General features: G+C 34.3%; 61 protein-coding genes, 26 pseudogenes and 2 riboswitches (1 of these 89 only partly in view). Of the genes and pseudogenes, 12 read left to right on the top strand and 75 right to left on the bottom strand.

The window, feature by feature from the left end; translation table 11 throughout:
- Window positions 1–338 (bottom strand): Mu transposase domain-containing protein (locus JCM7501_RS01660; protein ID WP_409373519.1); only part of this gene is annotated, 338 nt, incomplete at its 3' end.
- Between the two features lie 372 nt (window positions 339–710).
- Between JCM7501_RS01660 and JCM7501_RS12475 the strand changes: the two are divergent.
- Window positions 711–1,147: pseudogene (locus tag JCM7501_RS12475) on the top strand (transposase); the annotation flags it as partial.
- 154 nt (window positions 1,148–1,301) lie between these two features.
- Here the strand turns inward: JCM7501_RS12475 and JCM7501_RS01655 are convergent.
- The 3 genes and pseudogenes from JCM7501_RS01655 to JCM7501_RS12855 all read right to left on the bottom strand — a co-directional run.
- A pseudogene (locus JCM7501_RS01655) lies at window positions 1,302–1,946 on the bottom strand (LuxR C-terminal-related transcriptional regulator); the annotation flags it as partial.
- A 354-nt stretch (window positions 1,947–2,300) separates the two neighbouring features.
- A complete protein-coding gene (locus tag JCM7501_RS01650; protein ID WP_012994517.1) occupies window positions 2,301–2,639 on the bottom strand; it encodes a DUF1648 domain-containing protein in 339 nt (112 codons plus the stop codon).
- A 689-nt stretch (window positions 2,640–3,328) separates the two neighbouring features.
- Window positions 3,329–3,664, bottom strand: a complete 336-nt coding sequence (locus JCM7501_RS12855; RefSeq protein ID WP_154653777.1) for a hypothetical protein — start codon at window positions 3,662–3,664, stop codon at window positions 3,329–3,331.
- 516 nt (window positions 3,665–4,180) lie between these two features.
- Here JCM7501_RS12855 and JCM7501_RS01635 point away from each other — a divergent pair.
- Window positions 4,181–5,392, top strand: a complete 1,212-nt coding sequence (locus tag JCM7501_RS01635; protein ID WP_013149822.1) for an NADP-dependent isocitrate dehydrogenase — start codon at window positions 4,181–4,183, stop codon at window positions 5,390–5,392.
- A 218-nt stretch (window positions 5,393–5,610) separates the two neighbouring features.
- Here the strand turns inward: JCM7501_RS01635 and JCM7501_RS01630 are convergent, their stop codons facing one another.
- From JCM7501_RS01630 to hemL, 5 genes and pseudogenes are all read right to left on the bottom strand, one after another.
- A complete protein-coding gene (locus tag JCM7501_RS01630) occupies window positions 5,611–6,441 on the bottom strand; it encodes an energy-coupling factor ABC transporter ATP-binding protein (RefSeq protein ID WP_028991555.1) in 831 nt (276 codons plus the stop codon).
- A gap of 3 nt (window positions 6,442–6,444) precedes the next feature.
- Complete coding sequence (gene cbiQ, locus JCM7501_RS01625) at window positions 6,445–7,212, bottom strand: cobalt ECF transporter T component CbiQ (RefSeq protein ID WP_012994513.1); 768 nt, start codon at window positions 7,210–7,212, stop codon at window positions 6,445–6,447.
- A pseudogene (locus tag JCM7501_RS01620) lies at window positions 7,199–7,491 on the bottom strand (energy-coupling factor ABC transporter substrate-binding protein). The gene cbiQ and the pseudogene JCM7501_RS01620 overlap by 14 nt, the downstream one beginning before the upstream one ends.
- The gene (locus JCM7501_RS01615; RefSeq protein ID WP_028991556.1) at window positions 7,488–8,231 is read right to left on the bottom strand and encodes an energy-coupling factor ABC transporter permease; all 744 of its coding nucleotides are present in this window, start codon (window positions 8,229–8,231) and stop codon (window positions 7,488–7,490) included. Before JCM7501_RS01615 ends, JCM7501_RS01620 begins: the two are co-directional and overlap by 4 nt.
- Window positions 8,232–8,358: 127 nt before the next feature.
- Window positions 8,359–8,609, bottom strand: a riboswitch (cobalamin riboswitch).
- A 127-nt stretch (window positions 8,610–8,736) separates the two neighbouring features.
- Window positions 8,737–10,032, bottom strand: a pseudogene (gene hemL, locus JCM7501_RS01610) (glutamate-1-semialdehyde 2,1-aminomutase).
- Window positions 10,033–10,155: 123 nt separating this feature from the next.
- Between hemL and JCM7501_RS01605 the strand changes: the two are divergent.
- Window positions 10,156–10,440 (top strand): AbrB/MazE/SpoVT family DNA-binding domain-containing protein, encoded by a 285-nt coding sequence (locus JCM7501_RS01605; RefSeq protein ID WP_003867142.1) that lies wholly within the window; start codon window positions 10,156–10,158, stop codon window positions 10,438–10,440.
- Window positions 10,421–10,822: a PIN domain-containing protein gene (locus JCM7501_RS01600; RefSeq protein ID WP_003867143.1), complete on the top strand. Its 402-nt coding sequence runs from the start codon at window positions 10,421–10,423 to the stop codon at window positions 10,820–10,822. The genes JCM7501_RS01605 and JCM7501_RS01600 overlap by 20 nt, the downstream gene beginning before the upstream one ends.
- Here the strand turns inward: JCM7501_RS01600 and JCM7501_RS01595 are convergent.
- The 25 genes and pseudogenes from JCM7501_RS01595 to JCM7501_RS01480 all read right to left on the bottom strand — a co-directional run bounded on the left by JCM7501_RS01595 (window position 10,814) and on the right by JCM7501_RS01480 (window position 31,394).
- Window positions 10,814–11,386, bottom strand: coding sequence for a precorrin-2 dehydrogenase/sirohydrochlorin ferrochelatase family protein (locus JCM7501_RS01595; protein WP_028991558.1), 573 nt, complete (start codon window positions 11,384–11,386; stop codon window positions 10,814–10,816). The genes JCM7501_RS01600 and JCM7501_RS01595 overlap by 9 nt on opposite strands.
- Window positions 11,368–12,342 (bottom strand): porphobilinogen synthase, encoded by a 975-nt coding sequence (gene hemB, locus JCM7501_RS01590; protein WP_028991559.1) that lies wholly within the window; start codon window positions 12,340–12,342, stop codon window positions 11,368–11,370. Before hemB ends, JCM7501_RS01595 begins: the two co-directional genes overlap by 19 nt.
- A gap of 17 nt (window positions 12,343–12,359) precedes the next feature.
- On the bottom strand, window positions 12,360–13,853 hold the full coding sequence (gene cobA, locus JCM7501_RS01585) for a uroporphyrinogen-III C-methyltransferase (RefSeq protein ID WP_028991560.1): 1,494 nt from the start codon (window positions 13,851–13,853) through the stop codon (window positions 12,360–12,362).
- Window positions 13,853–14,752: a hydroxymethylbilane synthase gene (hemC, locus tag JCM7501_RS01580; protein WP_028991561.1), complete on the bottom strand. Its 900-nt coding sequence runs from the start codon at window positions 14,750–14,752 to the stop codon at window positions 13,853–13,855. Before hemC ends, cobA begins: the two co-directional genes overlap by 1 nt.
- Window positions 14,753–14,767: 15 nt before the next feature.
- Entirely contained in the window at window positions 14,768–15,955 is a 1,188-nt protein-coding gene (gene hemA, locus JCM7501_RS01575; RefSeq protein ID WP_028991562.1) for a glutamyl-tRNA reductase, read from the bottom strand.
- Window positions 15,942–16,529: a precorrin-6A reductase gene (cobK, locus tag JCM7501_RS01570; RefSeq protein WP_304650782.1), complete on the bottom strand. Its 588-nt coding sequence runs from the start codon at window positions 16,527–16,529 to the stop codon at window positions 15,942–15,944. Before cobK ends, hemA begins: the two co-directional genes overlap by 14 nt.
- A gap of 5 nt (window positions 16,530–16,534) precedes the next feature.
- Window positions 16,535–16,849: a cobalamin biosynthesis central domain-containing protein gene (locus JCM7501_RS13590; protein WP_256200992.1), complete on the bottom strand. Its 315-nt coding sequence runs from the start codon at window positions 16,847–16,849 to the stop codon at window positions 16,535–16,537.
- Window positions 16,828–17,283, bottom strand: a complete 456-nt coding sequence (locus JCM7501_RS13585; RefSeq protein WP_256200988.1) for a hypothetical protein — start codon at window positions 17,281–17,283, stop codon at window positions 16,828–16,830. The genes JCM7501_RS13590 and JCM7501_RS13585 overlap by 22 nt, the downstream gene beginning before the upstream one ends.
- The gene (gene cobM, locus JCM7501_RS01560) at window positions 17,280–18,035 is read right to left on the bottom strand and encodes a precorrin-4 C(11)-methyltransferase (RefSeq protein ID WP_028991563.1); all 756 of its coding nucleotides are present in this window, start codon (window positions 18,033–18,035) and stop codon (window positions 17,280–17,282) included. The genes JCM7501_RS13585 and cobM overlap by 4 nt, the downstream gene beginning before the upstream one ends.
- A 2-nt stretch (window positions 18,036–18,037) precedes the next feature.
- The gene (locus tag JCM7501_RS01555; protein ID WP_245599039.1) at window positions 18,038–18,562 is read right to left on the bottom strand and encodes a precorrin-2 C(20)-methyltransferase; all 525 of its coding nucleotides are present in this window, start codon (window positions 18,560–18,562) and stop codon (window positions 18,038–18,040) included.
- Complete coding sequence (locus JCM7501_RS01550) at window positions 18,559–18,945, bottom strand: sirohydrochlorin chelatase (RefSeq protein ID WP_028991565.1); 387 nt, start codon at window positions 18,943–18,945, stop codon at window positions 18,559–18,561. The genes JCM7501_RS01555 and JCM7501_RS01550 overlap by 4 nt, the downstream gene beginning before the upstream one ends.
- A 16-nt stretch (window positions 18,946–18,961) precedes the next feature.
- Window positions 18,962–19,714 (bottom strand): adenosylcobinamide-GDP ribazoletransferase, encoded by a 753-nt coding sequence (gene cobS, locus JCM7501_RS01545; RefSeq protein WP_028991566.1) that lies wholly within the window; start codon window positions 19,712–19,714, stop codon window positions 18,962–18,964.
- A gap of 22 nt (window positions 19,715–19,736) precedes the next feature.
- Entirely contained in the window at window positions 19,737–20,291 is a 555-nt protein-coding gene (cobU, locus tag JCM7501_RS01540; protein WP_003867152.1) for a bifunctional adenosylcobinamide kinase/adenosylcobinamide-phosphate guanylyltransferase, read from the bottom strand.
- Window positions 20,291–21,375: pseudogene (gene cobD / locus JCM7501_RS01535) on the bottom strand (threonine-phosphate decarboxylase CobD). The gene cobU and the pseudogene cobD overlap by 1 nt, the downstream one beginning before the upstream one ends.
- 23 nt (window positions 21,376–21,398) lie before the next feature.
- Window positions 21,399–22,129 (bottom strand): annotated as a pseudogene (locus JCM7501_RS01530) (AIR synthase related protein).
- 3 nt (window positions 22,130–22,132) lie between these two features.
- Window positions 22,133–22,617, bottom strand: a pseudogene (locus JCM7501_RS01525) (ECF transporter S component).
- A pseudogene (gene cbiB, locus JCM7501_RS01520) lies at window positions 22,614–23,551 on the bottom strand (adenosylcobinamide-phosphate synthase CbiB). The pseudogenes JCM7501_RS01525 and cbiB overlap by 4 nt, the downstream one beginning before the upstream one ends.
- Complete coding sequence (locus tag JCM7501_RS01515; protein WP_028991571.1) at window positions 23,551–25,074, bottom strand: cobyric acid synthase; 1,524 nt, start codon at window positions 25,072–25,074, stop codon at window positions 23,551–23,553. The pseudogene cbiB and the gene JCM7501_RS01515 overlap by 1 nt, the downstream one beginning before the upstream one ends.
- Before the next feature lies 1 nt (window position 25,075).
- Window positions 25,076–26,457: pseudogene (locus JCM7501_RS01510) on the bottom strand (cobyrinate a,c-diamide synthase).
- The gene (locus JCM7501_RS01505; RefSeq protein ID WP_006569217.1) at window positions 26,450–27,250 is read right to left on the bottom strand and encodes an ABC transporter ATP-binding protein; all 801 of its coding nucleotides are present in this window, start codon (window positions 27,248–27,250) and stop codon (window positions 26,450–26,452) included. Before JCM7501_RS01505 ends, JCM7501_RS01510 begins: the two are co-directional and overlap by 8 nt.
- A 4-nt stretch (window positions 27,251–27,254) precedes the next feature.
- Window positions 27,255–28,246: pseudogene (locus JCM7501_RS01500) on the bottom strand (FecCD family ABC transporter permease).
- A 1-nt stretch (window position 28,247) separates the two neighbouring features.
- Complete coding sequence (locus tag JCM7501_RS01495) at window positions 28,248–29,195, bottom strand: ABC transporter substrate-binding protein (protein WP_028991574.1); 948 nt, start codon at window positions 29,193–29,195, stop codon at window positions 28,248–28,250.
- A 116-nt stretch (window positions 29,196–29,311) separates the two neighbouring features.
- Window positions 29,312–29,503, bottom strand: a riboswitch (cobalamin riboswitch).
- A 58-nt stretch (window positions 29,504–29,561) separates the two neighbouring features.
- On the bottom strand, window positions 29,562–29,933 hold the full coding sequence (locus JCM7501_RS01490) for a type II toxin-antitoxin system PemK/MazF family toxin (protein ID WP_054644769.1): 372 nt from the start codon (window positions 29,931–29,933) through the stop codon (window positions 29,562–29,564).
- A 20-nt stretch (window positions 29,934–29,953) separates the two neighbouring features.
- The gene (locus JCM7501_RS01485) at window positions 29,954–30,187 is read right to left on the bottom strand and encodes a DUF2281 domain-containing protein (RefSeq protein WP_256200987.1); all 234 of its coding nucleotides are present in this window, start codon (window positions 30,185–30,187) and stop codon (window positions 29,954–29,956) included.
- A 73-nt stretch (window positions 30,188–30,260) separates the two neighbouring features.
- A complete protein-coding gene (locus JCM7501_RS01480) occupies window positions 30,261–31,394 on the bottom strand; it encodes a THUMP domain-containing class I SAM-dependent RNA methyltransferase (RefSeq protein WP_028991575.1) in 1,134 nt (377 codons plus the stop codon).
- A 155-nt stretch (window positions 31,395–31,549) separates the two neighbouring features.
- Here JCM7501_RS01480 and JCM7501_RS01475 point away from each other — a divergent pair, with 155 nt between their 5' ends.
- Window positions 31,550–32,122 (top strand): Uma2 family endonuclease, encoded by a 573-nt coding sequence (locus JCM7501_RS01475; protein WP_012994480.1) that lies wholly within the window; start codon window positions 31,550–31,552, stop codon window positions 32,120–32,122.
- A 61-nt stretch (window positions 32,123–32,183) separates the two neighbouring features.
- Here the strand turns inward: JCM7501_RS01475 and JCM7501_RS01470 are convergent, their stop codons facing one another.
- From JCM7501_RS01470 to asrA, 8 genes and pseudogenes are all read right to left on the bottom strand, one after another.
- Complete coding sequence (locus JCM7501_RS01470; RefSeq protein ID WP_028991576.1) at window positions 32,184–32,987, bottom strand: TPM domain-containing protein; 804 nt, start codon at window positions 32,985–32,987, stop codon at window positions 32,184–32,186.
- Window positions 32,988–33,269: 282 nt separating this feature from the next.
- Window positions 33,270–33,683, bottom strand: coding sequence for a Fe-S cluster assembly sulfur transfer protein SufU (gene sufU, locus JCM7501_RS01465; RefSeq protein WP_003869854.1), 414 nt, complete (start codon window positions 33,681–33,683; stop codon window positions 33,270–33,272).
- Window positions 33,680–34,909, bottom strand: a pseudogene (locus JCM7501_RS01460) (cysteine desulfurase). The gene sufU and the pseudogene JCM7501_RS01460 overlap by 4 nt, the downstream one beginning before the upstream one ends.
- 170 nt (window positions 34,910–35,079) lie before the next feature.
- Entirely contained in the window at window positions 35,080–35,406 is a 327-nt protein-coding gene (locus JCM7501_RS01455) for a DUF2250 domain-containing protein (RefSeq protein WP_003867166.1), read from the bottom strand.
- A gap of 87 nt (window positions 35,407–35,493) precedes the next feature.
- Window positions 35,494–36,254 (bottom strand): annotated as a pseudogene (locus JCM7501_RS16085) (TatD family hydrolase).
- A 78-nt stretch (window positions 36,255–36,332) separates the two neighbouring features.
- Window positions 36,333–37,345 (bottom strand): annotated as a pseudogene (asrC, locus tag JCM7501_RS01445) (sulfite reductase subunit C).
- A 16-nt stretch (window positions 37,346–37,361) separates the two neighbouring features.
- Window positions 37,362–38,153 (bottom strand): anaerobic sulfite reductase subunit AsrB, encoded by a 792-nt coding sequence (asrB, locus tag JCM7501_RS01440; RefSeq protein ID WP_003869858.1) that lies wholly within the window; start codon window positions 38,151–38,153, stop codon window positions 37,362–37,364.
- Window positions 38,154–38,180: 27 nt separating this feature from the next.
- A pseudogene (gene asrA, locus JCM7501_RS01435) lies at window positions 38,181–39,232 on the bottom strand (anaerobic sulfite reductase subunit AsrA).
- Between the two features lie 395 nt (window positions 39,233–39,627).
- On the opposite strand from asrA, the pseudogene JCM7501_RS01430 reads away from it, so the two are divergent.
- Window positions 39,628–40,511, top strand: a pseudogene (locus JCM7501_RS01430) (selenium metabolism-associated LysR family transcriptional regulator).
- Between the two features lie 146 nt (window positions 40,512–40,657).
- Here JCM7501_RS01430 and JCM7501_RS01425 read toward each other — a convergent pair.
- The 4 genes and pseudogenes from JCM7501_RS01425 to JCM7501_RS01410 all read right to left on the bottom strand — a co-directional run bounded on the left by JCM7501_RS01425 (window position 40,658) and on the right by JCM7501_RS01410 (window position 44,714).
- Window positions 40,658–41,230 carry a LemA family protein gene (locus tag JCM7501_RS01425; RefSeq protein ID WP_003867171.1) on the bottom strand — a complete coding sequence of 191 codons (573 nt, stop codon included), beginning with the start codon at window positions 41,228–41,230 and terminating at the stop codon, window positions 40,658–40,660.
- A 75-nt stretch (window positions 41,231–41,305) separates the two neighbouring features.
- Window positions 41,306–42,631: a hypothetical protein gene (locus JCM7501_RS01420; protein WP_028991581.1), complete on the bottom strand. Its 1,326-nt coding sequence runs from the start codon at window positions 42,629–42,631 to the stop codon at window positions 41,306–41,308.
- The gene (locus JCM7501_RS01415; protein WP_028991582.1) at window positions 42,615–43,757 is read right to left on the bottom strand and encodes a DUF58 domain-containing protein; all 1,143 of its coding nucleotides are present in this window, start codon (window positions 43,755–43,757) and stop codon (window positions 42,615–42,617) included. Before JCM7501_RS01415 ends, JCM7501_RS01420 begins: the two co-directional genes overlap by 17 nt.
- Before the next feature lie 19 nt (window positions 43,758–43,776).
- Window positions 43,777–44,714 (bottom strand): annotated as a pseudogene (locus tag JCM7501_RS01410) (AAA family ATPase).
- A 191-nt stretch (window positions 44,715–44,905) separates the two neighbouring features.
- Between JCM7501_RS01410 and JCM7501_RS01405 the strand changes: the two are divergent.
- The 5 genes and pseudogenes from JCM7501_RS01405 (at window position 44,906) to JCM7501_RS01385 (ending at window position 48,692) form a co-directional block, all read left to right on the top strand.
- Window positions 44,906–45,322, top strand: a complete 417-nt coding sequence (locus tag JCM7501_RS01405; RefSeq protein WP_028991584.1) for a Fur family transcriptional regulator — start codon at window positions 44,906–44,908, stop codon at window positions 45,320–45,322.
- 18 nt (window positions 45,323–45,340) lie between these two features.
- Window positions 45,341–46,225 carry a metal ABC transporter substrate-binding protein gene (locus JCM7501_RS01400; protein WP_028991585.1) on the top strand — a complete coding sequence of 295 codons (885 nt, stop codon included), beginning with the start codon at window positions 45,341–45,343 and terminating at the stop codon, window positions 46,223–46,225.
- 25 nt (window positions 46,226–46,250) lie between these two features.
- Window positions 46,251–47,135, top strand: coding sequence for a metal ABC transporter solute-binding protein, Zn/Mn family (locus tag JCM7501_RS01395; RefSeq protein WP_028991586.1), 885 nt, complete (start codon window positions 46,251–46,253; stop codon window positions 47,133–47,135).
- Window positions 47,136–47,141: 6 nt separating this feature from the next.
- Entirely contained in the window at window positions 47,142–47,906 is a 765-nt protein-coding gene (locus tag JCM7501_RS01390; RefSeq protein WP_028991587.1) for a metal ABC transporter ATP-binding protein, read from the top strand.
- Window positions 47,899–48,692 (top strand): annotated as a pseudogene (locus JCM7501_RS01385) (metal ABC transporter permease). The gene JCM7501_RS01390 and the pseudogene JCM7501_RS01385 overlap by 8 nt, the downstream one beginning before the upstream one ends.
- A 67-nt stretch (window positions 48,693–48,759) precedes the next feature.
- Here the strand turns inward: JCM7501_RS01385 and JCM7501_RS01380 are convergent.
- The 23 genes and pseudogenes from JCM7501_RS01380 to JCM7501_RS01270 all read right to left on the bottom strand — a co-directional run bounded on the left by JCM7501_RS01380 (window position 48,760) and on the right by JCM7501_RS01270 (window position 77,991).
- The gene (locus JCM7501_RS01380) at window positions 48,760–50,100 is read right to left on the bottom strand and encodes a GH1 family beta-glucosidase (RefSeq protein WP_028991588.1); all 1,341 of its coding nucleotides are present in this window, start codon (window positions 50,098–50,100) and stop codon (window positions 48,760–48,762) included.
- Window positions 50,101–50,146: 46 nt separating this feature from the next.
- A pseudogene (locus JCM7501_RS01375) lies at window positions 50,147–52,617 on the bottom strand (beta-mannosidase).
- Between the two features lie 67 nt (window positions 52,618–52,684).
- Window positions 52,685–53,623 (bottom strand): ABC transporter ATP-binding protein, encoded by a 939-nt coding sequence (locus JCM7501_RS01370; protein WP_004399777.1) that lies wholly within the window; start codon window positions 53,621–53,623, stop codon window positions 52,685–52,687.
- Window positions 53,620–54,571, bottom strand: a pseudogene (locus tag JCM7501_RS15690) (ABC transporter ATP-binding protein). The gene JCM7501_RS01370 and the pseudogene JCM7501_RS15690 overlap by 4 nt, the downstream one beginning before the upstream one ends.
- Before the next feature lie 5 nt (window positions 54,572–54,576).
- Window positions 54,577–55,419 (bottom strand): ABC transporter permease, encoded by an 843-nt coding sequence (locus JCM7501_RS01360; protein ID WP_006569234.1) that lies wholly within the window; start codon window positions 55,417–55,419, stop codon window positions 54,577–54,579.
- The gene (locus JCM7501_RS01355; RefSeq protein ID WP_006569235.1) at window positions 55,416–56,408 is read right to left on the bottom strand and encodes an ABC transporter permease; all 993 of its coding nucleotides are present in this window, start codon (window positions 56,406–56,408) and stop codon (window positions 55,416–55,418) included. Before JCM7501_RS01355 ends, JCM7501_RS01360 begins: the two co-directional genes overlap by 4 nt.
- Before the next feature lie 17 nt (window positions 56,409–56,425).
- Window positions 56,426–58,183: an ABC transporter substrate-binding protein gene (locus JCM7501_RS01350; protein WP_028991591.1), complete on the bottom strand. Its 1,758-nt coding sequence runs from the start codon at window positions 58,181–58,183 to the stop codon at window positions 56,426–56,428.
- A 305-nt stretch (window positions 58,184–58,488) separates the two neighbouring features.
- Entirely contained in the window at window positions 58,489–59,073 is a 585-nt protein-coding gene (locus JCM7501_RS01345) for a substrate-binding domain-containing protein (protein WP_245599035.1), read from the bottom strand.
- Window positions 59,074–59,110: 37 nt separating this feature from the next.
- Complete coding sequence (locus JCM7501_RS01340) at window positions 59,111–60,196, bottom strand: LacI family DNA-binding transcriptional regulator (RefSeq protein WP_028991593.1); 1,086 nt, start codon at window positions 60,194–60,196, stop codon at window positions 59,111–59,113.
- A gap of 478 nt (window positions 60,197–60,674) precedes the next feature.
- Window positions 60,675–61,445: a hypothetical protein gene (locus tag JCM7501_RS01335; RefSeq protein ID WP_028991594.1), complete on the bottom strand. Its 771-nt coding sequence runs from the start codon at window positions 61,443–61,445 to the stop codon at window positions 60,675–60,677.
- 38 nt (window positions 61,446–61,483) lie between these two features.
- Window positions 61,484–62,243, bottom strand: a pseudogene (locus tag JCM7501_RS01330) (TSUP family transporter).
- Window positions 62,244–62,520: 277 nt separating this feature from the next.
- Window positions 62,521–63,486, bottom strand: coding sequence for a tRNA dihydrouridine synthase DusB (dusB, locus tag JCM7501_RS01325; RefSeq protein ID WP_028991595.1), 966 nt, complete (start codon window positions 63,484–63,486; stop codon window positions 62,521–62,523).
- Window positions 63,487–63,624: 138 nt separating this feature from the next.
- A complete protein-coding gene (locus JCM7501_RS01320; RefSeq protein WP_028991596.1) occupies window positions 63,625–67,293 on the bottom strand; it encodes a 5'-nucleotidase C-terminal domain-containing protein in 3,669 nt (1,222 codons plus the stop codon).
- A 373-nt stretch (window positions 67,294–67,666) separates the two neighbouring features.
- A complete protein-coding gene (locus JCM7501_RS01315; RefSeq protein WP_028991597.1) occupies window positions 67,667–68,833 on the bottom strand; it encodes a mannitol-1-phosphate 5-dehydrogenase in 1,167 nt (388 codons plus the stop codon).
- 1 nt (window position 68,834) lies between these two features.
- Window positions 68,835–69,275, bottom strand: a complete 441-nt coding sequence (locus tag JCM7501_RS01310; protein WP_004399758.1) for a PTS sugar transporter subunit IIA — start codon at window positions 69,273–69,275, stop codon at window positions 68,835–68,837.
- Window positions 69,268–71,321: pseudogene (locus tag JCM7501_RS01305) on the bottom strand (BglG family transcription antiterminator). Before JCM7501_RS01305 ends, JCM7501_RS01310 begins: the two are co-directional and overlap by 8 nt.
- Window positions 71,322–71,332: 11 nt before the next feature.
- Window positions 71,333–72,769 carry a PTS mannitol transporter subunit IICB gene (locus JCM7501_RS01300; RefSeq protein ID WP_028991599.1) on the bottom strand — a complete coding sequence of 479 codons (1,437 nt, stop codon included), beginning with the start codon at window positions 72,767–72,769 and terminating at the stop codon, window positions 71,333–71,335.
- Window positions 72,770–72,921: 152 nt separating this feature from the next.
- Window positions 72,922–73,161: pseudogene (locus JCM7501_RS01295) on the bottom strand (family 4 glycosyl hydrolase); the annotation flags it as partial.
- Window positions 73,162–73,265: 104 nt separating this feature from the next.
- Window positions 73,266–74,213, bottom strand: coding sequence for an AEC family transporter (locus JCM7501_RS01290; protein WP_028991601.1), 948 nt, complete (start codon window positions 74,211–74,213; stop codon window positions 73,266–73,268).
- A gap of 449 nt (window positions 74,214–74,662) precedes the next feature.
- Complete coding sequence (locus JCM7501_RS01285; RefSeq protein ID WP_028991602.1) at window positions 74,663–76,072, bottom strand: glycoside hydrolase family 1 protein; 1,410 nt, start codon at window positions 76,070–76,072, stop codon at window positions 74,663–74,665.
- Window positions 76,073–76,327: 255 nt separating this feature from the next.
- Complete coding sequence (locus JCM7501_RS01280) at window positions 76,328–77,137, bottom strand: Cof-type HAD-IIB family hydrolase (protein WP_028991603.1); 810 nt, start codon at window positions 77,135–77,137, stop codon at window positions 76,328–76,330.
- 55 nt (window positions 77,138–77,192) lie between these two features.
- Window positions 77,193–77,567: pseudogene (locus tag JCM7501_RS01275) on the bottom strand (family 4 glycosyl hydrolase); the annotation flags it as partial.
- 91 nt (window positions 77,568–77,658) lie between these two features.
- Complete coding sequence (locus JCM7501_RS01270; protein WP_028991605.1) at window positions 77,659–77,991, bottom strand: PTS lactose/cellobiose transporter subunit IIA; 333 nt, start codon at window positions 77,989–77,991, stop codon at window positions 77,659–77,661.
- A gap of 182 nt (window positions 77,992–78,173) precedes the next feature.
- Here JCM7501_RS01270 and JCM7501_RS16080 point away from each other — a divergent pair.
- Window positions 78,174–78,305: pseudogene (locus JCM7501_RS16080) on the top strand (IS110 family transposase); the annotation flags it as partial.
- A gap of 149 nt (window positions 78,306–78,454) precedes the next feature.
- On the opposite strand, the pseudogene JCM7501_RS12470 reads toward JCM7501_RS16080, so the two are convergent.
- From JCM7501_RS12470 to JCM7501_RS01240, 6 genes and pseudogenes are all read right to left on the bottom strand, one after another.
- A pseudogene (locus JCM7501_RS12470) lies at window positions 78,455–78,868 on the bottom strand (family 1 glycosylhydrolase).
- Between the two features lie 41 nt (window positions 78,869–78,909).
- Complete coding sequence (locus JCM7501_RS01255) at window positions 78,910–80,799, bottom strand: oxidoreductase (RefSeq protein WP_038001988.1); 1,890 nt, start codon at window positions 80,797–80,799, stop codon at window positions 78,910–78,912.
- A 289-nt stretch (window positions 80,800–81,088) separates the two neighbouring features.
- The gene (locus JCM7501_RS01250; RefSeq protein WP_218184420.1) at window positions 81,089–82,144 is read right to left on the bottom strand and encodes a PTS sugar transporter subunit IIC; all 1,056 of its coding nucleotides are present in this window, start codon (window positions 82,142–82,144) and stop codon (window positions 81,089–81,091) included.
- Between the two features lie 11 nt (window positions 82,145–82,155).
- Entirely contained in the window at window positions 82,156–82,350 is a 195-nt protein-coding gene (locus tag JCM7501_RS13250) for a hypothetical protein (protein WP_218184419.1), read from the bottom strand.
- 780 nt (window positions 82,351–83,130) lie between these two features.
- Window positions 83,131–83,439: a PTS sugar transporter subunit IIB gene (locus tag JCM7501_RS01245; RefSeq protein WP_028991609.1), complete on the bottom strand. Its 309-nt coding sequence runs from the start codon at window positions 83,437–83,439 to the stop codon at window positions 83,131–83,133.
- A gap of 412 nt (window positions 83,440–83,851) precedes the next feature.
- A pseudogene (locus JCM7501_RS01240) lies at window positions 83,852–86,324 on the bottom strand (sigma 54-interacting transcriptional regulator); it runs 231 nt beyond the window's last position.

Below are 86,324 nucleotides of genomic sequence, written 5' to 3'. Positions count from 1 at the left end.
TCGTTATTTTCTACAAATCTTAAGCTTTTTAAATCAAGAATTTCTTGTTTGTTTATGCTTGGTTTAAGATTATTTGTACATATTTGTTCAATATCTTCTCTATTTTTGATGAGATTTTCCATTAATTCTCTATAATGAGATTCATGATAGTTTACCTTTTTTATCACACTTAATATATGGACAGATATCAAATCTGTGTTAAAATATACATGTAACTCATTTTCTACTGTTTTAAGAGTTACAGTTTTATTTATATATTTTGGAGGGACTGAGTATCTACTCCCCTTGTAATATATCATAGAATCTTTATGGACAGTTGCTTTTTGCTCGAAGTTCATATAACTTTCTATGATATCATTACTTGGTAGCGGAGATAGATACTCCTTCTCTTTTTGGAATAATATTATCGTTTGTATTCCTGTCGATTGATTTGTGGATTGATTAACTTTTTTTGTTTATTTCATCAATTATCTTTAAATAGCCTTAAATATACTAATTTGACCTAATAGATTTTTCATTTTTGGTATCCCTCCTACAAACAGAAGGATACCAAATTTATGTACAAATTTGCACATTTTTATTTTCCACTTTTCGTACATTCTTATTTTATCATTTACAGCTATTACTCCTAAATTCTTTTATCTTTTATGTGGGATTTCCTCCCTTATTTGTCGAATTATTATATATACTTATAAAGAGGAAATCCTAACATGTATAAGCTTCAATTACTCTTAAATATACCTGAACTCTTTACTTCTCAGTCTAAAATTGATTTCTATTCTTCTATGTTTAAAAATCTAGACTTGTCTTCAATACCTGACTCCCCTTCCTCTAGCCCTGGCCGTAAGAGTTATTCTCATTGTGCAATGTTTAGAGCTTTTATTGTTATTAAGCTTTAAGATTCGGTACAATTTCTGACCTTTTAGATTATCTCACACAATAATCTTATCATTGCTCATCTTTGTGACTTTAACATCCTTAAACCTCTTTCTTCTTATTGACTTTCCGTCATTTTATTAATGACTTCTCTCATGATTATTTGACCTCTATTTTTCAAAATCAGGTCAATATCCTCAAAAATATGGGCATTATCTCCGGTAAGTTTATTTCCATGGATTCTACCCCTATATTAAAAAACATATTATTGTTTATATCCCTCCTAATCTACCAAACTTTTCTACAGATATTGTAACATACAAATTTTCCAATGTCTACTATACTTTAGTATAGTCTTTATTACATTTCCAGTTAATGTTTACATAATTAAGCAAAAAAACTATACTAAAGTATAGCCCCAAATTTTAGTCCATATCTATCAAGTTTAACTTAATCGCTTTTGCTACTGCCTCTTTGATATTTTTTACTTCAAGTTTTTCTACTATCTTTCTCTTGTGATACTTCACAGTCACAACTTCTATCCCAAGAGCTTCTGCTATGTCTAATCCTCTGTATCCCTTTGCCTCTAATGCCAGTATTTTTATCTGGCTGTCATTTAATTTTATCTTTATCTCATTTAGCTCTTTTTCTTTCAATGTCTTTTCATATTCAATTGCTATTTTCTCAACTAGCAGTTTTATTACCATTGATATTTCATCTGCAATTTTTTTATCAATAGTTGATATATCCACATAGCCTACTATTTCCCCATTTTCTACTATTATAGGTGAAGCAATGCAATGCCATTTTTTGAATATGTCACAGTAGTGCTCCTGAGGTCTTACATACACTATCCTCTTTAATCGCATTGCCATTGAAATTGCATTTGTCCCACAACTTTCTTCTCTAAAGGATACCCCCGGTTCAAAGCCGGAATCTTTTATACACTTTTTCTCTTTTGTATTGCATTTTACATCCAACAAATATCCTTCAATGTCAGTAAGCAAAAATAGATACTCACCTTTTACCCAATCCTCTTCTACACTCATATGAAAAGCTCTTATGAGTTTACAATATTTAGAGCAAAATTTGTGAAATTTGGAACGATAGTGTCATTTTGGAGAACGAAAATGCATTTTTTGCCTAATATCTTACAATTGGTAATTGTAAAAATTGCCTATTTTTATTATTTAATTTTATTCAATAGATTGCCAAAAAGATTGCAAATAATCTTCTTTAATCGGCTCCATTCTAAATAAAAGAGGGCTTTCCCACAAAACACAGATTGCCATTTATTATTTAAAAAGCTAGAAAGAATAAAAAATAAAAAAAATTCACCCTTGCAAAAAGGGTGTTAGTTTTTATCTTGAATGTTAATATCCTTTGAAATCTTAAAAAGAATCTTGAGAGTTGGCTGAAAATTTTCAAACACTACTTTGTTTTATAAAAAGGTAAATTAAAAAAATATCAAGAAATAGTAGAATAATGCCTCCTCCAATATCAAAAACGCCATGAAAAATTTGTTTTTTCCTTTTTGCTTGAGGATATTTAACCGCAATATAAGCAAAAAGCTGTAATACAGGGATAAAAAATATAAATTCTAATTTATTTATCCAATAGTTTATATTGCCAAATGCATCTTTTTGTAATGCTATATTATCAGGTAAATATTTATATACAGAAATATTGATAGCCAGTGTTAAAATTGGCAAGAGCCAACCAAATTTAAATAGATAATTATAAAATATCTTTTTTAGATGCATAAACTCACATCTTTTAAAATGCTTTTCAGCCTACTATAAAATAAACAAAATATTTATTTTAGAATCACCATAGGCATTACAGTTATAGCAACTACAGACATACAGACATAGGGACAGTGACCTGTCCGGAACTTTATTTTTTTCGCTTCATTTTTAACTCGTCCCTGGAATAGAAAGCTAAAATGAACATATTTACAATTGTACCATCATATGTAACTTAAAATATCATTTATATTGTTCCTTTGCTATACTTAGCATTTCATACCTTTTCTCAAAAATTGCATACTTTATTGTATTATATCATACTATTAAACAACTTACTGTTAAATGTTTGTTCATTTTCCAACTTTATTATTTTTCGGACAAGTTCCTGTCCCCTTGTCTTTGTCTAATTTTTTTCACTTACCATTTTATACCTTTTCCAATTTATAAAAGTATTAATACATAAAACTATAAAAAGTAGGAACAAAAGCCAATTTGTCATTGTAAGAATCTCACCAATTCGAGTAATATGTGAGCTTAAATAATCTAACTTTCGAGAAAGATGACTATCTAAAAATTGAATTGCACTTCCAATAATATTAAAATAGTATTCTTGAGACATAATTATTATCACCTTTCATTTTTTATTTATAAAAATAATACCTAGGAAGGTTCAAGTAGAACCTTCCTCTTTAATTATTCTACTATTAATATAGGCTGTAACGATATCCCAGCGATATACTTTTTCTTAAATAAAATGTACTGCCCTGTGTAGATGAAATACTAAATCCAGCGCCCTCTAAAAAATCAATTGAAAAGCTTCCTGTTGTAGATTCAGTTGTTGTTACCTTAATTGTGGCAGTCCCACTTGTTTCTATTTCTGTTGTGGGAAAACTGCCAGAAGTAGAAATTGTTACAGCATGAGTATTATCTAATTCCCAAGTTCCACTACTTTCCTCAGTCCAATAAGTTTCTAAAACACTATTTATTTGCCTAAAAGATCCAGTAGTATATACGCTTAAAACTGTGTATAGTCTTGACACTGCAGGTCCATCAGTGCGTTCTTTGTAAATTGTATGTATTGTAGTTGTATAAGGTGTAATAGATTGAATTGAAATTTCGTTTTTTGATTTAGCTGTATCAACTGATTCAACTTTTTCTCCATATGCCTCTAAAAGCTCGCCTGTACTTTTATCCCTGATTTCGACTCTTACAGAATTACCTTTTTCTATCCTTATATATACAATCTTTTATGTTATTTGCACCCAATACACTGAAAATTTTTTTCTTGCAATATTTTACATTGCTTATTGAGGTATTCACTATTCTTGCAATTTCATCGTCTACAAATATAAAGCCATAACCATTTAGCAAATTGGACTTAAATTTCTACTTGGCGTTTTATAATAAATAACTACTGTATTTAGGCCAAGTTGTGAAAGCTCAATTAATAGATATTGCAAAAAAGCCTCATATTCTATATAATAAAATCAAGTTATGATAAAAATTCGCAACAGTAAATTTTAAAAAATTTATTGTTATACAAAGGAGAGAAAAAAATGATAGGAAAAATTCAAATGAAAGTGCCCCTTGTTGAGATGGACGGGGATGAAATGACAAGAATCATATGGAAATTGATAAAAGAAATCCTGCTTGAGCCTTATATAGACCTTAAAACAGAATATTATGACCTTGGAATTAAAAACAGAGATGAAACAGAGGACCAAGTTACAATTGATGCAGCATATGCTATCAAAAAATACGGTGTGGGAGTAAAATGTGCAACAATCACCCCAAACGCCCAGAGAGTTGAAGAATACCATCTTAAAAAAATGTGGAAAAGTCCCAATGGTACAATCAGAGCAATACTTGACGGCACAGTTTTTCGTGCACCTATTATTGTAAGCAGCATTAAACCACTTGTAAAAACATGGAAAAAACCCATTACAATTGCAAGGCATGCATATGGAGATATCTATAAAGATGTAGAATATCGGATTGAAAATAGAGGGAAAGCAGAACTTGTTTTTACCTCTGAAACAGGTGAAGTATCAAGGCAAACAATACATGAATTTGAAGGTCCTGGCGTCATTCTTGGTATGCACAACACTGATGAATCGATAAAGAGTTTTGCAAGAGCATGTTTTAATTACGCCCTTGATACAAAGCAGGACTTGTGGTTCGCAACCAAAGATACCATATCAAAAACTTATGACCACAGATTTAAAGACATATTCCAGGAAATATATGAAAATGAATATAAAGAAAAGTTCGAAGAAGCAGGGATTGAATATTTTTACACCCTCATTGACGATGCAGTAGCTCGCATTATACGCTCTGAAGGCGGAATGATTTGGGCATGCAAAAATTATGACGGCGATGTGATGTCAGATATGGTAGCAACAGCATTTGGAAGCCTCGCCATGATGACTTCTGTACTGGTATCTCCTGATGGTAAATACGAATTTGAAGCAGCTCATGGAACAGTTACAAGGCATTATTATAAATACCTTAAAGGAGAAGAAACTTCTACAAATTCTATTGCTACAATTTTCGCATGGACAGGTGCTTTGAAAAAGAGAGGAGAACTTGACGGAATAGATTCCCTTGTAGATTTTGCAGATAAACTTGAAAAAGCATCTCTTCAAACAATTGAAAAAGGTATAATGACAAAAGATTTAGCAGCTCTCTCTGATTTGCCAAATAAAATTGTTGTAAATACAGAAAGTTTCCTCCTTGAAATTAAAAAGAATTTGGAAGAGATAATATAAAAGTAGTATGAGTCTTCCCAGGTAGGAGCGTGAGGGAGCTCTGTCGGCACTTTTATAACACTTTCAGCAAATGTTGCTGTAATGCCCCTAGTAGTAGAATAGGCGCTACCCATCCGTGTCAATGGAAGATGGCAGTGCTCTCGTTGGATATTTTACAGCTCTTCAGGACAAAAAGAAAATAAAATAGAAAAAGCTGCTGAGTTTTCAGCAGCTTTTTTCTATTTTATATACTTCTTTAATTCCTCTATATTTTTTGGTATATTGCTTCCACTTATAATTCCTTTTTCTTTTAAAATTTCATATATCTCTAAAAGCATAGGTTTTTTCAAATCACTTCGATCAAGTTCTTTTGCATTAGCAAAAACAACTTTGGGTTCGCCTTTTGCAACAACTTTTCCATTCTTCATGACATATATATAGTCAGCCCATGAATAAGCAAAGTCCACATCATGAGTTGATAAAATAATTGTCTTTCCCTTTTCAACCAATTTGTCAAATAAACCCATAATCTCTTGAACATGCTTAGGGTCTAAATAAACTGTTGGCTCATCCAATATAATAACTTCAGGCTCCATAACTATAATATCAGCTATTGAGACGCTTTTTTTCTGTCCATAGCTTAAAAAATGAGTGGGCTTGTCTTTTAAACCAATAATTCTCGTTTCTTTCATGGCGTTTTCAACTTTCTCTTTTACTATATTTTCTGGATAACCTAAGTTCATAGGGCCAAAAGAAATTTCTTGGTATACACTGGCAGAGAAAAGCTGTATGTCAGGATTTTGAAAAACAATACCAACGTTCTTTCTAAGTTTTACAAGTTCGCTATGACTGTAATTTATCTCTTCACCTTTGTATAATATTTTCCCTGATTTGGGTTTCAAAATCCCATTAAAGTGCAAAAACAGTGTTGTCTTGCCTGCACCGTTTGGACCTAAAACTGCAATCTTTTTACCTTCCTCTATCGACATATTTACTTCGTCCAAAGCTTTTGTGCCGTCACTGTACTCAAAAGTAATATCTATCGCTTCTAATATAAATTGCTCTTTCATAGTTCACCTTCTTAAAAGCATTGATGCACTTATTAAAATTAGTTCTATCAAAACAATAAATATTATATTTTTATAACAAAATTTGTAATCTTTGCTGAGGACTTTTATCTCTCCATTATAGCCTCTTGCCTCTAAAGCTACATATAAATCCTCTGAATTTTTGTAGGACTTAATAAAAAGAGAAGATATCAAAAGTCCTAAAGACCTATAGCCATTTTTTAATGTGGCATATCCCAACCTTGAATCCTGAGATATATAGATCTCATCAGCAGCTTGCATTAAAACAAATATAAACCTATAAATTAATTGAAGTAACTCTAAAAACAGTGATGGAATTTTCAATTTCTTTAAGATATTTATAATATCAACTACAGGAGTAGTAAGTACGAGAAAATACAAGCAAGACACTATTGCTAAAGCTCTAAAGAATAAAATAACAGCAGTATTAATGCCTTGTGCAGTAATTCCTAAAGTTACCCCAAAAATATTAAAGCTTATTAATGCAGCACTTTTATTTCCTATCACATTTATGATAAGTGTTATTATGCTTATTATCAAAAAAGAAAAGGGAATTAACATAAGCTTAATGTACACTTTTGCTGGAATTTTCGCTTTAAATACAGTTATCACAAATATCAAAATAATTACTGCAATATTTGTATAGGCATCAAATTCAAAGCATAAAATCATAGTCAAAAAAGCAAATAAAAGTTTTTCAACAGGATGTACATTGTACATCCTGTTGGTATAAGCATAACTATCTATTAGCATTTTTTCTCCCCTTCGCAACACCTATATAATATCCAAAAAGCCTGCACCAGTCGCAGCCTGTAAGGCAAACAAAAGGCTTTCAATTTCTCCACTTGGTGGTTCCCAAATTGGTTTAAACCATGGCTTGTAATTTTTGTCTACCTGAGCAATAGCTTCTGTCGCCCTGTCATCCGCACCAGCAAATTCAGCATTTTTAATAGAAACAAGTGGAAACACCACCAGTAAAATAACCAACAATCCTAATATCAAATTCTTCATTAAAAACTTTTTATCCTTCATATTGCCTTACCTTCTTTCTCTAAAACCTTAAGTTCAATGAGTTCTTCTTTACTGTAAGCAGTTAGCATATTGATTACAAGCACAGTTAAAAGCCCCTCCCTTATCGCCAAAGGTACCTGTGTCACTGCAAATATTCCCATGAATTTTAAAAATGAGGCTGTAAAGCCGCCTACTTCAGCAGGAAAAGCAATAGCAAGTTGGAAAGAGGTAGTCACATATGTAAGCAAATCCCCAATTGAAGCAGCTAAAAATACTGCAAGCCAATTTGGACCACCTGCTTTTTTTACCCCTTTAAATATATAATAGGAAGCAATTGGCCCCACTATGGCCATGGAAAATGTATTAGCGCCCAAAGTTGTTATGCCGCCATGAGCCAAAAGTAATGCCTGAAACAAAAGGACTATAAGGCCTAAAACGCTCATAGCAAAAGGTCCAAAGAGTATAGCTCCAAGTCCTACACCGGTTGGATGCGAACAACTTCCTGTAACTGAAGGGATTTTAAGTGCTGAAAGAACAAATGCAAAAGCACCTGCAAAACCTAAAAGCATCTTAAGTTTTGGATTCTCCTTTACTTTTTTGTTTATCGCTATAAGTCCTATAACCACAAAAGGTAAAGAAACTATATTCCATATTATACACCATTTAAGAGGAAGGAAACCTTCCATTATATGCATTGAATATGCAATTTGTGGAGCTATCAAAAATAATGCAAATGCTACAAGCAACATACACCTTTTCATCACACACACACACCTCTTTTTGTAAAATTTAAGTAAAAATAAAACCTCTTAACTTACCAACGGCGTTAAGAGGTAAAAAAACACATACTTATCCCTTTATAACACCCCCTCTATCGACCGTAGAGTAAGTGTGTCACAAATACAGGCAGGTCTCCTGACTTAGGTTCATCGCTCTTTACGCCTTCCCATCCGTCACTCAGCGGAGCATGTTTTTATACGAAATATAATTTGTTAAATTCGTGCTCCGCTGAGTGACAGACAGTGGCATAATGTAAAGAGCTCACCATCACAGTGGCGGGACCGTGCAGGATTTTCACCTGCTTCCCTTTTAACCCAATTTTGATTCCAAAATTGGGCACCTGTATTTGCATGTTATTCAATTCTTCCTTTAAATAAAGGATATCATTTTATAAATAGGTCGTCAATAAAAGGCAAGAATTCTATCTGTGCTAAGATTTTGTAGATAACTCATTCAGTTTGACATTTTGCACAAACCGAAATGCCTTTATTCTAATTGCTGACTTATAATTTTCGCCACTTCAAAACTTGTTTCAATCGTTTTTTCAATGTCATCATCTGTGTGAGCAGTTGACAAAAAGAAGGTTTCAAATTGTGAAGGCGGCATGTATATTCCTCTTTTAAGCATCTCTCTAAAATATTTAGCGTATAAAGTAGTATTCGATTTTAGTGCAGAATCATAGTCATGCACACTCTCTTTATTAAAAAACATACACATCATGCTGCCTATTCTATTTATTGTAACATCAATTCCATTTTGAACCATGCTCTCTTTTAACCCATTACATAGTTTTTCTGCTTTTTTATCTAATTCTTCATAAAGGGTCGGATCCTCAGATAATTTTTAAAGTCTCAAATCCTGCTGCCATTGCAAGAGGGTTACCAGACAAAGTCCCTGCTTGATACACCGGTCCATCAGGAGAAACCATTCTCATAATCTCTTCTCTTCCTCCATAGGCACCAACAGGAAGACCTCCACCAATAATTTTACCAAGTGTGGTAATGTCAGGCATAACATTGTAAAATCCTTGTGCCCCCGAATAAGACACTCTAAAGCCTGTCATCACTTCATCAAAAATTAAAAGTGCACCATACTTTGTAGTAATCTCTCTTAATCCTTTTAAAAAATTTTCCTCAGGTAAAACAGTACCCATATTCCCAGCAACAGGCTCTACAATGACAGCAGCAATATTTTCCCCATAAGCTTTAAAAATATTTTCTACCATATTGATGTCATTGTATCTCGCTATAATCGTATCTTTCGCTACCTCCTTTGTCACACCTTTCGAATCAGGTGCCCCAAAAGTAAGTGCACCTGACCCTGCTTTTATAAGCAGGCTGTCAGAATGCCCGTGATAACATCCTTCAAATTTTACAATGATGTCTCTGCCCGTATATCCCCTTGCCAATCTTATAGCACTCATAGTGGCTTCTGTGCCTGAATTTACCATTCTGACAACTTCTACAGATGGAACAGCCTCAATTACTTTTTCTGCCATCTTAACTTCTAACTCTGTGCAGGCTCCAAAACTGGTCAAGTTGTGCCTGCTTTTTAATAGCTTCTACCACCTGTGGATGTGAATGCCCAAGTATTAGCGGTCCCCATGAAAGAACGTAGTCTATGTATTCATTGCCATCTTCATCCCAAATATGACTTCCTTGCCCCTTTTTTATAAAAACAGGAGTAGCTCCTACTGATTTAAAAGCTTACAGGGCTATTGACACCACCCGGCATAAGTTTTTTAGCCTTTTCAAAAAGCTTTTGCGATTTATCAGTTTTCACAGAATCACCTCTTCCTAAATTTTTATCATTCTCTGTTTAAATTTCATGAATAAATCATAAGTAATTGAAAAATAATAAATCATGTATTATAATCTAAGTAAAAGATATGTGGAGGTGAAAAAAATGATACATGCTACGTCTACAATTACAGGCAAAGGGCAAATTCAATTGCCTGCAGAAATCAGAAAAGCAATTGGCGCTGATATAGGAGATAACGTCATCTTCATAGTACAAGACAACAAAGAAATAGTGTTGAAATTAATAAAAAAGAAAAAGCTTTCACAATTAGGTGGAACGTTAAAATCTCAAGTAAAATTCAAAAGCATTGATGAAGAAACAGAAAATACAAAAGAAATTTGGGTAAATAAAAGAGTAAGGAGAAATAACAATGGAGAAAATATGGATTGACGCCAATGTCATTTTGAGATACCTTTTAAAGGACAATGAAGAATTTTATGCAAAAGCGTATGAAATTATGAAAAAAGCGGACAGCGGAGAATTAAAACTTCTCGTATCTCCTCTCACTATTGCAGAAGTAGTATGGACACTTGAGTCTTTCTACAAGATATCAAAGGATCAAATATCTGATACGCTTATTACCTTTATATGTTCTGAAGCTGTGGAAGCAGAAGAACGGGACACATTAATTCTATCTCTAAACAGCTATAAAGAAAATAATGTTGATTTTATTGATGCGTATATAGCTGCCCACGCAATAAATTCAGGAAACAAAAAAGTATTTACTTTTGATAAAAAACATTTCTCAAGGCTTAACGTAGAATTATTTTAACAGCCCGCTTTTTTCAATAATTTTTCTGTAAATAGCCATTTTCTCTTCTTCAGCAAAATCTTTTTCCTTTAATTCCATCCTCTTCTGATATAGTTTTTGTAATAGTTTTTCATAGTCATCATTGAAAATTGACTCCAATTTTTCTTTTATCATTCTCGAAAGAAGTGGACTTTTGCCACTTGTAGATATAGAAATAATTAAGTCTCCCCTTTTTACAATGGCAGGTACAATAAAAGAAGAAAGGTCTTTATCATCAACCACATTTACAAGCACATTGTATTTTTCTCCATCTGACGCCACAAGTTTATTTACCTTCTCATCATCTGTAGCAGCAATCGCAACAAAAAATCCCCTTACATCCCCTTGTCGATACTCACGTCTTATAAGTTCCACCTTTTCTTTTGCTGCAAGCTCAATTATTCCTTCATCAAAGGAAGGAGAAATGGCAGTAACTAAAGCTTCTCCTTCAACAAAAGATAAAATTTTTCTAAGAGCAACTTTGCCACCCCCTACAACAAGGCATTTTTTGTTTTTTATATTAAGCATTACAGGGTAATAAGCCATTTTGCAACATCCTTTGCAAAGTAGGTTATAACTATGTCTGCCCCTGCTCTTTTAATTGAAGTGAGTATTTCTAAGACTGTAGATTTTTCATCAATCCAACCCATCTTAGCTGCCGCCTTTACCATTGAATATTCTCCACTTACATTATAAGCAGCAATAGGAATGTTGAAATTATCCTTTACCCGCCTTATAATATCAAGATAAGAAAGTGCAGGTTTTACCATGACAATATCTGCTCCTTCTTCAATGTCAAGAGCTATTTCTCTTAAAGCTTCATTGGAGTTTCCATAGTCCATTTGATAAGACTTTCTATCGCCAAATTGTGGGAAAGAATTTGCTGCTTCCCTAAAAGGTCCATAAAAAGAGGAAGCGTATTTAGCACTGTAAGCCATAATAGGTGTATTTACAAATCCTTTACTATCTAAAAGCTTTCTTATGGCAGCTACTCTTCCATCCATCATGTCAGAAGGCGCTACAATATCCGCCCCTGCCTCAACATGGGACAAGGCTATTTTAGCTATGTAGTCTACTGTTTTGTCATTTAGAACTTGGCCATTTTCAACAATACCACAGTGTCCATGAGTTGTATACCCACACATACACACATCTGTTATTACCACAATTTCAGGCACTTTTTCTTTTATTTCTCTCACCGCTTTTTGAACGATACCTTCCTCACTATAAGCCTCTGACCCCAATTCATCTTTATATGAAGGCACACCAAAAAGTAAAATAGCAGGAATTCCAAGGTCACGCACTTCTTTAACTTCTTCTACAAGCAAATCTATAGAAAAATGGTAAACACCCGGCATTGAATCTATCTCTTCTTTTATATTATCTCCTGGCACAACAAAAAGAGGATATATAAGGTCACCTACATCTAAAGAAGTTTCTCGTATCATCTCCCTTAAAATGCTGTTCATCCTAAGCCTTCTTGGCCTTTTTACCAAATTCATTTTATCTTCTCTCCCCTTTATAGACTCTGATGATTTTTTAATATTTCTTCAATAAGTTTTTCCGTTGTGTATTCACTTGGCATTATGTCTACATCAAATCCTTTATCCTCTATAGCTTTCTTTGTTACAGGTCCTATTGCAGCTATTTTAGAGTTTTTTAGATGATTTATTTCCTCTCCTATTAATTGATGCATATAATTAAAAGTCGAGGAGCTTGTAAATACAGCAATATCTACTCCTTTGCGGAGTTCACTTATAAGATTTCCCTTTATTTCATAATTTGGTTCATTTTTATATGCGACAATTTTTTGTACGTTAGCACAATTTCCTAGACTTTCCAGCAATATATCCCCACCTATCTGGGAAGTCAAAAGCGCTATGTTTTTTCCTTCCACATGTTTTTTAAGTGCATTTGCCAAAGAGTATGAAGTATATTCCTCAGGAATTATATCTGGATATATAAAAATATTTTCTAAAGCTTCCGCAGTCTTACTCCCTATCGCTACTACTTTAATACTTAAATTTCTTAAATCAAACCTTTTTTCTCTGGAAGCTTCAATAAAACTCCAAACGCCATTTACACTTGTAAATACAGCATAGTCGAATTTGTGTATTTCTTCTAAAAACTTTACTATATTATCTAAAAACGGCGTGATTTTAATAGTAGGACAAACAACAACATCTGCTCCCTCTTCGCTCAAAATTTTTTTCATCTGCTGTGACTGTTCATAGGTCCTTGTAAGCAAAATCCTTTTTCCAAAAAGCTTTTTGTTTTCGTACCATTTTAATCTATCCCTTAATGTTACAACATCTCCTACAGCAAAAACTCCCGGATTCTTTATTCCTTCTTTTCGGACGAGACTTGGAATATCAATGAGTTTCCCAGTTACAACTTTTTGCTCTGGAGTAGTGCCCTCCATTACTACTGCTGCTGGTGTATGAGGATCTTTGCCGTAATTGAGAAGTTTTTGCACAATTTTTTCTATATTTTTTATCCCCATGAGAAATACAAGTGTCCCCTCGAGTTTTGATATGACCTCCCAATCGAGGTTTTTATCTTTTCCTTCCCGTTCATGACCCGTTATTACATGAAATGAAGAGCTTAAATCTCTATGAGTTACAGGAATTCCTGCATAGGATAGGACAGCCACTGCAGATGTTATGCCTGGCACTACCTCATAAGGTATTCTTTTTTGTGAAAGGTATTCAGCCTCTTCGCCACCTCTTCCGAATACAAATGGGTCTCCTCCTTTAATTCTCGCTACTTTCTTGCCAGAAAGGGCCTTTTTCGCAATTATTTCGTTTATTTTACTTTGAGGTACTTTGTGATTATCCGGAAACTTTCCAACATCAATAAGCTCTGCATCCTTTTTTGCCATTTTTAAAATATCTTCATTAATGAGCCTATCATACACCAGCACATCTGCATTTTTTATTAGTTCGACTGCTCTCAATGTTAAAAGCCCAATATCTCCAGGTCCTGCTCCGATCAAATATACAATCCCTGACATCATATACCTCCAAATTCTTCAATAAGCTTTTCTATCATTTTATCGGTTTCTTCAATTAAGCCAGTCACTTCACTTTTTAAAAGTTTATCCTCTTTTTGATAAACAACTTTTATGTTTATTTTCTCTTCGTCTCTCTCTTTTCTGTATTGGGCATAGGCACCAAAAGGCTGTCTACAATTAACTCCAAAAGCTTTTAGAAGTTCCCTTTCAACAGAAGCCTCAAAAAATGTTCTTCTATCAACAATGTAGGAATAAAACTCTTGAAATATATTATCAAAACTTTCTGCAATTTCTACTGCAAGAATTCCCTGACAAGGTGCTGGTACAACTACATCAGGTGGAAAATACTCAGTAATAACATTCTCCAATCCTAACCTGTGCAAACCCGCCGCTGACAAAACAATGCCGTCAAGGTTTAGTTCTTCCATTTTTTTGAGCCTCGTCCTCACATTACCTCTTATTGGAACAATCTGTATGTCTGGCTTTAAAGCTTTAAGCTGCACTTGCCTTCTTAAACTGCTGGTCCCAATTTTAGCCCCTTCTTTTAAATCCATAAATTGCGTACCATCTCTTGAAACAAACACATCCTTTGGGTCTTCTCTTTTTAAAACTGCCATGAGTTTGAGCCCTTTAGGTATTTCATAAGGCATGTCCTTCATGCTGTGGACTGCCATGTCAATTTCGCCTTTGAGCAATGCACTTTCTATTTCTTTTACAAAAACCCCTTTTCCCCCTATTTCACTAACAGGTTTGTCAATTAATGCATCCCCTTGTGTGGTTATCTTTACTATTTCAAATTCAAAATCCTGCCTAAACTTTTTTATTTCATTTATAACCATTGCAGTTTGCTTTAAAGCCAATTCACTTGACCTTGTGCCGACTTTTATAACTTTTTTCATCTTTACCTCCAGATTCTAATAGGCGTTTTCTTTAAGGTACGTTATCATTTTATTAGCCATTTTGTTTGCAACTCTTTTCAAAGCGATTTTTATATTTTCCTTGTCTTTTTCAGATACGTCAGTCAATTTATTTACAATTCTTTGAAATTCTGTGTTATAAACTTCACTGGCATATCTACTTACTTCTTTTATATAAGGCTCTATTTCAAGTGTTTTGTACCATTTTTCAAATTTATCCGCTTCCTCTTTCACCATTTTTTCAATAACGGGAATGAGTAAAAGCCTCTCTTTTTTGTTTTCCTCCGCTGTCTTTTTTAAATCGTCAATAGTATAAAGACTTACCCCTTCTATTTGTCCTATTCTTGGGTCTATATCCCTAGGAAGAGCTATATCTACCATGCAAATTTTTCTTCCATTGTAAACTTCTTTAAACTTTTCATAACTTATCGTATAATGAGGAGCATTTGTGGCACTTATTACAATATCACTACTGGCAATGTAAAGATATTTTTGTTCATAAGGCACAACATGTATCTCTGGAATTTGCTCCTTTAATTGGATAGCTTTTGAAAAAGTCCTGTTTGTAACAAATACATCAGCACCCTTATCTATGAGATTTTTCATAGCATTTTGCCCCATCTCGCCAAGACCTATCACAAAAGCCTTTTTGCCTTTTATATCCTCAAATACTTCTTGAACAAATTTAACTGCAATATAGCTTATAGACAAAGCCAGATCTTTTATACCCGTATCTGTACGAGCTTTTTTCCCAAGAGTTACTGCATCTCTAAAGAGTTTAAAAAGTATCTTTCCGGAAGAGTTGAAAGTCTGTGCGGTATCTATAGCCTCCTTCACCTGTGACAATATTTGGTCTTCACCTACTACCATAGATTCAAGTCCACAGGCAACTCTAAAAATGTGTTCCACTGCATCAAGTCCGTAAATTTGCCTTAAATATTTTATGAAATCTTCTTTTAAGCCAAAGTAATTTATGAAAAAATCTTTTACTTCATCCGTGGATATTTTTTGTGAATAGAAGTAAATTTCACTTCTGTGACAGGTGGAAAGTATTACAACCTCCTCCAGTCCCAACTCTTTTAATTTTATTAATGCCTCTCCAATATCTTTAAAAGAAACTTTTTCTCTCAATTCTAAAGGAGTATCCTTATCTACTCCCACCATCTTAATATTATTTATGTCCACTTTTTGTCACCTCATTTATGAGACTATCAACATCTGTTACTACAACAGGATAATTTATATCAGGCCTTTTTATTAAAATTACAGGAATACCTAGCATTTTAGCAGCTTCAAATTTTTCTAATACTCCTCCCACAATGCCACTTTCTTTTGTTACAATTACTTCTGCATTCCTTTCTTTAAACATTTGATAATTAAGATCTTTGGTAAAAGGGCCCTCCATCGCTATTATATCTTTGGGTTTTAATCCTAAATCTTCACACTTTTTTATGACGCTACTTAAAGGAAGCACTCTTGCCGTCACCTTTTTTCCTATTTCCCAGAGAACCCTAAATTTTTCGAGGTTTTTACTACCTACAGTCAAAAAAATGCTGTCGTATTTTTTACATTCTTCTGCTGCCTCTTCAAAACTTTTAACTACAATGGCATTGTAGTAATATAGACTTTCTCTTTCATACCTTATATACTTGATACCAGTTTTGTTACAGGCATTTATAGCATTTATGCTTACATCTTTTGCAAAAGGATAAGTTGCATCAACTACAATGTCCATGTTGTTTTTATAAATAAAATCAATGAGGCTTAGTTCATCCAGTGCCCCTTTGTGAACTTTAATTCCCCCACTAAGAGGAACAAATTCTCAAAAGCTATTCCTTTTTTGCATCCTAAACCAATAACTATATTTTTAGGCCTTAATATGACATAAGGTTTTCCTAACGGTTTTTTTATTTCTTTGTCAGTTATGTAAACAAAAGCGTCAACTTGACGGTCATCTCTGTTTTTTACATAATCTTTTAGCATAGGTATTTTCTTTGCATCTTCATCAAGAATAAAACGTACATTTTCTCCATTTACAAAGGCAGCGCTAACCTTTTTTAAATCTTCTTTATTTTCAATTTGGTACCCGTAGTCCTTAGCAATAACGTCAAGGATATGACTCCCTCTACATCTGTTGCAGTTGTTATGACAGGCTGCGCTCCAATTATAGAAGCCACTTTGAGCGCAAGTCTGTTTGCACCTCCCACATGTCCGGACAAAAGGCTTATGGCAAACTTCCCTTTTTCGTCTACTACCACAACAGCAGGGTCAGTAAATTTATCCTTCACAACCCCTGCAATTGCCCTTACCACAATCCCTGTAGCCATTACAAAGACCAACCCTTGATATTTTCTGAATATTTTATGGACAAAGTCTATAAAATCTCCTTCTATTGCGTAACCTTCAGGGGTTGTGTATTTTTCTTTTACATACACATCCCCTTTTAATTTTGTGCCAATCTCATTCGCCAACTTTGATGCGTTTTTTGTAAGAGCGATTATCGCTATTCTCATAAATCTTCCTTCTTCCTGAAGCTATGAGAAAATTCCTTATCATAAAGCTTTGAATAAGACTTTACATCTTTTAAAAAATCTCCTACAAGTATCATAGCTGTTTTATTTATTCCCTTTGATTTGACCTTTTGTGAAATGTCCTTGAGAGTACCTGTAACAATCACTTGGTCTTCCCAAGTAGCTTTGTACACAACTGCTACAGGTGTAGTCTCTTCATAACCCTCTTTCAACTCTAAAACAACTTTGTCAATGTCCTGCACGCTTAAAAATATCGCCATTGTAGCTTTGTGGCGGGATAAATCTTTTAAGTCTTCTTTTGGAGGTACTTTTGTCCTTCCGCCTATTCGTGTTATAATAACCGTCTGGGTTATTTCAGGAATCGTCAGCTCTTTTTTCAAAACTGCCGCTGCTGCCAAAAAAGAACTAACACCGGGAATTACTTCATAATCTATATTTTCTTCTTCCAGCCTCACAATCTGTTCATGTATGGCACCGTAAATAGCAGGGTCTCCTGTGTGTATTCTCGCTACATCTTTCCCCTCATTATAAGATTTTACCATAAGCTCAATTATTTCATCAAGGTTCATTAAAGCGCTATCGTAAATTTCAGCCTCTGGTTTTGCGTATTTCAATATCTCTTTATTGACAAGTGACCCTGCGTATATGATGACATCACAAGCCTGTATTATTTTCATCCCTTTTAATGTTATAAGTTCAGGGTCTCCTGGTCCTGCACCAATAAAATAAATCACGGCTACTTCACCTTCTTTGCAATAATGAGTGACAAATAATCTATCTTTTTCCCTATATATCTATCAAGGTCGTAGGATATTTTTTCCTCTTTATGGCCGCACTTTATCACAAGGTATCCTTTGAAGCTTTTTTCTTTTAGAAGATTTACTATTTCCTCGTATCTTCTCGAAATTTTCATTAATACCACGTTATCAAACATACCAAGAACTTTTGAAATTTCCGTCACATCTCCTGATGAAATCACTGCAAAAGTCTCGTTTCCCTCCGCAATTGGGATATTTAACCTTGAGGCGGCTGCACTATAGGAGGTAATTCCAGGAATCGTCTCTACTTCGTAATCCTCAATTCCCTTTAAAATGTATATGTAGGTACTGTAAATCATGGGGTCTCCTATTGTTATAAAAGCTACGTCTTTCCCCTCATCAAGCAACTCTTTGATTTTTTTAACATTTTCTTCCCACTTTGTTTTGAGGTCTTCTTTTGAGTAGGTCATGGGAAATTCCATAAATACTACATCGCCTTTTATATAAGGCTTTGCAATCTCATAAGCAATACTTCCTTCTCCTTTGCTTGTGGGCCTACGATCCTGTCATCATACCCTATAGACTTTGCAAACTTAATCTTTAAACCCGGATATTTTTCTTTTTCTTTTCCAAAAACCTCAGGTATATCATGTAACACATGGTTTCCTTCAAATAAAAACATAGGAACTGCTATGATATCGTAAATTCCTTCTTCGACAAATTCTCTTATGGAAGTAGATATATCAGGCTCGTTAAATTCCATAAAACCTGCCTTTACATCTTTGGTATTTTTTGGGCTCTTTATTTTTTCTACAACCATAGTAACTACATCTTTAGTCTCTTCAACACGACTTCCATGTGCTATTATTAATAATCCTTTTCCCATAAAAATCTCTCCTTTTTTATAATGACACACTTACAAAGCAAATGAGTGCAGTAAGCTCTGCCAATTCATTTACTGCACCTAAAGTATCCCCAGTCATACCACCTATTCTCAGCGAAATATACTTTGATACAATATAAGTAACAAAAAGCGATATAGTAAGTATTTTTACAAAAACCGCTAAAGGCAGTATAAAATAGCTTGTAGCAATTGAAATAACAAAAGCAATGGCAAATTCCCTTATCCCTACTTTACCCAGCATGAGTCCTCCAAGGCCTTCTCCACCTCTTGCAGATTTACTTATCATCATAGAAAACACAATTGACAATCTCCCAATAATTGGGGTAATTAAAAGTGCTGTTAAAGTAATATTTTCGTGTATATTGGTGAGAAATAATATTTTTAAAACAACTATAAAAATTGCAGCTAAGACTCCATTAGTGCCAAGTCTCGAGTCTCTCATTATCTCCAGCATTTTACTTTTATCCTTATTGCTAAAAAGGCCATCAAAAGTATCTGCAAGCCCGTCAATATGCATTGCTCCTGTTAAAACATAAGAAAAAGCTACAATAAAAGTCATTACAATTTCCCGGGAAAACAAATTTTTTAACGCAAAGTACAAAAGTGAAAGAATAGACCCTATGACAATTCCAACTACAGGAAAATAAGATGCTATTTTATAAAACTCACTTTTTTCAGCATCAATTTTTATTGGTATAGGAAGGCGTGTCATAAATTGCATCGCAAGTACCAATCTTTTAATTTCTTCCATAAAAATGTTGCATCCCTTTCAATCATCCCTTTATTTTAAGAGGTATTCCTGAAACCATTAAATAAACTTCATCTGCAGCATCTGCCACTTTTTTATTCATCCTGCCTGCTATATCTCTAAATATCCTGCCAAGTTTGTATTCGGGCACTAATCCCATTCCCACTTCATTTGTCACAAGAATTATATCCCCTTTAAAATCCTTCTTAGCACTTAATATCTTATCTACTTCGTCAGCAATTTGCTTTTCTATGTTATCAATCTCCTTCAACTCTACTTTTTCCCATGTTAAGTCAACTTCCATTAATAGGTTTGTAATCATAACTGTAAGGCAGTCAATCAATGCGACTTTGGCATTGCTTTTTGATATTACGTCATATAAATTTTTGTAGACTTCTTTTGTCTGCCAAAAAGGTGGCCTTCTCTCTTTATGCCTTTTGACCCTTTCCTTCATTTCTTCGTCAAAAGGAATAGAAGTAGCTATATAAAGGACACTGTTTCCTCCTTTTTCTAAAGCCAATTTTTCAGCAAATTCACTTTTGCCAGACCTTGCACCACCTGTGATCATAACAAGGCTCATTATATTACAACCCTTTCTTTATCTTCTACTAAATCTTTTATATCTATTTCTTTCAAAGCCTGTATCAATTTTTCATTGTCTTCATGTCTTTTTATAGCAACTCTAAAAAAGCTTTTATCAAGATACCTAAAATTAGAAGCATCTCTTATGAGAATTCCTTTTTTTAAAAGTATTTGTTTAAGGTCATTTACCCTTCCTGTTCTTAACTTTAACAATATAAAATTTACTTTTGTATCAAAAGCAACTAAATAATCAATTTTTCTTAAAGCATAAAGCATATACTCTATTTCTTTATTTACATATTCCCTTGTTTTTTCTATATAAGCTTCATCTTTAAATATTTCTCTCCCCACAGCATCTGCAAAAGCATTTACTGTCCAAGGTTCTTTGTATTCTTCTAACTTTTGTATCAAAGAAGGACTTCCAATCCCGTACCCCAATCTCAGCCCTGGCATGCCAAAAAATTTTGTGACAGCTCTTACAACAAACAATTTATCATGCTCTTTTGCAAGAGGTAAAGCTTCATAATTTTTATAGTCTTTCATAAATTCAATAAAAGCTTCATCTATCATGACAGGTATATTCAAAATCTCCGCTTTTTTTAATAAAATTCCTATTTCCTCTCTAATTATGGCTTGTCCTGTAGGATTGTTAGGATTCCCAATGATTAAAGAATCCGCCTCTTCCATTTGTGAAAGAAGCTTTGCGAGATTCATTTTAAATCCATAGTCTTCTTCCAGCCTGAAATATATCGGTTCACCACCGTTTATGTGGACTGCCCTTTCATATTCCAAAAAAGCAGGAGACGGAATGAGGGGTCTTTTCACCTTAAATGCTCTTACAAAAAGATGTATGAGCTCTGTCGCCCCATTCCCAACAATTATATTTTCTTGCGAATATCCCACATACTGTGAAATAGCCTCTTTAAGTTTTCGATATTTTATATCCGGATATTTCGTTAAATCAACTTTTTGATAATATCAAAAATCCATTCCGGAACCCCAAGAGGATTTATATTTGAACTAAAATCAATTATTTCTCCTTCATAGTCATAAACATTTCCGCCATGCTCATAAGGCTTCATTGAAACACCTTCTTTCATTTACGCTAAATCAGCACTCCGACATATGTTAAGGGTTTATCTGTCAGTCCTTTAATAGAGGCTGTATCTTCCTCACTGTGGACTACAAGGCAGCAGGTAGAAGGCCCCCCTGATTTTAATACATCAAGATGTTGTGGAAAATTCGCCTCCACCTTTAATCCTGATATCTTCTCTAATATGCCAATTTCATATTTTATCCCTTTTGAACCCACAGGTATTGCTTCCACTATTTCTTTTGAGTTGGAAATTTTTACGTAGTCTTTCAATGTAAGCACATCGTTTGAGCTTAAAACTTCATTTCCTACACGTGGATAACCTAAAATAGAAACATGCATACCTGTTTTGACTTTTTTTATTTTTAAGTCTCCAATATTTGCTTTTGCTATTACAGTGATTCCTATACCTGTCATAGATGTGGGAAAATTTTCTTCAGTACTTCCTGTAAAAACTACGTCTGAAAGTCCGTTCTCTTCAAGCTCGCTTTTTATGCCTCTTAAAATTTTTTGCCCTGTTGGATTCATTTCAACGGATAAGTATCGGATATGACTAAGGGTTTTGCTCCTACACATAGTACTTCCGAAAGAGCCACTTTTACAGTAGTCCTTCCTACAATCTCTTCATCAACTTTTAACACATCATGCTCTTTATTCCCTATTGCTCCGAGGCTGTCACAAGATATCACATATGCTACATCATTTTCATAAATTACAACTAAATCTCTGTATCTCTCAATCACTTTTTATTCCCTACTCCTTTTCGGTATCGCTTTGTAAACCAATGCTGCAAGAAATACATTTGCAAATGACGCAATTGTTAGGGGAAGTACCCATGCCGCAAAAAATCCCCATCCGAATATTGGCACAAACAAAAGGGTTGCAACAGGACCATTTAATATCGTAGCAGCGATTACTGCAATATAGATGTTAAATTTTCGATAAAAAAATTTAAACAAATAGGCGTATAATGCCATTTGCACTGCTATGTATATGTGATTTGTAAGCCTAAAGGAAATCCAGAAGTAATTGCTGTAAGCATATGCCCTAAACTTATCACAAGGGCTCCATACCAACCTCCAAGGTATAATGCGGCAAAGTATCCTGGCATTGAATCGAAAGCAACTGTGTTAAAAACTTTTATGAGAGCACCTATTGCACTTAAGGCTATAAGCATAGCAACAAGAGTAAGAGTCTTTACATTTTTTAATGTATTTGCTTTTTCTTTCACATCAATCTCCTCCCTATATAAAATACTACAAGCCCCAAAAATGAAGTCATGTACATTATTTTGATGCTGTCTTTTATATGTTGGGGGGTAATTTTTTCTTTTCCATCCCCAAGAGTTGGTTTAATTTCAGGCTTTCCAAAATAATAATTAAGACCTCCCAGTTGTATATTTAAAGCACCGGCAACTGCTGCTTCTCCGTGAGCACTGTTTGGACTTTGATGTTTCAACCTATCTCTTAAAAAAATCCTCCAACTATTTTTATAATCATAGCCTAAGAGAAAAGCAGCTATAACAATCAAAAAACCTGTTATGCGAGCAGGGATAAAATTTAATATGTCGTCAAGTTTTGCAGAGGCAAAACCTAAGTCGAGGTACTTTTCATTTCTATAGCCTACCATAGAATCAAGAGTGCTTGCTGCCTTATAAAAGATAGCCAGCGGCGCACCTCCTATAAACGCGTAAAACATAGGGCTATTATACCGTCTGATATATTCTCTGCAACTGTTTCTATCGCTCCTCTGGATATATTCTCAACATCAAGCCTATCTGTATCCCTACTGACTATATAAGATAATCTTCTTCTTGCTTCAACTATATCACCCTTTGCCAACGCTTCGTATACTCTTCCAGCAGCTTTACCAAGGTCTTTTGTAGCAAGGCAGGTATATATAATTAAAACATCTAAAGCATACTTTAAATATGGATGTATAAGTCCTGCAATATAAAGTAGTACATATGTTGCTGCAAATGCCAAAGTTACTGTAAGTCCACACAGTATAAAACCTGCTATTTTTAAAGCTCTGTCACTTTTAGCATATTTTCTAAGTATACTCTCTAAATGTGATACCACTCTCCCTATAATTCTTACAGGATGAGGATATCCTTCAGGGTCTCCTATCAACAAATCTAATAAGTAGGCTAATACCACTTCCATTAATCTTTATACCTCTCCATAATTTCATAGACTTCTTTCATGTCGATACTTTTTCTCACAATATCTGCAAGCTTATCATATTCTCTTTCTTTAAATTCTTTGTAATCAATAATTTCCTCTATAGGAGAAAGTCCTTTTGATTTTCTCACAATATTTATAAATTCCCTGACAAACTCTCTGTTTTCAAAAATTCCGTGTATGTAAGTTCCAAACACTTTTCCATCATCGCTTATACAACCGTCATAGACTTCGATTTTTTCTCCATTTCTATGAGTTATTACTGAAAAAGGCTGACAATCTCCCAAAATTCGACTTTGCCCCATGTGTATTTCATATCCCTCTACAGCAATATTTCTAAGAGGTGATAATATTGATGGTAAATTATTGCGAATAACCGCCTTAATTTGGGTTGTTGTCTTTTCATTTTCAATTACAGTCTCTATATCCAAAAGTCCCAGTCCCTCAATTTCTGAAGTTGTACTTTCAATTCTTCCCGGGTCTTTAATGACTTTTCCCAGCATTTGGTATCCTCCACAAATGCCGACTATAAATTTACCTTTTTTTCTCATTTCAAAAATTTCCTTATCAATCCTATATTCTTTTAATGCTTGCAAATCTCCAATTGTGTTTTTTGTTCCCGGAATTATAACAACATCACAATCTCCAATCCTTTCCCCTTTATTCACATAGCGAAGCTTTATTCCGGGAACTTTAGCAAGAGGTTCAAAATCCGTAAAATTCGATATGTGGGGAAGATTTATAACTGCAATCTCTATATCTCCTTCTGTATTCCTACGATAAAATCTCTCCGTCGCCCCATCCTCTTCATCAATGTGCACATCCATATAAGGGACAACACCTAAAACCTTTTTGTGTACAATGTTTTCTAACATCTCCAAACCTGGCTTTAATATTTCAATGTCTCCTCTAAACTTGTTTATAAGTACACCTTCAATGCGATTTCTCTCATTTTCTTTTAAAAGGAGCAAAGTGCCAGCTATTGAAGCAAATACACCTCCTTTATCAATATCTCCTACAAGAAGTACTGGTGCATTTACCATCTCTGCCATACCCATGTTTACGACATCTCTATCTCTTAAATTTATTTCTGCAGGGCTTCCAGCGCCTTCTATTACTACAATGTCATTTTGACTTGCAAGAAAATCAAAGTCCTCTTTAATAAACTTTAAAAGCTGTGGCTTAAATTGGTGGTATTCGGCTGCAGACATGTTTTTATAAACTTTGCCTCTTAAAACAACTTGGCTTTTTTTATCAGAGCTGGGCTTTAGAAGTATTGGATTCATGTGATAAGAAGGCTTAACTCCTGCCGCTTCCGCCTGCATAGCTTGTGCTCTTCCTATTTCTAGTCCTTCATCGGTTATATAGGAATTCAAAGCCATATTTTGAGACTTAAAAGGGGCTACTCTGTAACCATCTTGCTTGAAAATTCTGCAAAAAGCGGCAACCAACAAGCTTTTGCCCACAGACGATGCAGTCCCTTGTATCATCAATTTAAGTGTCATATTAATCCTCCTGAAAAGCATTTGAGTTTCGGTATTGAACACATTTGTCAACAAACCTCTTGACAGCCTCTTTATATGTGTATAAATTTATGTGAACATACGTCGCCAGGCAATTTTTATGCACAAATCCACATTCCCAAGCATTTTCTTTTCCCGGTTTATGCACAACGTATGAGGCTTTCTGTGAAAAACCTTTTATTATTGAGTGGTGAAACTCATGCCCTTTTATTTTATCCCCTTTTCTAAAAAGGACGTTATCTTCAATAACTTCTGCCTCAACATAGCCAAATCTCTGAAGCCTTTTTGTCATGACAGTTTCAAAATCGTAAATTCCTGCCATTTCAAAAGTATTTCCTTGTAAATCTGTTATGCTTTTTGTAAGATACATAAATCCGCCACACTCTGCATATGCAGGCATACCTGAATCTATTGCATCTTTAACCGATTTTAATATTTTTTTGTTTTTATTAAGCCTCTCCGCGAAAACCTCTGGAAATCCTCCCCCTATGTACAAACCCGATATTCCATCTGGTAACTTATAATCTTTAAGAGGCTAAAGGGTACAAGCTCTGCTCCCATTTCTTCAAAAAGTTCCAAACTCTCTTTGTAATAAAAGTTAAAAGCCTCATCAAACGCATACCCTATTTTTGCCCTTTTTAAATCATGACCTTCACCAATCGTGTTTCTAAATGTATTTGAACAGTCAACTACACCTACATTAAGAATTTTTTCTATATCAATGTATTTTTCAATATAATCATATAAGGTATCAAACTTGTGTTTAATTTCTGGCATCTCATATATCGGTACAAGGCCCAAGTGTCTTTCTGGCAAATCTAATTTTGGATCCTTTGGAAGATAGCCAAAAACCTCAATATCTAAATCTCTTGTTATGCATTCTTTCAAAAGGGCATAGTGTTTTTCACTTCCAACTTTATTTAATATCACCCCTTTAATTTTTACTTCCCTGTCATAGTGCATATAACCCATTATTAAAGCTGATACACTTGTCGCCATAGAAGAAGCATCTACAACTAAAATCACAGGAATATCTAAAATTTTCGCAATCTCAGCACTGCTCCCCTTTTTTGTAGTATCAATCCCATCGTACATTCCCATAACACCTTCAATTATAGAAATGTCAGCATTGCAGGCATTTTTGTAAAAAAGCGATTTAAGGTTTTGTTCCCCCAACAGGTACAAGTCGAGATTGCAGGAAAAATTCCCTGTGACATATCGCTGATAAGCAGCATCTATATAATCTGGACCTACTTTAAAAGGCTGAACTTTATACCTTTTTGACAGCACTCCCATAAGCCCAAGGCTTACAGTAGTTTTACCTGCTCCTGAATGGGTGCCTGCAATCATTACAGCTTTACACAACTTTGAGTTGCTCCTTTCCATTTAGCGATGGAATGACGTAAGGAGTATGGGTGATGGGATTTTCAAACACTTCCACATCTATTGAAAAGGCTGATTTTATGTTGTTCAATGTTAAAACATTTCCGGGAGACCCAGATGCTATTATTTTGCCTTCTTTCATTATGAAAATCTCATCACAAAACTGTGAAGCGAGGTTAATATCGTGAAGCACAATAATTACAAGTATCCCTTTTAAGGATAAATCTTTTACAAGAGACAGTATTTCAACTTGGTATTTTATATCAAGTTGAGAAACTGGCTCATCCATGAGTAAAATTCGAGCTTTTTGTGCTAATGCCCTTGCTATATACACCCTTTGCCTCTCACCGCCGCTTAACTCTTTTATGCTTTTGTCTTTAAACTGCCATGTATTTGTAATTTCCATGCACTCTCTTACAATATCTCTGTCCTCTTTTTTCTCCGACTGAAACCTTTTAAGATAAGGAATTCTTCCCATCATTACCACGTCATAACAGCTAAATTCAAAGTCGTAAACTATATCTTGAGGCACATACCCTATATATTTTGCCTTTTCTTTTATAGTAAAGTCTTTGATATTTTTCCCTAATATAAAGACATCCCCAGCTGCTGGCTTTAAATAGCCTGATATATTTTTTAAAAGAGTAGTCTTACCACTGCCATTAGCTCCTATTATTCCTAAAACCATATTTTTGTTTATGGTAAAATCTATTCCTTTTAAAACTTCCTTTTCTTCATAAGAAAAGTGCAAATTATCCACCTGTAAAATAGCCATATCATCACATTCCTTCACTTTTTTGTTTGCTCTTTATTAACAGATATAAAAAGAATGGTCCTCCAAATGCTGCTGTAATTATCCCAATTGGAATTTCCATTGGCTTTAAAATAATTCGTGCTAATAAGTCTGCAAAAGTTAAAAATATCGCTCCTGATATAGCACTAAAAGGTACCAAAACTCTATTGTCAGGTCCTACAATAAGCCGTGATATGTGGGGCACAATAAGTCCAACAAAGCCTATAATTCCACCAACTGACACAGCAGTTGCAGTCACCAAAGACCCTGTAATAAGAATTATTTTCTTGACTAATTCTGTGTTGACACCTAAATGTTCGGCAACCTCTTCTCCTGTCAATATAGCATTTACATCCCTTGAAAATACATACATAACAAAAGAACCAATTACTATTATAGGAGTAGTAAAGACCACACTATTCCAATTTATGAGGCTAAATCCTCCCATAGTCCAAAAAACAATTCGAGAAAACTCATCATGGTTTAAAAGCATCATGAGAGAGATAATTGCAGACATAAAAGCACTTATAGCTATACCTGCCAATAACATTGTGTCATGGATACTCTTGTGCCAGTTTTAGAAATAGTGTATACGAAAAATACAGTCATTAAAGAAGTAATAAATGCCATAAAACTAAGTCCAAATATTCCAAGTCCTAATATTATCGCAATAGTAGCTCCAAAAGCCGCTCCTGATGATACACCCAATACATAAGGGTCTGCCATTGGATTTCTCAAAAGCCCTTGAAAAAATGTCCCAACAACAGAAAGTCCCATACCTACAATCGCAGATTCAATAGCTCTTGGAAGTCTTAAATTAAGGATTATTGTCCTAGAGGTTTCACTGCCACCGCCCAAAAAAACATTTAAAATCTCCTGCAGGGGTATTTTTACCGCCCCTGCAGAAATTGATAAAATCATGGTAAAGACAAGCAGTGAAAAGGCTGTACCAAAATATATCCCTTTTTTTACTCCCACTTTACTTAAATGCCTCCGGATGTAAGAATTTTGCGATTTCTTCAAGTCCTAAAACAATTCTATTAGAAGCTCTTGATATTATGTCGTCATTGCTTATCACAAATACTTTGTCATTTTTAACAGCATTAGTATCTTTATATCCTGCCATGTTTTTAATGTCTTTCACATCCCCTGCATGAGGAGAAGTTATTATCACATCAGGATTTTTCTTGACTAATTCTTCTACGCTGTACTGCGCCCAACCATTTACATCCTCTGCAACGTTTTTGCCACCTGCAAGGTTTATAAGCTCATCAATAAATGTGCCTTTACCTGCTGTCCAGTTTCCGTCAAGAGATACCAGATAAAATACGCTGACTTTTGGAAGCTCTTTGACTTTGTCATTTATTTCTTTTATTTTATCTTGCATTTGTTTAATTAACTCTTCGCCTTTTTTCTCAGTTCCTGTTATTTGGCCTATTATTCTTATAGACTGGTATATCTGGTCAATGTTTTTTGCCTCCAACATTACAACAGGTATACCCATTTTTTCTAAAGATTCCATTTGCTCTTTACCGGAAAGAGTGGAAGCAAATATTATATCAGGCTTTTGAGCAGTAATTGCTTCTACATTTGGCCCTTTAAACCCCCCCACTTTGGGTATATCCTTGACCTCAGGTGGATAGTTATCAAAGTCTGTAACACCCACAACCTTATTTCCTGCTCCTAAAGCATATATAAGCTCTGTTGTAGAAGGCGCAAGAGAAACTATCCTTTGGGGTTCTTTCTCTATAGTTACTTCTCTTCCTAAAAAGTCTGTAACTTTTAAAGGAAACTGTGTTTTTACAATTTCAGTTGCTGTTTGAGATGTATCTTGTGGCTTTGTAGCATTGTTTGTTGAACAAGCCGCCAGTGAAAACATTAAAGCAAAGACTACCAATAAAGCAAGTAAACCTTTAAATTTTCTCATAAGTACCCTCCTAATTTAAATTTTTCAAGTATCAAAAAAAGGTCTACCCCACGGAGGTAGACCTTTTTTGCCAAAATTAAGCATAAAAATTCCATTCCACCTTCCCTCCGAAGGCGAACTTCCGAAATCTTATGGCAGGTCTCCTGGCTCGCGATTCATCTTCCACCCTGCCTTCCCACCCGGCGCATCTCTTGAGTGCCAAGCAGTGGCTTATTAGGGCTTCATCCTCGCTCACAGTAGCGGGGGCTGCAGCGGATTTTCACCGCTTTCCCTTTTAACTTCTCAAGACCATAAGATTTTTTGTATTCACTTGTACACTTATATATTACATCTACTTATCATTTAAGTCAATTCCCTTATTCATGGCTATCTATTTGCTTGAAAAATATGTATCAAGTTTCTTATAATAGAGTCAAGGATATCTCCTCTAAGAGAACCAATGAACGATTCAATGCGTTCAACATCTACAGCACGTATTTGGTCTAATAATGCAATTGAATCTTTTGGCAATCCACCATTTCCTGCCGGTATCCTATAGTACAAATTAAGATTTTGATTTGCCCATTCTCCATCTCGTGTCGTTAATGGAACTACTATTATAAGCGGATACCTCATAGGTCCTTTTGGTACTGCTACTACAACAACCGGCCTTTTGCCTTCCTGTTCATGCCCTTTTGGAATATGAGTAGGAAAAGAAAGAAGGAGGACGTCTCCCGGTTTTATATCATTTTTCATCATCAGTCTTCCTCCTTCAATAATTAGCCTACTCCTTCTATATATTTGACGGGACGACCCTGTGGTGGACCTTCAGTTCCCCAGTCATACTCCGGAAGTTCTGTTAATTCCGCATTTAACCATTCTTTGTCTTCTTTTTCCATTTCTTTTTTGTTTTTTTCATTTAAATATTCTATAAAATCAATAATTTCCTTTACTTTGTCTTCTGGTAATCTATCTATATATTCTTTTGCTTTCTTCCTCACTGCATTATCCATAACTCCACCACCAATTTTTATCGATAATCTTATATTTTATTATAACCCTCACATAGAAAAAACTCAATAAAAATTAGTTTTCTGGTTTTGGTCCATAATACTGATAATAGTAAGCTTTTAACATGCCATTGTAAAGCTTTCTTTTTTTAGAAGCCTCTCTTCCAAAGAGTTTCTCAAATCTTTCATGGGAAGTCAGTATATAAAAAGACCACGTATCAAGTTTTTTGAAAACTTTTCCCATTTCTTTATAAAGTTTTTCTACTTCCTTTAATTCCCCCATCCTTTCACCATAAGGAGGATTGCATATTATAACACCATATTTATCATCTGTTTTTAAATCTTTTAATGAGATATTTTCAAAAGTTATGTATTTCTCTACACCAGCTTTACGCGCATTGTCTTTTGACAATTTGATGGCGTTTTCGTCAATGTCATATCCTTTTATGTTTAAAGTTATATCTTTTTTAATAGCACCAACTGCTTCTTCTCTCGCTTCTTTCCATAATTTATTTGATATTCTCCACCATTTTTCGGAAACAAATTGTCGTTTTAAACCTGGTGCGAGATTTATTCCAATCATAGCTGCCTCGATCGGAATCGTTCCAGAGCCACAAAAAGGATCTATCAAAGGTCTATCTGGTTTCCAAAAGCTAAGCATTATCATAGCGGCAGCCAAAGTTTCTCTCAAAGGTGCTTCATTGGATATGACTCTATATCCCCTTTTGTGTAAACCGTCGCCGCTTGTGTCAATCATAAGTGTTACCTTGTCTTTCATTAATGAAAATTTTATTTTATAAGTTGCGCCGTTTTCTTCAAACCATTCTTTTTTGTATTTCTTCTTAAGCCTTTCCACAACAGCTTTTTTAACTATTGCCTGACAGTCAGACACGCTGAAAAGCTTGGATTTTATTGAATAACCCTCCACAGGAAACCTGCCATCTTCAGGTATCCAATCTTCCCAGGAAAGAGCCTTTGTACCTTCAAAAAGTTCTTCAAAAGTTGTGGCAGTAAATTCCCCTATTTTTACGTATATTCTCTCTGCCGTTCTAATCCAAAGGTTTGACCTGCATAAGGCCGCCTCATCGCCTACAAAAGTGACTTTTCCATTCTCTACAGTGACATCTTTATACCCTAACTCTTTTACCTCTCTTGCAGTTATTGCTTCAACACCAAAAAGAGTAGATGCTATAAATTCTATTTTTGACATATTTTATCTCCTTTTGCCTCTAAGTTTAACTAATTCAACCTTATTATATCACTTGCATCTATAAATATATATCATTTTTTCCCTTTTATCTTGTTTTTATTATGATATAATTAAAATAATAATATAAGTTAATGATAGATGATGGAGGGTATTTTATGCCATTGCCCGAAAAAAATAAAAAATATACTTATGCCGACTATTTAACCTGGTCTGAAGAAGAAAGATGGGAAATTATTAATGGTGTTCCCTATCTACAAGCAGCTCCAACATGGCAACATCAAGCAGTATTGTTAGAACTAGCAAGGCAATTTGCAAACTATCTGCAGGATAAATCTTGCAGAGTATTTACTGCTCCTTTCGATTTGCGAATACCAGAAGCAAATGAAAAAGATGAAGAAACTACCAATGTAGTACAGCCTGATATAATCATTATATGTGATAATTCAGGACTTAAAAAGACAGGTTATTATGGAGTTCCAGAATTGATTATAGAAGTAGTTTCTCCTTCAACTGGTCAAAAAGATAAAATAGAAAAGTTTAATTTATACGAAAAAGCAGGGGTAAAAGAATATTGGATTGTAGAACCTGATGAAAAGGTGGTTATGGTATTCACACTTGAAGAAGGACGTTATGGAAGGCCTCAAATGTATTCTGAAGAGGATAAAGTAAAAGTTAGTATATTTGATAACCTTGTAATTGAGTTAAAACCTGTATTTGAGAGAATTTAAAAAAACAAACTGAGGGCGTTTCTAAAGTTCCCTCAATTTGATAAAAACCAAGATATCTAGTTTAGCGGCTGGCTCCTCCGCCTCCGGCAGAACCTCCGCCGAAGCCTCCCCCGCCGCCAAAACCTCCACCGCCGAAGCCACCACCTCTAAAGCCTCCAAATCCTCCTCCAGGGCCAAAGCTTCCTGGACCCCACCAGTCCCTTCTTATATGTCTTCCTCCTCTTCCAAAGATAATAAATATTAAAATAAGTATAATCACTACAGCAATATCTTCCCAGGATATCCCGCTATCATTGTTACTTGTATTGACACTGTATTTGGAAGCATCCAATCCCTGAAGGTCTATATTGTACTCTTTTGCAACCCTTGAGGCTATAGCCATATAACCAGCATATATGCCTTTAGAGTACTCGCCTTTTGCCCAAGAAGTTAAAACAAAATCGTCTAAAATCCTCCCTGCAACAGAATCCGGTATTGCCCCTTCCAAGCCATAACCTACATCAATTCTCACTTTTCCAGCCTGACCTTTTAAAAGTCTGTCTTTTACCACTAAAAGGAGAACACCGTTGTTTTTCTCCTTGTCTCCTATTCCCCACTTTCTAAAAAGGCTAAGAGAATATTCCTCTATTGGGTAATCTCCAATGCTGTCAACTGTAACAACTATTATTTGTGCCTTTGTGGCATCATCTAAAGCTTTCCCTACTTTTTCGATCTCTTCTATATCATTTTGAGACATAAGCCCCGCATAATCATATACATATTTAAATTGAATAGGTTTAGGTGGAACATCAAGAGCACAAAAAGCTATAGAATTAAAAAATAATAATAAAAAGGCAATTGCAATTAAAAAAATTTTCCTTTTCATTTTGCCTCTCCCTATCTCAATATTTTGTGAGTAACTTAATTAAGTTTTAAAAATATCATTTTTTTCGTTAAATTTAAATTATTTTAATGTATTACTGTTCATGTCTAGTATATTAGCATAGATAATAATAAGTATCAACACAAATTTATAAAATATGCTGGCTTTTTAAAAAAAAGTTATACTATTATCCTGAGAATCGTTAGACCTCAAATAGGAAGAGGCAGATTTTAAAAATATTCGCATTCATGTCATAAAGAACATTATCAAACTTTTATCTCTTTTTTACAAAATTTCCTGAAGCGTTTTCCACGCAAGTAAAGCACATTTTACGCGGGCAGGAAAGTCAGATACTCCCTGCAGTACTTGAGCATCACCTAATTCATCAAGATTTACATCTTTTTTGTGCATCATGTCTATAAATTGTTGCACAAGCCTTAAAGCTTCTTTTTTGTCTTTCCCTTTTATAAGGTCTATCATCATAGAGGTTGAGGCTTGGCTTATGGCACACCCATGGCCCGTGAAAGAAGCATCTTCTATAATGTCACCATTCATTTTTAAATAAAGAGTAATATTGTCGCCGCAAAGAGGATTGTAACCTCTTTCTTTGTGGGTAGCATCTTTAAGTTCTTTTTCATGGGGAGAGTTTTCGTAATGTTCCATTATAACCTCAGAATAAAGCTGATTCAAATCGCTCATTTAAACCACTTCCTAACTTTTTTAAGTCCTTCAACAAGTGCGTCAATATCGTCAAAGTCGTTGTAGAGGTAAAAGCTTGCTCTTACAGTTGCAGGAACACCTAAGTACCTCATTAAAGGCAGACAACAGTGTGCCCACTTCTTACAGCAATTCCTTCTTCGTCTAGTATTGTAGCAACGTCGTGAGGATGGACACCTTCTACATTGAAGGAAATTAAGCCTCCCCTTTCCTTCGCATCGTTGGGGCCATACAATTTTACAAAGTCTAATTCTTTCATTTTCTGAAGGCCATACTCCAAAAGCTCGCCTTCGTGATTATGAATATTGGAAAGCCCAATTTTTTCTATATAATCTATTGCAGAAACAAGCACACAAGCCCCTTTTACGTTGGGAGTACCTGCTTCAAATTTAAGAGGTGGGGGAGCAAAAGTTGCACGGTCTTCAAAGACTTCGTCTATCATCTCTCCACCTCTTAAAAAAGGAGGAACATCAGAAAGCAAATCTTCTTTTATATATAAAACCCCAATTCCCATAGGTCCGAGCATCTTGTGACCAGAAAAAGCAAAAAAGTCACAGCCTATTCTTTGTACATCAATCGGCATATGAGGTACACTTTGTGCTCCATCTATTAACACTTTTGCGCCGTATTTGTGGGCAATATGTGTAATCTCCTCCACAGGATTTATTATACCTAAAACATTTGACATGTGTTGCACAGCAACCAATTTTACTTTGTCAGACATTTTTTCTTTAAAGTCTTTCATAGAAAGCCTAAAATTCTCATCAAGGTGGACATATTTGAGTCTCGCCTTTTTAGCTTCCACTACCATTTGCCATGGAAGCATATTGCTGTGGTGCTCGGCTATTGTCAGTATTATTTCGTCCCCTTCGTTTATATATTTCATTCCCCACGTATATGCTATAAAGTTTATTGATTCTGTAGTATTTCTCGTAAATATTATGGATTCTTCTTTTTTTGCGTTAATAAATTTTTTTTACTCTTTCTCTTGCCTCTTCATAAGCCTGTGTGGAAAGAGCACTTAAATAGTGTGGGCTTCTGTATACATTGGCGTTTAATTCTTCATAATATTTATCCATAGCTTTTATGACTTCAATTGGCTTTTGAGTTGTGGCAGCATTGTCAAGGTAAATAAGCTTTTTACCATGAGGTTTAACATTCAATATAGGAAAGTCTTTTTTAATCTTTTCTACATCAACATATTTCACTTTAAAATCCTCCTCCATATATGACCCTTTTAGGTTAATTTATTGTGAAACCAATTATTTTTAGAGCCTTTTGAGGTTTCACAATAACCTAGAGAAATTTTATCATATTGTGCATTTTAGTCCACTTCGCTTGAGGGCCAACAAGCTTTAACAAACACAAATAAGTCATTTTATCTGTTAGGGTATTCGATGTCAAAATTAATATCAATTTCCTTCCTCGCCTGTCTTAGAAAAAGTTCCCCTTCCCTAGTGAGCTCATAATATGTGTGATTGCGATGCTTAACACTTTTTCGTCGTCGATGGTAATATTTAACTATTCTTCTTTCCACTCGCTTGATTAGTCCTCTCTCCTCCAAACTTTGAAGTCGCTTTCTGCTTTCTTCTAATGATAAACCTAGGCGCCTCGCCAAAAGTTTCGCATATTCCGGCCCAAGCTTTTTGAGGTAGGTGAGGATTGTTAAATCAAGAAATTCATCTTGGTCATTGTTGAGTGGCATACTCTTCTCTCCTTTATTATGGATTTACCACTAAGTAGTTTGGTTTTTAAATACTATGACTTAGTAATAAATCATATTGCTGAGCGTTTAAATACCAAAAACTTCTTCAGCATTGTATCTCGCAATTCGAGCAATGACTTCAGGAGAAGCTCCGTTCAATTCTAAGTACCACACGGTCTTGGGTACGCTCAGCAGATCATTGGGTTTTAGATTGCTGTAATCGCTATTTAGTACACCTCGTTGGAAGCGTTCCAGATGATTCATCAATAGTTGAGAAGTGAACCCCTCTTGGCGAATAGTAAGCCCGGGAACGGCCCCAAAGTCTTCGATTAAGTCAATAATATCTAAATTAGCATGGTCTATAATCATTTTTCCGGGTTCCATCCCCACAGTAGCAGCAATCTCAATTATTTTTTCGGTAATTTCAACTCTATTCTGTGGCGGAGTATGAATGATTGCTGGAACCTGTATTCCTTGGCAATCTTCAATTGCTCATGGAGAACCTCCTGTTCCCGCTTGTTTCCCTCATGTAGCCCGATCTCACCAAGCCCAATGACACCACTCATTTTAAGGTAGGATGGAAGAGCGTCGATCACCCTGGGCCAGTCGTCCGGTATTCCCATGGGGTGAATGCCAATGGCCACGTAAAGCTTAATATCATTTTTAGCGGCATTACTTATAGAAAGAGTTAACATCTGATGGAAATGATCAAAGAGTGTTTCTGCATGTTTTGCCCCAAAAAATAGGGAACAGCCAATAATTTTCCTTACTCCGGCCAGCGCCATACTCTTCCATCCTTCGAATGGAAGTAATGAAACATGTACATGAGAATCTACAATTTCTTTCATCAATCCTATTCGCCTGCCTTATTCTAGATCTTTTCGTGCACCTATGCACGTCTTGATTCCTCACTATTCCATGCCAACTTAACGTTGGGTTACGGGTTTTACATTAAAATTAGACCTGTATTCGGTTTCTGTCCATAATACCTTTCAGCCACCATAGCTTCTGGGTTTAGTTTAACATCTTTTAATATCATTTCTTTAAATTTGTTATATCCCACTCTGTCAATAAGGTGTCCACCATGGATGTATTCAGGTTTGTTGTTCATAACATAAGCAGAAAATGTCTCCCAGTTTTTAAGTACACCTAAAACCACATCTTCTGTAACCCAGTTTAAAAAGATTTTTCCCATACGAGGTGTTTGCTTTCCTGTTCTGCCGCCGATCAATACTCTGTAGAATTTTTTAGGGTTCCTGGTCCAAGCACCAGTTGGACACACTAGGACGCATTCGCCACAGCCGACGCAGCAGCAGGTATCTTTCACGATTTTTCCTTTTTCTACAGATAAAACACGCGTTGCATGATGAGCACACGCTTCTACACACTTTTTACACCCTATACAGCGCTCATAATCGTATTCCGGCTTTGTAATACCAATTATACCGATATCACTAACGTGAGCTTTAGCACAGTCGTTAGGACATCCTGATATATTTAATTTTATATGATAATCGCTGGGGAATATAATCTTTTCTATTTTTCTGGCCAGGTCGGTTGTATCAATGTTAGCATATATGCAATGACGATTACCTATGCAAGCCATTATATTACGAGCTCCTATGGTCGGATACCCGTTGTCATCAACTTCCATATCAACGCCGCATAAATTTACTTCAATTTCTTCGATATATGGTCTTATATATTTGTTAACCTCATCTATATATTCATATTTGATCCCTGGTATTGAAATTGTCTGTCTGACTCCCAGGTGAAATTCTCCGTTTCCCCAAGTTTCCGCAATATGCTGAAAAAATGACAGATATTTAGCATCTATAACACCGCCGGGAACGCGTATCTGGAGCATGAACTCCCCCCGCACTTTTGACTGACGATAACAATTTCTTCGAACCTTTTTTACATCTATATCGTAACTCATATAATTATCCCTCCGATTAATCCAACAGATTTTTTGCTTTAGTATAATTAAAGACAGGCCCTTCCAGACAAACATATGTCTCATTTATCTTGCAATGGCCACACTTGCCGACGCCACAAGACATTTTCCTTTCAAAAGATAACCAGATTTTATCTTCGGCTACACCGTTCTTTAAACATTCTAAAGCGGCAAAGTGCATCATAACAGGAGGACCTACAATTACTACATTGTAATTTTCAAAGCTGTCAAATGGTATTTTCTTGATGTGTTCTGTAACAAGGCCGACCTCAAAGCCTTCTATCTTATCTTTATCAAGAGTATAAATTGTGTTAAACCTGCTTCTAAAATTATTTAAATCCTCTTTGAACAGTATACTCTTTTCGTCCTTAAATCCCGCAATGAAATACAGAGAGTGTATTTCATCTGGATGTTCATAAAAATACTTTAAAAGGCTTCTAACAGGAGAAACCCCAGTTCCACCGGCGATGACAACTAGATCCTTACCCTTAAAATCATCTACAGGGAATGAATTACCATAAGGGCCTCGCATAAATATCTTATCACCGGGTTTTAAATTAAATATTTCATTGGTAAGTTTTCCTACCTTCCGTATGGTGAGTTCTACCCAATTATCTCCCATCGAACTTACAGATATAGGGCCTTCTCCGATTTTAGGTAAAGACACCTGAAAGAATTGTCCATGTTTTACCTTTGCATTGGTTTCTATTCTGAAAGTATATTCATTTTCTGTTTCGTGTATAATATCGATTATTTTATGGGGAACTGGAAGCATTATATTTTCACTCATTTACTTTACCTCCTCAATTGATGCTGTTTACCTTATATCTTTATTTGTTGTCTCCGTTTTTTTGAGTTTTTCCACTTCATCATACAGGCGATTAATGGTAGCCGGAAAAGATATTAGTTCAGGACATCTTTCATCACATCGCCCGCATCCTACACACATGTGCTCGTCTTTGAAACGAAGTTTATAGTCATAAATTTTATGCAGAGTTCTGAATCTCATCCGCTCTCCCGCGGTTTTCCTGAAACTCAGTCCACCTGCCATTGTCGTGAAATCTTCGTGCATACAGCTAGCCTGAACCCTTCTCCTCTCACCAACTTTTCCGTTTTCTGTGTATATTACGTCTAATGTGTTAAAACAGCTGCAGGTTATGCACACAGCGTACAGGCTCCACAGCTTATACATCTTGAATTATAGCTTTTCCACATATCGAGATCGTAAATTTTTTCTAATAATTCATGGCTATCAATTTCAGGGATGTTAACTTTTGTCGGGTTAGAGGTAACGAATTCAGGGGTAAATTCTACTTCTCTTTCATCGGCAAATAAATTGGTAAATTCATCGTCTTTTATTTCTACCAATATCTTATCATCGCCAAATCTAACTGCTAAACTGTAGTCGTCGGTTTTATTGGAGCCCATTGAGACGCAGAAACAACTATCCCAACCTCCTTCTTTGCATTCCATTAAAATAAACTTTACTTTTTCCCGTAAACGCTTGTAGTAAATATCTTCTGTTCCTCCGTTTTTGAGAAAGATAGTATCAAGTCGTCTAAAGCCATTTATATCACAGGGGCGGACAAATATCAGAATCTTTTTGTCATCTACCTTGCTTTCCATATATTCATATTCGGTAAAGTAGAATAGCGCCTGGGTAATCGGATATATCACTTCTTTTGGTGAAAAATCTGATTTCTCATCGTAGACTACATCCTCAATTGAGTTAATTTCTGCATATCGAATCAAATCAGTGTCTGAATAACGACCACGCTTTTCAAAGCGTACAGGAGCATATACCTTGTACTCTTTTTGCAATTCTTTTAAGATTTCATTCATCCTTTTAATGTTTACACAATAACTCATCTTCTTCCTCCTCAATATACATCATTTGATATTCTTTATAATCCAGATACAAAAAGATTGACAAAAACCATCAATCTTAGAACTCGACAAATATAAAAGGCAGATTGAATAACTGGAACAGTACCTCAAGTCCAAACAGAATGTTCAGAATTTTCTTTTTAAATTTTTATGTTAAATAATTAACGTTAAATAATTAACTTTGATATAAGTATAACACCCATAAAAATTTTAGTCTAATAATAAATAGTTATATCAATGATAATAATAATTTATACAAGGCCAACAACACACAAGACTTGAGAAAGTTTAAGAATGCCGAGTTTTTTATCTTTTCATTAGTAAAGTATTATGATATTATGAAAATGATAATTTTATGGTTATATGAGGTGATCGTTGTGACCCTCAGGGATATAGAGATTTTCGTAACCGTTTGCGAGTTAAAGAGCATGTCTGCTGCCGCAAAAAAACTTTATATGTCCCAACCTGCTATCAGCCAGGCCATATCGCAGATGGAGGGAGAACTCCAAGTTAGACTCTTTGACAGGATAGGTAGGAATCTCAGTCTCACGTATGCTGGGGAAATCCTGTATAGTTACGGAAAGCGGATACTCAATCTTGTCAAGGAAGCAGAGAGTACTCTTGATGATGTGAAGAACATGAGGATGGGAAGGCTGAGAGTGGGAACCAGTACAACGGTGGGAATTTACCTGCTACCGGAGATAATCGGCGAGTTCAGGAAAAAGTTCAGTATCGACGTCTACTTTACGATTGGCAACACGGCAGAGATAGAAAAGCTGGTATTTAACAATTCTATAGACCTTGGCATTGTCGAAGGTCCGGTCCATTCAAGGGACATTGTTGTAACACCCTATATAGATGATGAGTTATATCTTGTATGCTCAAAAAGCCACAGGTGGGCAGAGAAAAAAAGCATCAGCCCGCAGAGATTGAAAATGAGGATATAATCATGCGAGAAAAGGGAAGTGGGACGAGGGAGATCTTTGAGGAGACCATGGCGAGAAATAACGTGAGGTACAGAATAAAATACGTTCTTAACAATACGGAGGCCATAAAAAAGGCCGTCGAAGCTAATATAGGCGTTTCGGTCATATCCAGGCTGGCCGTGAAAAAGGAGATAAGAGGCGGTAGGCTCGTAAAAGTTGACATTGAAAATATAAGGTTTGAAAGGAAGTTTAGCATCATTTATCATAAAGATAAGTTCAAGTCGAATCTGTTCGAAGAGTTTATAAAACACCTTTATAATTACAGCATAAGGTAGTACCGCAAAGCACAGCCTGCAGCCACACCAGTTAAAATGCACCCATCAGCTTCAACATTTTGACAAGAGGACCTCCGCAAAAAACAGAGATAAAGTAAAATATTAACCATTTTTGCAAAGGCTATTTTAATTTATTGCAGGAATGCTTATTTGGAAAAATCTACTTTAGGCACAGTTTTTGCTGCTTCATCTGCTTTAAAATATTCTCTTTCCTTAAACCCAAACATATTGGCGATGATAGAGGTTGGAAAAGACCTTATCTTGGTGTTATAAGCTTGAACAGCATTGTTATAATCCATTCTCGCTACAGCTATTCTGTTTTCAGTTCCTGCTAGTTCGTCGCTTAACTGCCTGAAATTTGCATCAGCTTTTAAATTAGGATAATTTTCTGCAATAGCAAGAAGCCTCCCCAGTGCTGTATTTAATTCATCATTTGAAGCTGCTTTTTCAGCAACAGTGTTGGCACTTAAAAGTTTTTCTCTCGCTTTATTTACACTATCAAAAATCTCTTTTTCATGTGCTGCATATCCTTTAACAGTCTCTACTAAATTAGGAATTAAATCAGCCCTTCTTTGAAGCTGATTATCAATCTGACTCCATTTACTATTTACATTTTCATCTAACGCCACTAATTGGTTATAAGTTCCATAAATTGTCCCAAATACTAATACAGCTATTACAGCCAAAACAATCAATGTAATAATTAGCGGATTTTTCACTGCCATTCCCCTCTCACTATTTTCTAAATACTTTCTATAGTACTATTATATACGATTTATTCCAACAAAGTAAATCTAAATTTGTTTCAAATTTTTTATAATTTCTCTTAACTTTATTTCAAATTCCTTTACTTCCTCATATTGAGGATAATAATTTCCATATCTTACTTTTTCGTAAAGAGCTGTAATTTCCTCCATTGCAGAATGCACAAAAGGAAAAACTTCCACCACTTTTTTATAAACATCTTCACTAGAATGGTTGCCTTTTACAAGAATTTTGTTTTCGTATAAGTGTTTTAAAAATCTTTTATAATAATACCTTACCCTTTTCCTCGAATCCCTATAAATTTTTACTCGCTCTCGAACATTTTCAGCTATTTTCTGGCTTATGCCTTTTAATCTTTTATATGTTTGCAAATCCCCAATTTTTATATCAATCTCTTTTTCTTCTGTAAAATCCCTTTCATGCTTTTCTTTTTGCAGCTTTGTTATTGCTTTTATAATATATACCATCAAAGCAATTATTATAACAACAGCTAATAAAGTAGCTATTCCATTTATCATGTGGACAAGCCAAGCATAATCTTGAGGAATTTGCTCCTCAAACATATTTCCCTTACTACTATCTTGTTTTAAGGCTTCCTCCATCGCCTTTTTAAAATACTCTTCGTCTATAGGCAGCAGGCTAAAAAGCTTTGACAACATTAAAAACAAACCATAAGCTAAATAAGAAGCGCCATAAACAAAAATTTTTACAATGCCTTCATACAAATAATGATAGATAAATCCTCTCACAGCAGGAGAAGAAAGCAAAATCATAGTTAAAATTATAAGGCTTACTGCTGCCCACTCAAAAGTTGAAACTCTTTTATTTGACCTATTATCGGAGAATCTGAGATTTTTAACTTCTAAAAGCACAAAAATGCTGAGCAGAATATAAATAATGCTATATTTAGGGATTATCAATATATCTTCAGGAGGCATAAAATAGTTCGCAATATTTATGACAAATAGACCTATTAACTGCTTATAAAATTGTTCCACATTTAACATATCACTAACGAAGATTCCTCTGTTTTTTACTCCTCTTGACCAAATATACAAAAACACAATGAATATGGCCACCAGTTGATAATAATTTTCACTAATTATTGCGCTCAACAAAATGCTAATTACAACACCTATAGTTAAATTCAATTGTTTATAAGTTTTCTCTTTCATCTCAATTTCTGCATTGTTAAAAACCCCGCTTATTAAAGAAACTAAAAGGATTATTCCAAAGGAAATACCTTTTTCTCTAATAAAAAGCCCATTTAATAGGGTGTAAATTAAAAATACCATCATGCCGTCTAAAACTGTCAAAAACGTCCTCACAAACTTTTCTCTATCCCACAGTTTCAAGTTGCTTCCCCTCTTCATTATAAAAGAATAACTTAATATTTGTTGGCAAATGACCAATTTCATTAGGCTTTATTGAAACAATTGAAATTTTTGTATTTCCTATGTCAGAAAGAGCATTTACAACTTTGTCATCTACAAAAGGCGTTACAACCACTAAATCTGTGCCCCATGACAAATGATTTGTCATAAGCCTTAAAATTTCTTCAAGGTCATATCTCTTAAAAAAAGACAAACCTGCAAAAACCTCAAGAAGCTTTGAAATCTGAGATTCTCCTGCAGAAGGCTCTATAATACTGTAATCCCCCTCAAAAAGGCAGATAGCATTTGTAGAAAATCCAACAGGAATGCCTTTTTTTAATAAATCCACTGATAAAGAAGCTGCTACTTCCACTGCCTTTTCAAACTCTTGTAGGTCAATAGTCTTAAACAGATACCTGTGAAAATCAATGTTAAACAATATCATTATTTTTTTATCTGCTGTATAATCATATTTATTCACTTTTAATGTCTGATTTTTGGCAGTGGCTTTCCAATTTATGTCTTTATAATTGTCAGAAGGAGTATAATCTCTGATTCCACTTATCATAATAGGGTCTTCTATTATCCATCTTCTTACAAACACGTCTCCTTGAAGAGAATCAGCCACAACAAAAGAACTATTCAAATCTATTAGATTAGGATAAACCACCAGTCTCGCATGAGCCAATATTTCACTTTCATATTCCTCACTGCCAAATAAATCGGTAGAAAAAACTTTAACGGGGTCAAAAAGATTGTATACTCCCCTTTTTATACCTACAATTTCAAATTTCCTTGTAATCCTCTGAAAAGGCATCATAGAAAGCACTGTAGTGTGAAAATACTTAACTTTATCATTATTTTCCACCATAGATGATTTTACCATTTGAAGTTCCACAGGAATCTTTTGCTGTAACTTCAAATAAGTAATAGGGAAAATTTTTTTATTTACAAGTGTAACCTTAAGCGTTGTCTTTTCTCCAGTAAAAATAGCTGGATTTTCAAATTTCCGTTCTATTTTCAAATCCTTAAAAATGTATTTTTTATAAAGATTAGCTTGCATGGCTAATACAAAAGCCACAAGAAGAATAAACCACAAAGCATTCATTTTCAAAACCACCTAATTTCTATTTTTCAAGAGGGATTGGAACTTCTTCTAAGATTCTTTTCACTACATCTTCCGCCTTTAAATTTTTAAGTTTACCTACCCCTTTTAAAATAATTCTGTGAGAAAGCACAAATGGTGCAATATACCTTACATCGTCTGGTGTCACAAAATCTCTTCCTTTTATATAAGCATAAGCTTGAGAAGATTTATAAAAAGCCAATGTAGCCCTTGGGCTTGCTCCCAATTCTATCTCCCTATCTTCTCTTGTCCTTTCAATTATATCTAAAATATAATTGGCAACATCTTTTTCCACATACACATTGGTATACTCTTTTTGCATTTTTATTATATCCTCTTTGCTGCAAACTGGCTGAATATTCTCTAAGGGACTACCTTTATCAAAAAGGTCTATTATTCTCTGCTCTTCCTCTCTTTTGGGATATCCCATTTTTATTTTCATCAAAAACCTATCTATTTGAGCCTCGGGAAGAGGAAAAGTGCCGTAACTTTCTATAGGATTTTGCGTAGCAATAACAAAAAAGGGTTTGTCTAAAGGATAAGTGACACCGTCTACAGTTACCTGCCTTTCTTCCATACATTCAAGAAGGCTAGACTGAGTCCTGGGTGTCGCTCTATTTATCTCATCAGCTAACAATATATTGGTAAACAAAGGGCCTTTTTTAAACTCAAATTCATTGAGTTTTTGATTGTAAACATTTATCCCTGTCAAATCGCTAGGAAGCAAATCGGGAGTAAATTGCACCCTCTTAAACTCACAACTAATAGATTTAGCTAATGCTTTGGCAATAGTAGTTTTACCAACTCCTGGCACATCCTCTAAAAGAATATGCCTGAAGATATTAAAGCTGTAAGCATTAAATCAATTACTTCTCTTTTCCCTACTATCACTTTTTCAATGTTATTCCTTATGTCTTCTAATATTTTTGCATATTCCATCCTATCACCTTTTTCCAAATAAATTTTACCTTATTTTTTTATTATAGAAAACATTTTCTGAAATTTCAATAGTATATGTGAAAGTTAACATTTGATTTAAATTTATGTAAATTTCCCATTGACTTTTTTGCTAAATTGTAATACTATCTTAATTAAGAAAGATTTCTTATTTAATAAAGGGTGTGATTAAAATGCATAAACAAGAAGCCATTAAAAAATTAAAAGACCATAACTACAAACTTACGCCTCAACGAGAATTGATACTGGATATCATGTTAAATCAGCAGGGGTATCTTTCTGTGAGAGAAATCTATGAAAAAGTAAAAGAAGTCTTTCCTCAAGTAAGTATTGACACAGTTTATCGCAATTTGAGCCTTTTGAAAGATATAAATATTTTAAATGAAACGACAATTGGCAATAATATTATGTATGTAATGCGAAAAGAAATACACAGTCATACCATGAGATGTTTAAAATGCGGCAAAATCTTTGAACTAGACATATGCCCTCTCGAACTTTGGATAAACCAGATAAAAGACTTTGAAATTGTAGACCACAAAATAGAAATCGTTGGTTATTGCAAAGATTGCAGGAGCAATAAAAACTAACTATAGGAGGTAATATTTATGAAAAAAACTTTAATCGCTATACTGCTTATCATGACTTTAATTTTAGGTATAACCTCTTGTGGCACAAAAACAGTAGAATCTTCAAAACCTGTAGTATATGCATCTTTTTACCCAATTTATGACCTTACATCAAAAATTGGTGGTGACAAAATAACAGTAAGAACTATAATACCCCCAGGAGTCGAACCCCACGATTGGGAACCTACCACAAAAGACGTGGCTGAAATGACAAAGGCAAAAACTATCCTTTACTTAGGTTTGGGAATGGACTCTTGGATTGACAAAATAAAAACCAATGCTCCAAATGTAACATTTTATGAAGTATCAAAAGGCATAACTCCAATTGTTGAAGGCAATCGAACAAATCCTCATATATGGCTTTCACCAAAAGAAGCCTTGACAATGGCTAAAAACATAAATGAAGCTTTGCAAAAAAGTTTCCCTAATGATAAAGATTATTTTGAAAAAAATTATCAAAATTTAAAAACTACATTAGAAACTCTTGATAAAGAGTACACTGAGACTCTTTCACAAACAAAGCACAAAACCTTTATTGTATACCACCGCGCTTTTGATTATTTAGCAAGAGACTATGGCTTAAAGCAAGAAGCATTAGTAGGTTCAGATGAAGAAGCAGAGGTAAGCCCTGCTAGAATGACAGAAATTATAAATCTTATAAAAAGTGAAAATATAAAATACATTTTCACAGAACCCTTGACTTCTCCAAAGCCTATACAGACTATAGCAAAAGAAACAGGAATACAAATCTTACATCTTAATACAATTGAAGGCCTTACAAAAGAAGATGTAAAGAAAAAAGAAGATTATATTTCACTAATGAAACAAAATCTTGAAAACTTAAAAAGAGCATTAAATGAATAATCAATATCGGGAGGTTAAGGAATACATGAAAAAAGTAGTAATCACCACTCTTTTAATTATTGCATTAGTATTAAATTTAACAGCTTGTAGCTCAAAAAATTCAGAAGCATCAAAACCATTAGTATACGCTTCTTTTTATCCGATTTATGATTTGACTTCTAAAATAGGAGGAGATAAGGTAACAGTAAAGAACATAATACCCTTTAACGTTAGCCCACATGGTTGGGAGCCCACCGCAAGGGAAATAGCAGAAATAACAAAAGCAAAAGCTGTTTTGTACCTAGGCCTTACTTTAGACGACCCATGGATAAATAAAATCATGGTTTCAGCTCCACATGCTGAATTTTATGAAGTTTCAAAAGGGATAGAGCCTATCACAAAAGGCAATACAATAAATCCCCATGTGTGGATTTCTCCAAAAGAGGCTTTAATTGTGGCAAAAAATATAAATGAAGCTTTGCAAAAGATTGACCCTAATAACAAAAATTATTTCGAAAAGAATTATCAAAAACTAAAAACAGAATTAGAAAATCTTGATAAACAATACACAGAAGAGCTATCTAAAACAAGGCTTAAAACTTTTGTAGTTTTCCACAGTGCTTTTGCCTATGTAGCTCGCGATTATGAGATAAATCAAGAATCCTTAGTAGGTATGAGTGATGAAGCAGAGCCAAGTCCTGCCAGAATGAGTGAGCTGGTAGCCTTGATTAAAAAGGAAAAGATAAAATACATCTTTGCTGAAAACTTATCTGCCGCAAAACCAATGGAAACAATAGCCCAAGAAAGTGGCGCCACTGTTTTAAAACTTAACACTATAGGTACTTTAACACAAGAAGATGTAAAGAAAAAGGCAGACTTTATGTCTTTAATGAAAGACAACCTTGAAAACTTAAAAAAAGGATTGGAGTAGGTGAAAATGAATTTGATTGAACTTAAGAATGTCAGCTTTGCTTATGATACTAAAAAAATATTAAATAATATCTCTTTAAAAATAAATAAAGGAGAATTTGTTGCAATCATCGGACCTAATGGGTCCGGAAAAAGCACTTTAGTCAACATTATGGTAGGAAATCTCATTCCCACTTCTGGTGAAGTTTTGTACGATGGAGTAAAGCTGCAAAATATAAAAAATAGGTCTTTTATAAGTTATGTACCCCAAAAGTCTTATTCCTTTAATGCCTCTTTTCCTGCCAGTGTAGAAGAAGTAGTATCAATGGGATTATACGCAAAGAAAGGAATATTTAAAAGACTTTCTAAAAAAGATTGGGAAGAAGTATATGAAGCTTTAAGAATTGTAGACATGCTCGATTATAAGCACAGTTTAATAGGAAGACTATCGGGGGGACAACTACAAAGGGTCTTCATAGCTCGCTCTTTAGTTGTAAAACCAGAAATACTTTTTTTGGATGAGCCTACAACGGGAATTGATGCAAAGTCTGAAAAGGCTTTATACGCTATCCTTGAAAAATTAAATAAAGAAAAAGGTATAACTATAGTAATGGTAACCCATGACGTTTGGGCAATTACTGATAAAGTATCAAGGATAATATGCATGAGTGAAGGTAAAATAAATGAAAAATGTGAAGCCGTCGACCTTACAGCAGGAGAATTAGCTGAAGTATATGGATATCCAGTAAAAATAGCAAAACATCATCACAATGGGAGTGTTAACAATGATTGATATTTTTTCCTATGAATTTATGAGAAGAGCATTTATAGCCGGAAGCATTATTTCAATAATTGCACCTTTAACAGGTAGCTTTCTTGTCCTAAGACGGCTTTCACAAATAGGAGACACCCTTTCTCACGTTGCTTTAGCAGGAGTGGCAGCAGGTATTTTACTTGGAATAAATCCTACATTAGGTTCCATAATTGTAGTACTTTTAGCTTCTTTTGGAATAGAAAGACTGAGGAAGACATATTTCAGGTATTCAGAAATATCAATAGCCATAGTAATGTCTGCAGGAATGGCAATTGCCATAATTCTTTTGAGCTTATCTCGTGGCGGCGCAGCCAACATAATGAATTATCTGTTTGGAAGTATTGTGTCTGTAACAAACACTGACGTCCTTTTGATTTCAACTCTCGGTATCGTTGTGGTGGCGTCAATTATGTTGCTGTACAAAGAGTTATTGTACATCACCTTCGATGAAGAAGCCGCAAAAATTTCAGGGATACCCGTAAGCTATATCAATTTCTTCTTTACAATACTAGTAGCTTTAACTGTTGCCCTCGCCATGAGAATTGTAGGTGCGCTTTTAGTCTCAGCCTAATGGTAATACCGGCTGCCGCAAGTTTAAGAATCGCCAAAAGCTTTAAACAGACAATATTTTATGCAATACTCTTTTCCTTTATATCAGTTTTTTCAGGAATATTTCTATCCTTTTACTTAAACTTATCCCCCGGTGGAAGTATAGTTCTCGTCTCGCTTTTAATAATGGGACTCGTTTCATTAAAGAAGAGGTAAAATAAAAGAAGAAGAGGCTGTTTGACAATCAAATTTTTAACAGCCTCTTCTTGCTTTTTATCATTTACTACTCAATAGAATTTTTCTGTATTACCTCTTTATACCACAATGCACTGTCTTTTAATATTCTCTTTTGCGTCTCATAATCCACATAAACTATCCCAAATCTTTTTGAATATCCATGGGCCCATTCAAAATTGTCCATCAGCGACCATACGAAATATCCTTTTAAGTTACCTCCTTCTCCTATAAATTTTGCTGCTGCTTTTAAGTGCTCTTTAATGTATTCTATTCTTTCATCGTCGTGTACTCGTCCATCCTCTGTCACTTCATCTTTAAATGCTGCTCCATTCTCTGTGATATACATAGGCAGTTTTGTATATTCTCTATCTAGCCTTTTTAAAAGGTCATACAAAGACTCTGGGCTTATCTCCCATCCCATCTCCGTCCTCTTACCTGGCCCCGGCACATTCTCTGCCTTTAGCATGGAATCTTCATCATATTTTACAATACTCCTAGTATAATAGTTAACTCCAAGAAAATCTATCGGAACACTTATAGTCTCTAAATCTCCTTCTTTTATAAAGTCAAATTCTCCAATTATTTTACTATATAATTCCATCATATCCTCTGGATAATTGCCTTTGAATATTGGATCTAAAAACCATCTGTTAGAAAATCCGTCAGCATATTGGGCTGCTAATTTGTCTTCTTCTTTTTCACTGGCAGGATATGCAGGGGTTAAGTTTAGTGTTATACCAATTTTACTCCCTTTTATATTCATTTCTCTGAAGGCTTTTACTGCTTCTCCATGGGAAAGTAGTATATGATGAGCTGCTATTAGCGCCTCTCTGTAGTTTTTGTGCCCAGGCGCATGTTCTCCTATCCCATAGCTTAATATTGATGCACACCATGGTTCGTTATGGGTTATCCATAAGGGTATTACATCCCCTAATTCTTCAAATAGCTTTGTGGCGTATTCTACATACCATTTTATACTTTCCCTATTTAGCCAGCCTCCTCCTTTGTCATAAGCCCATTGTGGTAAATCCCAATGATAAATTGTCGCGGTTGGCATTATGTCCTTCTTCAATAACTCATTTACTAATCTTTTGTAAAAGTCCATCCCTTTTGGATTGTATTTCCCTTCTTCAGGGAAAATCCTTGGCCATGCAATTGAAAATCTGTAAGCTTTTACTCCTATTTCTTTTAATATCTCTACATCTTCCTTATAGCGGTGGTAATGGTCACAGGCTACATCTCCTGTGTGGCCATTATAGGTTTTCCCTTCTGTTTTTGAAAATGTGTCCCATATGGAAGGGGTCCTTCCGTCTTCATTTACCGCTCCTTCTATTTGGTATGATGAGGTAGCTGTTCCCCAAACAAAGTCTTTTGGAAATTTTATCAATATTATCACTCCTATCTTTAATGGTAATTGTTGAAACTTTTTTACTTTATATATTTGCTACTAATTGAGTAATGTCAAAAACTTCAACACTCTCGGGTTTTTGTGAAAATTTTACTTCATATTGTTTACCTGGCATCATATTTAAACAACTGTCAGATAAATCTATATCATTTTCGGGCTCTATAAACACTCCAAATGCTGGAACATCTGTTGTTAAGACTATTAAATCATTTTTTATTTGATAATTAATTTTGGGTTCTATTAAACTTAAATTTCTAAATTTATCAAACACTTTATAATTCTCATAAGTCTTGCCATCAGCAATTATTTCTACATATATAACACTATCTAGTAGTTCTCCATTTTTCTCTACTGGCAATGTACACCCCGGTATTGCTATAGGCATTTCCTTTACACTGTACCCAATATTTAATTCCTCAATTTTATAGTGAGCTATTTTTGTAACGTCATTTGCTATTAATCTCGTTTTTAACTGTTTCTCTGCAATTTTTTCACCATTTAGTTTGAAAACTTTTATAGTTACCTCTACTTCTTTATCATGCACCAAATCACTTATGCCATAGATTGTGATACCCCCATCTTCCTCTTTTATGTATGGTAAAATTTCTGCATAAAATTTCTTTGAATAGTGATACAATGCTTTTTTCCTCTTGTAATAATCAATACAAGACCAGCTAGCTACAGGCCAGCAGTCATTAAACTGCCAGTACAATGTCCCTGCTGTCTTAAATTTTCTTGACCTCCAATGTTCTACACCTGTTTTTATAGCCTCCGCTTGGTTAAATTGACTTAAGTAAACAAAGCTTTTAAGGTCTTTAGGAAATCCTAAGTGTCCTACCATAAACCTTACTAATCTTTCCATTCCTTCTACCATTTTGTTGTGAGAAATCATAACTGGGCTTAATATCTTTCTATCTTCAGGAGCTGTATAGGAGAGCACTGTTTTCCAATCTGGCATTGATTGGAATCCAAATTCACTAATAAATCTGCCCTTATCTTTTGTGTACTCTTCATAGTCTACCCATCCACTCCACACATTCCACTGATGCCTATCGCCTTCAGTTTCACTATTTGGATCTTCTCCTCCATAAGGACTTGATACCCAATAAGGCCTTGACGGATCTAATTTTGCACACACTTTAGGTAATATTTCCTTATAAATGTAATTGCCCAAATATTTTGGATCTCCATTATCCCACCAGGAGTGAAATCCCCAATTGTTTTCATTATTCCCACACCACAATACAATTGAAGGATGATTTCTAAGACTTAATATGACTTTCTCGGATTCTTCTTTTGCTAATTTTTGAAACCATTCAAGTTGGTCAGGGTATTGGGCACAGGCATACATAAAATCCTGCCATACCATTATGCCCATCTCATCACAGGCATTATAAAATGCTGGATCTTCATATATCCCTCCTCCCCATACTCGTAGCATGTTCATATTCGCTTCTTTTGCAAGTCTTATATATTCGTAATAATCTTCTTTGGTCAATCTAGGTAATAAGTTGTCAGCTGGTATCCAATTGGCTCCTTTTGCAAAAACTTTTACACCGTTTATTTCAAAAATAAAACTTTCTCCTTCTTCATCTTTTTCTCTTATTAATCTAACTGTCCTTATTCCGCTTTTAAAACTTTTTTCATCTATTATTTCTTCATCCGCTAAAAGTGTTATTTTCACTTCATAAAGAGGCTGTTCTCCAAATCCATTTGGGTACCACAATTTAGGATTGTCTATAATCATTGAGCTTTTATCTTGCCCTTCTGAATTTTTACTCGCTTCTTCCCATATGAAATGTCTTTATGCATTATTTCTATTTTAGCTTCAAGATCTTTTTGCGTATAACTTTCAACTTCTGCATTTATTGCCACGTAAGCTTTGTTTTGCTCAATTTTTTCTGTATAGAAATATGGATTTTTAATCTCTGCATATTTTACTAAAGACAAGTATGCACCTCTCCATAAACCAACTTGAACTATCCTTGGTCCCCAATCCCAACCATAAGAATATTGAGCTTTCCTTACATAAGGCCTACCACTTTCTCCTGACCATTCAAGTTTCACAGGACTTGTTTGTTCCATAGCTTTTATAGTTTTTGTTATGGAATCAAAGTGCACTTCCAATACATTATTTCCATCTTTTACTATGTCTTTAATATCAAATTCATAAGGTATAAACATATTTTGTACTTTTCCTAAATGTATCCCATTTAAGTATATATCAGCAAAAGTATCTATTCCTTCAAAAACTAATTTTATTGCGTCATATTCATTTTTGTTTTTTGCATTAAAATCAAATTCTTTTTTGTATACCCATTCTTTTTCTTCTAATTTGTGAAATTTTATCTCATTCATTCGATAATAAGGATCTTCTATTTTCCCTAGTCTTATTAAATCTAGCTGAACACATCCTGGAACTTCTCCTTCATACCACTCGCTAGCATTTGACTCTCTAAAATGCCATACTCCATTTAAAGAAATACGTTTTTCCATAATTAAATCACCTTTTTTAAATTTTCTTGCCTTACCATTTTTACTGTAATTTAATTTCTATTTTTAATCAAAGTTTTACACAAGCAACATAATGGTCTTCCTCTACTAATTTAAGTGTAGGTTTAAAGCAACTTGTATCTGCTATAGGGCATCTATCTATATACTTACATAGTCCCTCTTTCCATATAGCCTGCTTTTTGTCCGAATCTTCAATATCAATTCTGTCAGTTTCCCATTTTCTATCTAATTGTGGTATTGAGTCTAATAGCATCTGTGTATAAGGATGTCTCGGATTAGAAAAGACTTTTTCTATTGAGCCCATCTCTACAATTGACCCTCTATATAAAACCACTATCTTATCGCTTATATAATACGCCTGCGAAAGGTCATGGGTAATAAACATTATAGCAGCTCCTATTTCTTTTAAACTAAGCAATGCTTCTAAAACATCTACACGAGTTGAAGCATCTAACATACTGGTAATTTCATCTGCTACTAATACCTCTACATCCATCAGTAACGCTCTTGCTATTAATAATCTTTGAAGCTGTCCTCCACTCAATTGGTGTATATACTTGTTTAATACATCTCCAGCATTCAGTCCCACTTTCTTTAATACATTTTCTACTCTATCATTCCATTCTGATGCAGGCACTTCTTTTTTAAAGGATTGTCTTACTAATTTAAATACTCTATTTACTTTAAATATTGGATTAAAAGAGGAAAAAGGGTCTTGAAAAATTCCTTGTACTCGTGAGTAAAACTCTTTATTGTTTGATAAGTTCCAAATATCCTTATCCTCAAGTAAAATTTGGCCACCACTTGGTTTTAGCAATTTTAACATCATTTTACCTATTGTAGACTTTCCACTGCCACTTTCACCTACTAAAGCTAAAATCTCTCCTTTGCCTATTTCAAAGTTTACATCATCTACTGCTGTTATTGTATTTTTGCTAAATAAAAACCCCGAATTGAAAATCTTTGTAAGATTTTTGGCTTTGATCATAAGTCTTTCACCTTCCAACAAGCCACAAAGCGGCCTTTATTGATTTCTTTAAGTGGTGGCTCTTCTAAACAACTTTCATCTGCAAATGGGCATCTATCTTTAAATCGGCATCCTGCTGGAGGATTTATGAGATTAGGAGGATGACCAGGGATACCCTCTAATTTTTCTTTTGTATGACGTATTCCTGCATTAGGCAATGATTTAATCAGAGCTTTTGTATAGGGATGCAAAGGATTCGCTATTATTTCTTCTGTCGGACCAATTTCCGCCACTTTCCCTGCATACATTATAACTATCCTATCCGCTATTTGATATAAGACTGCTATATCATGGGTAATAAATATTATTGAGTTTACTATCTCCCTATCTCTAAACTCTTTAAACATCAGTGAGACTGCTTTCTGAGAAGATACATCAAGGGCTGATGTGACTTCGTCTGCTATTAAAAGGTCTGGATTTAATAAAGTTGATATTACTAATACTAGTCTCTGTTTCATCCCACCTGATAGTTCAAAGGGATACATATTAAGAATGTCTTTTGAAAGTTTTACCATGTTTAAACGCTCATGTAGCCTTTTTTCTATTTCCTCATATTTTATTTTGTGTTGTCCCACTAAGTCCCTTATTATCCCCCTATTTTGCGGTGGGATTTAAAGCATCCATAGCATATTGGGGAATAAGAGAAATTTTTTTATAGCGATACCTCCTCATTTCAGTATTATTGTCTATTGGCAATTTTTCTCCGTTAATCTTTACCTCTCCTGATACATATTTCATTGGCGGCTTTAAAAGTATCAATGAATTACCCAGGGTTGATTTGCCACAGCCTGATTCTCCAGCTATACCCAATATTTCTTTGTCATTTATTGTAAAAGTTACATCATCTAATGCTTTGGCATCACCATGCAATGTTTTGTAATAAATTCGTAATCTTTCTATTTGTATCAAATTGGTCACTCCTCCCTCAGCCTTGGATTAAATATTTCGTCAAGACCTATATTGAGAAAATATAAGGAACTGACTATCATTGTGATTGCCAACCCTGGAGGAACAAACCACCACCACATTCCTAGTTGGATTGCGTTCCATAATACTGAGTACTGCATCATTAAGCCTAATGAAATTCCCCTTGTTGGTCCCAATCCTATAAAATCCAATCCTACTGCTGCTAATATTGCTCCTGCAAACTGCAATATGAATACCATTACTACATAAGACATCATGTTTGGCGCTATTTCTTCTAAAACTATTTTTAATGGTCTCAATGCTGTTATTTTAGCTAAATTCACAAACTCTCTTGACCTTAAAGAAAGTGTTTGGGCGCGTACAGCCCTTGCTGTCCATGGCCATGCTGTCAAACCTATTATCACGCTTTGTATCCCTATTCCTCTATAGGGTAAATAGGCTGCTATGATTATGAGTAAAGCTAATGTAGGTATTACTATTAATATGTTCGTCAACATCATTAAAAGGTCGTCTAATAATCCGCCTTTGTATCCTGCTATAAAACCAATTAAAAGCCCTATTATTGTGGCAAGTCCTCCTCCAAATAACCCAATAAAAAATGTCGACCTAAGTCCGTATACAAACTGGGTAAAGACATCTTGCCCAAAGGTTGTTGTCCCTAACCAGTTTTCTCTGCTTGGAGGAAGATTGCTCATACTGACATACTCCAATGGGTCTTTATAGTAAGAAATATAAGGTCCAATTATAGCCAATATCAGAAAAAATAGTAATATTGTCAAGCCTATCTTAAATTTCGTGTTTTTAAACGCAAAATATATAAACTCTTTCATACATTTTCTCCTCCAAGTCCTAGTCTAATTCTTGGATCAACAATCATGTAGAGTATATCAACTAAGAAATTCGCAAGTAATACCCCTATGATTATAAACAAGAAGACTCCTTGTACCAAAAAATAATCCTGATTTAATATACCTTGCAATAACATATATCCCATTCCTGGATAAGAAAATACTACTTCTGTTGCTATGGACCCTGCTACGATTGTACCTAATTGCAACGCTAAACCTGTAATCTGTGGAAGTATAGCATTTTTAAAGGCATATCTTCTAATAAGCCCTTCTGATGCTCCTAAAGCTTCTAAATATCTTGAATAATTGGCTTCAAGTTCATATATTATCAAATTTCTCATACCTATCGCCCAACCACCAATTTGCACTATAAAGAGAGACAAGAAAGGCAATATCCAATGTCTTAAAAAGTCCACTACAAATTGCCATGACCAATTCGGTCTCATACTAAAACTATAAGCTCCTGCAATAGGGAAAATCCCAAGAACAACTCCTAATGCCCATGCTAATAGTATTCCTAACCACATGTATGGTATAGATGTAATTATATAAAAAATTGGTAACATTCTGGAATCTAAGCTTCTATGTCTCGCTGCTACTGCTCCTATATAGTTCCCTACTATCCAACTTAGTAAAATTGATGGCAATAACACTACTAATGTGTAAGGTATAGCTTGTGCTATAACATCTAGAACCGGTTTAGGATACATATAAATGCTAATTCCTAAATCACCTTTAAACAATGCTATCCAAAAGTTAAGGTATTGTTTCCATAAAGGTAGATCTAAGCCAAAAGCTTTGATTAGATACCCATACATTACTTTTGCTGACTCTGGTAGCCCCGAAAATCTTGAAACTAATACAAGAATGGGGTCCCCAGGCATAAACCTGGGGATTAGCCAGTCAATAGTTACTGCAAAAAAGAAAGTCAAAATGTAAATGTACAACTTCTTTATTAAATACCGTAACATTTATATACCCCCATTTATTATTGCGAAGCTTTCGGTTTTATCTTCATCAACATCATTGTCCCACCTGTTTGCCATCTGCCACCCCAAGTAACTGGATAAGCATATGGGTCATGTTCTGTTGGCCAATTCTCCCATGCTGCATTTGATGCTTGGAACCAGAGACCATTGTACCAAAGTGGTATAGCTGGCATATTCTTTAAGAAAATCTCTTCAAGTTGTGCAGCTGCTTGCTTGGCTTCTGGACTTCCTAGCTTTGTTTGGTTAAATTTTGCTATTAAGTCTTGTAATCCTGGCACATCAAAGCGCCCAAAGTTTCCATTATTCTGAGGACCGTTTTCTTGAACTTTGTTAAATAGCCAATTATACAAAGTCCATGGAGTTGACGTGACTTGGCTGCCAAAGTTATTAAATGATAAATCAAATGTTCCTTTCGTTAAATCCTCATAATATTTACTATAATCTGGAAATTTAGCTTCCGCATCGATTCCTACTGCCTTTAATTGATCTGCAACAATTTTAGCTGCTTCCATCCAATCTGTCCAACCATATGGCACACTAATCTCTAACTTAAATCTTTTTCCATCGGGTGCTGTCCTTACTCCATCACTTCCTAATTTAAATCCTGCTGCATCCAAAATTGATTTCGCTTTTTCTGGATCATAGGTATAGCCATATTTATTAACTACATTTTTATCATAATATTCTTCCCAAGCCTTAGCCGGTACAAATCCTAATGGATTTGCTGGTTCTACTTGGTTTTCATATACTTTTTCTGCTATTACCTTAGGATTGATTGCATATGCCATTGCTCGCCTTAATTCAACATTGTTTAATGGAGATTTAGTGGTATTGATAAACATAAACACAGTATTATCTGGAATCATATATGGCGGATTATCATAAAAAGTCGTTATACCGTAGTTAGCTTTCAAAGTCTTTATACCTGGAAGGAAAAAGTTACTTAAATCTAATTCACCTTTCATTAGCATTCCCAATGCAACGTTGTTACTAGGCACAATTAAATAAACTATTCTCTTTGGTGCTGGGGTCATATTCATTGCTTTTATGCCCCACCAGTTGTCATTCCTCTTGTAGACCATACGATCATTGCTATAAGTGTCAAATAAATAGGGTCCTGAACCTATAGCCTTCTCGTTTGCACCATTTAATATATCATCCTTAGATTTGTCTGCCCAAATGTGCTTTGGAATTATTGGTATCTGATACAAGTTATATGCCCATTCATGATAGTTTACAGTTGAGAACTTAAATATTACTGTTTTGTTGTCCGGTGTCTCTATAGATTGCAACCATTGCCACATCGGGCTATGATAAATCTCTGAATATTGCTTTGCTATTTCAAATGTAAATTTTACGTCCTCTGATGTTAAAGGTTTTCCATCTTGCCATGTGAGCCCATCTCTTAAAGTGATTTGATAAGTACTATCAGAGGTCCATTCACCTTTCTCTGCTAACCATGGTATGAATTCGTTTTTAAGTGGGTCATAGTTGAATAGTGTTTCATAAATTAATCCAACTGTACCTGTTACAGCATTCCATGGTGTTAGCGGATTCCAGTTGCTGGGCGGGCTCCATAATCCACCTCCAAAGTATACTGTTTCGTTTCTTTGATATGTTGTCTCCTGTGCAACTTGCTGTGTATTTGCATTTTGCTGGTTCGATTTATCGCTTGTTTCTTGACTCTTTTGTCCACAGCCTGCTAATGCGCCCATTATTAGCATTAACACTAATAATAGACTTAACAGCCTTCTCATCCTAAAAATCCCCCTTTTTGGTTTGTTGTTTCCTTTTATTTTAAAAAATTTTATTTTACTCCTCATATTCCCCCTTTCTTTGAATTTTTTAAAACAAAAGGCCTCTCAGCCTCTTGTTTTAGGCTATCGTAAAATTGGTTTTGTATTAAATTTATAAAAACGTGTTTATTATTTGATGGATTCTTTAATATTCTACATTCTAATATCACGCATATCACTATTTAACACTACAAAAACTATATTCTAATATTTTCAAAAGAAATAAAGTTTTTAATGAACACGTTATTATTCACTTTAAAAATTTTTTACGTAATTTTTTTTACCGAACCACGAACAATTAGATTCGTGTTTAACCTAATATCCTCATATATTTTCTCTGGATTATTTATTCGATATACAAGTTGTTGAATAGCTTTTACGCCTAATTGTTGTTTAGGAACATTTATAGTAGTTAAAGGAGGATAAGAAATCGCTCCCATCTCAATATTATCAAAGCCAATCACAGAAACGTCTTCAGGAACTTTTATATTTAATTCAGACAAAGACCTCATAAATGCCAATGCAATTTTATCATTGGCACATATCCAAGCGGTTGGAAAATCAGTATCATTTACATTTATTTTCTTTTTAAAATAATCCATGTCTTCTAAAAAATTTGGCCCTTTTAAATTTATATCAAGCCACACAAATTTTTCGTCGATTTGTATCTTAAATTCTTCCATATACATAATATACGCTTGATAACGTTTTTTAAAACTATATGACCATTCGTTATTACCAATAAATCCTATTTTTTTATGCCCATTTTGAATTAAGTAATTTATTGCATCATAAATCCCTTTTTCATTCGCCGAATTGATATAGTCATTTTTCTTATTGTTACTTAACACGTGTTTACAAATATTCATAAATAAAGGCGTAATGTCTTTATTTCATAGTTAGTGCATATTTATCATTTATTTTTTCTCTTTGCATTTCAATTCTTTTACAGGATTCTCTTTCTACAAGTTTTACAGGAACAACAAATTTAGCTGTAATAGCTATTTCTTCTTCAATAGACTTAATCAAATTTTCTACCGCCAATTCCGCCATTTGCAATAAAGACGCACTCATTGTTGTTAAAGCAGGTTTTAAATAACGAGATATTGTAATATCATCAAATCCGATTATAGAAACATCTTCAGGTACTTTAAATCCCATCTCTTCTAAAGCATGCATAGCTCCTATAGCCATTTGATCGTTTGATGCAAAAATTGCAGTCGGTTTTGCTTTTTTAAATAATTTATATGCAGCTTTATAACCGCTTTCTTCAACAAAATCTCCTTTTACAATTAAATTATTTTTAAAGGGAATTCCTGCTTCTTTCAATGCTTTTTTATATCCTTCTAATCTTGCAAATCCAGAAAGTTTTTCCATATCACCTGTTATATGAGCAATTTCCGTATGCCCTAAATTGATTAGATATTTTGTCGCTTCATACGCACCATTTACATTATCCATGTTCACTATAATGCTTTTGTTAAAAGCGTCATCTTCATCTTCCCTAATTTCCTGGTCGATTACAGCAGTCTTCAATCCAGCCTCAATTAAATTTTTTATATCTGGATCATCATTTTTTACTCCAATAAAGATTGCCCCATTTATAGTCTTGTTATAAAAGACTTCTCTTATTTTCTTATAATCTCTTGTTTTGTAAACAGTTATCACAAGCACGTTATAGCCTAATTGATTCGCAAAATCAATAACCGCCGTCGTAAAAGGCCCAAAGTAAACATTATCATACACCTTATGAATATCACTATTTTTCTTTAAATCAACTATCACCAATCCAATAGTTTTTGAACTTTTTCCTCTAAGCATCCTTGCTGAAGCGTGAGGAACATAATTATATTCCCTGATAACTTTTAAGACCTTTTCTTTAGTCTCAGGCGGAACATTCGGATAATTATTTATTACTCTTGAAACTGTACTACGTGAAACACCTGCAATCCTTGCAATATCCTTGCTATTCATGCACCTTACTCCTTATTAAGAGATAATTATAAATTCGTGTTTCTCTAATTATAATACAAATTTCCTTATATTTCAACAAAAGAAGCCCTCACCTGCTACAAAAAATTATTTTATTCTGTTCTCTATTTTTCAAGTCATATCTCGGTATTACGCCTGTACTTTTTTTAAATCTTACCATGCAAAGAAGTGCCATATTTTTTAACACTATATTATGCTATTATTTTTAAAAGCAATATGTTATTAAGAATCTTTATAACACAATCTTATAAACACGTGTTTACGGAATTATTATATAATATAACATTTACAAAAGTCAATATGACTTTTGATTTTCTTTTTGTTTTCAAATTATCAGACATCTTACAACAGCCTGAAGGTCGAACTTTAGTTTTGTCGCTTTGGAACATCGGAGCGACGATGCAAAATATCTCCTTTGAAAATTTTTTAACTTTGTCAACAAACTGAGGGATAGTACATACTATCCCCTTGAATACTCAAAAACTTCAGTATATTCACTCATAAAAATGTCAATAGGTAAAACCCAATATCCGTCATTATAGTCAATATCAATACCTGTAATTTTATAATATCCTCTCCAAGGAACCAATGAACAATACCAAACTTTTGAGTTGCTTTTATGAGCACTCCAATAATATCTCTCTCCTATATGTTTTGCTATTTCATCGACAACTGCAATTCTTTGTTGTAAAGTGGTATTGGGCACATAAAGTCCCCATGCTTCTCCAAAGTTTTCATGATAAAATCGAATAGACTCGTATATTACTCCTTTATTTGGTTCTGCAGTGAGTAAGCATTCATCATCAACGCTCCCATGATATCTTCTGCTATCGAATATAGCAGCATGTCTAATAGCACCTTGTATGTGAAATCCCGGGCTTGTGGCTAAAACAATATCGCCTATAGTAAAATTTTCAAAAGAGATATTGTTGCGATAGACTTCTTTTTTTCTTTTGGAAGAAATGTTTATCCCAAATGCTTCTTCATAATATACGTTTTTTAACAGTTCATAAAGGCTGATTTTATATCTTTTCTCTTCAAACTTTTCCTCATAGGGTTTTGACATCATTATGTGGTCTCCAATTTTCAAAAATCTATTATAAAAAGTTTTTTTGGGTATTGTGTTTTTCCTTTTAATTGCCTCTTTTTGATAGAATTCTATAATGTCAATTCCTTTATATTTTTTTGTTCTATTTTCCTCCCACATATATGCATCATCTCCATGATACATATATGTGGTTAATCCCTTTTATTTGTGCATGTCTTACTTTAATGATTTGTTATATCAAAAATCATTTTCACTGCATACAACAAAGTGACAGAAATCAATATAGCCTTATAAGCCGAGCTCCATTTTTTATAGCCAGCTTTGTCCCCAATCTTGCCCCCAGTATCATTGCTAACGCCATGGGAATTGCAATAGAATACAATATCTTACCATGTAACGCAAACATAATTAGTGAAGTTATATTGCTTACAAAATTCAGTATTTTCCCATTTCCTGCACTTATTTTAAAATCATAATTCAAAAGTGTTAAGAATAAAAAAATGTAAAATGAACCTGTTCCCGGTCCAAAAAAGCCATCATAAAAGCCAAGAACTATAGAAATTATAAGGCCTATTGCAATAGTCTTTTTATTAACGCCTTCAAATTTGTTTTCATTGCCTATATTTTTAACAAACAAGGTATATATTGCAACAAACATCATTAGAATAATTATAATTATCCTTAATTGCGAGCTATCTAACAAAAGTACAGTTTTGACTCCAAGAATTGCACCTAATAAAGTCCCAAATACTAAGTATTTTAACAAATCTCCATCATACACTCTATACTTTATAAAAGTTAAAGAACTAGTAAAAGAAGCACAAGAAGCAGCAAATTTGTTAGTTCCAAGCGCAAAAGCTGGAGGTACTCCAAGTACTAAAAGCCCTGGAAGCTTATTATACCGCCTCCACCCGCTATAGAATCAATAAAAGCAGCTGCAAATCCTATACCGCAAAGTGCTACAATATATTCAATTGACAACGTTACCACCTCAATGTAAATAAAATGCTTCTCAATTTATAATAGCATCTCTTTTACATTTTGTCACTTATCTTCTAAAAGTCATGCTAAAATTGCTGCAAGACTCAGGCTGCAGACAAGGTTCTTTCAATAAGTCTCCGCTTTCATGCGCAAAGTGCATTTCGAAGTATCTTAGTGTGTCCCCTCTCTTAAAATAAGCCTTGGGCACACTCAGATACTTGAGCTTTAACTGAAGCATAAAAAGGAGGAAACTTTTAATGCAATAAAAGGTTTGTCTTCAATTTGCATATGTCTTTGCTATATTTAATAAAAACTCTTTTATTTCTTCATACTTTTCCATTTTAAACACTGCTTCCCTCAGTTTAGCACTTCCATATAATCCCTTTAAATACCAAGCAATATGTTTTCTCATTTCAAGAATACCTGTACGTTCACCTTTGTATTCTATCATCATTTCCAAATGCCTGATAATCACTTCTATTTTTTCTTGTATTGTCGGCTCAGGAAGTAATTCTCCGGTATTTAAAAAATGTACAGTTCTTTTAAATATCCAGGGATTGCCCTGCGCCCCTCGTCCTATTAAAATTGCATCACATCCCGTTTCCTCCAACATTCTTTTTGCATCTTGTGGTGTAAATATATCGCCATTGCCCATAACAGGTATTTTTACGCTTTCTTTAACTTTTTTTATTATACTCCAGTCTGCTTTTCCAGAATAAAATTGTTCTCTCGTCCTTCCATGTACTGCTATTGCTTTAACGCCAACCTTTTCAGCAATTTGTGCTATTTCTACTGCATTTACATGATTATCATCCCACCCTTTTCTTATTTTAACTGTCACAGGTTTATTTGATGCTTTCACAACAGATTCCATTACTTTTTCTGCTAATTCTGGTTTTAGCATGAGTGCCGCTCCATCACCATTTTTAACTATTTTAGGGGTAGGACATCCCATGTTTATATCGAGAATTAAAGCTTTGCTGTCATTTAGCCTTTTTGCTATCTCCCCCATAATATCTGGATCAGAACCAAATATTTGAAGAGCCACCTTCTCTTCCTCATCAATATCTGTCAACACTTTTGTATTTTCACTGCCATAATAAAGGCCTTTGGCACTAACCATTTCTGTGTATGCAAGGCCACAACCCATTTCTTGACAAATTAACCTAAAAGGTTTATCTGTAACACCTGCCATAGGAGATAAAAAAACATTATTTTTAAGAATTATATTACCTATTTTCAAAATTACTTCATCCTTTCGCTGTAAATCTCCTGTATATAATCCACTTACCTATATATTTTATCACATATTTTCTTCTCTTAACTGTCTTTGCAAAAAAGAAAAGCTGCGGTTTCCCACAGCTTTTCTCTTCTTTACCTCTTATTTAGTATATTTTGCGTATACATATCCAAATCCGCCATTATACTGTATCTGATACCATCCATTATATTCTCCAACTACTTTTAATTCTGTACCATATGGTACTGCTCCTATTTTCTTTGCATTTATAGAATTCCCTACTCTTACATTTAATCCGCTTTTAGCAGTGACTTTTACAGCTTTCAAAACAGTTACATTTGACGGATTTGGCGTTGCAGCAACGTATTTACCATAGATGTATCCTGTCTTGCCATTGTAGTCAATCTTGTACCATCCATTGACTTCTTCAAGCAATGTCACAACTTTTCCTGCAGGAAGTACTCCTATAATTTTGCTTGAAGTGCTTGTACCTGCCCTCACATTAAGCGCTGATGCAGTTACAATGCCATAGTTGTATACAGGTTGTGGTGCAGGTTGTGGTTGCGGTGTTGGTTGTGGCTGCGGTACTGGTGTTTCTTCTGTTACTGGAATAGTTGATACATACCAGTAATTTTCCACAGTTGGTGTAATTGTACCATGCTCTTGAATGTATCTGATCATCAAATTCCTTACCTGTCCGTCGTCGCCATAAGCTTTTGCAGAATCAAATACAATTTCTGGATTTGTTATTCCAGCAGCTTGCATAAATCCGCCGCCACCATTGAACCTGTAGTTATTTATTGCTACTGTGAATACATCATCGTCTTTGACAAGTTTACCATTTACTTTAAGGTTTTTAATCCTATGTCCTGCTGGTTGTGTTAAATCTATTACATAACTTGCACCGTACAATTGATCAAGATTGTAATCAGGTATATTCAAAGTAGGATCTTTTGTTATAGGATCATTTGGCGAAGAAACTTGTTTGTAATACCTTGCTGACCATTCTAGCCAGTCTTTTAATTGTTTTCCTGTCATCTTTATTCCATACAAGTAGTTTTCATATACATATACACCCATGATGTCTTGAATTGTTATATCGCCTTTCAATATCTTTGCTGAACTGCTAAGTGGTGCAGCAATTGACAGATCAGTTTTTGCATAATATTTTTGAACTTTGTTTATCAAATCCATTATAGCTGTCTCTTTTACTGTCTGTTCAGTACCTAAGAAGTCACCTGCTGCAACACCGATTTTTGTTCCTATATATTTAAGCGTTGCATCTTGATATGGTTGTGCCAGTTTAATGATGTCAGGATCTGCCTGTATAGAATCGTCCATTTTTACAGTCGTGCTCCATTTATCTCCTACTACCCATTTACCTTCTGCATTTTTGACAATGTCAAAGTATATTTGTGATACATATTCACCCCATTTACCAGGTTGTGTTATTATAACTGTATTTCCTGCAGGATTCGTATAAGTATGTTGTGGTATGTTAGCATGTGTATGCCCGGCAACTATTGCATCGATGCCATTTACTTGAGTTGCAACAGCAATCACCTGATTTTCTGGTATTGTATCCGTTGGCTTTTCTTCACCGGAATGCATAGTAACAACTACTATATCTGCTCCTGCTTCTCTCAACTTTGACACCCATTTATTAGCTTCTTCTACAAGGTCATTGAAGTGTAATCCTGCATAGTGGTCTTTATCTTCCCATGATGGTATAGTTTTAGTCGTAAGGCCTAATATACCCACTTTTACAGGTCCTTGTGGTGTATCAAATGTCTTAATGTAGTAAGGATCAACAAAGTTTGTTCCGCCATCTTTATAAGTATTTGCTGAAAGCACATGTATGCCTTCACTTCTCATGTCTTTTATAACTCTGTTTAAAACGTCAAGCCCATAATTGTATTCATGGTTGCCCAATGTCCAGGTGTCATATTTCATTGCTCCCATTACTTTTGCTAATGGATACTCTGTTTCAGTATCTATTTTGTTATAGTAGTAAGAAAGAGGTGTTCCTTGAATAGTATCTCCATTGTCTACTAATACCACATAAGGATACTGAGTTCTTACTTGTTTTATATATGTAGCTACTTTTGCAAGACCTCTATTAGCAGCTTTCGCATTGTTGTAGTCCCATGGGAATATATTGCCATGTATATCTGATGTAGCAAGTACTGTTACTAATATACTGTTACTTGTACCAGGTGCAATTCTATTGTCTATCTTTGAAGTAACAACTTTTTGCGCTTTGACTGCTTCTATAAATGCATCTCTTACAAGCTTGTAAGTATCCACATAAGTTTTTGCAACATCAGGATCTGTAAAACCTTTAAAGCCATCTCCGCCAGTGCCCATGAAATTGTTTGTTGCAACGAGATAAGTCTTATCCATTACTACTGGTGTTCCGTCAGATTTTTTCATGTCAAACACTCTGTGCATTGAAGGTTTCGTTGGATCATATTTAAAGGAAAGTCCTGCAACCTGTATGCCTTTTCCTCCATCTTGCACAGCCTGTTCAAGAATAGTTTTAATCTGGGCACCTGTCATTTTCATCGTAACTATTGTGTTGTCAAAAGGCATCAATTGATACATCATTCCAACAGTTATATCGCCTTTTGGAATATCAATCCTTAATCCACCATTATTGGCAAATCCAAAATCTGCTCCTACTACATCCTTTGTCACTTGTGCTGCCCAGTTACCTAAGAGAGAATCTCCATAAGGCTCAGCACTTTGAGTCCTTGTCAAATCTATTGCAGCTTGACCTATCACTTCGTTAAATATTGGTCCTACATCTTCAGAAGATTTATCGACAATGGCTTGTACTTCAGGATCCACTGCAGGATTTTGTGTAGAATACAAACCTGCAATGTCAATATATTGCATATCACCTGTTGTAACTGTGCCATCATCATTTAATGTAATCTTTAAATTGATAAATCCTTTGCCATAATTTGCAGCAACCCCCACAGGAATTCCATTAACTCTGGTAGTAACAATTGTATGGGTATGTCCACCGAATATAGCATCTACACCTTTAACTTGTTTTGCAAAGTCTATAAGATTACCTGTAGCATTACCTGACTTATCTTGATATGCACCCATATGTGCCAGTACAACAACAATTTGCGCGCCTTGGCTCCTCAGCTGCTTAGCTAGGTCATTCACAATAGGTACAGGATCTCTAAAATCTACATTTTGTATATATGCAGGCATTATTATATTTGGGAATTCTTTATTGTCTACGATGCCAATTATGCCGATTTTTACTCCATCTCTTTCAATAATTACATAGGGCTTTACATAACTCACAGGCTTCCCAGTTGTTTTATCATACACATTTGCTGCAAGAACGGGAATTGCTGAATCTTTAAGTGTAGCATTTTGCGTATCAATTACTGAATTAATACCCCAGTCATATTCGTGATTCCCAAGAGTTATTGCGTCAAAGCCAATGTTTTTCATCATGTCAATAACTGGCTGTCCTTTTAAGACGTTGGAAAGCGGCGTTCCTTGGAACATATCTCCGCCAGATAAAATTACAGTTCTGTCAGGATTTTGAGCTTTTATGTCTTTAATTTGTTTTGCCAAAACACCTGCTATTTGCTGCTTATAAATTGTCCCATCACTTAATTTACCATCGTTTTGTAAATAACCGTGAAAATCGGTGACTTCTATAAAGTCAAATGTTTTTGACGTTGCAGCAAAGGCTATCTGCGGTACCGCAGAGAAAAACATACTAAATACCATTATTGCTGCAACAAATATTGCAAGTATCCTTGACCTTGACCTAAACATTTACATCCTCCTTTTACTCGTATTTTTCTTAGAAAACAAATAGATTTTCAACGATCACCTCCATAAAAATTACAGGAAAAATTTTAGACATTTTAAGTATACCAGCGGAGTGTTAAATAGAAGTTAAACTATTATTAATTTTGTGTAAATTACAACACACATCAGATGTCAGACAAGTCTTAATATAATTATATAAAAGACTTTTTTGACCTTCAACAGCGATTTAGGGCAATATCACATGTTTATTTCCAATTTTACTCCCATTTGCTTTTTCTTTTATACGTTTACTTAATATTGTAGACATTTTTAACTTTATTATAATAAGCTTTCATTAAAAAAAAAAGAGAAAAGATGATATAGAATCCAATCTATATCATCTTTTCCTAAAAGTTTCTTTTAATTCTTTATACTTCTTTACAATTTCATGTAATAAATCACTATTTTCTTCTAAACCTGTAATTTTACTTATTGTTTTTTCTAAGCCGAAATTTTTAATGTCATCTTGAATTTTACAAGCCTGAGGGTCTTCCTTATAATCAAACAAAAACCCTGCAGCTATACCATATAGTATAAATTCAGGCGTAATTCCAATTTCATAACAAAGTTTGGCAGGCATCATTAACCGGTCATTTTCAGACAATTTCCTTGTTGGCTCTCTTCCCACTCTTACAACTTCGTCTTTTAAATAGGAGTTTTTGAACCTTTTTATTACTTTATTTGAATATTCTCTTAAATTATCAATTTTTATATTATGTTTCTTAGAAAGCGCGCTAGAAGCTTCCTCTTGCATTTTATAGACTATATTTCTTATAAAACCATCTTCAATCGCTTCATGTATATATTTATACCCTTTTAAGTATCCTAAATATGCAGTGGTAGCATGGGCTCCATTTAATAAAAATAATTTTCTCTCTATATAAGGTTCAAGGTCAGCGACAAGTTCCACCCCTTTGATATTTAAATCCCCAATAATTGCTTTTTTGTCAATATCCCATTCATAAAAATCTTCAACTGCTACATCTATTGGCAGTTCTTTCTTTATATCTACATTCGGTACTATCCTGTCCACAGCCGTATTAGGAAAACCAATTTTTTGATTTACGTACTCAATAAAATCTTTATCTTCTTTTTCCAATATACTATTTTTTAGTATATTTGTTGCAAACAGTGCATTTTCGCATGCCATTATATTCAAAGGTTTATCAATGTTAGCTTTTCTTATCTTTAAATAATTTCTTAATTTTTCCCCTATGCTCTTAAGATTATTAGCTCCTACTGAAGTCGTAATTATATCTGCATCTACAATAGCCTTGGATAGATTTTCTTCATCTTCGATATGAATAGCTTTGATGTTTTTTACTTCTTCCTTTTCCACATTATCTTTTAAAATAATCACATTATATCTTTTATAATTATTTATGCTTTCTACTAATTCTTTTGATATATCAACAAAAGTTATTTCATATCCAGACTTATACAACAAATATCCTATAAATCCTCTGCCTATATTCCCTGCTCCAAAATGAACCGCTTTTAACATATTATTCATCACCTTTTTGAAGTATTTCTATTATTTCTTGTTTTGTCCTTGCCTTTTTCAATTTCTCGACATTTTCTTCATACTGGCAGGTAAGAGCTATTTTTGATAATATCTCTAAATGTTCATCTCCCTTGCCTGCAATTCCTATGACAATATAGGCAATATTTCCATCTCCAAAATCTACTCCTTTAGGATATTGCGCTATAACTATTCCAGATTTTTTTATATATTTTACATACTCAGAAACACCGTGAGGAATAGCAATACCATTACCTATATAAGTTGTTACATCTTCTTCTCTTTTTTTCATACCTTCTATATATTCTTTTTCGACATAGCCATTTTTAAAAAGCAAATTCCCTACTCTTTCAATAGCTTGTATTTTAGATTCTGATGGTACATTTAATACGATATTATTTTCGTTTAGTATTTCTTTATTCATCTTCCAAAGCCTCCTGTGTATCATTTAGTATTGTAACTAAGCTATTTCTAATATCTTTGATATCGCCAAGCCTCAATATTTCATTAAAAGCTTTATCCTCAATCAACGAAATACTTATTTTACCTAACATCTCTAATATTTCACTGCTTTCTGCTTTCCTTGCTAACATCACAAGAAAAGTGTCTACTTCTTCATAAGAAAAACCAGCACTTTTCATCTTTAATGGAGTTTTTAGTTTATAGACGCCGACAAAAGGCATTACCATTTTGTCACTTCTTGTATGAATTAAAGCAATGTGGGTGTTTGGTATGACAACATTGCCCATGGCTTCCCTTTTAAAGATTAGCTCTTCTATTTCTTTTGCATCTTCAGTAAGCATTAAATCATATAAATCTTTTGCAATGAATTTTATTAAATCTGCAATAGTTTTTGCTTCCACGTATTTCAATTGCAAATTTCGAAGTATTTCATCTGCTATTTCAAAATTTCGTCTCCTTTCCACCATCGGCAAATTCCCTGTCAATTCTCTTTCTTTCTTGACTACATATTTCTCTATAAACTCTTCTACCTTTTTAATATCTTCTTCTGGCAAAAAAGGCGATACTACAATTACATTATCTTTTAAATCTTCAAGCTTTACTGTAGAAATTATTAGGTCATAGTCATCACTCTTTTTCTTATACTCCCATATTGCCCCAATGTCAATAGCATCAATTTCTCTAAAAAGAGTTTTTAATTTAGCTGATAATATTCTCGCCGTGCCAATCCCATTCGGACATATAACAAAAACTCTCAATTTTTTTGATAAAGCTTGCTGTCTTTCAATTGCAGCTCCAATATGCATTGTAATATATCCAATCTCTTCTTCAGGTATCATGAGATTATATTTAGAAAAAATTAACTTGCAAGCTTTATTTACTGCTTTAAACAAATCACCATAGTAATTTTTAATTTCTTCTACTAATGGATTGGTAGTCTGAAGTCCCATTGTCAATCTATAAAGGCAGGTTCAAAATGCTGTGACAGTCCTACAATAAGTTGTTCGTCGCAATTTATCTTTATATTTAAAAGCCGAGAAACTTCTTCCACAACCTCTTTTGATAAATCTTGTAAAGAAATGCCAAGTTCTTCAAATCTATTTTGTTTATAGACGTATTTTTTGGGACTTAAATGAATAGCCAAATATGCCAATTCAGCATCTGGCAAATATATTTCATTTTCTTTCAATATTTTTTCTACATCTTTCATGAAAATAAATTCATTAGAAAGCAAAATGTCCTTTACAAATTCATCGTTAAGCTGTATTGGCTTGTCTATTTTTGTTCTGTAAATAGAAACAAGTAAATGTACAAACATCCCAAAGTAATTTAAGTCGGATAAGTGACCATGTATAACATTCTTAATTTGTTGTGCAATTCTTTTCACTAATTGAACTAACTCATTGTCAAAAACTGTACTAAAAAATGTGTATACATATTTGTCTTTTTCATTATTATAGACAAAAGCTAAAAGTTCTTCTATGGGTTTATAGTTATAAAACAGCTCCACAATTGCACTTCTTTTATCTAATTCACTTCCTTCTACTTTAATCCCATAACCTCTTCTTCTGATAAGAGATAAATTTCTCATTTTCAGCCATTCTTCTATTTTGTCTAGATAGAGACTTATAGTTCCTTCTACAACATTAAATTGATAACTAAAATAAGCAGCTTTTATGGGTTCCTTTGAAAGTAACAATTGTATTGTCATCAATATTTGTCTTTGCTCTGGAGTTAAAAGCCATTGGAGAGGAATGGCGCCTAAAGAAGCATGGATTTTATCTAACGCTTCTTCCTCTCCTTTTAAAATGATTTGTCCATTGTCCTCTATAATAACAGCTTTATATTTTTTTAAATTATTGTTTATAGAGGCTATTTCTCTCATAATAGTTCTTCCACTTACATCCATAAGCTTGGAAAGGTCCTCTATATTAGAAGGACCTTTCTCTATCAAAGTTTTTAATATAAATTTTTGTCTTACAGTTAGATCTTCCATACCCTTCACCATAAATTTTTATTTTATTTTTTAAGGTTCTTTACAAATTCATCATAGACTGTATTGTCTAAAAAGTTTTTGACCGTTACAATTTTAGCATTTGGCACAACTTGAGAAGCTCTTTCTGCAAGGTTTTCCTGTGTAAATACAACATCGGCCTCTTTTGGTATTTGATTTACAGCAGAATGCTTAACTACAATATCCAATCCTGCTTCTTTTAATTTTTTCTTTAAAATAGTTTCTCCCATCGCTGACGAACCCATACCAGCATCGCAAGCAAAAACAATCATTTTAGGCATACCTTCTATTTTCTGTACACTAGGCTTTACTTCTTCAACTTTTTGTCCTTTGCTTTGCGCTTTGAGTCCGCTGACTACTGAACGTGCAAATGTCATACTTTCGGCAGACATGCTCTCTTCACTAGCTCTCTTAACAATCACTGATGCTATAAGGAAAGATACAACTGCTCCAACTGTAATACCTGCAAGTACAGGAAGTAATCCGCCTTTTGGTGACATAGCTATTTCTGCAAATATACTACCAGGTGAAGGCGTAGCTACCAAGCCCGCTTTTGTCAAAACAAATGTCGCATCTGCAGCCATTCCACCGCCTATAACTGCCAAGAGTAGTAATGGATTCATCAAAACGTAGGGGAAATATATTTCATGTATTCCGCCAAAGAAGTGTATTATGATAGCACCTGGAGCTGATTGTTTTGCATCGCCTTTTCCAAAAAGCCAATATGCCAGTAAAACCCCCAATCCCGGACCTGGATTTGTTTCCAGCAAGAAGAATATTGACTTTCCAAACTCTTTAACTTCTGCTACTCCAAGAGGAGCCAGTATGCCGTGGTTAATAGCATTATTTAAAAATAAAATTTTACCCGGTTCTATAAAAATCGCTATTAAAGGTAATAAGCCTTTATTTGTAACCCATTGAGCTGCTGCACCCAATCCTACTGAAATTCCATTTACCACTGGTTCAATGAAAAGAAATGCTAAAATTGCTAATAAACCACCTAAAATACCTGCTGAGAAATTGTTGACAAGCATTTCAAAACCTGCTGGGATTTTTCCCTCTACAAGCTCGTCAAATTTTTTAATGACATAACCTCCTAAAGGACCCATCAGCATAGCACCTAGGAACATCGGTATAGATGAACCGATTATGATACCAGCTGTTGCAATGGCACCAACTACTCCACCCCTTACATCGTATACAAGTTTACCACCTGTATAACCAATTAAAATTGGCAAAAGATACGTTATCATAGGTCCAACAAGTTTAGCCAAATGTTCATTTGGAATCCACCCTGTTGGAATAAAGAAAGCAGTAATAAGTCCCCATGCTATGAAAGCACCAATGTTAGGTATTACCATGCCAGCCAAGAAGCCACCAAGCCTTTGCAACTTCGCTTTCACACTTCCGCCGCTAGTTATGAGAGCATTAGTGTTTTGCATAAGTTTTACCTCCTTTTCGCATTTAATCTTCTATAATTATTGTAAACCTCAATATGTATTTATGCAATTTAAAGAAAATCAGTTTTGTCATTCGTTTTCTTTGACAAAATTGAAGATAAAAAAATAACCGGTAAAAAACCGGTTAAACTAGTTTATTTATAATACTGCGGCAAATAATCTTTATTCTGTTCAATTATATCATCAAGTATTTTTTTGGCAATCGTCGCAGAAGGTACAAGCGGATGTACTGACAATGCCTGTAAAGCCGTATAATAGTCGCCTTTTACCCCTGCTTCTATAGTAAGTTCTTCATAAGCTTTCACTGCTTGCACTAAACCTCTTATTTTTGTCGAAACGTGTCCAATATTTATCGGATGTGCACCATTTCTATTTTGTTATAAATGGTTTTTAGCACATACTAAAAAGATGTAATTTCTTGCTTTTCGCATTTATTAACATATCCGGCTGGACATTATGGATGAAGTAGCTTCACCTCTTATACAATCTTTATCAAAACCATTAAAAATGGCATTATAATAACACTAAATATTGTTGTGTATGTAATCATGCTTGTCGCAAATTCGTAATCTGCGCCATAAACTCTTGCTATTATTGCTGAGATTACCATAACGGGCATTGCAGACATTATTATAAAGACATCTCTCATAAGTTTTGGAATTGGTATAAATAAATCTAATATCCATACCAAAGCAGGAGTTACCAAAAATCTTCCAATAAAAACCATAAAAGCATCTTTATCAAGTTTAAATTTGTCAAAACTCATCTCGTAAATAGTTATACCAACATAAAATATTGAAAGGGGTGTTGTAAGTCTCCCAATCATTTCGAAGCTGTTAAAAATAAATTTTGGAAGTTTAATATTTGCGAAAACAAAAATTACACCTATGATAAAACCAAGAAGAGAAGGATTAAATATTTTTTTTAGCATATCTGAAGTGAATATTTTTTGGCCTTTGCCATTTATGTCGCAAGAAATGCCATATACACCCAGAGTCCACCAAATTGTAGTATTTGCCATGTAATATAAAAGAGTATATGGCGTTGCAGCTTCTCCAAAAAGAGCTTGAGACATCGGAAGCCCCACAAATATAGCATTTGATAGTGAAAATATCGCTGTAAATACTCCTTTTCTTCCTCTTTTGACTTTAAAAATTTCAGCCAGTATGTAAGCAATCAAGTAGGATATCAATATTGACAAAAAAGATATCAAAAGTCCTCTTCCTGAGCGTTCTAATTGCTTTTTTGTAAAAGTTGATGTTATATTTACTATCATAGAAAGTGGCAAAGTGATATTGACAACAAGCTTAGCAAATAAATCTGATATTGTTTTATCAAACCATCCTACTTTTGCTAAGTAATAGCCAAGGGCTAACATAAATACAATTGTAAGTACCCCTTGCACTGATGATAGAAAAGTCTGCATTAAACTGCCTCCCTAGAGTGAATAAGTTATGTCAGATATACCCCAATTTTAAGATCTTTCAAACCTTATAATATAATACTTGATACAAAAAGATTTGAAAAAAAGAAGGATTCCCTCCTACTGTTGAAGATAACAATCGTCGAAAAATACCACCAAAAAGTCTCAAAGGAGGGAATACTTTAATTTACAAATTCGACCCGTACAGTACTTCCATAATAATTAATTCCAATAAACTTGTCCCATCCCAAAGTTAATCCTAATATGCTCTAATCATTAGATTCATACTTTCTTTGTGTTATAGGTTTATTATATAACTTTCATACTAATTGTTATGGTCCAGTTTTTTATATTGTAGTAAAAACATATGTTTTGCTCAATCATATCACAAAGTATTTTTAACAATCGTCACAAAAGAAACTTTTTTCTTTTTTTCAACTGCGACAGTTTAACTATAACCTCTCACCATTTGTAGCTATAACATCTTTATACCAATAAAAACTTTTCTTTTTAATTCTTCTTAAGTCTTTTAAATCAAATTCATCTCTGTTGACATATATAAAACCATAACGCTTGCTAAATCCTTGGTGTGTACTGACAAGGTCAATAGCTGACCAAGGACAATATCCTATTAAATTCACTCCATCAGAAATAGCCAACCGTGCTTGTTCTATATGCTTACGTAAGAATTCAATCCGATAATCATCGTTAATAATATCACCTTCTTCTAGCTTGTCATAAGCTCCTAAACCATTTTCAGTTACCAACAATGGAAGATGGTATCTGTCATTTAATTCGCGTAATGTAATGCGGAAACCTATCGGATCGATTTCCCAGCCAAATTGTGTCTTTTCCAAATATGGGTTTGCAACTCCCCGGTAAAAACCGGGTTCTCCAATAGTAATTTGCTGGTCTCCGATAGAATTTTCAGCAGAATCATTACTGCTATTTTGCGCTACTGTCACCGTTGAGTAATAATTAAAGGCAATAAAATCTGGTTTTGCAGATTCTAATATTTCCATATCACCTTCTTGAATAGTTGGTGTACATCCTTCTTCCTCCATATAGCTCCATGCAACACTATTATAACGCCCAAATACTGGCATGTCCAAATATAACCAATTTCGAATTGATGAAAAATTTTGTGCTGCTAAGATATCTTCTGGTTTGGAAGAGGCTGGATAAACATAAGCAATATTCGGCGCTGGCCCAATTTTCGCATTTGGACACATTTCGTGACATAAATTTATTGCTTTTGCTTGAGCCAAAAACATATGATGATTTTGTTGGTATAATTCTTTTTGAGGATTTTTCATATTAGGATCTAGAGTGCCAATGGCTGAACCGTGCAAAATCATCATATTCTGTTCATTAATAGTTAACCAGTACTTTACTCGATCTCCAAAGTATTTAAATAATGTTCTAGCATAATTTTCAAATGCATCGATAGTTTCTCTATTTGACCATCCTCCCTTTTGTTGCAAAGCATAAGGTAAATCAAAATGATACATGGTAACGATAGGTTCGATATTATAGGACAGCAATTCATTTATAAGATTATTATAAAAATCAATGCCTTTTTGATTGATCTCCCCTGTTCCATTTGGATAAATGCGCGTCCAAGCGATAGAAAATCGATAGGCTTTTAATCCCATTTCTGCGAATAATGCAATATCTTCTTTGTAACGATGGTAATGATCACTTGCTACTTTGAAATCCGATGTCCCTTCTGGATATTTTTTCATATCAATAACTGAGGGACCTTTTCCGTCTTCATTCCATGCTCCCTCTACCTGATATGCCGAAGTGGAAGCTCCCCATAAAAAATTTCTGGGAAATGGTTTCATATTATTATGATCCATTTTAAGAAAACCTCCTATCTCGATATTTTAAAATTAGCTTTAAAAAGCTCTTTTTTTATGAATTTTAAAAAAACAGAAGCAGTTATAGCTATGGATATTTAGATAGTTCAAAACATTGTTCTCACACCTGCAAACACTGGAAATAATACAAAGAGTCGCTTGAGGATATTCTTAATATCTATCTGTCTTGTTTTGACGAATGTCATATAAGATGAAAACAGAAGATCCATGAATCACGCTATGCGAAAGGTTTAGCTAAATTTCATAATATTTTTTTAACGTATGTGCAATTCCATCTTCATTGTTTGACAACGTAACTTCATCTGCAATCGCTTTTAGTTCTTCACACGCATTTCCCATAGCAACCCCCAATCCGGCAAATTCTATCATCGGAATATCATTTTGTGCATCACCAAATGCCATAACTTCCTCTGGTTTGATATTCAAAATGTTACAGATAATCCGTAAGGAACTCGCCTTACTTACTCCCTTCATCGTTGCCTCCAAATAAAATGGCGCTGATAGAGTAAATGACAGTTCATTTTCAAATGGTGCCATAATTTTTTTAGATGCTGATAGCAAAACTTCATTTGGTGCTGCAATTAAGATTTTTATTGGGCAGAAATTAATATCATCGGCAAGATTATTTACTATTTTTATTTTTAAATTATTGTTCTGGCTTTCATACCTAATCTGATATGCATCTTCGTCCGTTGTATAAATGTACTTACCATCATCCACAATCGGAGTTACTGGAAATGTCTTCAAATGTTTTAATAGTCTAGTTGCTGTTTCCCTCGGTATACTTTTTTGATAGATTACCTTTTTCGTCGTGACATCAACAACTTTACCACCATTGTAAGATAATAATAAACCATGATATTTTTCAAGTTCCAATTCTTCACTTTCTCTTAATAAACCTGGAGAAGGGCGGCCAGAAGCGAGTACCACAATTACACCCTGTCTTTGAACTGCAATTAATGCATCTTTTGTTTTTGGTGTGATTATTTTTTCGTCATTAATAAGAGTTCCGTCTACATCCAAAACTATCATCTTGTAGCGCATAACATTACTCCTTGTACCTACGATAGCATTGAAAATAAAAAATACATATTCTCTATTATTTATATTGGGGTAAAAATTCATTATTCTGTTCAATAATATCATCAAGTATTTTTTTAGCAATCGTTGCAGAAGGAACTAATGGATGTATTGTCAATGCCTGTAAAGCCGTATAATAGTCGCCTTTTACCCCTGCTTCTATAGTAAGTTCTTCATAAGCTTTTACAGCTTGCATTAAACCTCTTATTTTTGTCGAAACGTGTCCAATATTTATCGGATGTGCACCATTTCTATCTATTATTGCATTTGTTTCTATTACCACATCATCTGGCAAATCCGCAATTGTACCATTGTTTCTAACATTGACCACATGTATGTCTTTTTTGTCATTATATATTGAACATATCAATGAACAGGCAGCATCAGAATAGTGAGGTAGTTCATTATACCTCTTGATAAAACCCTCAATAAGTTCGGGGGGTATAACTAGACCCCCTCCAATCACAGCAATTTTCAAATCTTTTTTAGACATCAAAAGCTGCTCCCTTTGTTTGGTAAATAATTTTATACAGCTCAACCATTTCGGTTATCAACTCTTTAGCAAGAATTGCATTCATAAGATGATCTTCCGCATGAACTAAAAGAAGTGTTACTTCTTGTTTCTCTCCTTGGGCTTCTTTGTGTATCATATCCGTTTGAACGTGATGTGCTTCTAAAAGCTCTTCGCTCGCTTTATTTAAATACTTTCCGGCCTCCTCAAAATTACCCTTTCTCGCATGCTTCAATGCCTCAAAACAATTGCTTCGTGCATCTCCTGCATAGGATATAATGGCAAATACAATTTGTTCAAGGTCCATTTTTTTACCTCCCATTTTTTATTTGTTTTTTAACGCTTGTATTGCTACATCTAAAGTCTTCGCCCCATCAATGAATCTATATATATTCGGAGGAATTACTCTGTAAACTTTGTTTTTCTTTTTTGTAAGCTCTTCCACATATTTTTCTTTATACCTAATCTAAGGTCCTAGTAATACAACATCATAATCATCTATACTTTTTCTACAAGAAGTATCGCGAGTTACCAAAGCACCAATATAAACGCGCCCTCGTCTTAACTGCTAGAAGATTAATCCCTCTGATCTTTGCAATGCTCAGCAAAGGTCAAATATAAAGAAAGAAGTATTACTAGTATTTAAATACTTTTTGTTAAAAATTAATAAGGAATTTTGTTCCGGAACTTCTAATACCATTTATTGGTATATTGGAAGAAGGATATTTTTTTCCTTTTTTTGACCTCCAAATGTCTCAAAAATTTTTTAATTACCCCCCTTGACATTTTACCATTTTTTCTTGCAATGCATATGGAAGATCAAAATGGTATATTATTACAATAGACTCAATGTTATGCGACAGCAATTCATTAATTAAACCGTTATAAAATGCAATGCCTTTTTCATTTATTTCCCCTGTGCCTTTCGGATAAATTCTTGTCCATGCAATAGAAAAGCGATAAGCTTTAAGACCCATTTCTGCAAATAAAGCTATATCTTTTTGTATCGATGATAATGATCACTTACTACCTTTAAAATCTGATGTTCCTTCGGGATGCTTTCCCATATCTATGACAGATAGGCCTTTTCCGTCTTCATCCCATGCACCTTCTACTTGGTATGCTGATGTAGATGCTCTCCATAAAAAGTTTTTTGGAAATAGTTTTATAAACTCACGATACATTAATAAATCTTTCCTTCCTAAATTAACATTATAACATAAACTTATAAATTGGAGGCAATTGTATACCCTTCCATTACAGCTTCCATTATTTTTCTTGGTTTGACGCAATCTCCAATCATAAATGTTTCTGGTACAATCCCATAAAAACTTTCTGCTACCGATTTATTTGGTTTCAATCCGGTGGCAATTATAACAGTATCCGCCTTAATGATTTTTTCTTCTCCATCACTTGTTTTAACCACTACAACATCTTCTTTGATTTCCTGACATGTAGTCTTCAACATTGTATTTAATGTGCTTGCCTGTTGCATTTTTTGGCGAAGTGCAATTTTATAAAGCATGTTTCCCTGTGCTGCTATTTCTCCTCCAAGCTCGATGATTGTAACATTTTTCTGATGAAGTAATGAAAGCTCCAGTCCAATTTCCGCACCAATTGTGCCGCCACCAATAATTACAACATTCTGCCCAATCTTATCCATATGTTCAATGGCATCATAGAAAGTGATCACATGTCGCTTATCAATTCCTGGTATATGTGGTATAACAGGACTCGCACCCACTGCTATTATAACTGCATCTGGCATGATTTTTTTTACAAGTTCCGGCGTAGCTTCTGTATTTAGATGAACTTCAACTTTGGACTTTTTAAGCTGTACTTTAAGATAATCTAAAAATGCTTTAATATCACTCTTATAATATTCCATTGCAACATAGTGAAGTGCGCCACCTAAGAAACTATTTTTTTCAAATAAAATTACTTTATGACCTCTTTTATCTGCCACCAATGCAGCTTGTAGTCCTGCTGGTCCGCCACCTATTACGACAATTTTTTTCTTTATATCGGCCTTTTCTAATTTCCGCGGTATCCATGATTCATTGGAGTATCTTGGATTCACAGAACATCCTACATTTCTGCGGTTTGTAGATATATGATAACATTGTAAACATCTTATACACGGGACAATGTCCTCAGGTCTACCTTCTCTCGCTTTTTTAGGCCATTCAGGGTCTGCCACCAAAGCACGTCCAAGTGCAACCATGTCTGCAACCCCATCTGAAATCAACTGCTCAGCTTCGTCTGGATTCATAATAGCTCCAACGACTGCAACAGGAATATGAACATTTTCTTTTACGATTTTTGCATATTTTGCATTAGGCACATGTTCTGAAAAATTAGTTGTAACCATATGAACATTAGCCTCGCGCTCCATGTCTAACCCACACGAAATCTGTACCATATCAATTAATGGTTCTGCCATCTTTATAAAAGCCAACACCTCTTCAAATTCTATCCCACCCTCGACCCATTCTGTTGCCGAAATTCGCATATCAATAGGGAAATTTGCTCCTACCGCTTTTCTAACCCTTTCTAAAATCATTAGAGGAAATCTTGCTCTGTTCTCAAGGCTTCCACCATATTTATCTGTTCTTTTATTAAAAAATGGTGAAAGGAATTGTGCTGGTAGCCAGCCATGTCCAAAATGCATACAAATCATATCAAAGCCTATATCTTTAGCGTCAAATGCAGTTTGTTCGTACCAGCGAAGTGTTTCCTCCATCATTTCTTCTGTCATTTCTTTTACTTCTACTCCATCATTTCTAATAAATCCGGAAGGTCCTTTGGCAAAATCTTTTACTCGAGCATATTGACCTGCATGTACAATTTCAATAGAAGCTTTTGCACCCGCCTGACGTGCAATCAAAATCCTTTGTCTTGTTTGTTCAACCTCATATTTTGAAAATGCATAAGGTTCATCTGCTGAAGCAAACGAAGACTTTCCAGGTTCTGCAATGACAGAACCAGCGATAACAATTCCCGCTCCACCTAAGGATTTGTCAAAAAATTTCTGTCCAATAGGTGCAGCCACAATTCGATTTCTTACCATCATATCATTGATCTTAATCGGTGAAAATAAGTTTGGATATTTCATAATATCCCTCCTAAATTTAAGTTTTCGCAAATAGACAATTACTTTTTTATATCATCAATAAATATTCCATTAAAACTCTTTAATTTACCTTTTCATACGTCATTTTTGTCCATATAGCCAAAATCCACAGTGATTTTCTCTATTCTTCCCAGAATAACGTCAATACAGACTTTTAGCACATCCCATTAACTAGTCATAATTGCTTGTCAAAATGAAAGTTACTTAATAATTGAGTTGTACTGATAAAAAGAAGAGATGGCTTCATCGCCCCTCTTATAAACAATTTAATTTATTTTACTAATGTTTCTTCTGTTTCTTCCAACATAATTTGTCTATCTACTATCTTAAAAAACGGAAGCCATATTAAAGTTGTTATAATAATCACTACTATTTGCAAAATTGCTGTTGGCACACCTTGCGCGAGAAAACCTGAAACAACCGGCGGCACAGTCCAGTGTACTATAACACCGGATAATCTCGGGGTAATGCCAAGTGCTATTGAAAGATAACTTATTGTTGTAGCAATAATCGGATTCAAAATATAAGGAATGAATAATAATGGATTTAATAAAATTGGTATTCCAAATAGCAATGGTTCGTTAATGCCAAAAATTGCAGGAATTATCGACATTTTACCAAGTGTTTTTAATCTCTTACTCTTTGCAGTAAACGCCATTAAAAATGCAAGACCAAATGTACCTCCAATGCCTCCAGGTTGACATAATACAGAAAATGAATCAGTGATAATATTCGGTAAAGGTAAACCAGATGACAGTGCCTTTAAATTTTCAGCAGATGCAGCTAATGTCAACGGTGAAATGGTGCTAAAAACCACATTGCCATGAATACCAAAAAACATAAACAAGGTAGATAGTATTTGGACAAGAAGGTAAGCTGGAAAAGACAATCCAATTCCTTGTAGTGGTACTTGAATTAGTGAGTAAATTACTTGATGAATGCTTCCAAAACTTGTCTTAGCTAATCCTACTTCTATAAACGCTGCTAAAAGTGCGGAGAACAGTGCCGGCACTAAACTTGCAAAGGCTTCTTCTACTATAGGTGGTACACCTTCTGGCATACGTAAATAAATCTTTTTATCTTGCAGCAATTTTGTAAATCTTACGGTAAAGGCACTTATAAGCATCGCACTAAATAAACCTGGATACCCTAACCATTCAGTAGGAATATCAGTATATAGTTTATGTGGAGTAATTAACAAAAATGTCATAAAACTAATAATCGTTGTGGAAAGAGGTTTCATTCCCAATTTTGTTGCATATTGATATGGTAATACAATAGCAACATACAAAGCAATAATACTAAGTGTTAGAGATTGAATTGTCATGAATACAGTTGCTAACCTGTATTTTTAACAAAACTTTGCCATACCGGGATATTTAAAAATGCTCCTAAGGCAGCGAATGAACCAAGTAAAATAACCGGCAATAAGATTTGGAATGTAGCACCTAATGCACTTAAAAATTTAATGTCGCTCATTTTCTTTGCTATAGGCATTAGCCTTTTTTGCAATGCGTTTATAAGCCTATCCATCATTTTTCCCTCCTATAAAATATTTTTTTTAGCTTTTTGTAAAACCCCAAAATTATTGATTTTAAAGGGTTTTATTTTATATATCAGCAGGATTTTCCTCCACTTTTGTCGAATTACATATTATACCAAATATTCTAAATCCAACTAAGACGAAAGGAGATCCTGCATGATACAGCAACTTCATTTTTCTGATTTTATTGGTGATTTTCATAAATTTGTTGTTGTTCAAAAACCTCAGTTACTTGAGCTTCTTAACCAGTATATTAATATTTGTAAGTTAATCCCTGTAGGATTGGTATTTTCACTATAATAAAGCTACTGCTCGCCCTCATGATAATTCTCTCGATTCAATTGTTTCAACCTTACTGCTGCAAAAGTTACTTTCTATATCAACTATTGATTTACTTATTACTTTTTGCCATTTTCAAAATGACTCCGTGATTTTTGTGGGCTTAATACTGTTCCTGATGCTTCTTTTGCTCAAGGTTCAAACAGGATTACTGTGATGACATTGAAGCCTTCTTTCATAAGTTAGTCGACATTGCTGAACCTATTTGTCAGGAAATCGGCCAAGCCCTTGAAAAAGAATCATATATATGGATGGAAAATTCTATTTTAAAGATGTTTACGAAATAGCAATAGATGGAAACCGTGCATCAGCGTACTTTTAGCATCAAATAGCCACCTCCCGAAATCGTAAGCAATCATATGCTTGAACAAGTTTTTTAATGACATCACCCATAAGAATTATTAGTACGTATTGTAAGTACAGCAATTAAATCATTTTTTAATAATCGCAATAGCATCTTTCAGAATTTTTTCGCCATTCATCATTCCAAAATCCATCGGTTTTATAACATCAATTTTATCCGCATACTTTGAAAATGTTTTTACAATAACGTCCTTTCTGTATGCGATCTGTGGGCTTAAAAGTATAGCATCTACCTCTTCAATGAAATTTTCCAATTGTGTATAAGCATAAGCTTGAATTTCCGCCTCTATCCCATGTTTTTTAGCTGCTTCTCTCATTTTTCTGACTAGAATGCCTGTACTTGCACCGTTTTCACATACTAAAGCAATCTTATACATATTACACCACCTACAATAACATATTTGTAACAGAGTTTCATATTTTTATAAAATCTAAATAAGATCGATCTTCCTTTTTCCCCTCCTATTACCCTGATGTTTTCATAGAAATCAAAAAATTCTTGAACTAAATCTCTTACTATCTTGCATTCCTCAAGTGTTGGTGAAGATAAGGATATCTTTTTAAAATAATTAAATGCGCAATTATCTTAAGTTGACCAAATAAAATTCTAATTTACTTTTATTGAACCACCACCTTTTTTTGAATTTTACACTATATCCTCCTATGCAAATCTCATGCCAAATAGCAATTGTCTTAGCAAAATTGCTACTTTTCCGCCTTCAATGACAATGTTTATTGAACCGTTTCAATGTGTATTGTTTAAAAACGTATTCAATACACATATGTGTATTAAAGTGAATAGATTATTTTCATCATACTTACACATTCTTCGTCTGAAATTTTTACATTACATCCTTCTTCGATAACCTTTATAGCTTTTTTTATAATATCAAACTCCTTTGGATAATTCTTAATGTATTCTTGTGTATCTTTCATGTGTATTAGCTCTTTTCCTTGTAACATACGCTCAATTACACAAGCAAGATGAAGTATTAATCCTATTGTAATATCTTCATTTAAATTTACTCCTTCTCTTATTAAAGCTGCGTAAAATTTTTTAAAGAAGATATATACTTTTCTGAATCTATCTTTATATTTTCTCTTATGACCTCCTTCATGTTATCAATTATCTCGATTTGTGAAAGAGCTTCAATTTTATTTCTCAATACAGATAATTTATCATTATCAAACACATCTGAGGTAGAAATATACAATATAGAATCATCTTCTGGATTTATAGCACTTACAACAGCTAAAATATTTTTTTCTTCTTTGATGTTGAGTAGTTTTCTTCTAAATTCTTTTTTGCTTTCAATCTCAATAGGAATAACATCAATATCTTTCTCTTTCAAGTCAAGGTTCTTTTCAAGTATTGATTTAAGTTTAACCGCTGTGCCCTCACCTGTTATACAGGCTGTTATGATAACATTCTTTTTAAGAGAATCTTCAAATTTAACACTGTCTTTGTAGATTCTGCCTACATAAGGACTGAAATTGACAACTGCATCATACACTTCATCTAAAGAGGCGTTAAGGATTGCCTTTCTTGCTGCCTCTAAAACCATAGGAGTGGAAACCATTTCAATTGTTTTGACGGGGATTCCTGTCCTTTCGTATATCATGTCACCAAATAATACTAGTGAACCCATGTCAACAAGAAGTAATACGCCTCTTCCTTTGTCAACTCTTTTTACAATATTAGTTAAATTATTTAACGCAACTTCTGGTTTTTGATCAAGTGGCATATTGTACCCAATTACATAATTGTCACCTAAAAGCCTATTGGAAACCTCCGCGATTGAAGTAGCAGCGGCTTCTCCATGCATAGCAACAATAATGCCTACCCTTTCGTCTTTTTCTTTTGTTTCTTCGTCAAGGCATAAAAACATTGTAACAAAGCCTACTTCATCATCAGGTACTTTTATGTTAAACTCTTTTTGGACCCTTTCTCTCAAAGCATTTGCCACTTCAAATTCTTTCTCATACACCTTCTTTATATTTTCCAGCTGATGATTTACAATGTCTTTGCCGCTTAGTATTCTCTCAACAGAACTGGCTACATGCATAGAAAGGCCGTATAAAGTTTTCTCACTAAAGGACCTTTTTAACTTTTTGCTGGCATAATTCAAAAAATCGTTTACTATATCGACAATCTTTTTATCCACTACTTTATACAATTCCTCCAAATTATTTTTATCCAGATTTAAGAGATACTTTTTCAAATATGTCTCTATATCAATACTCATGATGAGTCTTATATCACTTTCGTTAAGTCCTTTTTGCTCTAAAGCTTTTCTTTTTTCTTCTAATGCCTCATAAAAATTGAATATCTGATTATTCTGTTGGATAACAGGAGTAGCATTATCAACTGAAAACTTTATTATATCTCCCGTAATAAATCTATCAATTTCATCTTTCGATTCCTTATACTTAAACAATCCTCTTCTGACATAGTCAGGTAAATCTTCAGTATGCACGCATACTCCTTTATCTCTTTTCATCATGTACCCAAGATAAGCTTTTGCAATTGAAAGTTTTATATCACTTTTCAGCTGGCCTATGTTATTAGGGCAGTCATAAAGCAATAAAGCTTTCAAAGCATTTGAAGTGATCATAATATCAGTGTTAATAATAGCTGCTTCTTCTCTAAAGAAATTTTTAATAAGTTCAAATCTTTCTTCATATGTTCTTTCTGCTAAAGCTGGCAATTTAATCACCATTGGTATCCGCCTTATAAAAGTCCTAAGAAGAGTAGACTCAATATTTTCTGTTGTAGCACATATTATTAAAACATTTGCTTTATGTTGCGTTTCAGATTCTCCAAGCCGTCTATAAAGTCCTTTATCAATTAGATAAAAAAGCATCTCTTGTCCTTCTGGCGGAAGCCTATGGACTTCATCAAGGAAAAGTATGCCACCATCTGCTTTTTCAACAAGGCCCATTCTATCCTTATCGGCACCAGTATACGCTCCTTTTTTCACGCCAAACAGTTGTGACATTAAAAGTTGCGGATTATTAGCATAGTCAGCACAGTTAAAAGTCACAAAAGGAGCGTTCCTTTTATCCTTCCAATTTCTTTTGCGAAACTATACATGACTTCTGCAAACATGGATTTGCCTGTACCCGTCTCTCCAAGCAAAAGTGTATGAAGACCATTGGGAGGATAAATTATAGCAGCTTTTGCTTGCTGTACGGCATTTTTAAGGCTTAAATTAGCTCCTATTATGCTGTCAAATACATCTTTCACTACCATATCACTTTC

Origin of the sequence: Thermoanaerobacter thermocopriae JCM 7501 (assembly GCF_001310975.1) — a bacterium.
Taxonomy (GTDB): Bacteria; Bacillota; Thermoanaerobacteria; order Thermoanaerobacterales; family Thermoanaerobacteraceae; genus Thermoanaerobacter; species Thermoanaerobacter thermocopriae.
This window is presented reverse-complemented; position numbering and strand designations above follow the sequence as displayed.

Bases quoted from the DNA above. Each gene is read 5' to 3' on its own strand.
- JCM7501_RS01415 (WP_028991582.1), bottom strand. From the start codon at position 43,757: ATGAATGCTTTGTGGTTTATTCTTCTTGTGGCTTTTGTATTAGCCATG.
- JCM7501_RS01615 (WP_028991556.1), bottom strand. From the start codon at position 8,231: ATGAAAAGGTGTATGTTGCTTGTAGCATTTGCATTATTTTTGATAGCT.
- JCM7501_RS01630 (WP_028991555.1), bottom strand. From the start codon at position 6,441: ATGAAAGAGCAATTTATATTAGAAGCGATAGATATTACTTTTGAGTAC.
- asrB (WP_003869858.1), bottom strand. From the start codon at position 38,153: ATGAGTGAAAATATAATGCTTCCAGTTCCCCATAAAATAATCGATATT.
- JCM7501_RS01270 (WP_028991605.1), bottom strand. From the start codon at position 77,991: ATGGACCTTGAACAAATTGTATTTGCCATTATATCCTATGCAGGAGAT.
- JCM7501_RS01400 (WP_028991585.1), top strand. From the start codon at position 45,341: ATGAAAAAAACTTTAATCGCTATACTGCTTATCATGACTTTAATTTTA.
- JCM7501_RS01635 (WP_013149822.1), top strand. From the start codon at position 4,181: ATGATAGGAAAAATTCAAATGAAAGTGCCCCTTGTTGAGATGGACGGG.
- JCM7501_RS01485 (WP_256200987.1), bottom strand. From the start codon at position 30,187: ATGGATAATGCAGTGAGGAAGAAAGCAAAAGAATATATAGATAGATTA.
- JCM7501_RS01455 (WP_003867166.1), bottom strand. From the start codon at position 35,406: ATGCCACTCAACAATGACCAAGATGAATTTCTTGATTTAACAATCCTC.
- JCM7501_RS01370 (WP_004399777.1), bottom strand. From the start codon at position 53,623: ATGATCAAAGCCAAAAATCTTACAAAGATTTTCAATTCGGGGTTTTTA.
- JCM7501_RS01595 (WP_028991558.1), bottom strand. From the start codon at position 11,386: ATGGCTTATTACCCTGTAATGCTTAATATAAAAAACAAAAAATGCCTT.
- JCM7501_RS01355 (WP_006569235.1), bottom strand. From the start codon at position 56,408: ATGTTACGGTATTTAATAAAGAAGTTGTACATTTACATTTTGACTTTC.
- JCM7501_RS01285 (WP_028991602.1), bottom strand. From the start codon at position 76,072: ATGGATCATAATAATATGAAACCATTTCCCAGAAATTTTTTATGGGGA.
- JCM7501_RS01480 (WP_028991575.1), bottom strand. From the start codon at position 31,394: ATGTCAAAAATAGAATTTATAGCATCTACTCTTTTTGGTGTTGAAGCA.
- JCM7501_RS13250 (WP_218184419.1), bottom strand. From the start codon at position 82,350: ATGGATAGGCTTATAAACGCATTGCAAAAAAGGCTAATGCCTATAGCA.
- cobU (WP_003867152.1), bottom strand. From the start codon at position 20,291: ATGAGCCTTGTTATGATCACAGGTGGTGCAAGGTCTGGCAAAAGTGAA.
- sufU (WP_003869854.1), bottom strand. From the start codon at position 33,683: ATGAGCGATTTGAATCAGCTTTATTCTGAGGTTATAATGGAACATTAC.
- JCM7501_RS01320 (WP_028991596.1), bottom strand. From the start codon at position 67,293: ATGTTTAGGTCAAGGTCAAGGATACTTGCAATATTTGTTGCAGCAATA.
- JCM7501_RS01495 (WP_028991574.1), bottom strand. From the start codon at position 29,195: ATGAGAAAATTTAAAGGTTTACTTGCTTTATTGGTAGTCTTTGCTTTA.
- JCM7501_RS01395 (WP_028991586.1), top strand. From the start codon at position 46,251: ATGAAAAAAGTAGTAATCACCACTCTTTTAATTATTGCATTAGTATTA.
- JCM7501_RS01475 (WP_012994480.1), top strand. From the start codon at position 31,550: ATGCCATTGCCCGAAAAAAATAAAAAATATACTTATGCCGACTATTTA.
- JCM7501_RS01605 (WP_003867142.1), top strand. From the start codon at position 10,156: ATGATACATGCTACGTCTACAATTACAGGCAAAGGGCAAATTCAATTG.
- JCM7501_RS01515 (WP_028991571.1), bottom strand. From the start codon at position 25,074: ATGACACTTAAATTGATGATACAAGGGACTGCATCGTCTGTGGGCAAA.
- cbiQ (WP_012994513.1), bottom strand. From the start codon at position 7,212: ATGCTAATAGATAGTTATGCTTATACCAACAGGATGTACAATGTACAT.
- JCM7501_RS13585 (WP_256200988.1), bottom strand. From the start codon at position 17,283: ATGAGAATAGCGATAATCGCTCTTACAAAAAACGCATCAAAGTTGGCG.
- JCM7501_RS01290 (WP_028991601.1), bottom strand. From the start codon at position 74,213: ATGCAGACTTTTCTATCATCAGTGCAAGGGGTACTTACAATTGTATTT.
- JCM7501_RS01310 (WP_004399758.1), bottom strand. From the start codon at position 69,275: ATGAATAAAGAAATACTAAACGAAAATAATATCGTATTAAATGTACCA.
- JCM7501_RS01550 (WP_028991565.1), bottom strand. From the start codon at position 18,945: ATGGGAAAAGGATTATTAATAATAGCACATGGAAGTCGTGTTGAAGAG.
- JCM7501_RS01250 (WP_218184420.1), bottom strand. From the start codon at position 82,144: ATGACAATTCAATCTCTAACACTTAGTATTATTGCTTTGTATGTTGCT.
- JCM7501_RS01470 (WP_028991576.1), bottom strand. From the start codon at position 32,987: ATGAAAAGGAAAATTTTTTTAATTGCAATTGCCTTTTTATTATTATTT.
- JCM7501_RS01600 (WP_003867143.1), top strand. From the start codon at position 10,421: ATGGAGAAAATATGGATTGACGCCAATGTCATTTTGAGATACCTTTTA.
- JCM7501_RS01405 (WP_028991584.1), top strand. From the start codon at position 44,906: ATGCATAAACAAGAAGCCATTAAAAAATTAAAAGACCATAACTACAAA.
- JCM7501_RS01335 (WP_028991594.1), bottom strand. From the start codon at position 61,445: ATGTATCATGGAGATGATGCATATATGTGGGAGGAAAATAGAACAAAA.
- hemB (WP_028991559.1), bottom strand. From the start codon at position 12,342: ATGAATTTGGTAAAAAGGCCAAGAAGGCTTAGGATGAACAGCATTTTA.
- JCM7501_RS01650 (WP_012994517.1), bottom strand. From the start codon at position 2,639: ATGCATCTAAAAAAGATATTTTATAATTATCTATTTAAATTTGGTTGG.
- JCM7501_RS01245 (WP_028991609.1), bottom strand. From the start codon at position 83,439: ATGTATAAGATTGCTTTAGTATGTGAAAACGGTGCAAGTACAGGCATT.
- cobS (WP_028991566.1), bottom strand. From the start codon at position 19,714: ATGGAAGAAATTAAAAGATTGGTACTTGCGATGCAATTTATGACACGC.
- hemC (WP_028991561.1), bottom strand. From the start codon at position 14,752: ATGAAAAAAGTTATAAAAGTCGGCACAAGGTCAAGTGAATTGGCTTTA.
- JCM7501_RS01360 (WP_006569234.1), bottom strand. From the start codon at position 55,419: ATGAAAGAGTTTATATATTTTGCGTTTAAAAACACGAAATTTAAGATA.
- JCM7501_RS01490 (WP_054644769.1), bottom strand. From the start codon at position 29,933: ATGATGAAAAATGATATAAAACCGGGAGACGTCCTCCTTCTTTCTTTT.
- JCM7501_RS01315 (WP_028991597.1), bottom strand. From the start codon at position 68,833: ATGTTAAAAGCGGTTCATTTTGGAGCAGGGAATATAGGCAGAGGATTT.
- JCM7501_RS01280 (WP_028991603.1), bottom strand. From the start codon at position 77,137: ATGCGCTACAAGATGATAGTTTTGGATGTAGACGGAACTCTTATTAAT.
- JCM7501_RS01340 (WP_028991593.1), bottom strand. From the start codon at position 60,196: ATGAATAGCAAGGATATTGCAAGGATTGCAGGTGTTTCACGTAGTACA.
- JCM7501_RS01390 (WP_028991587.1), top strand. From the start codon at position 47,142: ATGAATTTGATTGAACTTAAGAATGTCAGCTTTGCTTATGATACTAAA.
- JCM7501_RS01505 (WP_006569217.1), bottom strand. From the start codon at position 27,250: ATGGCTATTTTACAGGTGGATAATTTGCACTTTTCTTATGAAGAAAAG.
- JCM7501_RS01300 (WP_028991599.1), bottom strand. From the start codon at position 72,769: ATGCAAAACACTAATGCTCTCATAACTAGCGGCGGAAGTGTGAAAGCG.
- JCM7501_RS01350 (WP_028991591.1), bottom strand. From the start codon at position 58,183: ATGAGAAGGCTGTTAAGTCTATTATTAGTGTTAATGCTAATAATGGGC.
- JCM7501_RS01255 (WP_038001988.1), bottom strand. From the start codon at position 80,799: ATGAAATATCCAAACTTATTTTCACCGATTAAGATCAATGATATGATG.
- cobA (WP_028991560.1), bottom strand. From the start codon at position 13,853: ATGTCAGGGATTGTATATTTGATCGGAGCAGGACCTGGAGATATTGGG.